The organism is Pseudomonas sp. NPDC047961, from assembly GCF_050272435.1.
GTDB lineage: Bacteria > Pseudomonadota > Gammaproteobacteria > Pseudomonadales > Pseudomonadaceae > Stutzerimonas.
In genome coordinates, this window is record NZ_JBNNMD010000005.1 from 284,087 (window position 1) to 398,163 (window position 114,077).

Consider the following 114,077-nt stretch of genomic DNA (forward strand, 5'->3'; position numbering starts at 1 on the left):
CATCCGCTCGGCCAGGCTGTTAACCGAAAACGGTTTGCTGAGCACCGACATTCCGGGCTCCAGCAGGCCGTTGTGGAACAATGCGTTCTCGGCATAACCGGTGATGAACAGCACGCGCAGATCGGGACGAGCGAGCCGACCGGCATTGGCGAGCTGCAGACCGTTCATGCCCCCGGGCAGGCCGACATCGGTCAGCAGCAGATCGAGGTGCTCGCCGGACTGCAGCACTTCGAGTGCCGCAACCCCGTCGGCGACGACGATGGCGCGATAGCCGAGATCCGCCAGTAGATCGGTGATCAGCAGCCGCACCGTCGGTTCGTCATCGACGACCAGCACCGTTTCGCCTCGTTGGGCGGGCAGCACGGGAGCCGGACCGAGCGGGCCGTTATCGCGTTCCGCCGTGCCGGTGTACCGCGGCAAGTAGAGGCTGACGGTGGTGCCGATACCAAGCTGGGAATGGATACGCACCTGACCACCGGACTGCTGCGTAAATCCATGGATCATCGACAGGCCGAGGCCTGTTCCTTCCCCCATCGGCTTGGTGGTGAAGAAGGGGTCGAAGGCTTTGGTCAGCACCTCGGGCGACATGCCGGTGCCGCTGTCGGTGACGCGGATGGCCAGGTATTCGCCCTCGGGAATGTCCTGCTGCCGGGCACTCTCGGCATCGAACACGCGGTTGCCGGTTTCGACCGTGATGCGACCGCCCTCAGGCATTGCGTCGCGGGCATTGAGGCACAGGTTGAGTAGGGCATTTTCCAGCTGTGACGGGTCGACCCGAGCCGTCCACAAATCAGCGGTGCAGTAACTCTCCACGACGATGTTCGGCCCCACGGTGCGCTGGACCATGTCGAGCATGCCGCTGACCAGCCGACCGGCATTGATGGCTTTGGGGGCCAGCGTCTGACGGCGGGAAAAGGCCAGCAGGCGATGGGTCAGCGCCGCGGCCCGCTTGGTCGCACCCTGCGCTACCAGCAGATATTTCGAGACCTCGCCGGTGCGGTCCTGCCGAATGCGGGCCTCGATCATTTCCAGGCTGACGGAGATGCCGGCGAGCAGGTTGTTGAAGTCGTGCGCCAGGCCGCCGGTGAGCTGGCCGACTGCTTCCATCTTCTGGGCCTGACGCAGCTGCTCGTGGGTCGACTCGAGTTGTGCCTGACGCTCTATTTCTTCGGTGATGTCACGGCCGGTGGCGTACGTTTTGTCACCGGCGGGTGCGGCGACCCACGAAATCCAGTGGTGCGCCCCGTTCTTGTGTCGGTAGCGATTGACGATCCGCACCTGCTTGCCACCGGCTGTAGTCAGGTAGGCGTCAACGGTACGCAGATGGTCTTCTTCGGTAATGAATTCATTGATGTGATGGCCGATCAGTTCTTCGGGCTGGTAGCCGAGCAGGGTCGTCCATGCTGGGTTCACACGCTGGAATATCCCTTCGAAGTTGATCACCACCATCAAGTCGGGCGAGGTGTCCCACATCAGGTTGCGTTCTTCCGTGCGGATGGCAACCTCTTGAGCCAACTGCTCGTTCATGTCACGCAACTGCTGCTTGGCGACCAGGCGCTGCTGTTCGGCAACCACCTGACCGGTGATCTCGATGCCCTGGTTCAGCAGGCCGACGACTCTGCCGTCTTCACCGAAAATCGGTGTCGCGCTGATGTTCCAATAGGTGATTTCTGGTTGGCCGTTGCGCACCATTGGCAACTCGACCCGGTCCTGCGCGAAGCCTTCCCCCGTGCGCATCGCATGTTCAAACGGGGGCGCCACCAGGTCCCAGACGTCACCCCATACCTCGGCTACCGGCCGCCCTATCGCGGCAGGATGACGATCGGCCATTGAGGCGACGTAAGCATCGTTATAGAGCATTCGCAGCTCTGGCCCCCAGAGCACCGTTCCCAACAGCGGGGAATTCAGACAGGCGCCGACCATGGAGCGCAAGGATTGCGGCCAACACTCGACAGGGCCGAACGGCGTGGCCGCCCAATCATGGTTTCGCATCAATGCGCCCATTTCCCCTCCACCGACGAGAAAATCAGGCACCTCATTCATCGCATCGGGCATGTCCGGGCATCGTCCTGTGGTGCCGCCGCCAGGCGGCGGCTTTGTACTGCTGGCTTTTCGGCGGTTATGAACCACGGAGGCGAATTCACCTCTGGGGGTGAAGGTTGGAAAGCGATGCGTCGAAGGCGTTCCGGAGCGACAGATAAGCGAGAAGCCTACAAGCATGCTGGCGCGTATTCACTATGAGGATGCTCATGTCGCACCCATCTGCACCTCCCGTCGGCACCTCATCAAGGAACAAACGAGCCGGTCGATATGCGGGCAAGAGGTCCCGTTGTGCCGACCGTTCGGGCATGACGTCCAGATATCCGTTGCAACCCATACCGGACGCCGCGCCGACGGCTCGGACCCATTCGAATTTCCAGGCAGTCGATCATATGGCTGGTGCTCCCACCCCGATAAATGAAGCGCAGCGACAGCTGCAAGTGACGCAGCTGTGCCGGCTGGACACGGCGCCCGACGAGGTGTTCGAGCACATCGTGGCGATGGTGGCGGAGTATTTCCAGGCGCCGATTGCGTTGATCTCGATCGTCGACGAACAGCGCCAGTGGTTCACAGCCCGGATCGGGCTGCTGACGCAGGAGACGCCGCGACACGATTCCTTCTGCGCCTATGCAATCCTCGCCAACGAGCCGCTCCAGGTGCTCGATGCCACCCAGGATGTGCGCTTCCAGAACAACCCGCTTGTCACGGGCGAGCCAGGCATTCGTTTTTATGCGGGCATGCCACTGATTACGCCGGAAGGGCTGGGCCTGGGCAGCCTGTGCATCATCGACACCAAGCCGCGACGGGCTATGACCCCGCAGGAACTGTCGATGCTTGGCCATTTCGCCAAACTGACGATGGCGCGCATCCTGACGCTGCGCAACACCAACTTCATCGATGCATCCACGGGTTTGTACAACCGCTCGCGGCTCGAAGATGACGTGGCGCGGGCAGCTGCCACGTCTGATCAGAGCAATGTATTGGTCGTGGCCGATGTGATCGGGCCGATGCTGTTGAACGACATCATCAAGGTGCTCGGTCACAGCTTTGCCCAAGCGCTGATGCTGCGCATGAAACAGACCCTGCAAGCGCAGCTTCCAGATCGGTGCGGGCTGTATTGCATCAGCCCGACTCGTTTTGCTTTTCTGATCCCCGACGGGCCGCAGGATGAACTGATCCAGCTCTATGACCGGATCATCGCGGCGTTCGACGCCCCGGTGCAGTGCAATTCGATTCCAATCAAGACCCAGGTCGGTCTCGGCGTGCTGCCGCTGCACAGTGGCGTACTGGAGCAGGACTGGCTACGCCTGGCGATCACGTCGGCGGACGACGCGCGTGATCGTGGCATCGGCTGGTCGCCTTACGAATCCCGACTCGATGCGGTGCAGCAGCGTGCCTTCACCTTGCTCAGCGGTCTCGCCGAGGCGTTGCACAGCGACGGACAGCTGCGGCTGGTCTATCAGCCGCGTATCAGCCTGGTGGATGGGCACTGCACTGCGGTCGAGGCGCTGCTGCGCTGGGATCATCCGACGCTCGGCGCCATCGGCCCGGCGGAATTCATTCCGCTGGCCGAGAAGACCGCGCTGATCCGCGAGCTGAGCCTGTGGGTCGCCGAGAAGGCCGTCATGCAGGCGGCGACCTGGCAGCGCCAGGGGGCGAGGTTCAAGGTCGCTATCAACGTGTCGGCGTCGGATCTGGACAGTCCGGCCTTTGTCGACCGCATCATTGAGTTGCTGAACGATCAACGTGTCGACCCGAGAAGTCTGGAGGTGGAATTTACCGAAAGCGCGCTGATGCGTAACCCGGGCGAAGTCAGTCGCCAGCTGCTGCGCCTGCGCTCACTGGGCGTGGAGGTGGCCATCGATGACTTCGGCACCGGCTACAGCAACTGGACCTATCTGCGCGACCTGCCGGCATCGACGGTCAAGCTCGATCAATCCTTCATCCGCAACCTGGGCGACGACGAGAAAGACTGTCGGCTGGTGCGAACCATCATCGATTTGGCCAAGCGCCTCGAACTGCGCGTCGTGGCCGAAGGAATCGAAACCCAGGCGGTCTACGATCTGGTGGCCCAGTGGGGCTGTGAGGAGGGACAGGGGTATTACATTGCCCGCCCCATGGCGCCTGAGCTGCTGCCGGGTTGGGCGGACGAAAACACCCAGGCGACTCAAGGCAGCGCCGGTTGAGTCGCCGCGGCGAGAGGGCATCGGTCAGCCGAAAATAAGCTGTCGGATTGTCAGGCCCTGCGCGGCCGTTCAGCTGGCGCAGCGGTCACCCTTTTGCGGCCTGACGTTCATCGCTGGCCCGCACGGCGCTCTGTGCGGCTTCGACATCGTCCAGCAGGTATTTCACCTTGCCCTCATGGTCGGTGACGCGGAATACCACCTCGACCTCGGGCCCACGCATCTCCTCGGGGATATCGTTGCCCTGGAGCTTGGTCACGGTAACAGGCATGGCAGTCTCCTTATGGCGATAAGGTTGTGACCGGAGCTGCCCTGGACCGATCCCTCGATCTAGGTCATTCGGCTGAATGGCGCGACGCTGTGCTTCCGCCGGCTTCGCGCAAGGCCGCTTCGCGCTCGAGCTGCAGCTCCATGGCATAACCCGGCCGTTCGACGCTGCTGTAATCGCGGGTATAGCGCCGCGCAAATTCGCCTACGCCCCATTCCAGGTATTGCTCGACGTGCTTGACCTCGTGCGCCCAGAGGGCAACGTTGTCCAGGGCATCGGCCTCGTTGCGGAAAACGATGATGTCGATCAGCGTCACCGCGACGATGTCCGGGTTGCGCAGCAGGGTGTTGGCGGCGGTGAGCACGCTGTCATCGCCGACGCGGTAGCGCGCGGTTTCCAACACCACCAGATCGAAATAGGGCTCGAGCTGCGAGCGGATGTGCAGCGGAATAGGCTGGCTCTCCTGCAACGCCAGCCGATCGCGCGACTGGCGAATCCAGGTCTCCAGCCCCGCGGCAGCTAACCACTGCACCTGCTCGTACAGCGTTTCGGAATGCTGCGCAGAGACCGGCATGCATACGCAGGCGCCGAGGCAGAGGGGCTGTTGGCCGGATGGGCAGGCGGTCTGCGCCTGGCTCGAAAAAATCGACGAACCGAGCACGCAGGCGAACACCGTGCGCAGGAAACGGAAGCGGGAGGTGGCGGACACGTATGCACTCTTCGGATGAGCTAGGCGGCCCGCAGGGCCGGCCGGCGCGCACTATAGCTGCGCCGGCGAGCCAAGCGAAGAGGGCGCTGCGCTGATGCTCGGTCAGAGCACCGGTGATGCGGCGCTGACCACGCGCAGGGCAAGGCCTTCGTAAGGGTCGAGGTTGAAGGTCATCTCACCGTTTTCGGTGAGGTCGCCTTCGATGCTTTCATGAATGATGTCCACCACCGGCCCGGGCGCCACGCCGGGAAGGGTGACCGTCTCGCTGATGGTCTCGGCGCTGAAGTTGAGCGCCGTGATCTGCACGCCTTTGCCTGCGGGCAGCTCATGGACCATTACCAGTAACCCTGGCGCCTGCACGTCCGGAATCAGGATCTGCTTGCTGGCGGCGATGTCGTAGGCGCGGCGCACGCTGAGGATGCGCTTGAGCTGGCAGGCGAACGACCCGGTGTTTTTCAGCTGTTCGACCAGGCTGCCATACAGCGAGCGCGCCTTGGGCAGGCCCTCGCTAGAGGTGTCCACCTCGGGTGCGATATCGGCCAGGTCGTAGCCGCCGCGATGCAGCCAGCGGGTGTCGCCTTCGGTCATCAGGTGTTCCACCTGCTCGGCTTCCAGCGGCAACGCGCCGACCAGATCCCAGCCGGAGAGGGCGAACACGCCAGGCTGCATGGCATTGAACATCACCAGCAGGATATGCAGGCGTTGGATCTGTTCGATATCGGCCGCGCTGATGGTGTTGAGGTCACGGATGCCCAGCGCCGCCGTGATGACGCTGACGGTGGTGCACGACACGCCGTTGGTGACGAACTTGAGGTTGTAGGGCGCGTGCTCGCCTGTCAGGCGTTCGTACATCTCCTCGCGGATGTGCTCGCGCAGGACGCCGCCGGGCAGGGTCTGCCCGTGATAGTGGTAATGGTCGTAGGCGTGCAGTGTCCAGAAATGCACCAGTTCCAGGGTAAGCTCGTCGTGGTTCTGCATCGCGTGGATCAGCGAAGCCGGGTCGATGCCGAAGGCGTGGACCTCACGCAGCATCAACCGCAGGAATTCGGTATCCCCGGTCACCAGGGCGTGGTGATAGGCCGGACGGGTGATGAAGTCGTAGGACAGGTCGGCTCCGCCATGGGACATCGAGGCGATGTCGTCGATGGTCAGGTTCAGTTCCTGGAAGCTGAAACCACCGGCTTTGCGGATGGCACCCGCGATGAGCTGGTTGCCGGTCACCGAGAGCGGATGGCCTTCGGACCAGGCGGTGCCTTCAGCGCGACGCTCGACACCCAGGAAGCCGTTGGCGTCCAGGCGCAAGACCCGCGCGCCCGAGACGTCGATGGCATGCAGCGCATCGCCAATGATCAGTTGCTGGGCGGCGAAGGTGGGGTCGAGCCAGTTCAGCGACGGCTGGCCTTCCTTGAAGTAGTGCAGGTACACCCAGCGCCGACGCTTGCCATCAACACCGGTCACGATGCCGGTCACGCTCCAGTCGGTGTCCTTGATGCCCGGCTCGAAGAAGATCACCCGCTGCAGCTGGCCGACGATGTAGTGCTTTTCCTTCAACTGGTCGACCACCGGCGGCGACAGGTTGATCGCATCCCGGCCCTTGGGCACGTCCGGCAGCAGGGGCCAGTCTTCTTCGTTGATCTCGACCATGTGGTAGAGACCGGGGTAATCACCGTAAGCCATTTCGGCAAGACGGAAATCCGCGCCCTTGCCGGTGTGCGCCGGGACGACGTCATCGATGACGATGGCGTTGTGCGCGGCCGCCATACGGCTGAGCTGCTGCATCTCCGCCTCGGTGCCGAGGTTGGGGTCGATATCGAAGCTGATGCGGTCGAAGTTGCCATCAATGGTGGGGGTGTACTCGCGCCCACGCAGGCCGCCGGAGCGCTTCATCGGGCCGTTGTGGATGCCCTGCACGCCAAGCTCGGACAGCGCGCTCCAGAGGCGATCGTCCCCCAGCGCCTGCAACACCGAGCCGCCTTCGGGCGTGATGATCGCCGCTGGGTAGGCGGTGAACCACACCGAGGAAATCGCACTGGCATCACGCGGTCGCGCCTGGGCGTATGGGCGCTGCCAAAGCCGCGCCTGGCCGGCATAGAGTCGGGCCCGATCACGGGCGGCTTTAAGCATGGACTGGCTTTCCAGCCACTCGATGTAGGTATTGTCTGGCGTGCTCATAACGACCTTCGGTTCCCGTTGCGCTGAGGGCGAATGTAGTCGTTTGAGTAGGGCGGGCCAGCATCGTTGCATTGGATTCCATGGATCACCACTTCAGCAAAGCAGCCTTTCTACCCAGCTCAACCTCAAGCCGCGCCACCACGCTTTTTCGTAGGAGCCAGCTTGCTGGCGATCCGGACCTCCGCGGTGCCGAAAACATCGCCAGCAAGCTGGCTCCTACAGACGGCGCTGTGCCGATACCGGCTGATAGATATCGTCGGCCATTCATGACGCGGCGAGTAGACCGAGCAGGGAACCGTGACGACCCAGACGCCTCGAAAAGACCGAGCGGCAGCCGCCGTGGATTCAATCATCGTCGAAGCTGTGGGGTTGGCGGTCGACATGGCAGTCACCAACCCGACACCACCGGGCCATGGGCATTTGTATGCGCCTGCCGATTATGTCGATGCCTGGCGGTTGGTGACTGCGCCCAACGGTTGGAATGACGAGACCTTGTCCCGCCTGAAAGCCCATCTGACCCGCGAACTCGCCAGGGCCGCCGAACAGGACGGCAATGAAGCATCCTACGGCAATCGTGGCGGCTAGATCGGTCGCCCTTCGCCTGGCTCAACCACCACGCGACGAGACGTGGCGGTGGTGGCGAACGGTCAGCGCGTGCCGATCACCGTCGCCGCATCGCCCGGTTGGCCCGCAAGCTGACGTTGGGCGATCTTCTGCTGCTTATAGGCCAGAGCAGCCGGCGCGACCGGCGTCACCTTGCCGGTTTCCATCCACTTCTTCAGGCGGTTGGCATCGGCCATGTGGGTGTACTTGCCAAAGGCATCAAGCACCACGAAGGCTACGGGGCGCTTGTTCATCACGGTGCGCATCACCAGGCAATGGCCGGCCGCATTGGTAAAGCCGGTCTTGGTCAGCTGGATGCTCCAGTCCGGCTTGCGCACCAGGGCATTGGTATTGCGGAAACCCAGGGTGTAGTTGGGCTTGTGGAAGGCCACGGTCTTTTCGCTGGTGGTGCTGAACTGCTCGATCAATGGATAGGCCTGGCTGGCCTTGAGCAGTTTGACCAGGTCATTGGCGCTGGAGACGTTCCGCTCGGACAGGCCGGTGGGCTCGACATAGCGCGTATGGGTCATTCCCAGCGCTTTGGCTTTGGCGTTCATCGCCTGGATGAAGGCGCTGTAACCGCCCGGATAATGGTGCGCCAGGCTCGCCGCGGCGCGGTTCTCGGACGACATCAGTGTCAACAGCAGCATTTCGCGACGGCTGATTTCGCTGCCGATGCGTACACGCGAATACACACCCTGCATTTCGCGCGCGTCACGGATGGTGACGGACAGGCGCTGATCGAGCGGCAGCTTGGCGTCGAGCGCCACCATCGCGGTCATCAGCTTGGTCACCGATGCGATCGGCACCACCACGTCTGGATTGCTGGAATAGAGCACTTCATTGGTTTTCAGATCGATCACCAGCGCGCTCCCGGAGGCCAGCTCCTGTTGCACAGGGGCCTTCGCAGCAGCGGTGGAAACGGGGGTCAACATGGCGCTGCTGCAGGCGAGCAGCAAGCCGAGAATGGAATGACGAAGCTTCAAGATGGACACCGATGAATTGGCAGTGAAAAAAAGGCGCGCCGAAGCAGACGGACGCGGCGCGCATTATACGGAAAAGGCGAGCATAAACATGGCCGCCAGCCCTTATATTTAGGCGCTTGCAGCGTATCGACCGGGCGCAGGGTTCTGGCCGTTTCGCTTGTTTCGCCTCACGGATCGTTCAGCGCAACGACCACAATCCAAAGCGTAGAACAACAAGCGTCGCGCTGCTGGGTTTGCCGGCTCGCGGCTCATAAGGTTGTCGGCAGCGCGACTTTTCGCCACAACCGAGCCGACCGGCGGAACCCAGTTACTATTGATAGGTCCGCTTCTAGCAGTCCGGGTGTTTTGGTTGACCACGACCGAAGGCACCTTCACTGCTTCGCAGAGTCCAAACCCTACATTCAAAGGGGAAAACGCTATGTCCCGCTTCAGCCGCACACCTACCACCCGCGACGAAATCGAGCGCGAAATCCAGAATTTGATGACCGCGCTTGACGATCTCAAGGACGACGCCTCGCGCGAATCGCGTCATCGTTTCAACGCCCTGCGTTCGCGCGCGGAGACGCTGTGGAACGACAACAAGTGGGACGAGCACTGCCACGACCTGTCCCGCCGCGGCCGTGATGCCGGACGCATGGCCAAGGATTGCGCTCGCGAGCATCCGCTGAGCACGGTCGCTCTGGCCGCTGGCGCAGTTGCGCTGATTGGCTATCTGGCCACGCGTCGCTGATACGGCCGAGCCGTCATGCTCAACGCTGAAACGCCGCGGCTCAAGTTCGCTCTGTATGGCGCGCATTCGAGCCTCGGCAACGCGCTGCTCTGCGAGCTGCTGACCCGGCAACACGAAGCCGTGGCCCTGGTCGACGATCTCAATTCGATGACCGTCCGCCCAGGACTGCGCGCCAAGACCGGTGATCTGTTCGATGCCATCAGTGTCTCGCAGAGCGTGGCCGGGATGGATGCGGTGATCTGTCTATACGACAGCCCGTCATTGGCCACAGCCTCCGGCGCAGCAGCCAATCATCAGCCGCATGACCTGTATCAGGCGGTCAATGCCTTGCTGTCCGGGTTGCCAAAGGTTGGTGTCGAACGGCTGGTACTGGTCGCCAATCTGTCCGCGAAGGGCGACGATCCGAACGTCACCGCCGCGCTGCAACGCATTGCTGCTCATCCGTTGAAGTGGACACTGGTGGATGCCAACGCTGATGGCGACGACCTGTCGATCGAGGATTTCAGCGTGATTGACGATCTCGACCCCAGCGATCGACGTGTGCAGCTACGGCGTATCGCTGCGGGAATCGTCGACGAGCTGGAGACACCGCAGCACCTGCACGAGCAGATTCACTTCCGTATTTGAGCGACCCTCAAGCGCCGAGCTGGCTGCGCAGCTGCGTCAGAACCGGGCCCGAATCCGGCCGTACCCCGCGCCACAGCTCGAAGGCCGCCGCCGCCTGTTCGACCAACATGCCGAGCCCATCGCGGGTCGCTGCGCCGCGTCCGGCCGCCCACTGGCAGAAGGGCGTCGGCTTCGCGCCGTACATCATGTCGTAGCAGAGGGTAACGCCAGGTTCGATCAGGTCATCGCCCAACGGTGGCAGCTCGCCGCCGAGGCTCGCCGATGTGCCGTTGACGATCACATCGAACGGGCCTCGCAAGTGCTCGAAGGCGCTTGCACTGACCGGCCCCAGCTCGGCGAACTCGCCGGCCAGCTGTTCGGCCTTGGCCAGGGTGCGGTTGGATATCACCAATGCTACCGGGCGCTGCGCCAGCAGGGGCTCGAGCACCCCACGCACCGCACCACCAGCGCCCAGCAACAGAATCCGCTTGCCTTGCAGCGTGACGCCAGCGTTGTCCAGCAAGTCGCGGACCAGGCCAATGCCGTCGGTGTTATCGCCCAGCAGGCAACCATCTTCCAGCTTCTTCAGGGTGTTCACCGCCCCGGCACGTTGGGCGCGCTCGCTCAGTTGGTCGGCAAGGCGAAACGCCTGTTCCTTGAAGGGCACGGTGACATTGGCGCCCAACCCCTGTTCGAAGAATGCGCCGGCATAGCCGGGGAAGTCGTCGAGCGGCGCCAGCAAGGGTTCGTAGCTGAGCGTCTGCCCGGTCTGGTCGGCAAACAGACGGTGGATCTGAGGCGATTTGCTGTGGCCGATGGGGTTGCCGAAGACGCCGTAACGGTCCATTGATGCTCCTAAAAGCAGTAGCGATTCAGAGGTGGTGGGGGCTATTCAAGGCTGTTCGCCCAGCCAGTCACGATCCTGCAGGAAGTACTCGGTCAGCCGCGCCTCGGGTGTGCCAGGCTCGGGATGCTTGTCGTAACCCCAGCGCACCAGCGGCGGCAGCGACATCAAGATCGACTCGGTGCGTCCACCTGACTGCAGACCGAACAGGGTGCCGCGGTCGTAGACCAGGTTGTATTCCACATAGCGCCCACGGCGCAGCTCCTGGAATTCTCGCTCGCGCTCACCGAAAGGCATCGCTTTGCGCCGCTGGACGATTGGCAGGTAGGCCTCGATGTAGGCATCGCCTACCGCCCGCATGAAGGCGAAGCTGGTGTCGAAATCCCATTCGTTCAGGTCGTCGAAGAACAGCCCACCGACCCCGCGCGGCTCGTTGCGGTGCTTGATGTGAAAATACCGATCACACCATTCCTTGTAGCGCGAATAGACATCGGCACCGAACGGCGCACACGCATCTCGGGCCACCCGGTGCCAGTGCACGCAATCCTCTTCGTTACCGTAGTAGGGCGTCAGGTCGAAGCCGCCACCAAACCACCAGACCGGCTCTTCACCTTCTTTCTCGGCAATGAAGAAGCGCACGTTGGCGTGGGAGGTCGGCACATAGGGGTTTTCCGGGTGGATCACCAGGGACACGCCGAGCGCTTCGAAGCCACGGCCTGCCAGTTCAGGGCGATGGGCGCTGGCCGAGGGGGGCAGGCCGCTGCCATGAACGTGGGAGAAATTGACGCCGCCCTTTTCGATCAGCGCACCGTTTTCGATGACCCGGGTCCGGCCACCACCGCCTGCGGGGCGCGTCCAGGCATCCTCGACGAAGCACGCGCCGCCGTCTTCGGCTTCAAGGGTGGCGCAAATACGGTCCTGCAGATCGAGCAGGTAGGCTTTGACGGCTTCGGTACGCTCGTTCACGAATTCACCTTGGCAAGTGGCTGCGCCGCCGCCTGGCATGGGCCAGAGCGGAAGTGCTGATACAGAAGGCCGGCAAGCATATCACCCAGCCAATTGACGGACGCGCCCCGGAAGCGTTGGATAGGCTTCTTTGCATTTGCCCAGGAGTCGATATGTCGCAGCGCATCCAGTTCAGCCAGCACGGTGGCCCCGAGGTTCTCGAACAGGTCGACGTACCGGTCGCCGCACCGGGCGCCGGTGAGGTCCGCGTGCGCAACCATGCGATCGGCCTGAATTTCATCGACACCTATTTCCGCAGCGGACTCTATGCACCACCAAGCCTGCCATCGGGTCTCGGCACCGAAGGCGCCGGCGTGGTCGAGGCGCTGGGCGAGGGCGTCGATGAGTTCGAGGTAGGTGACCGCGTGGCTTATGCGACCGGGCCGCTGGGTTCCTACGGCGAGCACCACACCCTGCCGGCACGACATCTGGTCAAGCTGCCCGAAAGCGTGAGCTTCGAACAAGCCGCCTCGGTGATGCTCAAGGGCCTGACGACTCAATATCTGCTGCGCCAGACCTATGAGCTGAAAGCGGGAGAGACCATCCTTTTCCACGCGGCGGCCGGTGGCGTCGGCTCGATCGCCTGTCAGTGGGCCAAGGCCATCGGTGCCCGGCTGATCGGCGTGGTTGGCTCGGCAGAAAAGGCCGTGCGCGCCAAATCACTGGGCGCCTGGGAGACTATCGATCGCACTCAGGAAGACATCGTCCAGCGCGTGTTGGAGCTGACTGACGGTCAGAAATGTCCGGTCGTCTACGACTCGGTGGGCAAGAGCAGCTGGGAGGTCTCGCTCGATTGTGTCGCCCCGCGCGGCCTGCTGGTCAGCTTCGGCAATGCATCCGGCGCGGTTACCGGGGTCAATCTTGGCGTACTGGCTCAAAAGGGCTCGCTGTATGTCACCCGGCCAACCCTGGCCGGTTACGCCACCTCAGCCGAACGCCTGCGAGGCATGGCGGCCGAGCTGTTCGAGATGATCGCCAGCGGAAAGATAGAGGTGGAGATCGGCCAGCGTTACCCGCTCGCCGACGCTGCCGAGGCGCAGCGCCAGCTCGCCGCAGGCAAGACGACCGGCTCGACCATCCTCTTGCCCTGAGCTGACATTCGACTAGCGGCTACCTGACGCGCCTGTGCGTCAGGATGCGCGGATGACCTCGCCGTTGCGTATATCGCGAATGGTGGAGGGGTTTTTACGTCCGCCCAGGCTGCCGCCAAGCACGCCGTCCAGATCCCCGGGGAAGTACTGCTCGACGCGCAGACGCGAGCGCGCCGAAGGTCGGCCGGCCGGGTTGGCCGAGGTGGACACCAATGGGCCGGTCAAGGCGCAAAGCCTCGCCACCAGGGGGTGATCGGTTACACGAAGGGCCACGCTGTCGTGTTGGCCGGTGATCCAGTCTGGCAAGCGATCACGGTGCGGCACCAGCCAGGTATTCGGCCCCGGCCAGCTGCCAACCAAGCGGTCCAGCCAACGCTCAGGAAGGTCTTCCAGCAGAAAATCGAACTGCTCGACGCAGTCGGCGACCAGAATCAGTCCTTTCTCCACCGGCCGCTCCTTCAGAGCCAGCAACCGATGTACCGCGTCGCTATCCCAAGGATCGCAGCCCAAGCCCCAGACCGCCTCGGTCGGATAGGCGATCACACCGCCACGCCTAACGACCCGCGCCGCCTGCTGCACACGCCAATTGCCGACCATTGCCACCTCCCCTGAGACTGATCGGCGAAGTGTACCCAAGCGCTGTCGGCAGTACAGCAGGCCTCAACCCGCGCAAGCGACCCAGCAACCGTTCTCGCAAGCGACGAGCCCCTCGATTTCCAGCTCGGTGAGCGCTGCGAGGATTTCTGACAAGGGTTGGTTCACGGCATCTGCCAGCACCTCGCTGCTCATGGGAGCGGCATGCAGCTGGGCGAGCAACGGGTGCATCGGCTCGGATCGTTGCGCTTCGGGCGTGGCCGGGGCTTGCTGCCAGCCGCGCAAGGCCTGCAGTACGTCGTCGACACTTTCCACCAGTGCAGCGCCCTGGCGAATCAGCTGGTGACAGCCTCGGGCGCCGGGATGGTGGATCGAGCCAGGAATAGCATAGACCTCACGGCCCTGTTCGGCAGCCAGGCGGGCGGTGATCAGCGAGCCGCTCGAAGGACTTGCCTCGACCACCAGCACACCCAATGACAAGCCGCTGATGATTCGATTACGACGAGGAAAGTTGGCGGCCTGCGGCGGACAGTCGAGCGGCAGTTCTGAGACCACCGCACCACCACCCTCAACAATGCGCGCAGCCAGCCCCAAATGGCGACGCGGATAGAGGCACTGCAGCCCTGTACCCAGCACGGCGATCGTCTTGCCACCCACATCCAGCGCACCCTGGTGTGCTGCGCCGTCGATACCCAGGGCCAGCCCGCTGGTAATCACAAAACCACCGCGAGCCAGGCTGCGCGCAAATGCGGTGGCGTTATCCAGCCCCGGCCGAGAGGCGCGCCGACTGCCGACCATGGCCAGCTGCGGTCGCTCCAGCAGGCCTGGATCACCCTCGATGAACAACAGGGGTGGGGCGTCCGGCAGCTCCTCTAGCAGACCGGGATACGCCGGGTCATCCCACATCAGCAGATGGTGCCCCGGTGCCTCCAACCAGACCAGGCTGGCCGCGGCTCGCTCACGGATCGCCGGACTGCGCCTGGCGTCGGCACAATTGGCCGGCAAGCCCAACGAACGCCACGCGGAGGCTGGCGCGCTAAGCGCTGAGGACGCATCGGGAAAGGCGCTAAGCAGTTTATGCAGGCGACGCGGGCCCAGCTCCGGCAACAAATGCAGGCGCAGGCGTGCTTCCAGTTCGGCAGGGGAAATCGAAGGCATGAGAACAATCCTTGTCTCTTGGCACCGCATCCATGCAGTGCTGTTCAGCAGAAATGACAAGCCCCGCGATGCGGGGCTTTGGGGTATCAGGGGTTGCGGACCTTATCCATCACCGACAGTGAGCGAGTCGCCTGCAGGACCAAGCCATAGCTAAGCTTGTCGTAGGTACGGAACACCATCAGCAGGCCCGAACGCTCGTCCGGAATCTTCACGTTTTCACCGGTGACCCGGTCGCGGACGGTTTCGCCGGTCTTGTACACGGCCAGCACGTTGCCAACACTCAGCCCGTCACGCGCACCCCGGTTCAGGGTAACCACATCGAACTGACCGATCTGGGTCACGCCGCGCGGCACATCCAGAATCACACCGTTGATCTCTTCTTTCGGCTCGCTCGGCATGAAGGTCGAATTCACTGCGCGCTCTTCACTGGGGAACAGGCGGTCGCCGATGCGCGCTTCCTGAGTGACCCGCGTGAGCATCATGGTGGCGATGTCACCTTCCATGTCGAGAAGCTCGGCGGTGCCTACATCATCGGCGTTAATACCTAGGAATTCCCCGGTCTCCGGGTCCACGTAAGTCTTGCCCTGACGGAAGATGCCGTAGATACCGATGTCATCCTGGAACTCGCCGCGGCCGTAGACGCGATCGCCAGAGCCACTGATCACGCGCTCGGCGTTGCCTGCCACGATGTAAGGAGCGGCCTCGAACTCTGCTGCGCTGTCGACAATGCGGTTACTCAGCAGAAAGCTGTTGATGGCTTCCAGCGGAATGGTGCTGATGGCCTCGGCCATGGGTGTCGTGCGAACGGTTGGCGAGAGTTTGATGGTCCCGCGCGACGCGCCACGGTTGAGCATGATGCGCGGTTGGCCGTCGACGTAGACCAGGCTGAGGCTGTCGCCCGGATAGATCAGATGCGGGTTTTCCACCTGCGGGTTCGCATGCCAGAGTTCCGGCCATTTCCAGGGCTCGCTGAGAAAGCGGCCGGAAATGTCCCAGAGTGTGTCGCCTTTCACTACGGTGTATTGCTCAGGATGGCCATCCTTCAGCTCCACAGCGGCCTGCGCCATGCCGCCAACCGCCACCAACAGCAGGGCGAGTAGTGATTTCCTCATGTGGTGAATCCCTTTATGATGTGCCTTCACGTAAAGCGCCCTAGCGCCGCAGAAACCCTTGTGGAAAGCGGCGTTAAGCCGTTTACAAGCTGCTCGGCATCTTAGCAGCGGCTTTTGACTTTATTCCATAAGTGCATCACAAACGCATATGGCAATCCTGAACATCCTAGAATTTCCCGATCCACGCCTGCGCACCATCGCCAAACCGGTGGACGTGGTCGACGACGGCATTCGTCAGCTCATCGACGACATGTTCGAGACCATGTACGACGCACCGGGCATCGGCCTAGCCGCCACGCAGGTCAACGTGCACAAGCGGATCGTGGTGATGGACCTGTCCGAAGACAAGACCGAGCCACGGGTCTTCATCAATCCCGAGTTTGAGTTCCTCACCGACGAGATGGAGCAGTACCAGGAAGGATGCTTGTCGGTCCCCGGCTTCTACGAAAACGTAGATCGGCCACAAAAGGTGAAGATCAAGGCGCTGGACCGCGACGGTCAGCCCTATGAGCTGATTGCCGAAGGTCTGCTCGCGGTCTGCATCCAGCACGAATGCGATCACCTCAACGGCAAGCTGTTCGTCGATTATCTTTCCAACCTCAAGCGCGACCGGATCAAGAAGAAGCTGGAAAAGCTTCACCGTCAGCAGGCTTGATCTCCCATTCCAAAGGCTTGCAGCAGCAAGCCTTTTTTATTGATGAGTCTTCTATGCGCATCGTTTTCGCCGGCACGCCGGAGTTCGCCGCTCAGCATCTACAAGCCCTGCTCGACGCCAAGCGTCAGGTCGTGGCGGTGTATACGCAGCCGGATCGCCCGGCAGGTCGTGGCCAGAAACTGATGCCCAGCCCGGTCAAGCAGTTGGCGCTGCAGCATGAAATTCCGGTGTATCAGCCCCAGACCCTGCGCGACCCGGCTGCCCAGGCAGAGCTGGATGGTTTGCAGGCGGACCTGATGGTCGTGGTCGCCTATGGCTTGATCCTGCCGCAGGCCGTGCTGGACATGCCGCGCCTGGGCTGTATCAACAGCCATGCCTCGTTGTTGCCACGTTGGCGTGGCGCAGCGCCGATTCAGCGTGCCATTGAAGCAGGCGATACCGAATCAGGTGTCACCGTCATGCAAATGGAAGCAGGGCTGGATACCGGGCCGATGCTGCTCAAGGTCAGCACGCCGATTACCTGTGAGGATACGGGCGGCACCCTGCATGATCGCCTGGCCGAACTCGGCTCGCGCGCCGTGATCGAGGCGGCAGCGGCGCTGGAAGCCGGCACACTGAAAGGCGAAGTCCAGGACGACAGCCTGGCTACCTATGCGCACAAGCTGAACAAGGACGAAGCTCGCCTCGACTGGCAGCGTCCCGCAGTTGAGCTTGAACGCCTGGTGCGGGCGTTCAATCCCTGGCCGATTTGCCACAGCAGCCTCGACGGCGCGCCGGTGAAAATTCACGCCGCGCAACTAACCACAGGTCAGGGCGCGGCGGGCCAGATCATCGAAGCAAGCAAGGACGGCCTGGAGGTTGCCTGTGGCGAGGGTTCGCTGACGCTCACCCGTCTGCAACTCCCTGGCGGCAAGGCACTGGCCGTCAGCGACCTGTTCAATAGCCGCCGCGAACAGTTTGCCGTCGGCAAGGCGTTCGAATAATGTCGATGAATCCGCGTCTCGCCGCAGCACGCGCGCTAGCGGTCGTGCTGTCCGGCAAGGCCTCGCTGAACAGCAGCCTTCCGGATGTATTGGGTAAGGTCGACGCGCGTGACCGCGGCCTGACCCAGGAACTGGCATTTGGCACCGCCCGCTGGCAGCCGCGCCTGTCAGGGCTCGCTGAACGCTTGTTGCAGAAACCGTTCAAGGCAGCGGACCGCGATGTCGAAGCCTTGCTGCTGGTCGGCCTGTACCAGCTGTTCTACACCCGCATTCCGCCACATGCCGCCATTGGCGAAACCGTTGGTTGCGCAGAGAAGCTGAAGAAGCCCTGGGCGAAAGGCTTGCTCAACGCGGTGCTGCGCAATGCCCAGCGTGACGGCGAAGCGCTGTTCGCCGAGCTCGAACGCGATCCGGTGATTCGTTTTGCCCACCCGCGCTGGCTGCAGAAATCGCTCAAGGCGCATTGGCCGGAGCACTGGGAAGCAATCTGCACGGCGAACAACCTGCATCCCCCGATGATGCTGCGGGTCAACCACCGCCAGGTCGAGCGCGACACCTACCTCGCGGAACTGCAGGAAGCCGGCATCGAGGCCTTCCCCTGCAGCCACAGCAAAGACGGCATCCGACTCGCCGCGGCCTGCGACGTCACTCAACTGCCTGGCTTTGCCGAGGGCCGCATCAGTGTGCAGGACGAAGCGGCGCAACTCGCCGCCGGTCTGCTCGATCTGGCCCCCGGTCAACGCGTGTTGGACGCCTGCTGCGCCCCGGGCGGCAAGACCTGCCACATCCTCGAACGCGAGCCTGCCTTGGCTGAAGTCATCGCGCTAGACCTTGAGCCGAAACGATTGCAGCGTGTGCAGGAAAACCTCAACCGCTTGCAGCTCGACGCCAAACTGGTGGCTGCCGATGCTCGTGCCACCGAGGTCTGGTGGGACGGCCAACTGTTCCAGCGGATCCTGCTCGACGCGCCGTGTTCGGCCACCGGTGTGATCCGTCGCCATCCGGACATCAAGCTGGCGCGCAAGGCCGATGACATCGCGCCGCTGGCCACGCTGCAGGGCGAGATGCTCGATGCGCTGTGGCCAACCCTGGATGTCGGCGGGGTGCTGCTGTACGCCACCTGTTCGGTGCTGCCAACCGAAAACCGCGAGGTGATCGAAGCCTTCCTGGCGCGCACGACCGGCGCCCGGGAATTGGACCTGCCCAAGAGTTTCGGCGTCGAACAGACGCATGGACGTCAGCTGTTGCCTCAGGACAATGGCCACGACGGCTTCTACTACGCCAAATTGATAAAAGTCGCGGCCCAACCCAATGGCCGACAATCCTAAGGTGGACCAGACGCCAATGTCTCGGCCACCCCATGCTGTGGCGGTTACAAGCCGCCTTTCAGGAGCGATCGCGTGAAGATCATTATTCTCGGCGCAGGGCAGGTGGGCGGTACGCTTGCCGAAAATCTCGCCAGCGAAGCCAACGACATCACCGTGGTCGACACCGACGCTGATCGCCTGCGTGATCTCGGCGATCGGCTGGACATCCGCACCGTGGTAGGCCGCGGTTCATTCCCGACGGTATTGCGCCAGGCGGGTGCGGATGACGCCGACATGCTGGTCGCCGTAACCAACAGCGACGAAACCAACATGGTTGCCTGCCAGGTTGCCTACACGCTGTTCCACACACCGACCAAGATTGCCCGAGTTCGTGAGTCGGTGTATCTCACCCGCTCCGGCCTGTTCAGTAACGAGGCAATTCCGGTCGACGTGCTGATCAGCCCCGAACAGGTGGTGACCAACTACATCAAGCGTCTGATCGAGCACCCTGGCTCGCTGCAGGTGATCGACTTCGCGGGTGGCAAGGCACAGCTGGTCGCCGTGCGGGCCTACTACGGTGGGCCGCTGGTGGGGCAGGAGCTGCGCCAGATCCGCAAACACATGCCCAACGTCGACACGCGTGTGGCCGCGATCTTCCGACGCAACCAGGCGATCCTGCCGCAAGGCGATACGGTCATCGAAGCTGATGACGAGGTGTTCTTCATCGCGGCGCGCGGCCACATCCGCGCGGTGATGAGTGAGATGCGTCGCCTGGACGACAACTACAAACGCATCGTCATCGCTGGCGGCGGCCACATTGGGGAGCGCCTCGCCGAAGCCATCGAAAGCCGCTATCAAGTCAAGATCATCGAAATGAACCCAGCGCGCTGCCGCTACCTCTCCGACACGCTGGACAGCACCATCATCCTGCAAGGCAGCGCTTCCGATCGCGACCTGCTGGTGGAGGAGAACATCAACGACGCGGATGTGTTCCTGGCCCTGACCAACGACGATGAAGCGAACATCATGTCGTCGCTGCTGGCCAAGCGTCTCGGCGCGCGTAAGGTGATGTGCATCATCAACAACCCGGCCTACGTCGATCTGGTCCAGGGCGGCGAGATCGATATCGCCATCAGCCCGCAGCTGGCCACCATCGGCACCTTGCTGACCCACGTGCGCCGCGGCGATATCGTCAGCGCACACTCTTTGCGCCGCGGTGCTGCCGAGGCGATCGAGGTGATCGCCCACGGTGACTCTCGTTCCAGCAAGGTGGTTGGCCGGGCTATCGGCAAGATCGCATTGCCGCCCGGCACCACCATCGGCGCCGTGATCCGTGACGAAGAGGTGCTGATCGCCCATGACAATACGGTCATCGAATCAGGCGATCACGTGATCCTGTTTCTTGTCGACAAGAAGCATATCCGCGACGTGGAGCGGCTGTTCCAGGCGGGGCTTACTTTCTTCTGATGACCCGTTTCTGATGAGCGGCTCGCTCGGCCTGTGCTCACAGGCCGAGCGGTGGCAGGTCACCGTTATGCCGTCACAGTCCGCTGACCGGGCAGCAGACGCACGATCGCATTCAGCAGCATGCCGTAGAGCGGAACGAACAACGCCAGGCTGATGATCAGCTTGATGACGTAATCGACGCTGGCAATCTCTACCCAATTCGCCGCCATGAACGGGTCGTCGCTGTGCCAGAAGGCAATGGAGAAGAACAGAAAGGTGTCCAGCAGGTTGCCGAAGATGGTCGAAGCGCTCGGCGCGATCCACCACTGGCGCAAGCGGCGCAGCCGGTCGAATACCTGGATGTCGAGGATCTGGCCGAACGCATAGGCGAGGAAGCTGGCCACCGCAATGCGGAACACGAACAGATTGAACTCGCCCAGGGCCGAGAACCCAGCGAACGCACCCTGGTGAAACAGCACCGAGACCACGTAGGAAGCGACCAGCGCCGGAACCATCACCTGCGCGATGACCCGGCGCGCCGGGCCTTTGCCGAGTAGACGCACGGTCAGGTCAGTGGCGAGAAAGATGAACGGAAAACTGAACGCGCCCCAGGTGGTGTGCCAGCCGAACAAAGTGATCGGCAACTGCACCAGATAGTTGCTGGCGATGATGATGAGGATGTGAAACGCGATCAGACCGGCCAAAGTGGCTCGGCGGACCGATGAAGGGAGCTGCAACATGGCATTTCCTTTTTGAAGTGATGGGGTTAGGGAACCCATTGCCGTGCCGACATGGCCCGAGCGGCGCGCATTCTAGTGTCATTTCAGGCTGGAGGGTAGCGCGCCGGTCGGAACGCCGGACGCGTTGCATCACATGGGAACCGGGTAGCCGAAGAATCCGATGCTTTTCAATTCGCTGCGATCTAACCCGACGGGCTAGCGAGCACCGCGAAACTCGTGGATCTCCGGGTACTGCTCGAACACGTCTCGTATGCTTGCCAGCCCCGTGCGCAAGCGCTGTTCGCTGCATTCAGCGCCGATACACAAGCGCATTGCCCTGGGCCTCGGGCTGCCAGGGGGAAGAAAGGGATCAGGCAGCGTCAGCGCGATCCCACGCGCTCGCAACTCATGCTGCAGGGCGTCGAGATCCCAGTGTTCGGGCACATCTAGCCAGGCACTGAGCGAGGCAGGATGGCTGCCGCGCAGATAATCGCCCAGCTCGGCGGTCACCGCAGCCTGTCGGGCAGCGACCAGCTCGCGCTGCAGGCTCACCAGCTCCCTGGCACGACCGCGCTCGATCCAGCGCGTCGCGATCTCACCCAGCAACGGGGCTGCCATCCAGCTGTTGACCCTGAAGATGCTCTCGGTACGCAACGCCAACCGCCGAGGCATCGCTAGGTAGCCGAGGCGCAAGCCGGTCAGCACCGACTTGGTCAGGCTGGTGCAATAAAACGACAACTCCGGCAGGTAGTGACTGAGCGGTGGGGCCGCTCGGTCATCGCCGAGCAAAGGGCCGTATACGTCGTCCTCAATCACGTAAACACCATAACGGCGCGCGATGTCGGCAATCTCGCGACGACGTGAGTCGGGCATCAAACTGCTGGTGGGGTTATTCAGGTTCGGCGTGCAGACCAGCGCGGTGACCCGCTCGTTGGCGCAGATATCCTCGAAATGCTCCGGATCGAGACCGTCGCAATCCGCCTCGACACCCTGGAGTTTGAAGCCGAGCACCTGAGCGGTACCAATCACACCGTGATCCGTACAGCTTTCACAGAGCACCAGATCGTCAGGTCCCGCCAGCGAGGCAAGGGCGAGGAAAATCGCCTGAGAAGCGCCATTGGTCAGGAGCAAGTCCTGCGGCTCAACGCCCAACCCCAACCCGGCAAGCCACTGCACGCCGGCCTCGCGGTGATGTTCGAATCCGGCGATTGGTCGGCAGGCGTGGATCCACGGCTGCTCGTGCTCGGCAGCCAGTTCTGCGCAGATCTGCCGCCAGTAGCGGTCATGGCGTTCGCTGCGAACGATGCGGGCCGTGGAAAAGTCGAGCAGTGATTGTTCGCCGCGGTCGAGCATGGAGGTGGCGACCCGCTCGCTGATGCGCCGGCTAACGAAGCTGCCGCGTCCGACCTCGCAGCGCACCCAGCCCTGGCGCTCCAGTTCCTTGTAGGCGTTAGTCACCGTTTGCACGCTGATGTCCAGCTGCTCGGCCAGCAAGCGTTGGGTTGGCAGCCGCTGACCGTCGATGAGATCGCCCTGTTCAATGTCGGTTGCGATGGCCGTGACCAGCAGCTTGTATTTCGATCCGCCGCCATGGGCAGCCAGCAAAGCCTGTTTCCAGTTGTGCATGACATTCCACCTCTGTCGAGCCGACAGGATCAGCTGAAGCGCAATGTCATGCAATTGTCCTAGTGCAATCCTTTGGGGAAAACCGCTTTTGCTATGCTCGGACAGCGAAACGCGGCGCACCTCATATAGAAAAAGAAGTCCAACGTCGCGTCGAGGCAGGGAATGCCCTGTCCTGATGCTCTTGAAGCTGCCCTCCAAACTGCTGGTTCTGTTGCCGGCGAACGATAAAAAGCACAGGAGAATTCACGATGAATCGCGCACGTCCTTTCCATTTCGGCAAGCTTTTGCTGGCCTCAGCCGTACTGACCGGCTTTTCCCTCGGCGGCCTGGCCCAGGCCGATACCCTCGACGACATCAAGGCAAAGAGCAGCGTCCGGATCGGCTATGCCAACGAAACCCCGTTCGCCTACACCGCCACTGATGGCAGCGTGACTGGCGAATCCCCGGAAATCGTCGAGAAGATTTTTCAGAAGATGGGTATCGAAACCATCAAACCAGTGCTGACCGAATGGGGCTCGCTGATCCCGGGTCTTCGTGCCAGTCGGTTCGACCTGATCGCCGCTGGCATGTACATCACCCCAGAGCGCTGCAAGCAGGTGCTGTTTACCGATCCGCACTATCAGCTGCAGGACACCCTGCTGGTCAAGGCCGGCAACCCCAAGCAACTGCAGAGCTACGAAGATATTGCCAAGGATGAGTCGATCAAGCTGGCCATCATGTCCGGCACGGTCAACCTCAACTACGCGCGCAAGGCCGGTATCAAGGATTCGCAGATCGTTCAGGTCCCAGACACCACCTCGCAACTGCAGGCTGTGCGCACCGGTCGCGCCGACGCGGCAGTGGGCACGCAGCTGACCATGAGAGGCCTGGCCGAGAAAGCCGGGGATCAGGTCGAGGCCACGGATGACTTCAAGGACGATCCGGCCAACACCGGTTACGGCGCGCTGGCGTTCCGCCCAGAAGACAAGGCGCTGCGTGACGCCGTCAACGCGGAGCTGAAGAAATGGCTTGGCAGCGATGATCATCTGAAAACCGTCGAACCCTTTGGCTTTGACCGCTCGAACATCACCGACAAGACCGCTGAGGAACTCTGCAGCGCCTGATCCACTGGCGCATGAACAAGGAACCGGCGCGGGCTTTTTGAGCCCTGCCGGGCTCCCACGTGAATAGCCTTCAGATAGCTCTACCCCTTCTCTCGGGCTCCGTCGCAACACTGCGATGCGACCGCTTTCGACTGGCCTGTTGCCCGTCGCGTAACGCTACCCGGCGCCACGATCGGTCCTCCCACGCAGCCAAGCCTGACGGGCGATCTGCTCCTATCGCCGCGCCGCTAACCGGAAATTCACGATGAACGAACTACTCCCCCTCATGCTGCAAGGGGCCTGGGTGACCGTGCAAATCACCTTTTTTGGTTCCCTGCTGGCCATAGTCGCCGCGCTGATCGGCGCGCTGGGCCGACTGTCGCCGATCAAGCCGTTGCGCTGGCTGGCCATCGTCTACATCGAAGTGTTCCGCGGCAGTTCGCTGCTCGTGCAGCTGTTCTGGCTCTACTTCGTCCTGCCGATGCCACCTTTTAACGTTTCCATGAGCGCTTTCAATGTTGCGGTCATCGGCCTGGGCCTGAACATCGGCTCCTACGGGGCAGAAGTGCTGCGCGGTGCCATACGGTCGGTGCACGAAGGGCAGTACGAGGCCTGCCAGGCACTGAACATGACCGCTGGGCAGCGTCTGCGCCGGGTCATCCTGCCGCAAGCGCTGTTGGCGGCGATCCCGCCAGGCACCAACCTGCTGATCGAGTTGCTGAAAAACACCTCGCTGGTGTCGCTGATCACGCTGTCCGATCTGGCGTTCCGTGCGCGCCAGCTGGACCAGGCAACCTTGATGACTCTTGAAATTTTCGGCCTGGCGCTGGTGATGTACTTCGTTCTCGCTCAGATCATCAATTTCTCCATGCGCACCCTTGAGCGGCGCCTGGCGCGCGGCCGTATGCGGGGAGGCATGTCATGAATTTCTTCGATTGGGAGTTCGCCTGGGAAATCCTGCCCAGATTGCTCGATGCCTCACTGAAAACCATCGGCATTACCATCGCCGGGTTTTCCATCGCCATCGTGCTGGGCCTGTTCCTCGCCGTGGGACGCCGCAGCCGGCATCGCTGGCTGTCCTGGCCGATGACTGGCTTGATCGAGTTCATCCGCAGCACACCGCTGTTGATTCAGGTGTACTTCCTGTTTTTCGTCCTGCCGAATTACGGTTTCAATCTGACCGCTTTGCAGGCGGGCATCATCGGCATCGCGCTGCATTACGCCTGTTACACAGCGGAGGTCTATCGCGCCGGGCTCGATGCAGTACCCCGCGCGCAATGGGAGGCGGTGACGGCGCTGAACGTGAAACCGCTCAACGCCTACCGCAAGGTGATCCTGCCACAGGCGCTGCGACCGATCCTGCCAGCACTGGGCAATTACATGATCTCGATGCTCAAGGACACGCCCGTGCTCTCGGCCATCACCGTGGTGGAAATCATGCAGCGGGCCAAGAACATCGGCTCGGAGCACTTTCGTTATCTGGAACCGATCACCATGGTCGGCCTGTTCTTTCTTATTCTCAGCCTCGGCCTCGCCTGGTTCGTACGCCGACTGGAAAACCGTATGGAGCTAGCCCGATGAACGCATCGACGCCTGCCGGCGAAACCCAGAACTCAACCAGCCCTGCCAACGAGCCGGAACTGATGGTGCAGTTTCGCGATGTGAGCAAACACTTCGGAGACCTGACCGTGCTCAACCATCTCGACCTGGATGTCCGAACGGGTGAGAAGGTTGCCATCATCGGCCCCAGCGGCTCCGGAAAATCCACGCTGCTGCGTGCTTTGATGACCCTGGAGGACATCGACGAAGGCGTAATCATGGTCGATGACGAACCGTTGACTCACATGCCGAATGCCAGTGGCAATCTGGTCCGCGCCAACGCGCGGCATCTGCGTCGGGTCCGCGGCAAGGTGGGCATGGTATTCCAGAGCTTCAACCTGTTTCCGCACATGAGTACCCGGCAGAACGTGATGGAAGCACCGGTCCAGGTGCTCGGTCTGTCGAAGAAAGAAGCTCGCGAGCGTGCCGAGGAATTGCTGGCGATGGTGGGGCTGGAAGACAAACTTGAGCACTATCCCTCGCAACTGTCAGGTGGTCAGCAACAGCGGGTAGCCATTGCCCGAGCGTTAGCGATGCGACCCAAGGTAATGCTGTTCGACGAGGTGACCTCTGCGCTGGATCCGGAGCTCTGCGGCGAAGTGCTCAATGTCATCCGCAGACTGGGCGATGCGCACAGTCTGACCATGCTGATGGTGACCCACCAGATGGGCTTCGCTCGGGAATTTGCTGACCGGGTATGCTTTTTCAATGAAGGCAGGATCCACGAACAGGGCACGCCGGACGAGCTGTTCGGCAACCCTCAGGAGACCCGCACACAAGAGTTTCTCAGTGCGGTAACCCAGGCGAGCTAGGCTAGTGGTCAGAGTACGTCACTGCTTCATCGGCTGCTTCAGGAAGAATTTCCCAGGGGAACGCAATGATCGAATCGCTGCAAAAGATGCTTGCCAAGGGCATGGACAATCCGATGCTGCGCTTCGGGCTTGGCAAGGGCTACCTGGATCTTGGGGACGCAGCTGAAGCGGCGGTTCATTTGCAACGCTGCGTCGAACAGGATCCGAAATACTCTGCCGCTTGGAAGCTGCTCGGCAAGGCATTAAAGGCTTGTGGGGATCTCGACGGCGCGAGGCGCGCCTGGGAACAAGGCCTGCTCGCGGCGCAAGCACACGGTGACAAGCAGGCCGAGAAGGAAATGGATGTGTTTCTACGCAAGCTGAACAAACAGGCCGGCAGCTAGTACCAGCCGGTCGCACACCCTGCCGGGCCTCTATTAATCTGGCTGGACGAAGCGCAAGCCAACACCCTCAGCATCGACACGCATCACTTCCATCTGCAGCACAGGGGCGGGGATGGGGAGATCCTGCACCTGCCCACTGACCGTCATGCCCGGCTGCAACTCGATCAGCCGCGGATGTTTGACGTAGACGCCGCCATCCGAGAGATCGCGGGTGTGCGCGAACACCTCGCCAAATGACTCGTGGGTAATGCGGATACGGCACTTCATGGGTGCGCGTGGATGCTGCCGCTGATTCGGGTTTCCCATGGAAGTCCCTTTACTGGGTGAGCTGTCGTTAGTACCAGCGTGTTTCGCCGGCTGGCCGCTTTTTGAAGCGTTTCATCGTCCACATGTACTGGCTCGGCCAAGTCCGCACGTATCGCTCGATGACGCCGCTCATGGCTGCCACCGCGACCTCGACGTCCTCGTCGTACATGGCTGGAGGTGCTGCCTCGAGAATGACCTTGTAGCCCGAACCATCATCCAAGCGCAACGCGTGAAGGAACACGCCTACGGCTTTGCCGCCCGTCAGCATGCCAGGCACGAACTTGCTCGTCAGTGCTTGTGTGCCAAGGAACGGCACGAAAACGCCGGCGCCCTCGCTGGGTTCCGGATCCGCGGGTATGCCCACGGCGCCGCCCTTTCGGACTTCCTTGATGACGCTGATGATGCCCTCTCGGGTCGAGGGCGCGACCTTGTTGCCCAGTTGGACACGCTGGCGTTGCAGGAGATCATCGACCGCCTTGAGCTTCGGCGGGCGATAGAAAATGATCGGTTTGCATTGCGCGCAATAGAAGTGATTGAGGACTTCCCAGTTGCCCAGGTGGCTGGTGATGCCTACGACCCCTTTGCCGGAAGCCAACGCTTGCTCCAGCACTTCCAGCCCCTCAACTTCCTTGACCAGCCGCAGCGTCTTGTCTGCTGGCCAGATCCAGGCGCAGGCACTCTCTGTAAACGCCATGCCGATCTGCTGCAGGCTCTGTCCGAGCAAGCGCTCGCGTTCGGCAGCATCGAGTTCAGGAAAACACTTGGAAAGATTGATCCGGGCGACTTCGCGAGAACGGTTCGGCAGCTTCCACATCAGCCAGCCAATGAAGCGACCCGACCCCTGAACTGCGCGCCAGGGGAGTAGGGCGAACAGGCGCAGAAAGCCAACCACCAGCGCACCTTTGAGCTTGTCCAAGGATCTCTCCCGAAAAATCAAAGACGCTAGTGTAACTGCTTAGCGCGATTGGCTACCCCTAAGGCGTCACAGCCGTTCAGGCGCTGGCCGGTACACGCGCCAGAGCGGGGTAACGATCGCAGTCAGTGGTGTGGTCCATGACCATGCCGCACGCCTGCATATAGGCGTAACAGATGGTCGGGCCGACAAAGCCGAACCCGGCCTTCTTCAACGCACGGCTCATGGCCTCGGCTTCGGCGGTCACCGCAGGCACCTGGTTGATCGACTCGAAATGGTTGATCTTCGGCTCGCCCCCAACGAAAGACCATAACCAACCCGCCGGGTCGTCCAACTCGAGCCAGAGCCGGGCATTGCGCCGTGCGGCTTCGAGTTTTCGACGGTTGCGGATGATGCCGGCGTCGAGCATGCGTTCGTCGATCTCCGCATCGGTCATCTGTGCCAGACGCTTCGGGTCGAAGCCGAACAACACCTGGCGATAACGCTCTCGCTTGCGCAACACCGTGATCCAAGACAGTCCCGCCTGTGCGCCTTCAAGAACGAGAAATTCAAAGAGGACCTGAGGATCACGGGTGGGAACACCCCACTCGCTGTCGTGGTAGTCGATGTATAACGGGTCGTCACTGCACCAGGCGCAACGCGGCATGTTTTCAGATCCTTGAACGCGGCGAAAAGCAGATCGGAAGTGCGACCGGCGCTACGCCGTAGAGCACGTGTCTCCACGGGTTCGAGCCGTTATCGGGTATACTCCGAGGCTTTCTGTCGAAGCCAGCACAGGTGAAATTTTGACCCAGCCTACGCCTGCCGTGCGCACCTTCCAAGACCTGATCCTCGCCCTGCAAAGCTATTGGGCAGAGCAGGGTTGCGTTGTTCTGCAACCCTACGATATGGAAATGGGCGCCGGCACCTTCCACACCGCCACATTCTTGCGCGCTGTCGGTCCTGAAACCTGGAACGCAGCCTATGTCCAGCCTTCGCGTCGCCCTGCCGATGGTCGTTATGGCGAGAACCCCAACCGTCTGCAGCACTACTACCAGTTTCAGGTCGTGCTCAAGCCCAACCCGGACAACATCCAGGACCTGTATCTGGAGTCGCTGCGTCGCATTGGCGTCGACACCTCAGTACACGATGTGCGCTTCGTCGAAGACAACTGGGAATCGCCGACGTTGGGCGCCTGGGGGCTCGGCTGGGAGGTCTGGCTGAACGGTATGGAAGTCACCCAGTTCACCTACTTCCAGCAGGTCGGCGGCATCGAGTGCTATCCCGTTACCGGCGAAATCACCTACGGTCTCGAGCGACTCGCGATGTATCTGCAGGGCGTCGACTCGGTCTACGACCTGATCTGGACGGACGGCCCGTTCGGCACCGTCACCTATGGCGATGTGTTCCATCAGAACGAGGTGGAACAGTCCACCTATAACTTCGAACACGCCAACGTCGACAAGCTGTTCGAACTGTTCGACTTCTACGAATCGGAAGCCAACCGGTTGATCGAACTGAAGCTGCCATTGCCCACCTATGAAATGGTGCTGAAGGCCTCGCATACCTTCAACCTGCTGGATGCTCGCCGGGCCATCTCGGTGACTGCGCGGCAGCAGTACATCCTACGCGTGCGGGCACTGGCTCGCTCGGTGGCGCAGAGCTATTTGCAGGCACGCGCCAAACTCGGCTTCCCCATGGCCACCCCGGACCTGCGTGACGAAGTACTGGCCAAGCTGGAGGCTGCAGAATGAGTGCACTGGATTTCCTGGTCGAGCTCGGCACAGAAGAGCTGCCGCCCAAGGCCTTGGGCAAGTTGTCCGACGCGTTTCGCACGGGCATCGAGAAAGGCTTGAAGGACGCTGGTCTCAAGCATGGCCGGGTACAGGCGTTTGCCGCACCCCGACGTCTCGCAGTGCTGATCGAGCAGCTTGACACCGAGCAGCCTGATCGCAGCATCAACCTCGACGGGCCGCCTCTGCAGGCGGCGTTCGACGCCCAAGGCGAACCGACCCAGGCCGCCCTGGGCTTTGCGCGCAAGTGCGGCGTGGACCTTGCCGAAGTCGACCGCAGCGGCCCCAAACTCCGATACAGCCGCTCGATACCTGGCCAGGCGACTACTGAGCTGCTGCCCGCTATCGTCGAGACATCGCTTAACGAGCTGCCAATTCCGAAGCGCATGCGCTGGGCCGCTCGCAAGGAAGAGTTCGTCCGGCCAACCCAGTGGCTGGTCATGCTATTCGGCGATCAGGTCGTTGACTGCACTATCCTGACCCAACGCGCCGGTCGCGAATCGCGTGGCCACCGTTTCCATAGCCCGAGCCCAGTTCGCATTTCCAAGCCGACAAGCTATCTGGAAGACCTGCGCGGCGCTCATGTCATTGCCGATTTTGCCGAACGCCGCGAGTTGATCGCCAAGCGTGTCGAGCAGCTGGCCAGCGAGCAGAACGGCAGTGCGATCGTGCCGCCAGCGCTGTTGGACGAAGTGACCGCGCTGGTCGAATGGCCTGTACCGCTGGTGTGTTCGTTCGAAGAACGCTTCCTGGAAGTACCACAGGAAGCGTTGATCACGACCATGCAGGACAACCAGAAGTACTTCTGCCTGCTGGACGCCAACGGCAAGCTGCTTCCGCGCTTCATCACAGTTGCCAACATTGAATCCAAAGATCCGGCTCAGATCGTTGCGGGTAACGAGAAAGTCGTGCGTCCGCGCCTCACCGACGCCGAGTTCTTCTTCAAGCAAGACAAGAAACAGAAGCTCGACAGCTTCAATGAGCGCTTGAAAAACGTGGTCTTCCAGGCTCAGCTTGGGACTGTGTACGACAAGGCGGTGCGAGTCTCCAGGCTGGCCGCATTCATCGCCGAACGCACCGAAGGCAATGCCCAGTGGGCGGCGCGCGCGGGCCTGCTGAGCAAATGCGACCTGGCCACCGAGATGGTCAGCGAATTTCCGGAGATGCAGGGAATTGCGGGTTATTACTACGCCGTCAACGATGGTGAACCCACTGACGTTGCCCTGGCATTGAATGAGCAGTACATGCCCCGCGGTGCGGGTGCAGAGCTGCCGGTGACCCACACAGGTGCCATCCTCGCCGTGGCGGACAAGCTGGATACTCTGGTGGGCATCTTTGGCATTGGCATGCTTCCCACCGGCAGCAAGGATCCTTACGCGCTTCGCCGCGCTGCCCTGGGCATCCTGCGCATCCTGATCGAAAAGCGTCTGGATCTGGATCTGGTTTCTGCCGTGCGCTTCTCGATTAGCCAGTTCGGAGGTCAGGTCAAGACTGAAGGCTTGGCCGATCAGGTCCTCGATTTCATTTTTGATCGCTTGCGTGCGCGGTACGAAGACGAGGGTGTCGAGGTGGCATCCTATCTATCGGTTCGTGCCGTACAGCCGGGCTCGGCGTTGGACTTCGATCAGCGCGTGCAAGCCGTACAGGCGTTCCGCAATCTGCCGGAAGCCGAAGCCTTGGCGGCTGCGAACAAGCGCGTCTCGAATCTGCTGAGCAAGTTCGAAGCAAAGCTACCGGAAACCGTCGAGCCCCGTTACTTCGACAATGCCACCGAGTTCTCTTTGTATTCTGCGCTGCAGCAGGCCGAACAAGCCGTGCAGCCCCTGGCTGCGGATCGTCAGTATCGCGAGGCGCTCGAGCGCCTGGCGCACCTGCGCGGTCCGGTGGATGCCTTTTTCGAGGCGGTACTGGTCAACGCCGAAGACGCTTCGGTTCGCGCCAACCGCTATGCCTTGCTTGCCCGGTTGAGAGGATTGTTCCTTGGCGTTGCCGATATTTCCGCACTTGGCTAAGCCGGTGAAGCTGATCGTGCTGGATCGCGACGGCGTGATCAACGAGGACTCCGACGCCTATGTGAAGAGCCTGGAAGAATGGATTCCGATCCCCGGCTCGATCAAGGCGATCGCACGGCTATGCAAGGCTGGCTGGACGGTGGCAGTTGCCACCAACCAGTCCGGCCTTGCCCGCGGCCTGTTCGACGCCACCACACTCGGCGACATGCATTTCAAAATGCAGCAACTGGTGATGGAAGAGGGCGGTCGCGTCGATCTTATCGTGCATTGCCCGCATGGCCCCGACGATGGCTGTGATTGCCGCAAGCCGCTGCCCGGTTTGTTCGAGCAGATCGCCGAGCACTTTCATCTTGAAAGCCTCACAGGTGTCCCTGTGGTGGGCGACAGCCAGCGCGATCTGCATGCAGGGATGCGCCTCGGCGGCATTCCTTACCTAGTTCGCACCGGAAAGGGCTCGAAGACTGCAAAAGGTCCGCTACCAACCGGCACTCAGGTGTTCGATGATTTGGCAGCTGTGGTCGATCATCTGTTGGGAGCCAAACGATGAACGTTTTGCTGCCGATACGCATCCTGTTGTTCTACTTGCTGCTGTCGTTCACGGCCTTCGCCTGGTGTTTGGTCAGTCTGGTTTTCGCACCCTTCATGTCGTTCCGCACGCGCTACCGGTTCGTGGTCCAGACTTGGTGTCGCAGCGCCGTATGGTTAGCCCAGACCATCATCGGGTTGCGCTATGAGGTGAGGGGTGCGGAGAACATTCCGGAAAAGCCCTGCGTGATTCTTTCCAAACACCAGAGCACCTGGGAAACGTTTTTTCTTTCGGCCTACTTCGAGCCGTTGAGCCAGGTGCTCAAACGTGAATTGCTCAACGTCCCGTTTTTTGGATGGGCGATTCGGCTGCTCAAGCCGATAGCGATTGACCGTGAAAACCCCAAAGAGGCATTACGCCAAGTTGCTAAACAGGGACTGGAGCGGCTAGAGCAAGGCGCCTGGGTGCTAATTTTTCCAGAGGGGACGCGCGTTCCTGTCGGGCAGGTTGGCAAGTTCTCGCGCAGCGGTGCTGCCTTGGCAGTCAACGCCAAACTCCCAATCTTGCCGGTAGCGCACAATGCCGGTACGTTCTGGCCGAAGTCGGGGTGGGGTAAACGGCCAGGGACCATCCAGGTTGTCATCGGCCCAGCGATGCACGCTGAGAGCGAAGGTCCTCGTGCAGCAGCTGAGCTCAATCAGCGCGCCGAAGACTGGATCAATGCGACCGTGGCAGAGCTCGAGCGCAACGTCTGATTCACACACGTGCAAATAAAAAGGGGAGCAGACCTTGGCCTGCTCCCCTTTCTTTTTACCTCGACGCTCAGTCTTCGACAGAGCTGCGGATCAGGTGGTCGAACGCGCTCAGCGACGCCTTGGCGCCCTCGCCAACAGCGATGACGATCTGCTTGTACGGCACGGTTGTAACGTCACCAGCTGCGAAGATACCCGCCAGCGATGTCTCGCCACGGGCATCGACGATGATCTCGCCGCGCGACGTCAGCTCCACCGTCCCCTTCAACCAATCTGAGTTTGGCAGCAGGCCGATCTGCACGAAGATGCCTTCAAGCTCCAGCTCATGGAATTCGCTGGAGTTGCGGTCCTTGTAGGTAAGCCCGGTGACCTTCTTGCCATCGCCGGTGACTTCGCTGGTCAGTGCACTGGTGATCACGGTGACGTTGGGCAGGCTGTGCAGCTTCTTCTGCAACACGGCATCGGCACGCAGCTGGCTGTCGAACTCGAGCAGCGTGACCTGGGCGACGATACCGGCCAGGTCGATGGCCGCTTCCACGCCCGAGTTGCCCCCACCGATGACCGCCACGCGTTTGCCCTTGAACAGCGGGCCATCGCAGTGCGGGCAATAGGCGACGCCACGGCCGCGGTATTCCTGCTCACCGGGCACGTTCATTTCGCGCCAGCGCGCACCGGTCGCCAGGATCAAGGTCTTGGCCTTCAGCGAGCCGCCGTTCTCCAGTTTGATCTCGTGCAGGCCGCCATCGGAGCCAGGGATCAGCTGGGCGGCGCGCTGCAGGTTCATAATGTCGACGTCGTATTCGCGCACGTGGTTTTCCAGTGCTCGCGCCAGCTTCGGGCCTTCGGTCTCGGTGACCGAAATGAAGTTCTCGATGGCCATGGTGTCGAGCACCTGACCACCGAAACGCTCGGCTGCGACACCGGTACGGATGCCCTTGCGCGCCGCATAGATGGCCGCTGCAGCGCCGGCTGGACCACCACCGACAACGAGCACGTCGTAAGCATCCCTGGCGCTGAGCTTCTCGGCATCGCGCGCTGACGCGCCGGTGTCGAGCTTGGCCAGAATTTCCTCTTCACCCATGCGGCCCTGACCGAACAGTTCGCCGTTGAGGTAGATGCTTGGCACGGACATGACCTGGCGAATGGTGACTTCTTCCTGAAACAGCGCACCGTCGATAGCGACGTGGCGGATGTTCGGGTTGAGCACGGCCATCAGGTTCAGCGCCTGGACCACGTCCGGGCAGTTCTGGCAGGACAGCGAGAAATAGGTTTCGAAGTTGTATTCGCCGTCGAGGTTCTTGATCTGCTCGATGACTTCAGGTGCGGTCTTGGACGGATGACCACCGACCTGCAGCAGGGCCAGCACCAGCGAGGTGAACTCGTGGCCCATCGGGATGCCGGCGAAACGCAGGCTGATGTTGCCACCGATACGGTTGAGCGCAAACGACGGTTTGCGGACGTCATTGCCGTCAGTGCGCAGGGTGATCTTGTCGCTCAGGCTGGTAATGTCTTCCAGCATGGCGAGCATTTCCTGAGATTTGGCGCCGTCATCGAGGGATGCAACGATCTCGAACGGCTGGGTGACCTTTTCCAGATAGGTTTTCAGTTGCGCTTTCAAATTGCTGTCGAGCATGAGAGGACCCCGTAATAATCTGGTCCCTGCATAGGGACGGGAAGCTGAACTCTTGATGGTGTTGAGCTTACGGGGAGGAGGGGGATTGTGAAAATTGAATAAACATTGCACTGCCATGTACCCAAGCTATCAAGGAGCAATGTTTCACGTGGAACAAAAAACCCGGCTTGCGCCGGGTTTGATAACCACGAATCGGATTTTAGAAATCCAAATTGGAAACAGCCAACGCGTTGGATTCGATGAAGTCGCGGCGAGGCTCGACCGCATCCCCCATCAACGTGTTGAATATCTGATCGGCTCCAATCGCATCCTCAATCGTTACCTTAAGCATGCGTCGAACAGCCGGGTCCATTGTGGTCTCCCAGAGCTGGTCAGGGTTCATCTCACCGAGACCTTTATATCGCTGAACGCTATGACGACGGGTTCCCTCAGTCATCAGCCAGTCCAACGCCTGCTTGAAGGTCGTCACCGGTTTCTTGCGCTCGCCGCGCTGAACGTAAGCTCCTTCCTCGAGCAGGCTGTTCAACTTGTCTCCGAGCACCGTTACGGTCTTGTAGTCATTACTACCGAAGAAATCGCGGTTGAATGTGATGTAACTGGCCAGGCCGTGTGAAACGATCTCCACTTCAGGGAGCCACACGTTGCGTTCCTTGTCCTCGCGCAAGCTTACCTGGTACGCAAGCCCAGAGCGTTCGACGCCTTTGAGCAACGCCGCATAGGGCTCCAACCACGCCTGCATAGCCGCATGATCACCTAGCTGTTCAACCGACACGCGTGGCAGGTAGATGAAGTGCTCGGTCAGCTCCTGTGGATAGAGTCGCGACAGGCGCTGCAGCGTCTTCATCACAGTGCGGTAATCGTTAACCAGGCGTTCCAACGCTTCACCTGACAGACCAGGCGCATGCTCATTGACGTGCAGGCTGGCGTCTTCGAGAGCTGACTGAGTCAAATACTCGTCCATCGCCTCGTCGTCTTTGATGTATTGCTCCTGCTTGCCACGCTTAACCTTGTACAAAGGCGGCTGAGCGATGTAGATATAGCCGCGCTCGATCAGCTCCGGCAGCTGGCGGAAGAAGAATGTCAGCAACAGCGTCCGGATATGAGAGCCGTCGACGTCCGCATCCGTCATGATGATGATGTTGTGATAGCGCAACTTATCGATGTTGTACTCGTCACGACCGATGCCACAACCAAGCGCAGTGATCAGCGTGCCAACCTCCTGCGAGGAGATCATCTTGTCGAAACGAGCCTTCTCGACGTTGAGGATCTTGCCCTTGAGCGGAAGGATAGCCTGGGTCCTGCGGTTGCGGCCCTGCTTGGCAGAACCGCCCGCGGAATCACCCTCCACTATGTAGAGTTCGGAGAGGGCGGGGTCCTTCTCCTGGCAGTCGGCCAGCTTGCCGGGAAGGCCGGCAATATCCAGAGCACCCTTGCGTCGGGTCATCTCGCGCGCCTTGCGTGCGGCTTCACGAGCTCGCGCGGCATCGATCATCTTGCCGACCACCGCTTTCGCCTCGTTGGGGTGCTCGAGCAGGAAATCCGCGAAATGCTTGCCCATCTCCTGCTCGACGGCGGTCTTCACTTCGGACGATACGAGCTTGTCCTTAGTCTGCGAACTGAACTTCGGGTCTGGCACCTTGACCGAGATAATCGCCGTGAGACCTTCACGCGCGTCATCGCCAGTCGTAGCGACCTTATGCTTCTTGGCCAGCCCTTCCTGCTCAATGTAGTTGTTCAGGTTCCGGGTTAGCGCCGAACGAAAGCCCGCCAAATGGGTTCCGCCGTCGCGCTGAGGGATGTTATTGGTGAAGCAGAGCAGATTTTCGTTGAAACTGTCGTTCCACTGAAGCGCCACTTCGACACCAACGCCATCATCACGCTGGATATTGAAGTGGAACACCTCATTGACTGGCGTCTTGTTGGTGTTGAGATAAGCCACGAAGGCGCTGAGTCCGCCTTCGTATTTGAACAGTTCTTCCTTGGCGTTGCGCTCATCGCGCAGCACAATGCCGACACCCGAGTTCAGAAATGACAGCTCACGCAGCCGCTTAGCCAGAATATCCCAGCTGAAGTGGATATTCGCAAAGGTCTCGGCTGATGGTTTGAAATGGATTTCGGTGCCCGAATCCTCGGTTTCACCGACTGCAGCGAGCGGCGCTTGCGGTACACCGTGACGATAGATCTGCTCCCATACCTTTCCTTCGCGGCGAATGGTCAGGATCAATTCCTCAGACAAGGCGTTCACCACCGAAACACCCACGCCATGCAGACCGCCGGAAACCTTATAAGAATTGTCGTCGAACTTACCGCCAGCGTGCAGGACGGTCATGATGACCTCTGCTGCAGATACGCCCTCTTCGTGGATATCTACCGGAATGCCACGGCCGTTGTCGCGAACGCTGATGGACTCATCAACATGTATGGTGATTAATATATCGTTGCAATGACCTGCCAGCGCTTCGTCGATCGAGTTATCCACGACTTCGAAGACCATATGGTGCAGACCAGTGCCGTCGTCCGTATCGCCGATATACATGCCGGGGCGCTTACGTACTGCATCAAGGCCCTTGAGGACCTTGATACTGGACGAATCGTACGTGTGGTTTTCGCTCATGCCTTCACTCCCGAGGGGCCGTGGTCCTGGGCTATCGCACCATGTTCCACGTGAAACATTGAGACTGGCGTGTCTTGGCGCCAACCTTCTCGCAATACGTTCGAATCAACGCAGGTGATAAAAACCTGGCAATTCAGTTGTTCTAGCAACCGGCACAATGCCAGCCGGTGCTGATCGTCCAACTCGGACGGTAGGTCATCAACCAGATAAATACACTGGCCTCGTTTGGCTTCACTGACCAGATGGCCCTGCGCGATACGTAACGCGCACACAACCAGTTTCTGCTGGCCACGAGATAAGGTTTCCGCAGCGTTATGGTTGGCTACCCGCAATCGGAGGTCAGCCCGCTGAGGACCCGCCTGGGTATGGCCCATGAGCCTGTCGCGTTCGACGGACACAGACAACACCTCAGCCAGGGAACGCCCTTTGTCCCAGCCACGGTAATAACTCAACTGTAAACCGTGAAGATCCAAAAGCGCGGCCAAGGTGACCTCGAATATCGGTTTCAGCGCTTGAATGTAAGCCCGCCTGTACCCGTCTATTTCCTCACTCGCAGCGCTAAGCTCGCGGCTCCAAGCCGCCTGAGAAGCGGAGTCAAGTGTACCATGACGCAGCCACGAGTTTCGTTGCCTCAAGGCCTGCTGCAGGCGCTGCCAAGCGTTGAGGAATCGAGGTTCCACGTGGAACACCCCCCAATCCAGAAACTGCCGGCGAAGCTTGGGTGCACCTTCGAGCAAGCGAAAACTGTCCGGATTGATCAGCTGCAACGGTAACGTCTCAGCGAGTTCCGCTGCGCTTCGAACGCTTTGTGCATTGATTCTGATGCGCACGTCGCCGCTGCGATCTCGAGAGATGCCGAGGGCGGTTGACTGCTCATCAGCCAATTCGACCTGACCAAAGACTGTGCAACTGGAATGCTCGTGGCTTATGACCGGCGTCAGACGCGTGCTGCGGAACGAGCGCGCCATTCCGAGGAGATGAATCGCCTCGAGAAAACTGGTTTTTCCGCTACCGTTATCACCGTAGAGGATGTTGATCCGGGGGGAGGGGTTTAACGTCACCGGCTGGAGGTTACGGATGCCGGTGACGGAGATGCGGCTAAGGGACATTCAATGTAGATTACAGGCGCATCGGCATAACGACGTAAGCCGAGTCGTCGTTATCGTATTCCTGAACCAAAGCACTGCTATTCGCATCGGACAGAATTAGCCGGACCTGATCGGTGGTCATGACGCTCAGCACATCAAGCAAATAGCTGACGTTGAAACCGATCTCCAAAGGCCCGCCGGTGTAGTCCACCGCGACTTCTTCTTCCGCTTCTTCCTGCTCAGGGTTATTCGCCTGGATTTTCAACAGGCCAGTTTCCAGTTGCAGCCGAATGCCGCGATATTTTTCATTGGAAAGAATGGCCGTACGGCTGAACGCCTCGCGCAGTGTCTGACGTTCGCCAACCACCAGCTTGTCGCCGCCACGGGGCAGAACGCGCTCGTAATCAGGAAATTTTCCGTCAACGAGTTTAGAGGTAAAGGTGAATTCCCCTGTAGTGGCTCGAATGTGGTGTTGGCCAAGGACGATGCTGACTTCGCCATCCTGATCCGTCAGTAGCCTTGCCAACTCAAGGATGCCCTTGCGGGGGACGATAACCTGATGTCGGTCGGGCTGTTCGATACCGGCCTGCATGGAACACATCGCCAAACGATGCCCGTCCGTTGCGACTGCACGCAGCATCCCGCTAGAAACCTCAATCAGCATACCGTTCAGATAGTAACGCACATCCTGCTGGGCCATGGCGAAGCTGCTGCGCTCAATGAGACGACGCATCTTGCCCTGGTTAACGCTGAAGTTCAGCGAGCCAGGACCTTCCTCAACGGTGGGAAAGTCATTGGCTGGCAAAGTCGAAAGAGAAAAGCGGCTGCGCCCGGACTTGATTACGATCTTCTGATCATCCAGCCGGATATCGATGAGCGCGTCAGGCTGAAGGCTTTTGCAGATATCCATCAATTTGCGCGCCGGCACCGTGATTTCGCCGGGTTCGGATGCATCCTCCAAGGCGACACGGCCAACCAACTCTACCTCTAGATCAGTGCCTGTCAGCGACAGCTGATGGTCTTGCACCACCAGCAATACGTTCGACAATACCGGTAAGGTCTGGCGACGCTCGACGACGCCGGCCACCAGCTGCAGAGGTTTCAACAAGGCTTCGCGCTGAATAGTGAAATGCATGGTCTGGTCCCTTGCCTATTAAATGGCCGCAGTCTGTTCAGGTTGTCAAAGTACGCAGCAAATTTTTGTAATCCTCGCGAATATCAGCATCCAATTCGCGAAGTTCGGCAATCTTACGACAGGCGTGCAGCACGGTCGTGTGATCGCGCCCACCAAAGGCGTCGCCAATTTCCGGCAAGCTATGATTGGTAAGTTCTTTGGACAAAGCCATCGCGACCTGACGGGGTCTTGCGACTGAACGCGAGCGTCGTTTTGACAGAAGGTCGGATATTTTGATTTTGTAGTATTCCGCGACGGTGCGTTGAATGTTATCGACACTCACCAACTTGTCTTGCAGTGCGAGCAGGTCCTTCAGCGACTCACGAATCAGCTCGATAGTAATGTCCCGCCCCATGAAATGGGCGTGGGCGATTACGCGTTTCAGCGCACCTTCCAACTCGCGAACATTCGATCGGATGCGCTGCGCAATGAAGAACGCAGCATCATGGGGAAGCTCGACGTTGGCCTGGTCAGCCTTTTTCATCAAGATCGCCACACGGGTCTCGAGTTCTGGCGGTTCGACCGCAACTGTCAGCCCCCAGCCAAAGCGAGACTTCAACCGCTCTTCAAGCCCGTCAATTTCCTTGGGGTAGCGGTCACTGGTGAGAATCACCTGCTGCCCACCTTCTAGCAGCGCGTTGAACGTGTGAAAGAACTCTTCCTGCGACCGTTCCTTTTTTGCGAAAAACTGAATGTCGTCGATCAGCAAAGCATCCACCGATCGATAGAAGCGCTTGAACTCGTTGATCGCGTTGAGCTGCAACGCCTTAACCATGTCCGCGACGAACCGCTCAGAATGAAGATAGACCACCTTGGCGTTAGGGTTCTTCTTCAGCAAATGATTGCCGACCGCATGCATCAGGTGAGTCTTGCCAAGCCCTACACCTCCGTAGAGGAACAACGGGTTGTAGCCATGCTTGGGATTGTCTGCAACTTGCCAGGCAGCAGCTCGCGCCAGTTGGTTGGATTTGCCTTCGACAAAATTCTCGAAGGTAAAGGTCCGATTGAGATAGCTGGTGTGCTTGAGCCCACCCTCAACCTGTACGTTACGTTCGGCTGGACGCGAAGGCGAGCTAGGCGCTGCGACAGGCGCAGCGGAAGCCGCGGTTGCTGGTTCGGTGAACGAAGCGGGAGGCGGTGCAGCGGCCGCAGGAGCGCCAACTTGCGACTGAGAACGAGGTGCGGAACCGGCAGCCGGCCGCGTAGAAGCGACTCGCCTGCTGCCTATCAGCAACGACAAAGAGGGTGCCGGCCCTGATGCGCGTTCTGACAATAGCTCCAGCAGGCGCGAAAGATACTTCTCGTTAACCCAGTCGAGAACGAAGCGATTCGGTGCATAGATCCGCAATTCATCTCCATCTGATTCGACCTGAAGGGGACGAATCCAGGTGTTGAATTGCTGGGCCGGCAGCTCATCTCTCAAGAGGTCAACGCACTGCTGCCAAAGTTCCACCGACACAAGGTCTCCTAGAAGCTGTCGAGCTTAAAACGGAGCTCATTGTAGCCCTGAGACGCGTCAGTTATCCACAGTAAGAAGGCTGTTTCTATAAGCAAAGCGACGGGCGATCCAAGCCGGAGCAACGTAAAACGTTCGATCCTAAGCTCTGTTGATAACCTCGCCAGAGCCCATAGGAAAAGCCTGTGCACAGGATAAGGCCAACCACGCCTGTGGATAACAAAGCATTTAGTCCACAGGAAACACAACGTAAATCCACCGTCAACGCACCGTTTGCGCAGAAGGTTTTGGAAAGCTGTAAGCCTTATCGGCAAGACCGTGCAGCCGTTTATCCACAGAAAAGCACATCACCATCTATAAGCACTGCATTAAGAGGAGCTTTATATTCTTTCTTTATCTATTACTTTCTGCCAGTACGGTGCTGGTTGGAAATTGACCTCGCCGCGCGGCTTCTCTACAATCGCCGGTCTCTTAAAAGGGGGCCATTCCGGCCCGCAATGGATCACCAGGTAACGCATCATGAAACGCACTTTCCAACCCAGCACCCTCAAGCGCGCTCGTACCCACGGTTTCCGTGCTCGTATGGCTACCAAAAATGGTCGTGCCGTCCTGTCGCGTCGTCGCGCCAAAGGTCGTAAGCGTCTGGCAGTCTGAAGACGCCGGAACAGGTAGTGAGTCGAGACTTCGGTCGGGAAAAGCGTCTGCTGACCCCGAGCCAGTTCAAGGCTGTCTTCGACTCCCCTTCCGGCAAGTTACCGGGCAGGAACGTCCTGCTACTGGTGCGCGAAAATCAATTGCCACACCCGAGAATCGGGTTGGTCATTGGCAAGAAGAGCGTCAAGCTCTCGGTAGAGCGCAACCGCATCAAGCGGCAACTGCGTGAAACCTTTCGTCTCCACCAGATGGAACTGACGGGGTGGGACATCGTGGTCATCTCGCGTAAAGGTCTAGCTGAACTGGACAACGCAGAACTCGCAAAGCAATTTGCCAAGCTATGGAGACGTCTGTCTCGTACGCCTGCACCGGTCCAACCACAACAGGCCCAGAGCAGCGCCGCTGATGCGTAAGCTAGCGCTGGTCCCAATTCGACTCTACCGGTACGCCATCAGTCCAATGATGGCCAGTCACTGCCGTTTCTACCCAAGTTGCTCCTGCTACGCACAAGAGGCCATCGAAACTCATGGCCTGCTGCGCGGTGGCTGGCTGAGCCTGTGCAGGCTCGGCCGTTGCCATCCATGGAATCCGGGCGGCTATGATCCCGTGCCTTCCAACACCCCCTCCAATTCATCTTCGATGACCGAGTAACCATGGATATCAAACGCTCGATCCTGCTTGTCGCCCTGGCAGTCGTTGCTTACCTGATGGTTTTGCAGTGGAACCAGGACTACGGCCAGACCGCCATCCCTGACGAGACGCGCCAGTCACAAACGTCCGTCGCGCAGATTCCAAATACTCCGCTGACCAGCACCGCTGAGAATGCGCAGGGCGATATTCCCGCTGTAAGCAGCGAGCCGTCGGCCAATTCAGTTACCGACACTCAGGCCAGCTCTCAGCTGATCCACGTACGCACCGATGTTCTGGATGTTGCAATCGATCCGCGCGGCGGCGATATCGTGGACCTTCGGTTGCCAGAGTTCCCACGTCGTCAGGATCGCCCAGACGTTCCGTTCCAGTTGTTCGAGCGTAGCGGCGAACGAACATATGAAGCCCAGAGCGGTTTGATCGGTGATGGCCCGGACAAGGCCAGTGGCCGGCCGCTGTACTCCAGCGAGCAACAGCAGTATCAGCTGGGCGAAAATCAGGACCAGCTGGTCGTTGATCTGAACTACAGCGAAGACGGGGTCAACTACACCAAACGCTTTACCTTCGAGCGTGGTGATTACGATCTCGGCGTGCGCTATCTGATCGACAACCAAAGTGATCAAACCTGGACCGGCCACATGTTCGGCCAGCTGAAGCGCGACGACAGCAGCGATCCGTCCTCCAGCACCGCAACCGGCACTGCGACCTATTTGGGCGCAGCGCTCTGGACCAAGGACGAGCCTTACACCAAAGTTTCCATGGGTGACATGGACGACAAGAGTCTGAAAAAGACGGTTGAAGGGGGTTGGATCGCATGGTTGCAGCATTACTTTGTAACTGCCTGGATTCCTGCGCCCGATCAGACCAACCTGGTGCAGACTCGCAAGGACAGCCAGGGCAATTACATCATCGGCTTTACCGGACCTGCTGTTTCGGTTGCACCCGGTAGTCAAGGTGAAACACACGCCACCTTGTATGCCGGTCCGAAGAGCCAGGATCAACTGGAAGAGCTGTCGCCTGGTCTACGTCTGACCGTCGATTACGGCATTCTCTGGTTCATCGCTCAGCCGATCTTCTGGCTGCTACAAAATATCCACGCACTGCTGGGTAACTGGGGCTGGTCGATCATCGTACTGACCATCGTTATCAAGCTGGCTTTCTTCCCGCTGTCGGCTGCCAGTTATCGATCCATGGCGCGCATGCGCGCGGTGTCGCCGAAGATGCAAGCCCTGAAAGAACAGTTTGGCGATGATCGCCAGAAGATGTCCCAGGCGATGATGGAGCTGTACAAAAAAGAGAAGATCAACCCGCTGGGTGGGTGCTTGCCTATCCTGGTGCAGATGCCGGTGTTTCTCGCCCTGTACTGGGTGCTGCTGGAAAGCGTCGAAATGCGCCAGGCACCCTGGATGTTCTGGATCACAGACCTGTCGATCAAGGATCCTTTCTTCATCCTGCCGATCATCATGGGTGTCACCATGTTCATTCAGCAGCAGTTGAACCCAACACCACCGGATCCGATGCAAGCCAAGGTGATGAAGTTGCTGCCAATCATCTTCACCTTTTTCTTCCTCTGGTTCCCGGCAGGTCTGGTGCTGTACTGGGTGGTCAACAACTGCTTGTCGATCGCACAGCAGTGGTACATTACCCGCAAGATAACCGGACAGACCGCTAGCGCAGCCTGATCGTTCGAAGTGAACAGAACGCCCCTTTATTGGGGCGTTTTGCATTATCGCCACCTGGAGGGTTTGATGAGCCAAGATCGCGAAACCATCGCCGCTGTTGCCACAGCACCAGGTCGTGGTGGGATTGGCGTAGTGCGCGTTTCGGGCCCCCGAGCCAAAGGCGTCGCGATCACGCTCAGCGGCCGAGAACCGGTACCCCGGCATGCCCACTACGGTCCGTTCCATGCCGATGACGGTGAAGTCATTGATGAAGGGCTGATGCTGTTCTTCCCCGGACCCCATTCGTTTACCGGCGAGGATGTACTGGAACTCCAGGGCCACGGCGGTCCGGTGGTCATGGACATGTTGTTGCGCCGTTGCGTCGAGCTTGGAATCAGGCCTGCTAGGCCCGGAGAGTTCAGTGAGCGCGCGTTCCTCAACGACAAGCTGGACCTGGCTCAGGCTGAGGCAATCGCAGACCTTATCGAGGCGAGTTCGGCGCAAGCCGCTCGAAATGCAGTTCGCTCGCTGCAGGGCGATTTCTCTCGTCGCGTGCATCACCTCACCGAAAGCCTGGTGAACCTGCGCATTTACGTCGAAGCGGCGATCGATTTTCCAGAAGAAGAAATTGATTTCCTCGCCGACGGCCGTGTGCTCGCGCTGCTCGAGCAGGTCCGTGGCGAGTTATCCACAGTCATGCGAGAGGCAGGACAGGGCGCGCTACTGCGCGAAGGAATGAACGTGGTCATTGCCGGTCGCCCCAACGCCGGAAAATCTAGCCTGCTAAACGCATTGGCGGGGCGTGAGGCGGCGATCGTGACCGACATAGCCGGCACCACGCGCGATCTGCTGAAGGAACATATCCAGATTGATGGTATGCCGTTGCACATCGTCGATACTGCCGGGTTGCGTAATACCCTGGACGAGGTGGAACGGATCGGGGTGGAACGGGCGATCAAAGCGATCGAGGATGCCGACCGGGTATTGCTGGTAGTGGACGGCAGTGCGGCTTCTGCTTCAGACGATGAATCCAGTTGGCCAGACTTGCTTATTACCAGACCAGACCCGGCTAAGACCACGATCATTCGAAACAAGGCCGATCTCACCGGCGACTCCGTCGCTCTATCCGTCGATCCAGACGGGGTCACCACGCTTAGCCTCTCGGCGCGCTCGGGCGATGGGCTAGAGATGCTTCGTGAGCATCTCAAGCGCTGCATGGGCTATGACCAGACTGCGGAAAGCGCCTTCAGTGCCAGGCGCAGGCATCTAGACGCACTCCGCAAGGCAGCCGAGTACCTCGACCATGGCCATGCTCAGTTGACGCTGGCAGGCGCAGGCGAACTGCTGGCTGAAGATCTGCGCCAAGCGCAGCAGGCACTCGGTGAGATCACCGGCACGTTCAGCTCCGACGATCTGCTGGGCCGCATTTTCTCGAGCTTTTGCATCGGCAAATAGCCGGTCGATATAAGCGTCTTAGCTCGTGCCTCAGCGCTGGGTCCAGCGCTGAGCGGATCCGCTCGCTCTCTTCTTTTCCCGCCGTATGCCAGAAGAATATCGACTTCGACCTCTGCAAACCTAGCGGACGGCTGATTTTGCGACGTGCAAAATCGGCTATACAACAATCATTCAGTTGCTTCGTTCCAGCCTAACCGCTGTCATTTTTGTCTAGCGAGCGGGAATTAAACACTGTGGAAAACCTTGCTTAAGCCCGGTCAATAAACGGTGTGCAACCATGTCTCCGTAGCAGGCTGTGGATAACCATACGTTTCATGCACAGGCTGTCAACCGTGCTTCCACCGTCTGTACCACAGCTAGACACACCCTTTCTTTCGCTTACAGGACGCTCCATATCTGGGCTACACAGATCTATCCACAGATATCGGCTGCCTATTTATAAACATAAAAATAAGCTTTAAATCATTCTCTTCTTTTATTTCTAACTACCTGTCTCGGACCTTAAAGACTGCTACTGGTCATTTTTTGTTCAGAGGCCTTCTTTCGCGGTCACCTAGTGCCTATACTGGCGAGCTTCCTGAGACTCAACCAAACAGGCACGAGGTGCGTGGTGGATTTCCCTTCCCGTTTTGACGTCATCGTTATCGGTGGCGGCCATGCCGGTACCGAAGCCGCTCTGGCGGCTGCTCGAATAGGCGTGAAAACACTGCTGCTCTCTCATAACGTCGAAACGTTGGGACAGATGAGCTGCAACCCGGCCATCGGCGGCATCGGCAAAAGCCACTTGGTCAAGGAAATCGATGCACTTGGCGGCGTTATGGCGACTGCCACGGACAAGAGTGGCATTCAGTTCCGCGTGCTCAACAGCCGCAAAGGCCCAGCCGTACGCGCAACCCGGGCACAGGCTGACCGGGTTTTGTATAAGGCCGCTGTGCGCGAAGTGTTGGAAAACCAGCCCAATCTGTGGATATTTCAGCAAGCCGCTGACGACTTGATCGTTGAATCGGATCAGGTCAAGGGTGTAGTGACCCAAATGGGGCTGCGTTTCCTTGCCGAATCGGTTGTCCTGACAACCGGCACCTTTCTTGGCGGACTTATCCACATTGGTCTGCAGAACTATTCAGGTGGTCGGGCTGGCGATCCCCCATCGATTGCGTTGGCTAAACGCTTACGCGAACTCCCATTGCGAGTTGGTCGGCTGAAGACCGGAACGCCTCCGCGAATCGACGGACGCAGCGTCGACTTTTCGGTGATGACCGAGCAGCCGGGTGATACGCCGATACCGCCCATGTCGTTTCTCGGCCACGCGGCGCAGCATCCACGGCAAGTGAGCTGCTGGATCACCCATACCAACGCGCGCACTCACGAGATCATCGCCGCTAACCTCGATCGGTCACCGATGTATTCAGGTGTCATCGAGGGTGTCGGGCCGCGTTACTGCCCGTCGATTGAGGACAAAATTCATCGTTTTGCCGACAAGGACAGCCATCAGGTCTTCATCGAACCTGAGGGCCTGACCACTCACGAGCTCTATCCGAACGGTATTTCCACCTCATTGCCGTTCGACGTGCAGCTTCAGATCGTGCAAAGCATCCGCGGAATGGAGCAGGCGCATATCGTGCGGCCCGGGTACGCCATCGAGTACGACTATTTCGACCCGCGTGATTTGAAATACAGCCTGGAAACCAAGGTGATTGGAGGCCTGTTCTTCGCAGGACAGATCAACGGCACCACCGGTTACGAAGAGGCTGGCGCCCAAGGGTTGCTGGCCGGCACCAATGCCGCGCTACGCGCCAAAGGGCTCGAAAGTTGGTGCCCACGTCGGGACGAGGCGTATCTCGGCGTGCTGGTCGACGACCTGATCACCCTCGGCACTCAGGAGCCGTATCGCATGTTTACCTCGCGCGCCGAGTACCGGCTGATTCTGCGTGAGGACAACGCCGATCTTCGGTTGACTGAAAAAGGCCGCGAGCTGGGGTTGGTCGATGATGTTCGCTGGGCCGCCTTCGAGCGCAAGCGCGAAAGCATCGTCCAGGAAGAGCAGCGCTTGAAAAGCACCTGGGTTCGTCCAGGTACCGAGCAGGGCGATGCCATCGCTGAACGTTTCGGCACGCCGCTGACCCATGAATACAATTTGCTGAACCTGTTGGCGCGGCCGGAGATCGATTATCTCGGTCTCGTGCAGCTCACTGGTGGCGGAACTACAGATCAGCAGGTTGCCGAGCAGGTCGAAATCAAGACCAAGTACGCTGGCTATATCGATCGCCAACAGGAGGAAATCCTCCGCTTGCGCGCCAGCGAATCCATCGGGTTGCCGGCTGAGCTGGATTATTCGAGCATTTCCGGTCTGTCGAAGGAAATTCAGCACAAGCTTTCCCTGGCGCGGCCAGAAACGCTTGGCCAGGCGTCACGGATTCCGGGGGTGACGCCTGCCGCGGTGTCGCTGTTGATGATTCATCTGAAAAAACGCAGCGCCGGGCGGAAGCTGGAGCAGAGCGCGTGATGGCCATGGAATTGGTCAGTCATGCCGATGAACTCAAGCAGGGCGCTTCCCTGCTTGGGATCGACCTCAGTAGCATTCAGCAACAGCAGCTGCTGGCCTATCTGACGTTGCTGAACAAGTGGAACAAGGCCTACAACTTAACCGCAGTGCGCGATCCGGCGGAAATGGTGTCTCGGCATTTGCTCGACAGCCTTAGTGTTATGTCACAAGCAGAGCTAGGTGGCGCACGCTGGCTCGACGTTGGCAGTGGCGGCGGCATGCCAGGTATCCCGCTGGCGATCATGTTTCCCGAGCGCAACTTCACCTTGCTCGATTCCAATGGCAAGAAAACCCGCTTTCTTACCCAGGTAAAGCTGGAGCTGAAACTTGCCAATGTGGAAGTTGTCCACAGCCGCGTCGAGCAATTCACCCCCGCGCAGCCATTCACTGATATCACCTCGCGTGCGTTCAGTTCGCTTAAAGATTTTGCCAATTGGACGCGCCATCTCAGCGACTCAGCCACTCGCTGGCTCGCAATGAAAGGGATGCAGCCGGACGATGAGCTGCAAGCGCTTCCGGCGGACTTCCAGCTGGAACGCTGCTTGGTTCTCAAGGTTCCAGGTTGCCAAGGGCAACGCCACCTGTTGATACTGCGGCGCACTTCATGACCCGGACAGACACTGACCATGGCTAAAGTATTTGCCATCGCCAACCAGAAAGGCGGTGTCGCCAAGACGACCACCTGCATCAACCTAGCGGCCTCGCTCGTGGCGACGCGTCGCCGTGTGTTGCTGATCGATCTTGATCCACAGGGCAACGCCACCACTGGCAGCGGTGTGGATAAGTTGGCGTTGGAGTATTCGATATACGACGTATTGATTGGGGAATGCAGCCTGGTCGATGCCATGCAGTTCTCCGAGCACGGCGGTTATCAACTGCTGCCAGCTAACCGTGACCTGACCGCAGCCGAAGTCGCCTTGCTCAATCTACCGGCTAAAGAGAACCGCTTGCGCGAAGCGCTGGCACCAGTTCGGGAAAATTACGATTACATCCTCATCGATTGCCCGCCCTCGCTGTCGATGCTGACGATCAATGCCCTGACCGCCGCCGATGGCGTGATCATTCCGATGCAATGCGAGTATTACGCTCTCGAAGGGCTGACCGATCTGGTCAATTCGATCCAGCGTATCGGTCAGGCATTGAACCCTTCGCTGAAAATTGAGGGTTTGCTCCGTACCATGTATGACCCTCGCAGCAGCCTGACCAACGATGTTACCGAGCAGTTGAAAGCGCACTTCGGTGAGAAGCTCTACGACACTGTGATTCCACGCAATGTGCGCCTGGCCGAAGCCCCCAGCCATGGCATGCCGGCGTTGGTATATGACAAGCAATCCAAGGGCGCCTTGGCCTATCTGGCACTGGCAGGCGAATTGTCGCGCCGCCAGCGCCGGGCCGCCCGCAGCGTAACCGCATAAGGAAACTTGATGGCGACCAAAAAACGAGGCCTAGGACGAGGTCTGGATGCCCTCCTCGGCGGTGTCAACGTGGCGGCGATACAAGAGGAAGCCGCCCAGGCCGATGTGCGTGAGCTGCAACAGCTGCCGCTCGACGTGATTCAGCGCGGCAAGTACCAGCCGCGCCGCGACATCGATCCGGTGACCCTCGAAGAACTGGCCAATTCGATCCGTACTCAGGGTGTGATGCAGCCGATCGTGGTTCGGTCGATCGGCTCTGGCCGCTATGAAATCATTGCCGGTGAGCGCCGCTGGCGTGCCAGTCAGCAGGCAGGTCTGGACCGGATCCCGGCCATGGTCCGGGATGTTTCCGACGAGGCAGCCATCGCCATGGCGTTGATCGAAAACATCCAGCGCGAAGATCTAAGCCCTATCGAGGAAGCCGTTGCGCTTCAACGGTTGCAGCAGGAGTTTCAGTTGACTCAGCAACAGGTCGCGGACGCCGTGGGCAAATCCAGGGTGACCATCAGCAATCTGTTGCGTCTGATCGCCTTGCCGGAAGAGATCAAGACGCTCCTCTCGCATGGAGATCTGGAAATGGGTCACGCCCGGGCTTTGCTTGGACTTCCTGCTGATCAACAGGTAGAAGGCGCGCGGCATGTTGTCGCACGAGGACTGACCGTACGGCAGACCGAAGCACTGGTAAGGCAATGGTTGAACAAACCAGAAAGCGTTAAAGCTGAGCCGAAAAGCGACCCTGATATTGTCCGTCTGGAACAGCGTCTCGCTGAGCGGCTGGGCTCGCCGGTGCAAATCAAGCATGGCGAGAAGGGCAAAGGGCAGCTGGTAATCCGTTACAGTTCGCTGGATGAGCTGCAAGGCGTCCTTGCGCACATCCGCTGATACAAAGTTTATGTAGTGGCGGTCAGAAAGTGCTACCTGAAGGTTGAACGCAGAATGGGCTGCTCCTATACTCGCGGCGCTTTTTTGACTGCGGTCAATCTGGACGGCGCACGTATTTTGGCGATGGACGCACGGTGAATATACGCAACAAGACACCTCTCCATCGGTTACCTGTAGTACGTGTTTTAGTCGTACAGGCGATCGTTGCGTTTGGCACAGGCGTAGTATGCGCTGTGATTTTTGGTATGGTTGCCGGCTATTCGGGATTGCTTGGTGGCCTGATTGCGTTACTGGCTAACCTGTACTTCGCGTTCAAGGCATTTCGCTATTTTGGCGCGCGATCGGCCAAAGCCATCGTTCAGTCTCTTTGGGCTGGCGAAATGGGCAAGCAGATTCTGGCAGCAGCGCTATTTGCGCTGGTGTTTGTAGGAGTGAAACCGCTGCAACCGGCAGCTTTATTCGTCGGTTACCTGTTGGTTTTGGGCGCCGGAGCGAGCGCCCTCCTGCTGATGAAAAATAATCCGAAGCATTGAGCACTGAGGCGTTTATGGCGAGTACCCCGGCGGAATACATCCAGCACCACTTGCAGAATCTGACCTACGGAAAACTGCCGGAAGGTTACGTGCGCGCAGACGGCTCAGTCGTTGACCAAGCGACTTGGACCATTGCCCATTCGGGCGTGGAAGCGCGTGACATGGGTTTCATGGCCGTTCATCTCGACACGCTCGGATGGTCGCTCTTCATGGGCCTGATCTTCATCCTGGTGTTTCGCATGGCAGCCAAGGGCGCTACTGCGGGCACTCCGGGCCGCCTGCAAAACTTCGTCGAGATGTGTGTGGAGTTTGTCGAAGGGGTAGTGAAGGATACCTTCCATGGTCGCAACGCCCTCATCGCTCCATTGGCCCTGACCATTTTCGTCTGGGTGTTCCTGATGAACAGCCTGAAGTGGATTCCGGTCGACTACATTCCGGGCCTGGCGAGCATGATTGGCCTGCCGTACTTCAAGATCGTTCCGACTGCTGATCCGAACGGCACCTTCGGTCTATCGCTGGGTGTGTTCATCCTGATTCTGTTCTACAGCTTCAAGGTCAAGGGCTTCGGCGGTTTTACCAAGGAACTGGCGTTCACGCCGTTCAATCATTGGTCGCTGGTCCCGTTCAACCTGTTCCTTGAGATCCTCGGTCTGCTGACCAAGCCGTTGAGCCTGGCTCTGCGTCTGTTCGGCAACATGTATGCCGGTGAGGTGGTGTTTATCCTTATCGCGCTGCTGCCGTTCTACGTGCAGTGGACCCTGAATGTACCCTGGGCGATTTTCCACATTCTGGTGATCCCGCTGCAGGCGTTCATCTTCATGGTTCTGACCGTGGTGTACCTGAGCTCTGCGCATGAAGACCACAGTCATGCCGAACTCACGCCGTAACAGTTGAACCGGTTCAATAAGTTTCGTTTTACCCAAGAAAACCTTAACCCTTAGCTTCAGGAGCTTTACATGGAACTCGTCTACATCGCCGCCTCTATCATGATCGGTCTGGGTGCCCTGGGCACTGGCATCGGCTTCGCCCTGCTGGGCGGCAAGCTGCTGGAATCCACTGCTCGTCAACCCGAGCTGGCTCCGCAGCTGCAAACCAAGACCTTCCTGATGGCTGGTCTGCTCGACGCCGTACCGATGATCGGTGTTGGTATCGCGATGTACCTCATCTTCGTTGTCGCTGCCTAAGACTTTTCCGGTTCCTGATGGGGTTCGCCTGGCGAGCCCCGTTGCCGTGGAATTGACAACCGCGTCGAACGAGATAGCACGAGGTATATCGCTGTGAACATTAACTTGACGCTGTTCGGTCAAACGTTCGCTTTCGCTATTTTCGTCTGGTTTTGCATGAAGTACGTATGGCCGCCAATCACCAAGGCCATGCAAGAACGCCAGAAGAAAATCGCTGAAGGACTGGACGCCGCAGGCCGTGCGCAGCAAGACCTAAAATTGGCTCAGGAAAAGGTTTCCAATACCCTCCGTGAGACCAAGGGGCAAGCTGCCCAGATTCTTGAGCAAGCCAACAAGCAGGCCAACGCCATCGTTGAGGATGCCAAGCAACAGGCGCGCGTCGAAGGCGAGCGACTGGTGGCCGGCGCCCGCGCCGAGATCGAGCAGGAAGTGAATCGTGCCAAGGAGCAACTGCGCAATCAGGTAGCCGTGTTGGCTGTCATGGGTGCGGAGAAGATTCTGGAGTCCCAGGTGGACGCCCAGGCACACAACGATCTGGTCGAAAAACTGGCCTCCCAACTCTAAGCGAGGCAAGCGATGATCAATACCCAGACGCTTGCTCGGCCATACGCAAAGGCCGCTTTCGAGTTCGCCAGCGCGGCTGGCCGGATTGATGCCTGGTCGGGCATGTTGAGCCTGGCTGCGGTCGCTGTTGACGTTCCCCAAGTTGCCGAACTGCTGAAAAATCCGCGTCTGACCAGTGAAAACAAGGTCCAGACGCTGGTTCAGCTGTTCGGTAGCGACATCGATGAAGCGTTCCGAAACTTCGTCTCCACCCTGGGCGATAACGATCGTCTGGATGTGTTGCCGACCATTCGGGAGCTGTTCGAGGAACTCAAGGCTGAAGCCGAAAAGACACTCGACGTTGAAGTGCAGACAGCCTTCGAGCTGACCCCTGCACAACTCCAAACTTTGGCTGCCGCCTTGTCGAAGCGGCTAGATCGTACCGTCAACCCCCAGCAGGTCGTGAACCCTGCGCTGATCGGCGGCGTTGTTATCCGCGCCGGCGATGTGGTTGTCGATGGTTCGGTCCGCGGCAAACTGAGCCAGTTGGCCGAATCGTTGAAATCCTGATTTGAGGGTCGTGGCATGCAGCAACTGAATCCTTCCGAGATTAGTGAAATCATAAAGCAGCGTATCGGTAGTTCCGATGTGTCTGCTCAAGCGCGTAACGAAGGCACCGTCGTCAGTGTTTCCGACGGTATCGTGCGCATTTACGGCCTGGCCGACGTCATGTACGGGGAGATGATCGAATTCCCTGGTGGCGTTTTTGGCATGGCCCTGAACCTGGAGCAGGACTCTGTAGGTGCCGTGGTACTGGGCGCTTACCAGAGCCTGACCGAAGGCATGAGCGCCAAGTGCACCGGTCGCGTACTGGAAGTTCCGGTAGGTCCGGAGCTGCTGGGTCGCGTCGTTGACGCGCTGGGTAACCCGGTTGACGGTAAGGGCCCGGTTAATGCGCAGGCAACTGACGCAGTCGAAAAAGTCGCACCGGGCGTGATCTGGCGTAAGTCGGTCGACCAGCCAGTCCAGACTGGCTACAAGTCGGTCGACGCGATGATCCCGGTCGGCCGCGGTCAGCGCGAGCTGATCATCGGTGACCGTCAGATCGGTAAGACCGCTCTGGCCATCGACGCGATCATCAACCAGCGCAACAGCGGCATCAAGTGCGTCTACGTCGCGATCGGTCAGAAGCAGTCGACCATCGCCAACGTAGTGCGCAAGCTGGAACAGCACGGTGCTCTGGCCAACACTATCATCGTTGCCGCTTCGGCTTCCGAGTCGGCTGCGCTGCAGTTCCTGGCACCGTACGCCGGCTGCACCATGGGCGAATACTTCCGTGATCGCGGCGAAGACGCGCTGATCGTGTATGACGATCTATCCAAGCAGGCCGTAGCCTATCGCCAGATTTCCCTGCTGCTGCGTCGTCCGCCGGGACGCGAAGCCTACCCAGGCGACGTCTTCTATCTCCACAGCCGCCTGCTGGAGCGTGCTTCGCGCGTTTCCGAAGAGTATGTTGAGAAGTTCACCAATGGCGCCGTGACCGGCAAGACCGGTTCCCTGACCGCTTTGCCTATCATTGAAACCCAGGCCGGTGACGTATCCGCGTTCGTTCCGACCAACGTGATTTCGATCACCGACGGTCAGATCTTCCTCGAGTCGTCCATGTTCAACGCTGGTATCCGTCCGGCCGTTAACGCCGGTATCTCGGTATCCCGCGTCGGTGGCGCCGCGCAGACCAAGATCATCAAGAAGCTCTCCGGTGGAATTCGTACCGCACTGGCTCAGTACCGTGAACTGGCGGCGTTTGCCCAGTTCGCCTCTGACCTGGACGAAGCGACCCGCAAGCAGCTCGAGCATGGTCAGCGTGTCACCGAGCTGATGAAGCAGAAGCAGTACGCGCCGATGTCCATTGCCGACATGGCGGTGTCCCTGTACGCAGCCGAGCGTGGCTTCCTGCAGGACATCGAAGTAGCCAAGGTTGGTGCCTTCGAGCAGGCGTTGATTGCCTATTTCCATCATGAGCATGCTGCTCTGCTGGACAAGATCAACGTGAAGGGCGACTTCAACGACGAAATCGACGCAGGCATCAAAGCCGGCATCGAGTCGTTCAAGGCCACCCAATCCTGGTAAGCCGCAGCGGGAGCCGCGAGGCTCCCGCTTGCTAACCCGATAGGTGTCAAATGGCAGGCGCAAAAGAGATTCGCAGCAAGATTGCGAGCATCAAAAGCACGCAGAAGATCACCAGCGCCATGGAAAAGGTGGCCGTCAGCAAGATGCGCAAGGCACAGATGCGCATGGCTGCCAGCCGTCCCTATGCGGAGCGGATCCAGCAGGTTATTGGCCATCTGGCCAATACCAACCCTGAATACCGTCATCCGTTCATGGTTGAGCGCCCGGTCAAGCGTGTCGGCTACATCGTCGTGTCGTCTGATCGTGGGCTTTGCGGCGGCTTGAACACAAACCTGTTCAAGGCGCTGATCAAGAACATGAAGGAATGGCACGACAGTAAAGTCGAAGCCGACCTGTGCGTGATCGGTAACAAAGGTGCGAGCTTCTTCCGCAGCTTTGGCGGCAACGTGGTCGCAGCAGTCAACGGTCTTGGTGAAGAGCCGTCGATCAATGATCTGATCGGCAGCGTCAAGGTCATGTTGGATGCTTTCGATCAAGGCCGTCTGGACCGTCTCTACCTGGTGTCGAACAAGTTCATCAACACCATGACGCAGAAACCGACCGTAGCCCAGCTGCTGCCGTTGGCCGCGAGCGACGATCAGACCGCGCCGAAAGGTAAATGGGACTACCTGTACGAACCCGACGCTCGCTTGTTGCTGGATGCGCTGCTGGTTCGTTACGTCGAATCCCAGGTCTACCAGGCCGTGGTTGAAAACGGTGCCGCTGAACAAGCTGCCCGGATGATCGCCATGAAGAACGCAACCGACAACGCCGGTGAGCTGATCGGCGACCTGCAACTGGTCTATAACAAGGCCCGTCAGGCTGCGATCACCCAGGAAATTTCGGAAATCGTCGGCGGCGCTGCCGCGGTTTAAGAACGGTTCAAATATTCAGAGGAACCAAACATGAGTAGCGGACGTATCGTTCAAATCATCGGCGCCGTTATCGACGTGGAATTTCCGCGCGATGTGGTACCGAGCATATATGACGCGCTGAAAGTCACTGGCGCCAACACCACCCTGGAAGTTCAGCAGCAGCTGGGCGACGGCATTGTCCGTACCATCGCCATGGGTTCGACCGAAGGCCTCAAGCGCGGTCTGGACGTCACCAACACTGGCGCTGCTATCTCTGTACCAGTGGGTACTGCCACGCTGGGCCGGATCATGGACGTGCTCGGCAACCCGATCGACGAAGCCGGTCCCATCGGCGAAGATGAGCGCTGGGGCATCCATCGCGCGGCGCCGAGCTATGCCGAACAGGCTGGCGGCAATGAGCTGCTGGAAACCGGCATCAAGGTTATCGACCTGGTTTGCCCGTTCGCTAAAGGCGGTAAGGTCGGTCTGTTCGGTGGTGCCGGTGTCGGCAAGACCGTAAACATGATGGAGCTGATCCGTAACATCGCCATGGAGCACAGTGGCTACTCCGTGTTTGCCGGTGTGGGTGAGCGGACTCGTGAAGGTAACGACTTCTATCACGAGATGAAGGACTCCAACGTTCTGGACAAGGTTGCGCTGGTTTATGGCCAGATGAACGAGCCTCCAGGAAACCGCCTGCGTGTGGCACTGACCGGCCTGACCATGGCCGAGAAGTTCCGCGACGAAGGCAAGGACGTTCTGCTGTTCGTCGACAACATCTACCGTTACACCCTGGCCGGCACCGAAGTGTCCGCGCTGCTGGGTCGTATGCCGTCTGCGGTGGGTTATCAGCCGACGCTGGCCGAGGAAATGGGCGTTCTGCAGGAGCGCATCACCTCCACAAAGAGCGGGTCGATCACCTCCGTTCAGGCCGTCTATGTACCTGCGGACGACCTGACTGACCCGTCCCCGGCGACCACCTTCGCCCACTTGGACGCCACCGTGGTTCTGTCGCGTGACATCGCTTCCCTGGGTATCTACCCGGCGGTCGATCCTCTCGACTCCACCTCGCGCCAGCTGGACGCCAACGTGATTGGCCAGGAGCACTACGACACCGCTCGCGGCGTCCAGTATGTGCTGCAGCGCTACAAAGAGCTGAAGGACATCATCGCGATTCTGGGTATGGACGAACTGTCCGAGGCCGACAAGCAGCTGGTATCCCGTGCTCGTAAGATCCAGCGCTTCCTGTCCCAGCCGTTCTTCGTTGCTGAAGTCTTCACCGGTTCGCCAGGCAAGTACGTTTCGCTGAAAGAAACCATCCGTGGCTTCGCCGGCATCCTCAACGGTGACTACGATCACCTGCCGGAGCAGGCGTTCTACATGGTTGGCGGTATCGACGAAGCCATCGAGAAAGCCAAGAAACTGTAACTGGCGCGCCCGCTTGCGGGCGCCAATAAGCTCTGCTGGCGGCGAAGGTTTCCAGCAGAGCTCATTACCGAGGCATAAGTATGGCTATGACAGTCCACTGTGACATCGTCAGTGCGGAAGAAGAGCTGTTCTCGGGGCTGGTAGAGATGGTCATCGCCCATGGTCACCTGGGTGACCTGGGCATTCTGCCGGGCCACGCTCCTTTGCTGACTGATCTCAAGCCCGGTCCGGTGCGTGTGATCAAGCAGGGCGGCGAAGAAGATATCTTCTACATTTCTGGCGGCTTCATTGAAGTCCAGCCAAATATGGTGAAGGTGCTTGCCGATACTGCGACTCGCGCCAAGGATCTGGACGAGGCGGCGGCGAAAGCTGCTGTTACAGCCGCTGAAAAAGCGTTGCACGAGAAGGGTGCCGAGTTTGACTACGGCTCCGCTGCTGCGCGTCTCGCCGAGGCTGCAGCTCAGCTGCGGACGATCGAGGCGATGCGCAAGAAGTACGGTCGCGGTTGATTCGGTAACGGCTTCATCGCGAACGAGTAAAAGGGTAGCCTTGGCTACCCTTTTTTTTTTTTTTCTGCCACTTGGAAATAACCCCCGCGTCGGCCTGCGGCTACGTTTGTTCAGGATCTGCCATGTCTCTCGATATCGTCATTCTCGCTGCTGGTCAGGGCACGCGCATGCGCTCTGCCCTGCCGAAAGTTTTGCACCCTGTTGCCGGTCAATCCATGCTCGGGCATGTCATTGACACCGCTCGCGCACTCAAGCCGAAGGCCATCCATGTTGTGATCGGCCACGGTGCCGAGCGGGTTCGTGAACAGCTGGCAGCAGATGATCTGAATTTCGTCGTGCAGGCCGAGCAGTTGGGTACAGGCCACGCCGTGGCCCAGGCACTTCCGGCATTGTCGGCCGAGCGTGTGCTGATTCTTTATGGTGATGTACCGCTGATCGAAGCGGCGACGCTCGAACGACTCCTGCAGCAAGTGAATCCGCAGCAGCTCGCTTTGCTCACGGTGGATCTAGCCGACCCGAGTGGCTACGGACGGATCGTGCGTGACGCACAAGGTGTGGTTCAGGCAATCGTCGAGCACAAGGATGCCTCGGCCGAGCAGAAACTCATCTCGGAAGGCAATACCGGCATTCTCGCGGTCCCGGGTGAGCGGCTCGATGATTGGCTGGGTAGACTTTCAAACAGCAACGCCCAGGGTGAGTACTACCTGACTGATGTGATCGCCATGGCCGTGGCCGATGGCCTGGTGGTAGCTACCGAACAGCCGTTGCATGCGATGGAAGTCCAGGGCGCTAACGATCGCATTCAGCTGGCTGAGCTTGAGCGGCACTATCAGCAGCGCGCCGCGCGCCGTTTGATGGCGCAGGGTGTCACCCTGCGAGATCCGGCGCGCTTCGACTTGCGGGGTGAGGTCACCGTTGGACGTGACGTGCTGATTGATGTGAACGTGATTCTCGAAGGCAAGGTGTTGATCGAGGACGGCGTAGAGATCGGCCCTAATTGCGTGATCCGCAACAGCACCCTGCGCCGCGGTTCGGTGGTCAAGGCCAACAGTCATCTGGAAGGCGCCGAGCTTGGCGAAGCCGCCGATTGCGGACCGTTTGCCCGTTTGCGTCCCGGCGCGGTATTGGGCGCCAAAGCGCACGTCGGCAACTTCGTTGAGGTGAAGAACTCAAGCCTGGGTGATGGCGCCAAGGCCGGTCACCTGGCTTATCTAGGTGATGCGGAAATTGGCGCACGGACCAACATCGGCGCCGGCACCATTACCTGCAATTACGACGGTGCAAACAAGTTTCGCACGGTGATGGGTGAGGATGTTTTCATTGGCTCCAACAGCTCGTTGGTTGCCCCGGTCACCCTAGGCGATGGCGCAACCACCGGCGCAGGCTCGGTGATTACAGCCGACGTCCCGGCCGGAACTCTGGCCCTCGGGCGAGCGCGGCAAGCATTGATCACGGGCTGGCGGCGGCCCCAGAAAAAGCAGAAATAGTGCTCGATGCCCGTCGCTGGAGCATGCGCTGGCGGGAGCGTGCCGAGCGTGTTCACGTGTTCATTCCCCGGGCTGGCCATTGCTGTTGCGATCATCGGGGTGCTGATCAGTGCTTCCCTCTACCAATCGCATCAGGCCAGTCGTACAGGTGAGCGCCTCGAGCAGCGCAATCCTTGAGCAATCTTGCGTAATAAGCTGCTGAACTGCCGCCTGGCTTAGGCCCTGCCTACGGAGCGTCGGTCAACGAGGCCTATCGGTACGTCCAGGGCTTCGTCCGACACCTGCTGCCGTAGCATGAGCAAGCCATCGAGTGCATGCCTAATGCGTTCGAACTGCGCGAAGCCCGCTTTCAGGCCAACCCGAAGCTAATCGGGATCTGTACGGCGCTGGTTGGCTTGCCCTTAATGTGGACTCCTGCCCGCAGCGTGACCCCGCCGGTCGAAGCTGTTGCGGCGACGCTCAACGATATCGCTAGCGGCGAGGAATTCGACCACGTTATAGGCCCTCATCGGTGTCAGGAGTTGACTGAGTCGCTGGATTAGGTTTTGATTCGTCAAATTTTCTTTCGAACCGAAACTTAACCATGTCGAAACGCAACACTCCGCAACGACGTCACGCCATACTCGCCTTGCTCAACGAGCAGGGCGAGGTCAGCGTCGATGAGTTGTCCAGGCGTTTCGAAACCTCCGAAGTGACCATTCGCAAAGACCTCGCCGCGCTGGAGAAGAACGGCTTGCTGTTGCGCCGCTACGGCGGTGCGGTGCCCTTGCCGCAGGAGCTGATCGGCGACAGTGCGCAGCCAGTCTCGCTCTGGAAGCAAGCCATCGCCCGAGCGGCTGTCGGGTGCATTCGCGAACATGCGCGAATCATCATCGACAGTGGCACCACCACTGCGGCGATGATCCCGCAGCTGGGCCACAAGCACGGGCTGTTGGTCATGACCAATTCCCTGAGTGTCGCCAACGCGTTGCGTGAGCTGGAGCATGAGCCGACACTGCTGATGACTGGCGGTACCTGGGATCCGCATTCCGAGTCGTTCCAGGGCCAGGTGGCAGAACAGGTGCTGCGCTCTTACGACTTTGACCAGTTGTTCATCGGGGCAGATGGTATCGATCTGCAGCGTGGCACCACCACCTTCAATGAGCTACTCGGCCTGTCACGGGTCATGGCCGAAGTCGCGCGCGAAGTCATCGTGCTCGCCGAGTCCGACAAGATCGGCCGACGTATACCCAATCTTGAGTTGCCCTGGGGCGACATTCATACCCTCATCACGGACAAACGCCTCACCACCGAGGCGCGTTCAAGCATTCAGGCCCGCGGCGTCAAACTGATCTGCGCGGCCGTCGAAACCCATCAGGAGACCTGACCATGTGTGGCATCGTTGGCGCCGTCGCTGAACGCAATATCACCCCGATCCTGCTAGAAGGCCTCAAGCGCCTGGAATACCGTGGCTATGACAGCGCTGGCGTCGCCGTGCTGGACGACGGTTGCCACCTGCACCGTCTGCGACGTTCCGGCAAGGTCGCCGAGCTGGAACAGGCTCAACAGGAAGAGCAGCTCACAGGTCGCCTGGGTATCGCGCATACCCGTTGGGCGACCCATGGAGCACCTTGCGAGCGCAACGCCCATCCACACTTTTCCGGCGACGACCTCGCCGTAGTGCACAACGGCATCATCGAAAACCACGAGGCGCTGCGTCAGCAATTGAAGGGGTTGGGTTATACCTTCCTCTCAGATACCGATACCGAAGTCATCGTTCACCTGCTGCACCACAAGCTCGGCGAGTTGGGCGATCTGACCGTCGCCCTGAAGTCAGCGGTCAAGGAGCTGCAAGGCGCCTATGGCCTGGCTGTAGTCAGCGCTAAGCAGCCCGATCGTTTGCTTGCCGCCCGCAGCGGCAGCCCGCTGGTGATCGGCCTGGGGCTGGGCGAGAATTTCCTCGCCTCCGATCAGTTGGCTCTGCGTCAGGTGACTGACCGTTTCATGTACCTGGAAGAAGGTGACATTGCCGAGATCCGCCGCGACAGCGTGAAGATCTGGGACGTCGACGGCCAGGCCGTTGAGCGTGAAAGCGTGCAATACCACGAGGGCGCCGAGGCTGCGGACAAGGGCGAGTATCGGCATTTCATGCTCAAGGAAATTCATGAGCAGCCCAAGGTGGTGCAGCGTACCCTCGAAGGCCGCCTTGGTGATCACCAGGTACTGGTTCAGGCGTTCGGCCCGCAGGCGGCGGAGTTGTTCGCCAAGGTGCGTAACGTGCAGATCGTCGCCTGTGGCACTAGTTATCACGCCGGAATGGTTGCTCGCTACTGGCTGGAAGAGCTGGCTGGTATTCCGTGTCAGGTAGAGGTCGCCAGCGAATTTCGCTACCGCAAGGTTGTGGTGCAGCCCGACACCCTGTTCGTCACCATTTCCCAGTCTGGCGAAACCGCTGATTCGCTCGCCGCGCTGCGCAACGCCAAGTCTCGTACCGAAGAGGAAGGGCGTTACCTTGCCAGCCTAGCCATCTGCAACGTTGGTATCAGCTCGCTGGTCCGCGAGTCCGACCTGACCCTGTTGACCCAGGCCGGTCCGGAGATCGGCGTGGCCTCGACCAAGGCGTTCACTACTCAGCTGGTTGGCCTGTTGCTGCTGACCCTGTCGCTGGGTCAGGTGCGCGGCACCTTGGCGCCTGCTCTGGAAGCGGAGTTGATCGACGAATTGCGCCGCCTGCCGACGCGTCTCGGTGAGGCGCTGGCCATGGATACCACGGTGGAAAAGATCTCCGAGCACTTCGCCGAGAAGCACCACACCTTGTTTCTCGGCCGCGGTGCGCAGTATCCGGTGGCCATGGAAGGCGCGCTGAAGCTCAAGGAGATTTCCTACATTCACGCCGAGGCCTATCCGGCCGGTGAGCTCAAGCATGGCCCCTTGGCTCTGGTCGACGCAGACATGCCAGTGGTTACCGTGGCACCGAACAATGAGTTGCTGGAAAAGCTTAAGTCCAACCTCCAGGAAGTGCGCGCGCGCGGCGGAGAGCTGATTGTTTTCGCGGACCGCGAAGCGGGCATCGAAAACGGCGAGGGCACCTTTATCGTCAGCATGCCGCATATCCACGACGTGCTGGCGCCGATCCTCTACACCATCCCCTTGCAGCTGCTTTCCTACTACGTCGCTGTCCTGCGGGGCACTGACGTCGATCAGCCGCGCAACCTGGCTAAATCAGTAACCGTGGAATAGCGGTTGAGATCCTCAACGTCTGTTGTTGTAAGCAGAAAAGCCCGAAAGGGCTTTTCTGCTTTACGGCCTGTTCGAACGGGCTGCGCTCAGGAAGCGTTCGAAGGATGCATGCGCACCGGCCAGCACCTCGGACCAATCGCAGGCCGCTGACTGCTGTTCCAGCTCCTGAAGAAAGCTCGGCCAAAACGGCGTTGCGTTGCCGTGACTTAGATAGCGTAGCGGGGCGGAGGGGTTGGCTTCTGCCACGCGTCGCGCCAGTACGCGTCCACCCAGGCGAGACCCTTCAATGACGTAAGCTGCGCCCCAGCACCAACCGGATGAGGGTGCTGTGTCAGCCTGCGCTGACGTGGGTTCCGTACAACCCAACGTCTGCAGATCTGCAAGCAATGCCTGACGCCTGCTGCGCTGGGACCAGTCATTGAGCATCCTTTTGATGCCCGCCTGCTCCAGCGTGTGTTCTAACGGGATGAGCGCTTGCGCATGGGCCTGTAGAAAAGCTCGGTAGCCATCGGTTTGATCCAGCTGATAGGCCGAAAAGGCAGCGTCGACGCGTTCATGCTGAAGCGCGGTGGCTGCGCGCAGGCGATTTCGCACACTGTCCATCAGGCCGAGCTGCTTTCTTTCAGAACCATGCTCAGCTTTCGCACCAATTGTTCTTCACGAAAGGGCTTCTGGATGATGGTCGAGCTACCCATACCCAGTTCGCCGAGCTCGGCGTACCCGGTGATGAACACCACGGGAAGCTTGGGATAGCGAGACGAGACTGCACGGGCGAGTTCACCCCCGTTCATGCCTGGCATGGCGAAATCTGCGAGCAGCAGATCCACCGCCGCGCCCTGTTCGAGCATCTCCAAGGCCATACGACCACCGTCGGCCTGAACCACTGCGTAGCCCAGATTGCTCAGCATCTGTGCGGTTACTTCCCGCACGGCGTGGTCGTCGTCGACCAGCAGCACTTTATGCGAGGCGTCGTCGACGGGCGTGCCCAGCTCATGGTCCGGGACGCCGAGGCTGCGTTCCGGTGCGGTCACCCGAGGCAGATAGACCATCACTGTGGTACCGACGCCCAGCTCAGTCTCGATGCGCGCTCCGCCACCGGATTGCTTGGCGAAACCGAACACTTGCGCCAAACCGAGCCCTGAGCCTTTACCCACTTCCTTGGTCGTGAAGAAGGGCTCGAAAGCTTTTTGCAGCACCTCGTCGCTCATGCCTGAACCGGTGTCCTTCACCGAGAGGACGACGTACTCGCCTGGCCCAGGTTCTTCCGCCCGCTCCGCTGGTGCGGTAATCACAGCGTTGTCGGTACGCAGCGTGAGACAGCCGCCGGAGCCCATGGAGTCGCGTGCGTTGATGGCGAGATTGAGGATGATCATCTCGATCTGTGTAGGGTCGACCAGCGCGTGCCAGAGCCCTGCGCGGGTGTCGGTTTCGATGGTCACGGAACCGCCCAGGGTGCTGTGCAACAGGCTCAAGAGACCGACCAGAGTGTCGTTCAGGTCCACAGCTTTGGGGGCGAGTTGCTGTCTGCGAGCGAACGCAAGTAGCTGACTGGTCAGGGTTGCGCCGCGTTCGCCGGATTCCTGAATGTACTGCAGGCGGCTGAGCGATTTGGCCAGTGGCGCGCCTCGCTCAAGATCATTCTTGAGGAAGCTGGCGCTGGTCAGGATCACCGTCAGCAGATTGTTGAAGTCGTGTGCGACGCCCGCCGTGAGCTGGCCAACCGCCTCGAGCCTTTGCATCTGCTGTAGGGTGGCTTCGATGCGCTCGCGCTCTTTGATCTGTTCGGTCAATTCCCGGTTGGCCGCCGCGAGCTTGTCCACCGCTGCGATTTCGCTGGTGATGTCGCGCGCGGCGGCGTACATCATTCCCGCCTCCGGTACCGCAGTCCAGGACAGCCAGCGGTAGCTGCCATCGCAATGTTGCATCCGGTTGACGAAGCGGTCGGTGACGTTGCCGCTGCGAATCCGTTCGGTTTCTGCGTGAGTCGCTGTGAGGTCATCGGTATGAACCAGCGACCACAACGGCGTATTGAGCAGCTGTTCGCGCGGCCAGCCAAGCGCTTCTTCCCAGGCGGGGTTGAGCGCAACTACTGTGGTGTCGAATCGCATGACGGCAAGCAGGTCTCTGGACAGCTCCCAGGTGCGGTCACGTTCCCGGGTGCGCTCTTCTACACGCTCACCCAAGGTTTCGTTCATGCGCTTGAGCGCTTCGGTCGCCAGCCGCTGCTCGGTCACGTCCATCACTACACCGATGAAGCGTTTACACAGTCCGTCTTCAAAAAACGCCTGACCGCGTGTTTCGAACCAGCGGACCTGGCCGCACTCAAGCATGATCCGATAGTCGGTGGTGTATTCCTTGTCGCCATCGTCGGTGCTGATGGCGTCCCAGATATGCTCGCGCATACGCTGCAAGTCGTCGGGGTGGCACAGCGACTCAAATACCTGGATGTTCACCGGCGCCTCGCCCGGCAAGCCGAACATGCTCCGACAGCGCCGGTCCAGGATCATCGTGCCGTTTTGTGGTTCGTAATCCCACATGCCGAGCCCGGCAGCGTCGATCGCCAATCGGGCCCTTACCTCGACCTCACGCAACGCTTCTTCTGCGCGCAGACGCCCGCGCCGTTCCTGCACCTCACTGAGAGCCCGCTCGACCGCCTTCGGCAGAAATCCAAGGTTCTGCTTGAGCACATAGTCGACGGCGCCCGATCGCATCATGTTGACCGCATGTTCTTCGCCGAACACACCGGACAGAAAGATGAACGGCGTTTCGGGCGCCAGTTGCCTAGCTTCCTGCAGTACCAGGCTGCCGGAATAACCGGGGAGGATGAAGTCGGAAAGAATCAGATCGAAGGAGCGACGTTGCAAGGCTTCGACAACGCCCGCGTGGTCGAAAACCACTTCGCTATCGACGGTGTAGCCGCTCCTTTCGAGCGTGACGAGCGCCAGTTCAGCGTCGTGCGGGCTGTCTTCAACAAACAGGACGCAGATAGGTGTTGTCGCCGGCATAACCATCCTGTCGCGGATACCGCACTACTTGAAAGGAGTTCTGCTTAGGAGCCTTAAGCATGAGCGTTCTAGCTCGGCTCCTCGCTGCTCTTGCGATCCCGAAGTTGGCGCTGCAACCGCAGCGATCCGGGTGGCGGCTCGTTTAGCACGGCCCAGAAAATCCCCAGATCGGAGATGGCGGCGACGAAATCTCGGAATTCGACCGGCTTGACCACGTAAGCGTTCACTCCGAGTTCATAAGCCCTGACCAGATCGGGCTCTTCACGAGAGGAGGTGAGCATCACCACTGGGATACTGCGTAGATCAGGCGTGTCGCGTACGGTCTTCAGCACCTCCAGCCCGTCGACCTTTGGCAGCTTCAGGTCCAGCAGGAGCACCGCTGGGTTGCCATCGGCGCGTTCGGCATGATCGCCGCGGCGGAGCAGGTAATCCAGCGCCTCGGCACCATCACGCATGACAATCACGTCATTGGCCAACTGGCTGCGCTCGAGCGCAACCAAGGTCAGCTCGAGGTCGTGTGGATTGTCCTCTACCAGCAGAATCGGTTTGAGCATTTAGAGTCCCGTACTAAAGGGGTGACGCGTAGGTAAGTCTGGGGAGCGAAAAGAAGAAGGTTGCGCCCTGGTTGACCTCGCCATTGGCCCAGACCTGACCATCATGGCGTTCGATGATTCGGCGCACGCTGGCCAGACCAATCCCGGTGCCTTCGAATTCTTCCATGCGATGCAGGCGCTGAAAGACGCCAAACAGTTTGTTGGCGTATTGCATGTTGAAGCCCACGCCGTTGTCGCGAACGTAGACGATGATCTCTTCAGCGCGCTCTTCGGCGCCGATTTCGATGACCGCGCGCTCGCGTTTGCGGCTGTACTTGATCGCGTTCGAGATCAGGTTGCGCAACGCCATGTGGATGAAAGCAGCGTCTGCAACCACGATAGGCAGGGGATGAACCTGCCATTCTATTTCGCGGCCGTCGCAGTCCGGTGCCATTTCCTGACGAATGGATTCAACCAGCGCGGAAAGATTCACATCGGACAAGCGCAGCGCGGCGCGGCCCATCTGGGAAAAGCTCAGCAAGTTGTCGACGAGGGTTCCTGCAAATCGGGCCGCATCGCCGATATTGTCCAGAAAGCGCAGGCCACGTTCGCTGAGCTTGCTGCCTTCAAGCTCACCGAGCAGCTCGGCGTACCCGGCAATATGCCGCAACGGCGCCCGCAGGTCGTGCGAAACGCTGTATGAGAACGACTCTAGTTCCTTGTTACTTTCGCGCAGCTCGCCCGCCAGCTGGGCCATCTCTTCTGCCTTGCGCAGGACGATACCGAGCACCGCGGTGCGCAGCTCCAGCGCGCCCTCCAACTCTACTTGCTGCCAAGGTGACGCATAGCCGCGTACCGTCTCCTGCCAGCTTGCAAAGCTGTGGCGTGGAGACAGGCTGCCCTTGCTGTCGATGCGTTTCTCTGGCTGGCCGGCCCAATTGACCGTCTTGATCTGTTCGCGTCGGAACCAGATCAGGTAATGGGGGTGCAGGCGGGAGATAGAGATGGCCAGCAAACCGGCGCAATGCTCGGCCAGTTCAGGAATAGCCGGCACGTCTCGGCTGACGCAGTCGGTGCTGAACACCAGCTGGTCGCGCTGCTGGGACAGCCAATGAGTGAGTCGCACCAGTAAGGCTGCCGGCGGCGTTTCGCCCACCGGTTCGGAGTGTTCGCCGGAGACGATGGCGCTACCGACCGCCCCGGCGAAATCCAGTACGACCTTCGGCAGGCACTTGAAGCCTTCAATAACGCTGTCGCGGTCGGCCATTGACGAGAGCATTTCGACGATCTGCCGTCGCAGTTCGAGCTTGCGCTGCGCCAGGGTTGCTGCTTCCTTGGCTTCGATTTGCAGCGACATAATGCGCCCAAGGAGTTCGCAGGCTGTTCGGGTCTGGTAGTTAACCTGGCGAGGCCTGGCATCGTGGCAGGAGATCAGACCCCACAGTCGCCCTTGAATGACGATGGAGATCGACATCGAAGCCTGCGTGCCCATGTTGCGCATGTATTGCAGGTGAACCGGCGACACGCTGCGCAACGAGGCGAAACTCAGGTCCAGCGGCTCTCCGTCGGGGGTGAGCGTGGGTACGACCGGAGAGGGTTTGTAATTGGCGTCCTGGATCACGCGGATCAGGTTGTTGCAGTAGAGTTGGCGTGCCTGCGGAGGGATATCCGAGGCGGGAAAGCACAGGCCCAGATAATGCGGATAACCTTCGTCAGCCTGTTCTGCCAACACATGGCCGTTGCCCTGGGCGTCGAACCGATAGGCTTTGACCCGACCGAACCCGGTGATGCGCTTGACCTCATCAACGGCCAGTTGGCAGATGTATTGAAGGTCTTGCGCCTCCTGGAGCTGCACGACGAAAGTGCGCATCAAGGGGTATAGCTTGTCGTATGCCGCGCCTGGGCTGCCGGCTGATTCGAATTCGACGATCAGCTTGCCGTGGTAACGGTGCGCCATCAGCGCCAGCGGCGGATGGTTGCTTCGGCCAGTCAGGTTGAAATTGATGTCTCGCAGATGAAAGGGATTGTGGTCATCGTCAGTCAGACTGGCGAGCCCTTCGGCAAAGCCACAGTCACCGATGAGTTCCGTCAGAGGCTGACCCAGCAGCATGTGCGCATCGACGCCAAGCCATTCACGTACGTTTTCGCTGGCCTGGGTAATCGTCAGTCTTGGCTCGCTGAGCACCAGCAGAAAGCCGTGGGGCTGAATGCTGCCGGGGATATGGATGGGCTCATCGCCGCATTGGGCAATGGCCTTGGCGAGCATGTCTTGGTCTTCGATGGATGCCACAGTTTCTCCTGTCCGCCCCGGTACGGGCTAATGGCGACGAGCAGGCACCAATTGCGGTTGCTACCTTATGGTCTGAGACTGCAAGACGGATTAATGATTAGCTGCGAAACCTGCCGGTGCGCCATTTTTTCAAAACGGCAAATACTTTAGCGCGACTGGTACTGGCTAGCCAATGCGAGGGCTTGTATAAACGGCGCATTCTTAAGACCGTCAAAGGGGGACCGTCATGGAGGAAGTGATCGAGCAGCTGCGTGAGCTAAGCGAGCCGGTACCGGTACCGCTCGAGTTGCCGGACGATGACCGGTTGGTCGAGGTCGAGGAGGAGTTGCTAATCAACTTACCCTTTGGTCTGCGCGAGTATCTGCTCACCGTCAGCGATGTGATCTATGGGCGTCTGGAACCAGTAACTGCCGTCGATCCGCAATCGCACACCTATCTGCCCGAAGTGGCCGCGAGCGCTTGGGACGCAGGCGTGGAGCGAGACCTGCTACCTCTCTGCCAGGACGGGCCGGACTTTTATGTGGTCGATCTTGAAGGTGAGGTCATGCTGTTCAATGGCAGCGAGCATGAGATGACGGACGAAAGCTGGGAGTCGGTCTGGCACTGGGCGCGCGACGTTTGGCTGGAGAGTTGATGGACGTCTCGGCCACCACGCCCCGGCCGTGCGCCGGCAGTTGGCTGCCGCACGCATGATGACGCTAGGCAACCTGTTCGTTTTTCTCCTGTTGCTTTCCGCTGGCGCCTGGCTGTGGCACTCCCATGGCATTCGCGAAAGGGCGCTCATCGCGGTGCGGCAGCATTGTAAAAAGATGGATGTAGAACTGCTCGATGGGAACGTAGCCTTTCGCCGTCTCGGGCTGATTCGTGATGCGCGCGGTCATCGCCGCTTCGCGCGGGTCTACGGTTTCGAGTTCACGGTGACTGGCGAGCAGCGCCATCAGGGCAGCATCGTGATGTTTGGTGGACGCCCGGGTCCCATCGAAATGGAGGCGCATCCGTTTCCCGCGCGTCAGGATTCAGGGCAGATCATCCAGATGGACGAATGGCGCCGTCGAGGCGAGTAGGCGTACAGCTCATAGACGACAGGCGATCATCGCGTCGTTCAGACGTTTTTCTTTCTGAGGCTCTGCGAAGATCAGTTCGAGGCGAGAATCCTTGCGCCATTCGCTGGGCCTGAAGACCAGGCTTTGGCCACCCAGTGCGTTAAGTGATTGCCAGCCCTGTGCACCCTGTATAACCAGCTTGGCACGGCGCCAGTCCAGCGATTCCAGCCATGCTGTTACCCGCTCCAAATCAAAGCGCTGGCTGGGGTGCCAACGCCAGCCAATGCTCCAGCCTTCGGCATTTCCCTGGCTCTGGCAGAGCGGTTGCTGCGGGTCGAGCCAGACACTGCCAATGGTGGCTATAGAGGAGGGCAACGCAGGCATGGTCACTGCGTGCCCAGCGCGCTGACCGATGCCCGGCAACTCCGTGATCGGCAGCTGTCCCTGTTGCGTCCAGCAGATCGGTATCGCTGGCAGCAGCGCTTGCACTGCCCGTCGTTCGGCTTGCCCTAAATCTTCGCTCTTGTTTATCACCAGCAAGCCACAACGCTGCAGCGATTGCGTCTGGCTCACCGTGAGCTTTTCGCCACGCAGCAGCGCCGGCCCATCAATGACCGCCACGCTGGGCTGCAGCGCTAACACGTCTCGCCACGGTGGGCCTGCCAGTTGATCGAGCAGCTCGGCAGGATGGCCAAGGCCAGAGGGTTCGATGAACAAGCGGTCCGGCTTTGCTTTGCGCAGGAGTCGACCCAGACCCACCTGGAAGGGCACGCCGTTCACGCAGCACAGGCATCCACCGGCGACTTCCGCCAGGCTCACGCCTGCGTCGGCGGTGCTCAGCAGCGCTGCATCGAGCCCGATCTGCCCGAACTCGTTGATCAGCACCGCCCAGCGCTCGTTGGAAGGCCGCTGCTCCAGCAGGGCGCGTATTAGGCTGGTCTTGCCAGCACCAAGTGAGCCGCTGATGAGATGTGTCGGGATATGGGAGAGCATCGCGCTATGGTGCGCATTCTGCTGAACAGAGGAAAGCGGTTTTCAGACCTGCATGCTAGAGTCGCGGCGTCCGATCGGGAGGAACCGGTGATGCGTTCGCTGTACGTGCTGCTAATGATGGTGGGGCTTTGCGCTGAGGCGTTTGCAGAAGGCTGCATTGTTCGCAGCCAGGATGATCGGGTTGAAGTGAAGGTCTGCCAGCAGAATCAAAGCATTCCTGAAACGCTGTTCCGCACCGGTTTTTGCCAGCCTGCTCTTAAAGACAAGAAGGTTGAAGTGACCTTCGTCGAGCAATGCCCAGCTGGGTCCTTCGGTATCTGCCGCAACGCTCAGGTATCCAACATGCCGTATCGCCAGGACATTCATTATTACGGCGTGGCCAGCGATGCACGTTTTCTGAAGCCCGCCTGCGAGCAGAACAGCGCCGGCGAATGGGTGACTGAATAACCACCTAGCTCTGGGCGTTGCGTTCCACGTGAAACGTCGGCGTTGCTTAGCGTTGAGGCTTCAGCGTACCGCAGTCCTCGCCGAGCCACTGGCCGCGCGACTGCATCCGGCTGGTGCCCTGCTGTTCGCCCACGGCGTACGTCGTCTCGATCATGTTGGCCACTTCCCGATTGCTGATGATCTTCGTCTCGCCCTGGCCCTTCGCATCCGGGCACTCGAAACGGAATCGCCACAGGCTGTCGGTCTGCTCGAGCACTTCCTGCGTGCAGCCGGGCTCGTCCTGGAAGGGCAGCTTGCGTGATTCGACCTGAGCTTCGCTCAGACAGAGCCGAATGCCACCGGAACCCAGCTCAACGCCTTGTTCGGCGAGCATGCTCTCCATCATCTTGCGCTGTTCGGGCGGCAGCTCTTTCATCTGCGCCAGCATTTCGGCCATGCCCGGCATTTCCATGCCGTCCACGACCAGCTTTTCACTGGTGAACTCCCATAGACCAGGCAGCAACTGCTCAGCCTGAGCGGGCAGGGAGGCGGCGGATAGTGCAACTAGGGTGAGCCAGGCGAAGCGGATCATGGGGGATCTCCTGCAATTAGATGTCCGATAGCCTAGTCCAGCCATCCAAAAAGCCCCAACCCGCGATTGAAACACCAAAGAAGAAAACCTCGTGGTCTTTTGTTGATGAGAAGCGTTAGCATTAGCGTCCTTCGAGTGAAAGGCGGCGACACATGGCAGCTGACGGGTTGGTCCGGCAACAACTGGTGCATCGGCTCTATGTCGACCATCAGGGCTGGCTGAACGGTTGGTTGCGGCGCCAGCTCGGCTGCAGCCAGCGGGCCGCCGACCTGGCTCAGGACACCTTCGTACGGGTGCTGAGCAAGGATCAGGGGCTGGATGCGATCCGCGAACCGCGCGCCTACCTGCACATAATCGCCCGTGGCCTGTTGATCAACCATTGGCGTCGGCGGCAGATCGAGCAGGCGTACCTGGATGCCGTCGCGCTGCAGCCGGAAGCGGTCGCGCCGTCACCGGAATCCCAGGCGCTAGTGGTCGAAACGCTGTTGCAGGTCGATGCCATGCTGTCGCGACTTCCGGAAAAGGTGCGCCGAGCGTTTCTTCTGTCGCAGCTGCATGGCCTGACTTACGCAGCCATCGCGCTGGAGGTGGGCGTGTCCGAGCGGATGGTCAAAAAGTACATGGCGCAGGCCATGCTGCACTGCCTGAACCTGATCGAGGACGACGCGTGAATCTCGATTACCAGGTACTGCAGGCAGCTGCCCAGTGGTTTGCTGTACTGCAGTCGGACACCGTTAGCGATGACGACCGCCAAGCCTGGCGGCGCTGGCTCAGTGATCCGGAGCACGCTCGGGCGTGGCGGCGCGTCGAGCAGATCAGTGGGCGTTTCGAACCGCTCTCCCGCGATCCGTTTGGCGCCAAGGCGAGCAGCTTGATGCAGCGTCGGCAGCCGACGCGACGGCAGGCGCTGAAAACCCTGTCCGTCGTTTTCGGTGGTGGTGTTCTGGCCCTGGTGGGTGGCGGCATGCCCTGGCGCAGCTGGACGGCCGATCAACGCACGGCGGTGGGCGAGGTGCGCGATTGGCAATTGCCCGAGGGTTCGCACCTGTGGCTGAACACCGACAGCGCCGTGGACGTCGCGCTCGATGATCAAGTTCGCCAACTGTCGCTTTACCGGGGCGAGCTGTTGGTGCAGGTGAGCCACGAACGGCGTCCCTTGTTGCTGCGCACCGCCGAGGGCAGCGTGAAAGCAGATGCTGCTGCGCGGTTTTCGGTGTTACAGCGCGAAGGGCATACCCGGCTCAGCGTTTTCGATGGCGCTGTCGAGGCCCGGCCCACCAGCGGCCGATCGCGCATGGCGCACCAAGGACAGCAGCTGGACTTCAACGACCTTCGCATCGAGCCTGAACGTCCGGTTCAATCGGGTCGGCAGGCCTGGGCGAGCGGGGTACTGCTTGCCGATAACCTTCGGCTGGACGCGTTCATCAATGAATTGGGGCGCTATCGGCAGGGCTACTTGGGTTGCGATCCTCGGATTGCCGGCTTGCGTGTCGTCGGTGCCTACCCTCTGGCCGATACCGACCGAGTGCTGGATGTCGTTGCCAGCACGCTGTCCCTGCGCGTGAATCGCCGGCTGCCCTGGTGGGTAAGCCTGGAGCTGGCATAGCCACGCTAGTGGAGCCAGAGCAAAAATATTTCGTTGGGTGGTTCCCTTTTCTTTTCGCTCGCTGGGCATAACCGCATCGATCCCGAATTTGCCTTCGCAGAAAGGAAGAATCATGCGCTCCAATGCCTTGCCTCCCCGCCGCTCCAACCCACTGTCTCGGGCCGTCCGCGCCGCGCTGTTCTGTTTGCCGCTGACGGCGATTGCCGCCGCTCCTGTGGCTCTGGCGCAATCGGCGGCTGAGCAAACTGCACGGCGCTATGACATCCCAGCCGGTTCCCTGTCCAGCGCACTGAGCCGTTTCGCGGGCGAGGCGGGGGTGATGCTGTCCGTCGATGGCAGCCTCGTGGACGGCCGCGACTCCAGCGGTTTGCAGGGCCAGTACGGCGTGGATGAGGGCTTTCAAACCTTGCTGCGCGGCAGCGGTTTGCAGGCGGTCCGTGACGAGCGCGGGACCTATTCCCTGGTGCCGGCTCGCGAGCAAGCCGGAGCCGTGGAGCTCAAGCCCATGGTGGTCGAGGGCTTCGCGCTGGGAAACGCACTGGGTGAGATGGACGGCTACAAGGCGACGCACAGCAGCGTGGCGACCAAGACGAGCATGCCGCTGGCTGAAACGTCCCAGACCGTGTCCGTGGTCACGCGCCAGCAGATGGAGGACCAAGGCTCGCGCTCCATCGCGCAGGCGGTTCGATACACGCCAGGCCTGATGAGCACGCCCTATGGCGCGACGACCCGATACGACTACGTTGCCATGCGTGGTATCACCGACGGCTCGGTGGATAACCTCTACCTCGACGGCCAGAAGCTGCTGGGTGATAGCGGCACCTATAGCAGCCTGCAGGTCGACCCGTATTTCATCGAGCGTATCGACATTCTCAAGGGACCGTCCTCGGTGCTCTACGGACGCAGCCTACCGGGCGGGCTGGTGGCGATGACCAGCAAGAAGCCGCAATACCAGACGAGCCGGCAGATACGCCTGTCCTACGGCAGCGAGGACAACAAGCAAGCGGCTTTCGACTTCACCGGGCCGCTGGAAGACGAGCGCATTGCCTACCGCCTGGTCGGTGTCGCGAAGGATGCCGACAACCAGGTCGACGGCATCGAGGAACAGCGTTACGCCGTGATGCCCTCGCTGAGCATCGACTTCACCGAAGACACCCGGCTCACGCTGCAGGCAATGCTCCAGCGCGATCCTGAAAGCGGATATCACGGGGGCCTCCCAGCCGACGGCACCGTCACCTCCCACAACCGCCAGCGCATCTCGCGCAGCTTCTTCGAGGGCGATGAGGACTACGAGCAGTTCGAGCGCGACCAGCAGATGGTCGGCTATCAGCTGGAACACCGCTTCAACGATACGGTGTCGGCGCGACAGAACTTCCAGTACCTCGATTCCACCGTCGAGTCAGGGCAGGTCTACCAATACGGCTACGCCACCACTGACGAGTTGGTGCGCTACTACACGGGTGCCGATGAGGTATTGCACGCCTGGACGCTGGATAACCAGCTGCAGTTCCTGTTCGATACCGGTGCGCTCAGCCATACCCTGGTCACTGGGCTGGATTACCAACGGCGCAAGGCCAAGGTCAGTTACGACGCGGCAACCGGAGTGGGCACCGTCAACCCCTACACCGGCGTGGCCAACCCAGGCAGTCTTGCGTTTTATCACCAGTACGACGAGGCACGGGAGCTGCAACAAACCGGCCTTTATGTGCAGGATCTGATCAGCCTGAACAACTGGCGTTTCTCCCTGGGCATGCGTCAGGACTGGGTGAACGTTTCCTTCGATCAGACCGAATCCCAGTACGGCGACCAGTCCGATCAATCCAAACTCGAGCAATTCACCGGGCGAGTCGGTGTGCTCTATGCGTTCGACAACGGTCTGTCGCCGTACGTCAGCTATTCGGAGTCGTTCAACCCCAACGCGACGGGTGCTTATAACTACAGCAACGGTGCCTACGACATCACCCTGCTTGACCCGACCGAAGGCGAGCAGGTCGAAGTCGGCCTGAAGTATCAGCCGCTGGGCACCGACGATCTCTACACGATTTCGCTGTTCGATTTGAAACAGTCCAATCTGTCCAGCAAGGACTCCAACGAGAACTTCTTCCGCTCTGTGGGTGAGATCACCTCCCGTGGCGTGGAACTCGAAGCGCGGGTGAACCCGCTGGACAACCTCAACGTTATCGCCAGCTACACCTACATGGACGTCGAGTACAGCAAGGATTACGTCGGCACCGCCGGGGTCAACAACCGCGGCAATACGCCCAACGCGGTGGCGCGCAACATGGCATCGCTATGGACTGACTACACCTTCGAGCAGGGCGCAATCGCGGGCCTGCAGATCGGTGGCGGCGTTCGCTACTTCGGCAAGAGCTGGGCGGACGCGGAGAACACGCTGCGCATACCGTCCTACACGCTCTATGACGCCATGCTGGGCTATGACCTGTCGCGCGTTGGGCTCGACGGGCTTGGCGCGCAGCTGAACCTGAACAACCTGACCGACGAGAAATACGTCGCCGCCTGCAACAGCCTCAACCAGTGCTACTACGGCGAATCCCGCAACGTAATGGCGACCCTGACCTACGACTTCTAAGCCCTGTCGCTAGCCGCTGGCCTTCATCGGCCGGCGGCTTTGTGCTTTCTGCGAGATGGACACTTTGATGCGTTCGATCCTGGTACTGCTGCACCGCTATATCGGCCTGGCCACGGCGCTGTTCCTGTTTCTGGCGGGCATCACCGGCAGTGTGCTGGCCTTCCACCACGAGCTGGACGAGTGGCTCAACCCCGAGTTCTACCACACCGCCAGCGAAGGCCCGGTGCTGGCACCTGGGGCGCTGGTCGAGCAGGTCGAGCAGGCCAACCCGCGCATGCAGGTCTGGTACATGGAGTTCCCCGATGAGCCGGGACATGCCGCGCTAATGGCCCTGGTGCCGCGCAACGATCCGCAAACCGGCAAGCCCTATGACGTAGAGCCCGTGGTGCAATACCTCGATGCGGTGACCGGCGAGCTTGTCGGCACGCGCCACTGGGGCGAGTGCTGTTTTTCACGCAAGAATTTCGTGCCCTTCATGCTGGAGTTTCACTACAACCTGACCTTGCCCGGCAATTGGGGCATCTGGCTGATGGGTGTCGTCGCGATCTTCTGGACCCTCGACTGTTTCGTCTCCCTGCTGCTGACCTTTCCACGCGGTAGGCCGTTTTTCGGCAAGTGGTGGACGGCCTGGAAGATCAAGCGACAGCGGCTCAACCACGACGTGCATCGTGCGGGCGGGCTGTGGCTGTGGTTGCTGCTCACGCCGGTCGCCATCAGCAGCATTGCCATGAACCTGCCCGAACAGGTGTTCAAACCGGTGGTGTCGTTGTTGTCGCCAGTTGAGCCGAGCGTCTACGAGGCACGCGGCAGGTTGCCAGAGGCGGAGCTGGGCACCACCCAGTACGACTTCCACCGTGCTTATGACTATGCCATGCAGCACGCTGCCGACCTTGGCCTGAGCGAGCCGATTGGTGAGCTTTACTACAGCTTCGAATACAACTTCTATGGCGCTGGCTTCGGTGACCACGACAGCAACCAGGGCAACGCCTGGCTGTTCTTTCATGGCAGCGATGGCTCGCAATTGCTGGGGCAGGAGATACCGGGGCAGGGCACCTTGGGTGAGCAGTTCCACATGCTGCAGCCTGCGATACACGGCGGCCGGATCCTGGGTACGCCAGGGCGCATTCTGATCGCGGTATTGGGGTTGGCTATTGCCGTGCTGTCGGTGACCGGCGTGGTGATCTGGTGGCGCAAGTTGCGCGCCAGACAGGTGGCGGCGAGCAAGCGCAGAGCGACGTTGCAGGCCATCTGATAACTGCCGTAGGCGCTGAGCCAACGTAGGGTGGATCACGCTTCACCGATCCACCAGGCGGTGTGTGCAACCTACATGACCGCGAGGCCATGCAGGCCGTACGTTAGGAGCCCACCACCTGCGCGGCGCAGCTCCAGAGTTCCAGCGCGGGCTGGTCCGCTTTTGGCGGGCCAAGCCATTCGCTCAAGGCGTGACAACGCTGGTTGAAACACAGTTGATAATCCCCTGCTTCGGGGGTTCGCCCCACTCGCAAGGGTTGCAACGGCGGCATCTGGCGCTGGTAGTGCCAGGCCCCGTCACGCAGTTCGGCGTCATCCGGGATTTCCATCCCGGCACCTGAACCCTTGACCCGCGCTTCGCCGAGCAGCAGCCCGTCCGGCGTCACGCGGTAATCCTCTTCCCAACGGATCTTCTCGATCGTATGGGTCCAGGCCAGGGTGAAGTTGGCAGTGGGCACCTGCGCCCACACCACCCCGGCCAAGCCCAGACAGAGTCCGATCACGCCAGTACCGGCCCGGCCCGGCGGGCACGCACGATGTGCTGAGCCATTAGCAGGATGCCGATACCAAAGCCGATTTCATCGGTGATCGGCATGGCCATGATCAGCGTCGCACCGGCGGCGAAGCCCAGCACCCGCTCCCACCAGGCCAGCGGCCGCTGCAGGTAGCCGATCGTGGCGATGCCCCAGAGACCAATGGCAAAGCTTGCCTTCAGCACCATGTACGCAGTCATCCACAGGCTGTCGCCCTGCATCATCAGCGACGGGTTGTAGACCGCCATGAACGGCACCACGAAGCCGGCAATGGCGATGCGCACCGCCCACATGCTGATCTTCAGCCCGGTTTCCTTGGCGATCGGCGCTGCTGCAAAGCAGGCCAGCGCGACAGGCGGTGTCAGGTCAGCCAGGATGCCGAAATAGAACACGAACATGTGCGAGACCAGCAGCGGCACGCCAAGGTCCAGCAGGGCCGGTGCGGCGATGGAACTGGTGATGATGTAGTTGGGGATGGTCGGAATGCCCATGCCCAGCACCAGGCAGGTGGCCATGGTCAGCAGCAGCGACAGGAATAGATTGTCCTCACCAACCGCGAGGATGTAGCCCGCAAAGGTCGAGGCCACTCCAGTCAGCGACACCACACCGATGATCACGCCGACCAGCGCACAGGCGATACCCACCGGAACCGCATGGCGCGCGCCTTCCACCAGTGCATGCAGGCACACCACCAGGGTGTCGCGCCCGCCCTTGATGAACCAGCAGATCGCTACCAGTACCGCGATGACCCCGAAGATCACCCCGATGCCGAGCTGGAAGAACCCGGCACAGAGCACGCCCAGCGCGATCCAGAAGGCGACGCGGATGCCGAACGACGAGACCTTGAGGATGATCGCCGAGCCGAGGATCACAATGGCCGTCAGTGCGAGGCCGACCATGCCGGAGAACAGCGGCGTCCGCCCGGAAAACAGCAGATAAACCAGCACACCCAGTGGAATCAGCAGGTACCAGCGCTGCTTGACCGCGGCCATGGCGCTGGGGCATTCATCTTTCGGCAAGCCTTTGAGGTTGGCGCGCTTGGCTTCCAGATGCACCATCCAGAACACCGAGCCGAAGTAGAGCAGGGCTGGGATCAGCGCGGCCTTGGCGACTTCAATGAAGGGCACGTTAATGGTTTCCGCCATGATGAAGGCCACGGCGCCCATCACCGGCGGCATCATCTGGCTACCCATGGAAGACGTTGCTTCCACACCGCCGGCAAACGCGGCCTTGTAGCCGAAGCGCTTCATCAGCGGAATGGTGAACTGGCCGGTGGTCACCACGTTGGCCACGCCGGAACCGGTGATGGTGCCCATCAGCGCCGAGGACACCACCGACACCTTGGCCGGCCCACCCAGCTTGTGGCCGAAGAGGCCCATGGCGAAGTCGGTGAACAGCTTGATCATCCCGGCCTGTTCGAGAAAAGCGCCGAACAGGATGAACAGGAAGATGTAGGTCGCCGAGACGTAGGTTGGCGTGCCGTAGAGGCCTTCGGTGCCAAAGGCGAGCTGGTTGACCATCTGATCGATGCCGTAGCCACGGTGCGCGAGATCGCCGGGCAGGTACTGGCCGAGCAGCCCGTAGGCAAGGAATGTCGCGCAGATGATCGGCAAGGCGATGCCCATGACCCGGCGAGCGGCTTCGAATACCAGGGCGATCAGCAGGACGCCGACGGCGAAGTCGAGGGTCGTCAGGTCGCCGGAGCGCTGGATCAGGTCAGCTTCGAAATACCACTGGTAGAACGCCGTGCCCATGCCCGCCAGGCCCAATACCCAGGCCAGCGGCTGCCAGGGGCGACCATTGCCCGCGGCTGGAAAGTACAGATAAACGACCATCAGCAGAAAGCCGACATGCCCGGCTCGCAGTACTTGGCTCGATACCGGGTGAAACGCCGCCATGACGATCTGGTAGATCGAGAACAGCAGGGCCACATAAAACAATGCTTTTGGCCAATCGGCTGCGCTACCTGCCAGGCCTTCCTCTTGTTGTAGTTCGCTCATGAATTGCCTCGAGCTGATAAAGCGTGGTCGCGTAGAGCCGCTAACAAAACCTGCCGTGATTTCACGCTGGTTTTACTAGCGCCTCTTCAGATTCGGATTGGACGAGCCGCAGACGTCAGGACTGACGCCCACGGTTCAGACTGGGCAGCACCGGGCTGCCCAGGGGCGTAATCAGAGTACGCCGGCTTCCTTGTAGTAACGCTCGGCACCCGGATGCAGCGGGATCGGCAGCGCCTTGGTGGCGTTTTCCAGCTTGATGTCCTTGGCGGCGGAATGCGCGTTGCCTAGCTGGTCGAGGTTTTCGAACAACAGCTTGGTCATCTGGTAGGCAATGTCATCCGGCACGTCCGAATGGGTCACGAGGATGTTGGTGATGGCCACGGTCGGCACGTCGGCTTCCTGGCCGTCATAGGTACCCGCCGGGATCTTGGCCGCCTGGTAGGCGTCGTTGCCGATCTTGTCGACCACGTCTTGCGGGATTTCCACGTAGTTCAGCGGCATGGTCGAAGCCAGGTCGCGAATGGCGGCCATACCCAGGCCGGCCGATTGCAGGGTGGCATCCAGCTGGCGGTTCTTGATCAGCTCGACGGATTCGGCAAACGGAAGGTATTCCACCTTGCCCATGTCTTCGTAGCTCAGGCCGGCCGCCTTGAGGATGGCGCGGGCGTTGAGCTCGGTGCCGGATTTCGGCGCGCCGACGGAGATCGACTTGCCCTTGAGGTCGGCCAACGTCTTGATGCCGGACTCTTTGCTGGCGACGATCTGGATGTAGTTCGGGTAGCTGCCGCCGATGGCGCGCAGTTTCTTCAGGGGTGCCTTGAAGCCGGCTTCCTCGACACCATTCCAGCCGTCAGCGACAGAGTCACCGAGGGCAAAGCCCAGCTCGCCACGACCGGATTGCAGCAGATTGAGGTTTTCGACCGAAGCCTTGGTTGCCTGCACGGAGGTTTTCGCGCCGTCGATGCCTTTGCTGTACAGCTGGGAGATGCCCACCCCGATTGGGTAGTACACGCCGCTGGTGCCGCCCGTGAGGATATTGATGAAGGTCGGGGCAGCCACTGCGGCGGTGCTGGCGGTGAAGGCCGCTGCGGCAGCGAGCAGGCTGAAGCGTTTGGTCAATCTCATGGTGTATCTCCGTTTCGTTGTTATTGGTTTTGCAGAACTGACGATAGACGATCAGCTACAGCGCCAGGGCTGCATGCAACGACAAGAAAAGGAGAGACGGCGTCGGACGTGCTTTCACAGAGTGAAGCAGGAGCGCTGTGCGGCTTTTCTTGTCGTTGGTCGTCGCATCGGGCAGTTAAGACTTAGCACGAGCTGTGCCATAACGCCGAAGGCTCTGTTTCAGCGGGTCAGGGCCGCCTCATAGCCCCTGTTGGCAAGATTTCGCTCATAGGTGAAGCGGCGATAGGCGGAATTTTGCCTATCGCGCGCAAAAAGCCGATGTGAACCCTGATCTGCCGTTGGCGTCGCAACAGAGGAATCCACCGCGAGCGAGACACAGCAATGGCCAGTGAAATCAGCGCGAAAGAACTCGGGATCGATATCAGTCAGGGAGAAGGCGAGCTGTTCAAATGGTTCATCGCCAGCTTCCTGTTCGGCAAGCGCATCCAGCAGGACATCGCCGCCGACGCCTATCGTGTCATCTTCGAAAAGCACAAGCGCGACACGCCGAGAAAGCTAGGCAACTGCAGCTGGCAAGAGCTGGTGGACATGCTGGGGGAGGGTCACTACGTGCGCTATGACGAATCGACCGCCGAACGCCTGCTCAAGCTCAGCGACAAACTCAATAACGAATACGGCGGCAAGCTCGGCAACATTCGTGAACAAAGCAAGGACCGCAAGGAGCTGGAAAAAAGGCTGGGCGAGTTCGAAGGGATCGGGCCGAAAACGGTGGAGATTTTCATGCGCGAGGCGCAAAAGGTCTGGTCCTAGCCGCCGCTGCGACCAGCTGTGCTTGCGCTATGGATCGATCCGGCTAAAGTGGCGCCAGCCCTCCATCGAAGTCCGACCCATGCGCGCCGTTCTCATTGCGTTCAGCCTGTTCTTGCCGCTGTTGGCGTACGCCGCCCCGGCGCCGTATTACCAGTGGCAAAGCAAGGCCGACGGCACCGTGATCTGTCGACAGACCTCGCCGGGGCATGGCTGGGAGCTGCTCAATGGCCAACCTTTTCGCGACCTCAAGTGCACCATGCCGGCCGGCCGCATCGACCGGCCCAGCGCGGTGCCGGGCTTCCACCCACAGCCAGGGCGCTGATGCGTTAACGATCGATGAGTCGCAGCAGCTTGCTCACTGACTCGTGAAGATCGCCTGAGTTGTCCAGTAGAAAGAGTTCGTCCAGCGAGTCCTCGAAACGCGCATTGCGGGCCAGGCGGGCTTCGATCTGCTCCGGCGTTTCGCGGTTGCGCTTGAGCAGCCGTTGGCGCAGCACCTCGGGGCGTACGCTGAGCAACACCGCCAGCAGGTCGGGATAGCGCTGGCGCGCCTGCTCAAGATAGCCACGCGAACCGTTGACCAGCACATCCTCACCGGCGGCCAGCCACTGGTCGATCTGGATGGGTATCCCGTATGCGAGTTCGTTGGCGCGCCAGCTCATGGCAAAGGCACCGTCGCGCTCCAAACGATCGAACTCGTCATGACTGACCGCTTCGGCAGATTCGCCCACGGCTTCGGCCGAGCGCGTGATGACTCGCCGTGCGATACGTACGCCGCGCTCGGCCAGGGCTTCGCGTGCCGCATCGAGCACGCTGTCCTTGCCGGAACCGGAAGGGCCGATGAGGTAGATCAACCTGCCTTTCATCAAAATCCTCTGTTACCTTGCCATGCGTGACGCCAAGGCTGCAGCCTGCCAGATTTTCATCATGCCTTCTCGTTATGTCGCATCGGCGATGCCTGAGCCCACCATTCCATAATGTTCGACCTGACTGCCTACCTCGGCCTGTTCGGCGCGGCCTTCGCCGCCGCTACGCTGGTACCCGCTCAATCCGAGGCCGTGCTGGTCGGGCTGTTGCTGCATGGCGGCTATTCGCTGACAGGTCTGCTGGCGGTCGCCACGCTGGGCAATGTGCTGGGCTCATTGGTCAACTGGCTGTTGGGCCGATCGATCGAACGCCTGCGCAACAAACGCTGGTTCCCCGTCAGCGCGCAGCAGCTGGAACGGGCCCAGCGCCGTTATCACCGCTTCGGCCGCTGGTCGCTGCTGCTGAGCTGGGTACCCATCATCGGCGACCCGCTGACAGTAGTGGCTGGCACGCTGCGTGAACCGCTGTGGAGCTTCCTCTTGTTGGTAACCCTGGCCAAGGGCGGCCGCTATTTGCTGCTCGCCAGCGTGACCCTCGGTTGGCTGTAAGCCCATCCAGAGCCATCGTTAACCTCAGCGTAACGAAACGCCTCTGCGCTTGATTGATGACCCTTCGGTCATCTCCCTACTGTGCGCTCCACAAGCGGAAATACTGTGGAGTCGCCATGACAACAACAATCTCCCCACCGCCGCAGTGGTCGCGTCGTCGCGCTGAAAAAGCCCGGCGTCTCGATCAGGTGCAGAGCCTCGCCGATGGCGTGGTGCTGCCCAGTGAGCGGATCGTCGAGGCCCTGGAACTGCTGATCGCCCCCGGCGACCGGGTGGTGCTCGAGGGCAATAACCAGAAGCAGGCGGACTTCCTCTCCCGCTCCCTGGCCCAGGCCAACCCCGGCAAGCTGCATGACCTGCACATGATCATGCCGAGCGTCAGCCGCGCCGAGCACCTGGACCTGTTCGAACGCCAGATCGCCCGCAAGCTCGACTTCTCCTTTGCCGGGCCGCAGAGCCTGCGCATCAGCCAGCTGCTCGAAGACGGCCTGCTGGAAGTCGGCGCCATCCACACCTACATCGAACTCTACTCGCGCCTGTTGGTGGACCTGATCCCCAATGTCGCGCTGGTGGCTGGCTTCCAGGCCGACCGTCACGGCAACATCTACACCGGACCCAGCACCGAGGACACCCCGGCGCTGGTCGAGCCGACCGCCTTCAGCGACGGCATCGTCATCTTCCAGGTCAACGAGATCGTCGACGAGCTGCCACGCGTGGATATCCCGGCCAGCTGGGTCGATTTCGTCGTGGTGGCCGACAAGCCGTTCTACATCGAGCCGCTGTTTACCCGCGACCCGCGCCACATCAAGCCGGTGCACGTGTTGATGGCGATGATGGCGATCCGCGGCATCTACGAAAAACACAACGTTCAGTCGCTCAACCACGGCATCGGCTTCAACACCGCCGCCATCGAGCTGATCCTGCCGACCTACGGCGAATCCCTCGGCCTGAAAGGCAAGATCTGCCGCAACTGGACGCTCAACCCGCACCCGACCCTGATCCCGGCGATCGAGACCGGCTGGGTCGAGAGCGTGCACTGCTTCGGCACCGAGCTGGGCATGGAAAACTACATCGCCCAGCGCCCGGACGTGTTCTTCACCGGTCGCGACGGCTCGATGCGCTCCAACCGCATGATGTGCCAGCTGGCCGGGCAGTACGCGGTGGACCTGTTTATTGGCGCCACGCTGCAAGTCGATGGCGACGGGCATTCTTCTACTGTTACCCGCGGTCGCCTGGCCGGTTTCGGTGGTGCGCCGAACATGGGCCACGACCCGCGCGGTCGCCGCCACCCGACTCCGGCCTGGCTGGACATGGCCATGCCCGGTGGCGAAGCCCCGGTGACCATGCTCGAGCGCGGCAAGAAGCTCGTGGTGCAGATGGTCGAGACCTTCCAGGAAGGCGGCAAACCCACCTTCGTCGAGCAGCTCGACGCGGTCGAGGTGGCGAAAAAAAGCGGCATGCCGCTGGCGCCGATCATGATCTACGGCGATGACGTCACCCACCTGCTCACCGAAGAAGGTATCGCCTACCTGTACAAGGCGCGTTCGCTGGAAGAGCGTCAGGCGATGATCGCCGCGGTGGCGGGCGTCACCAGCATCGGCCTGCGGCATAACCCGAAAGACACCGCGCGCATGCGCCGCGAAGGGCTGATCGCGCTGCCGGAAGATCTGGGCATCCGCCGCAACGATGCGACCCGCGAGCTGCTGGCGGCGAAGAGCATCGCCGAGCTGGTCGATTGGTCCGGCGGCCTCTACAACCCGCCTGCCAAGTTCAGGAGCTGGTGATGAGCGCACTCATTGCAAGACAGGCGCAGCCATCGCTGGCTGAGCGCCTGGCAGACCTGGCGGTGCAGGCGCTGATCGACGAGGCCGACCTCTCGCCCAAGCCGGGGCTGGTCGATCGACGCGGCAACGGCGCGCATGACGACCTGCACCTGGGCTTGATGCACGCCTCGGCTCATGCGCTATGGCCTACGTTCAAGGCGATGGCCGAAGTGGCGCAGCAGCTTGGCGAAGTCGGCCAGCCCTTGCGCGAAACCCTCGGCCAGCTGGGGCGGGACGGTGAAGCCGACATGCTCCGCGTCACTGGCGGCGTTAACACCCATCGCGGGGCGATCTGGGCGCTGGGGCTGCTCAGCGCGGCGGCGGCGCTGCAAATCGACGCGCCCGACGCCCGAGGCGTTGCGGCAACCGCCGCGGCACTGGCCCGCTTGAGCGACCCGGCTGCGCCGCGTAACCCACACAGCCATGGCGCGCGGGTCTGCCGGACCTATGGCGTGCTCGGTGCACGGGAACAGGCCCAGCACGGTTTTCCTGCCGTCATCGAACAGGGCCTGCCACAACTGCTGGTGAGCCGCCGCGGCGGGGCAGGTGAGCAGAACGCCCGGCTCGATGCGCTGCTGGCGATCATGACCGAGCTGAGCGACACCTGCGTGCTGCACCGCGCGGGCCTCGATGGCCTGACCCGCATGCAGCAGGGCGCTCGCGCCGTGCTGGCTGCCGGCGGTTGCGCCAGCCTCGCCGGGCGCCGCCAGCTGCGCGCACTGGAAGGCCAGATGTTGTCACTGCGTGCCTCGCCAGGCGGCGCCGCCGACCTGCTCGCCGCCACCTTATTCCTCGACCGCCTGGCGCCATTTGCGCCGGCGCCGACTGGGAGCAACTGAACATGGAAACCCTGTCTTTCGAATTCCCCGCCGGGCAGCCCGCCCGCGGCAAGGCCCTGGTCGGCGTGGTCGGATCGGGCGATCTGGAAGTGCTGCTCGAACCCGGCCAGGCCGGCAAGCTGGCGATCCAGGTGGTCACCTCGGTCAATGGCGCCGAGCAACGCTGGCAGCAGCTATTCGAGCGGATGTTCCGCGAACAGATGCCCCCGGCGTTGAACATCGATATTCACGATTTTGGAGCCACCCCCGGCGTAGTGCGTCTGCGCCTGGAGCAGGGACTGGAGGAAGTCGGCCATGACTGATTCGTCTGCTGACAATGTGGCTCGTTTACTCAAGTCGCGCAGCTTCGTTGAGCTCGGCGCCCGCCAGCGCGCCCGCGCACTGCTTGATGAAGGCAGCTTTCGCGAACTGCTCGACCCGTTCGACCGCGTCACCTCGCCGTGGCTGCCGAAGCAAGGCATCGTCACCCAGGCCGATGACGGCGTGGTGGTCGCCAAGGGCACCATCGACGGCCAGTCGGCGGTGATCGCCGCCATCGAAGGTGCCTTCCAGGGCGGCAGCATGGGCGAGGTTGGCGGGGCGAAGATTGCCGGCGCGCTGGAACTGGCCGTCGAAGACAACCTGAAAGGCATCCCGACCCGCGCCGTGCTCCTGCTGGAAACCGGCGGCGTGCGCCTGCAGGAAGCCAACCTGGGCCTAGCGGCCATCGCCGAGATCCAGGCGGCCGTTGTGGAGCTGCGCGACTACCAGCCGGTGATCGGTGTGGTGGCTGGCTCGGTCGGCTGCTTCGGCGGCATGGGCATCGCCTCGGGCCTGTGCAGCTATCTGATCGCCACCCGAGAAGCTCGCATCGGTCTCAACGGTCCGCAGGTAATCGAACAGGAAGCCGGTCTCGACGAGTACGACTCCCGTGACCGCCCCTTCATCTGGAGCCTGACCGGCGGCGAGCAGCGCTATGCCAGCGGCTTGGTGGATGCCTACGTCGCTGACGACACCGACGCCATCCGCGAGCAGCTGCACGAGCTGTTTGCCCTGGGCATACCCGTTCAACCACGTAGCCGTCGCCATGCCTGGTTTCTGCAGCGCCTGGCCGACGTTGATACCCGCACGCAGCTCGATGCTGCCGCCGTGCGTGCCCTCTACGAAGGAGATGCCCAATGAGCCGTGGACTGAACTGGTTGCAAGCCCTGGCCGGCGGTCAGGCAATGGCGGGCTATCCGGCCTCGGTGAAGGTGGTCGATGGCACCCTCGGTGACCGTCCCGCCCGCTATATCGCCGTGGTGCCGGATGCCGAGAATCCCTTCCCGCGCGCGCGCAACGGCGAGGTTGGCCTGTTGGAAGGCTGGGCGCTGGGTCAGGCGCTGGATGAGGTGATCGAGGCGGACCGCGACAAGGCGGACAAGCGCGTGGTGGTCGCGATCGTCGACGTGCCGAGCCAGGCCTATGGCCGTCGCGAGGAGGCGCTGGGCATCCATCAGGCGCTGGCCGGTGCGGTGGACGGTTATGCCCGTGCGCGCCTGGCTGGGCATCCGGTGGTCTCGCTGCTGGTGGGCAAGGCGATGTCCGGTGCCTTTCTGGCCCACGGTTACCAGGCCCAGCGGATCATCGCCCTGCGCGATCCGGGCGTGATGGTGCATGCCATGGGCAAGGCCGCCGCGGCGCGTATCACCCTGCGCAGCGTCGAGGAGCTGGAAGCCCTGGCCGAATCGGTGCCGCCGATGGCCTATGACATCGACAACTACGCGACCCTCGGTTTGCTCTGGGAAACCCTCTCGGTGGACAACATCGAGCAGCCGTCAGCCGGTGATCTGCAGCAGGTGCGTGACCGCCTACAGCAGGCCGTCGCAGACATCGGCAACAGCACTGACCTGCGCGGTCGTCTCGGCGCGCCGAACCGTGAGGCCTCGTCGCGTGTGCGCGACCTGCTGCGTGAGCAGTGGTAGGCAAAACGTAGCGGGTGCCACCCGCCGAACGAACTCAGCACTCGACAACAACAATCACGAGGAGGCTGTAGATGCATGACATGACACGCCCCCATGACCTGCTCTGGGGCATGACCCCAGCGCAGTTGCCCGCAGATGCGCCCGATTGGGCGCGTCAGGTGGTCGATGCCGGCCAGCCGGTCGTGGTCCGCCGGGCCGTGGTGGCAAGCGGTCAGATCGCGGTGGGCCTGCGCGGCAGCCGCCGTGAAGAGCGCTACGCCTCGGTGATGGTGGCGAGCGCGGTGCTAAGGCGCGTGCGTCCGGAGCAGCTTGTCGAGCGGCTGCCCATTACCGAACTACCGGCGCTGTGTGCGCTGGCGGAGCTGAAGCCAGCGCTCGAATTGCTCGGTCTGTGCTGGGGGGTCACGGGTTCAGTCGGCTACCAACTGGCGACCGGGCTGCCGACGGCCCATGCCGACAGCGATCTCGATCTCTTGCTGCGCACGCCCCTGGAACTCTCACGCCCCAGGGCGCGGGAACTCCAGCGCTTGTTAGACGAGGCGCCTTGCCGCGTCGATATGCAGCTGGAAACCCCCGCCGGTGCGATTGCCTTGCGCGAATGGGCCGGCCACTCGCCCCGAGTGTTGGTCAAGTGCCCTACCGGCGCGCGGCTTGTCAGCAATCCGTGGGCCCCTGAGGAGCTGGCCGCATGAGCAGCCTGTTCGCCTTTCCCGGCCAGGGTGCGCAGAAGCCTGGCATGTTGCATCGCCTACCGCAGGAGCCGGAGGTACTGGACTGTCTGCAGCAGGCCAGCGATGTGCTTGGCGAAGATGCGCTGACGCTGGACAGCGAAACGGCTCTGGCTTCGACCCGTTCCGTGCAGCTGTGCCTGCTGATTGCCGGTGTTGCCGGTGCTCGATTATTGATGCGGGGCGGCCAGGCGCCCGACTACGTCGCAGGCCTGTCGATCGGCGCCTACGCCGCAGCCGTGGTGGCCGGCTCGCTGGACTATCGGGACGCCGTGAGACTGGTCGCCCTGCGCGGTGAGCTGATGCAGCAGGCCTACCCGCAAGGCTACGGCATGACGGCCATCCTCGGCCTGTCACTGACTGCAGTTGAAGGCCTGCTGGCCGAGGCCGAGGAACCTGTGTACCTAGCCAATATCAATGCCGACAACCAGCTCGTGATTGCCGGCAGCGATGCGGCCATGGCCGGGTTGGCCGTGCGCGCAAAGGCTCTCGGTGCTTCCTGCGCGCGGCGCCTGGCGATGAGCGTGCCCTCGCATTGCGCGCTCCTGGCAGAGCCGGCGCGGCAGCTTGCCGAAGCCTTTGCTGCCGTCGAGCTGCGTGCCCCGCAGATTCGCTATCTGAGCGGCTCGTCAGCACGCCCGGTGTTCGATGCTGAGCGTCTGCGCGACGACCTGGCCTTCAACATGTGCCGCGTCGTCGACTGGCACGGCACCCTGCGCACCGCCTACGAACGCGGCGTGCGCTTGCATATCGAACTGCCCCCCGGCTCGGTACTGACCGGCCTGGCGCGGCGGGTTTTTGAGCAAGGTACGCTGATCGCCTTTGACGGCGCCCGGTTGGACACACTGGACGCCTTGCTGCGTCAGGAGGGCAGCCAGAGCCGATAGATCGCGTGCATTCAGAGCGAGCGAGCCGTACTCGCCACTGTTCGATGGATAAAAACAACGACCTCGACAACACACGCGCATCGGAGCCGGTAGCACCGGTCCTGAGCGCAACCCAAAAGGACAATAACAATGATTATCTTCGGTGTGGCCTTCCTGGCCTTGTGCACCCTGACAGGCATCTTCGTCGGTGAACTGTTGGGCAAACTGATTGGCGTCCCTGCCAACGTCGGCGGCGTCGGTATCGCCATGGTGCTACTGATTCTGCTTGGCAGCTATCTCAAGTCGCGTGGCCTGTTCACGATGGATTCGGAGCAAGGCGTCAAGTTCTGGAGCGCCGTCTACATCCCGATCGTGGTCGCCATGGCGGCGCAGCAGAACGTGTATGGCGCCCTCAGCGGTGGCCCGATGGCCATCCTCGCCGGCGTCGCCGCGGTGGCCATCGCCTTTGCCCTGGTACCGGTGCTCGACCGGATCGGCCGAAAAAAGCTTGAAGCCGATGAAGCCAAACCACTGACCAACGAGGGCTAAGCCATGTACGAATCTCTACTCAAGGTCGTCTCCGGCTACGGTCTGATCAGCGGCTTCGCCATCATCGGCGCCACCATGTGGTTCTCCTACTGGCTGTCGGACAAACTCACCAAGGGTCGTCTGCACGGCTCGGCGGTGGCCATCCTCATCGGTCTGTTGCTGTCCTACATCGGCGGCGTGATGACCGGCGGACAGAAAGGCCTGGTTGATATCGCGCTGTTCTCCGGCATTGGCTTACTGGGCGGCTCGATGCTGCGGGACTTCGCCATTGTCGCCACTGGCTTCGGCGTCAGCGTCGAGGAACTCAAGCGCGCCGGGATGGTGGGCGTGCTGGCATTGTTCGTCGGCGTGTTCTCGTCGTTTATTGCGGGCGTCTCGGTGGCCATGGCGTTCGGTTACACCGATGCGGTCAGTCTGACCACCATCGGCACCGGCGCAGTGACGTACATCGTCGGCCCGGTAACCGGCGCGGCGATTGGCGCCAGCTCGGAGGTGATGGCGCTGTCCATCGCGGCGGGCCTGGTCAAGGCGATTCTGGTGATGATCGCGACGCCGTTCTTCGCACCGATGATCGGTTTGAACAACCCGCGCGCGGCGGTGATCTTCGGCGGCCTGATCGGCACGTCCAGTGGTGTTGCCGGTGGTCTGGCGGCGACCGACGCCAAGCTGGTGCCCTACGGTTGCCTCACCGCGGCGTTCTATACCGCACTCGGCTGCCTGCTTGGCCCGTCGCTGCTGTTCTTCATCATGCGCGGGCTGCTGGGCTGATAGGCATGTAGGTGGAACAGGCGTTGCCGTTTTCCATCCTCCCGCGTTTCAGCTTGGATTCTTGAGGCTGTACATGCGGCATTCGGCTAGGAGCGCGAGCAGGTTGGGATCGCGCTCCTTGGCTTTCAGAAACACCACGCCGATGTGCTGTTGCAGGTGATACCGCGCCTGCAATGGCACCAGCTTGACCCGCGCCTCGTAGACCATCCCCACCCGACCGGGCAGTAAGGCATAGCCCACCCCCGAATTGACCATGCTCATCAAGGTGAAGATGTCATTAACCTGCATCGCCACCTTGGGCTCGAAGCCTGCCTGCTGGAATACCCGATTGCCGTCCTGATGGGTGGCGAAGCCTTGTGAAAGCGTAATGAAGGTGGCGTCGCGCAGATCGCTCAAGTCGACTTCCGCCTGTTGCGCGAACGGCGAATCAGCCGGCGCGGCGAGGAAGATGTCGTCGGCAAACAGGGGCAGCTGTGCACAGTCCGGGTCGTGGCTGACGCTGTCGTTGAGCGACACAAGGATCGCATCCAGCTCCATGTTCTTCAGTTTGTAGAAAAGGTCCACGTTGGAGCCGAGGATCAGGTCGATGTTGAGTTCGCTACGGCGCAGCTTCAGCCCCATGATTAGCTGCGGCACGGTCTTCACCGTCAACGAATACAGCGCGCCGAGCTTGAAGCGCTCGGCCGAGAACCCTGCGGCCTCCCGGGTCTGGCGCACCGTCTCAAGCACGTCCTGAACCAGCTTCTGCGCCCGTTCTTCCAGTACGTAGGCGCTCTCCAATGGAATCAGGTTGCGCCCCTCGTGCTTGAACAGCGGGCAGCGCAGGGCGCTCTCCAATGAGTGAATGGCGCGATGCACGCTGACATTGCTGGTGTTCAGCTCGGCGGCCGCTTTGCTCAGATTGCCGCTGCGCATGAAGGCCAGAAACACCTCAAGCTTTTTCAGCGTGAGTTCTTCATCGATCTGCATGGCACGTGCTCAAGGGCGGGCTAACAATTATGCCGAAAGGCCGGGCCTGTTCGTGTACCGCTGGCGAAGACACGGGCTGTGGACTGGTCATTATCCTGACTCCATTTTTGTGACCTGCAGCACAGACGGGCAGACATGCACATCGCAAGGGTACAGATTGCAAATCGTGCATCTTGCAACAGTTGCTGGAACTCACCCGTTTCGTAAGTAATTGATATGAAAGCGTAAATTAGCTTTCCAATGTTGGCACGCAGGATGCTCCAGTTCCGTGTCGCCAACAGGCGTAGAAAACAATTCGAACGCACGGCTGAGTGGGCGCGCAGCCTAGGATATGGAAAGCATGGATAACAGACTGAACGGCAAAACCGAAATATGGGCCGATGGCTATTCATTCATGGAAATGAGCGAGACATTGCTGGTCGCGTTAGGTATTCGCTCTGAACAAACTAAACCTTCGGAGTTGTCTTCCCGCCCTGTCGAGGCAGTCTCTTCGACGGCTGAAAAAGCCTGCCCTGGTGTGGAGGTTGACCGGTAACGACACCGGTTCATTGCGGCAGCCAAACTTAATTACTCGCTACCTATGCTAGCGAGCCAGGGTGGTGTGGGTCCGTCGTTGCCGGACGACGCGCAACGACTCGAGCCCCTGCAGGTGCGGCGCTGTGCTGTACGCTGCCGCTCAGTTCAGAGTAAATGTTTGGATATGTGCTTCGATATCTCGACGATCGAGGTCTTGCCGGTGAACTCGAACTTCACCTTCCCAAGCGACGAGAAATAGACCTCCAGCTCCGAGTCCAGATCGAAAGTCCCGGACGTCTCCACCGAATAAGCAACGATGTTGTTGTAGGGCAGGGAAGTGAAATCCTTCTTGCTGCCGGTGATGCCCTGCACGTTGACCGCGATGATCCGTTTGTTGGTAAACACCACGCCGTCACGCATGGACTTGTAAGAGTCGATCACCTGCTCGTCATCCAACAGCAGCGACCTGACCCGCTCTGCGTATTCATCGTTCCGCTTCAGCTTGAAAAAACCTTTGTTGTCAAAATCGATCATCGCTGCGTTCCTCGTCATGAGCCGTTGACGCCGCATGCTGCCCTAGCTGTACCCAGCTTTCCAGAAGGGCGTGCGGCCTTGACAGTCAGAGACAGCTTCCGATCAAATGTTACGGTATAACATTTGATCGGAAGCAGGTATGAACAGCAGTTGGGTTGCAGCAAGGGTATGGGGCATTGCCGCCATGGCAGGTTTGGGCAGCCTGTCGGCGTTGGCACAGGAATCGGACAGCGCTGTTCTCGAGGAAGTGGTTGTCACGGCTGATCGTGAGCAGGCCGAGGTCAAGGGCTATCAGGCCCGCCGTTCGGCGAGCGCGACCAAGACCGACACCCCGCTGGAGGAGGTTCCCCAGGCAGTCAGCGTCATTCCGGCCACCGTGCTAGAGGACCTGGACAGCCCGCGTATCGAAAAGGCCCTGGATTATGCCGGAGGCGTGGCCCGACAGAACGACTTCGGCGGCCTGACCATGTACGAATACAGTATCCGTGGCCTAACCACCTCGGAGTTCTACAAGGACGGCTTCAGCGTCAACCGCGGCTACATGAACCCGCAGGACCCTTCCAACGTCGAGCGTATCGACGTGCTCAAAGGGCCGGCCTCCAGCCTGTATGGTCGCGGCGACCCAGGCGGCACCATCAACATCGTCAGCAAGCGTCCGCAGAATGACCAGTTCGCGCGCCTGGACCTGAGCGCCGGCCGCTGGGATCGCTATCGCGGCAGCCTGGACGTCAACACACCGTTGGATGATGCGGGCACGATGCTCTATCGCATGAATCTGGCGGTGGAGGACAACAAGAGCTTCCGTGATTACCGCTCCAGCGAGCGGCAGTTCTTTGCTCCGGCGTTCAGCTGGGAACTGACCCCGCAGACGCGCCTGCTGGTGCAGGCCGAGGTCATCCGCAGCAGCCAGGTATTCGACCGCGGTGTGGTTGCGCCGAACGACCACCTTGGCAGCGTCTCGCGCTCCGACTTTTTCGGAGAACCTCGGGACGGTGAAATCGACAACAACAACGAAAGCCTGCAGGCCGAGATCGAGCATGATCTCAACGCCAGCTGGACCGTCCGCCTGGCCAGCCACTACAAGCAAGGACGCCTGAATGGAGGCGCCACCGAGGCAAGCTTTCTGGCCGATGATGCGCGCACGCTCAACCGGGAATACCGCTACCGCGACTTCGACTGGCAGAACAGCATCACTCAGCTGGAACTACGTGGTGTGGTCTACACCGGCGATATTGAGCACAACCTGCTGCTCGGCACCGAGTACGAGCGGTATGCCAAAGATGAGCGCTTGATGCGCAGTCGACCGGTTTCGCAAATCGATATCTACGGGCCGGTCTATGGGCAACCACGACCGCCATTCAGCGTGGGCGTTGGCGGGCGCAGCACCGATCGCCACGAGTTGGTTCATTCCCGCTCGCTGAACCTGCAGGACCAGATGCGCTTCAGCGAAAAGCTGTTCGGCGTCATCGGTGCGCGCTACGACCATTACGAGCATCGGCTGGACAACGAAGTCGCCGGCACCCGCGCTGAGCAGACCCATGAAAAGGTCACGCCACGCATTGGGGCGCTGTATCAGTTCACGCCCGAAGTCGGCGTATTTGCCAACGCGTCGCAGTCATTCAAGCCCAATGGCGGCGCCGATGCGTCAGGCGCGGCATTCGATCCGGAGGAAGGCGTCGGCTACGAAGCCGGCTTCAAGTTCGATCTGCTCGACAGCCGTCTGGGCATGACCATCGCTGCGTTTCACCTGACCAAGGAAAACGTACTCACCGCCGATCCGGTCGACTCCGCGTACCAGATCGCCGCTGGCGAGGTGCGCAGCCGCGGCATCGACCTGCAGCTGGCCGGACAGTTGACCGACGAAATCCGTGTGATCGGCGCCTACGCCTATGTCGATGCCGAAGTGACCGAGGACAACACTCTCGCGCGCGGCAGCCGCCTGCTCAACGTGCCCGAGCACAGCGGTAGCCTGCTGGGCGTGTATGAGTTTCTCGATGGCGGTCTGCAAGGCCTGGAGCTCGGCGGTGGCGTCAATTATGTCGGCGATCGTTCCGGCAACGTCGCGGACAGCGGTTTCGAACTGCCGGGGTACACGACCGTGGATCTGCTGGCGCGCTACAAGGCGACGCAGGACCTAACCCTCGGTGTGAACCTCAACAACGCCTTCGACCGCACCTACTACGAACGCTCCTACAGCAATGTTTGGGTCATGCCAGGCGAACCGCGCAACCTGAGCGTGAGCCTGTCGCTAGATCTGTAACGCAGCACCGGCTCAACCCGAGCCGGCCCGCCTCGATGTATCCATAAGGAAAGAAGATGAACAAGCACCACGCGAAATACGCCATGGCTTTGATAGCCGCACTAATGGTTGGGCAGGCCTGTGCCCACGGCATGTGGACGGAAGAGCGTCGCGGCAACATCGAGGTGATCTACGGTCATGGCGCCGAGGACAACGCCTATGACCCGAAGAAGATTTCCGGAGCCTGGACAAGCGACCAGCAGGGCGGCCGTATCCCGGTCACCGTCGAACGGCTCGAGGACCATGCACGCCTCAAACCGCTGGAGTCGCCGGCGGTACTCAGCGTCGCGCTGGACAACGGCTACTGGACGCAGGCGCCGGACAAGAAGTGGCTCAACGTCGGTGAATCGAAGGTTCCCGGCGCGCTGGATTCCGGTCGCTACTACAAGTACAGCCTGGCGGTGCTGCATGAGGGTGCGAAGCTGCCGGCGCTGGACAAGCTGAAGCTGGCCATCGTCCCGCAACGTGATCCCTTGTCGGTTGAAGTAGGAGAGGAGCTGGAGGTTCAGGTCCTGGTCGACGGCAAACCGGCTTCCAACGTCGAGCTGATCGCTGATTACGTGAACACCCCGGATGAAGTGGCTGCAACCACCGACAAGCAGGGCAAGGCAAAAATCACCGTGCGCAACCACGGCCTCAACGTCATTGCCGCGGCCACCACCGTCCCGAGCGAAGACCCGGACGCACGCGTGCGCGGCATGTTCTCTTCGCTGAGTTTCGTCAGCGCCAAGCACGAGCACTGATCGATCATCGCAGGTGACGGGCCCAAATCCTCTTCGTTGCATCGCTTCAACGCCTGTGAGACCGGCAAGCGTCGTCTATTTCACAGGCGTTTCCCTATGGCGCGAAGCGCAGGTGCCTTGCCGGTCTAGGTGGGCTCGGCAACGTGCTGACACAGCAACTTCAAGATCTCAGCATGGCGCAGTCTAAAATCTAGATATTGACATATATCGATATGATGACCAGCATAGCCAGTCCAGTGGTCGTCACTGCCCACGTTTGAAGCTCGACGCCTGTGTGGAGACGACGCACTTCTCGGTAAGGCAGCCCATGCCTTTTAATATCTATAAATCACGATATCCAAATCTAACGTTATGAATCACAAATCACTCTTCACCCAGACTTCGCTCGGCCCCTTCGTTCTGCGCAACCGCATTGTCCTGCCTCCTCTCACGCGCTCGCGGAGTTCGCAACCGGGCAATGTCCCCAACTCACTGATGGCGACCTATTACAGGCAACGAGCCGGTGCAGGGTTCATGGTGACCGAAGGCACCCAGATCGAGCCACGAGGCCAGGGCTACGCCTGGACCCCCGGCATCCACAGCCAGGAACAGGTCGAAGGCTGGAAGGCCATCACTCAAGCGGTGCATGCCGAAGGCGGCGTGATTTTCGCGCAGTTGTGGCATGTCGGGCGCGTGTCCCACACATCGCTCCAGCCTGACGGGGCTGATCCGGTGGGGCCCTCTGCAATCCCCGCACGCAACGTCAAAGTCTTCATCGAGACCGGGCCCGGCGAAGGGATGCTGGCTGATCCGTCGACCCCGAGAGCGCTATCAACCGGGGAGGTCAAAGAACTGGTGCAACTCTATGTCCAGGCTGCGCGAAACGCTTTGGAGGCAGGGTTCGACGGCATCGAGGTGCACTGCGCCAATGGTTATCTAGTGAATCAGTTCATCTCGGCTCACACCAACACCCGAACCGACGAATACGGTGGTTCGCTGCAGAACCGCCTGCGCTTTTTGCGCGAGATCGCGCAGGCGATCTCCGATGCAATAGGCGCGGACCGGGTCGGGATACGCTTTGCGCCGCTCTTTGCTAGCACCGATGAGGAGCGCGTTTATCTGGGGCTGGTCGAGGAAGACCCCCACGAGACATACATAGAAGCCGTGAAAATTCTGGAAGAGATCGGCGTGGCGTATGTGTCACTGGCTGAGGCCGATTGGGACAGCGCGCCGGAATTGCCCAACAGCTTCAGGCAGGCTGTACGTAAGGCGTTCAGCGGCAAAATCATCTACGCGGGTAAATACACGCCAGAGCGAGCTGCCGCGGCAATCGAAGCCGGCTGGGCCGACCTTGTCGCATTTGGACGCGCGTTCATTGCCAATCCTGATCTGCCGTCTCGGATTGCCCATGGGTCGCCCATGAACACGCTTGATCCGAGCAGCATGTATGGCGGAACGGAGCAGGGCTATATCGACTATCCGGCCCACTCGGAATAAGCCGCCGCTGCGTGCCCTCCGTCGCAGGGCACGCAGCGATTCGAGGCGAAGTATCGTAAGATCGCGAAAACCCACTACCCGACGCAGATATGAGCATAGACGTCAGTGAAGCGCTGAAGGCGTTGGACAACCCCACCCGCCTGGCCATCCTTACCCTGCTGAAGGACCCGAAGACCAACTTCCCGGAGCAGGAAGCCGATCCCGAGCAGCTGGGTGTGTGCGTCAGCATCATCCAGGAGCGCGTCGGGCTGTCCCAGTCGACCGTCTCGAACTACCTCGCCGCGCTCCAGCGCGCGCAACTGGTGACCTCCCAGCGTATCGGTCCCTGGACTTACTACAAGCGAAACGAGCAGAAGATCAATCTGCTGCTCGAAACACTCGGCAAGACCATCTGAGCGGAATCGAATCGTGAGTTGCCGGTGTCAGCTCATCCGCTTGGCTTGTTCCAACCGCAGTTGAACAGGTGCTGAATTACGAGCCAGAGGCGTCATCGGCGGCCTCGCGCGCTCACCCAGCCGTACTGCCAAACGAAAAAGCCCCGGATTTTCATCCGGGGCTTTTGCTTTGAAGATGGCGCCCAGGCGGGATTCGAACCCACGACCCCTCTTCGGAGGCAATGCGGTACAGAATCCCAGTTGCCATGCAGAGGTCGAAAACGCCGTTAAGCGCCATCCTGCAGGGGCTTCGCGTTGTGTCGCTCACTGCAGACAAAGACCTATGGCGATCTCTAAGGCTGGGTACCCGTGGTACGAAAAACGAAATCGGAGACTGGTCTCGTCGCCGTCTCACTGAGCCTGAGCTTTAACTACAGGTTTGCGGCGCCCAGTGAATGCCCTAGCCCCGTATGCTTACCGGTAGCCGTCAAAATTAACTGATCCGTAAGAGCTAGCATTGCACCGTCGCGGCCCGCAGCCGGAAGACACACAGCGCTCCTTCCCTCCGACTTGTTGGCCCCGTCTACTTGCCGCCGGAATATAGTCAACACACCAGCGGGTGGACGCCCTGGACTTGCGGATGTCGATAAGCTTGCTTTCGCATTGATCAGAATGAGTACCTAAGTAAGCATGCCATGCGACATGGTTACCCGATTTAGCTTCGGAGCGTATCAAGGGCAGCTTGGGTTTATAGAAACCTCCGCACTGGCCTCCTTTAGCATGTTAGTCACCTCGACAGCGTTGCGCGCGGTATACACGCGGCCTCCAGTATTTTCGGCGATGCAGTTGGAGAGTTCGCTGTCGCTGATGTTGACCACATTGACCCGCAGGCGCGGCTGCTGGCGGGCGATGCTGCGTGATACGGCGCAGGCGTTGCGTTCGCAGCCGTCTTCACCGTCAACGAACATCACCACCAGCGCATCATGCAGGCGGCCATCGACCTGGCTGGCGGCGAGCTCCAGGCTGCTGGCCAGTGGCGTGCCGTCGTTGGCGCCGAGCTGTTGTACGCTGCGTTTCAGCTGATCTCTCTGACTCTGCCCGAACAGGCCCCGGTCGATCTGGTTGTAGCAGCCGTCGAAGGTGATCAGGCGGGTGTTGATGTCGGGGTGCAGGGTGTCGAGCATGCCGCCGAACGCCTGCTTGGCCACCGTCAGCCGGGTGGGTTCGCTGAGCATGCGCGCCCGGCGCGGGTTGTTCTCCGGCAGGTGGACACCGGTGCTGTGGAACCACTGGTCGTCTGCGGGCGAGACGTCGATATTGAGGTTCATCGACCCGGAGGTATCCAGCACCACAGCAAAATCCGGAGGCCGCACATTTCCCGGTTGGCAGGCATGGCTGATCATTGGTGTGGGGTTGATCAGGTGCAGCAGGTAGCCCCGCCAGAACCAGAGCAGCCAGAGCAACACAAGCAATAGCAAAGGCAGCAGCAGCCACCACAGCGGAAGGCGCAGCCACCAGCGTTTGCGTGGTACTGGCGTTGGTTGCGGCGGCATTGAGGCCGGCGGTATCGCGGACGCAGGCGGGGGTGGCGGCAAGCCCCAGCGCACCACCAGTGGTTCATCGTTGAGGCTGTAGAGGTTGGCCAGGTCCGGCGCACCGATCAGGCTGCGCAGGCGGGTGGCGGTATCGTCCTGGCCGCGACTTTGCAGCTCGTTGGCCAGGTGGCCGATGGCGTGCTGGCGCTGCTGGTACTTCTCCAGCAGCCGGCGCTGCTGGTCGGCATTCAGTTCGACGTAGGGATGCGGCTGGCCCGCAAGTTCCGACCACCATTGCAAACTTCCGTCGTCGCCGGTTCGCGGCGTGGCGTACAGGCTGGCGACGCTGGGAGGGAAATGCCGGCGTATCAGCTCGACCTTGGCGTCGAGTGCCGACAGCGCCTGCTGGGGATAGGTTGCCGAGTCGCGTGTCACCCGCTGCATGAAGCGAATTCCTGAAAAATGAAGGCCGTCAGCGAGGACGGCCTTTGGAGGCGAGGGCCTGTTACTCGTAGCCCAGGCTCAGTTGCAGCCGGCTGACCTTTTGCTGCAGCGCCTTGAGTTCCTGCTGGCGCGCGGCTATGTCGGCGGCACTGCCACCGCTGGTCGGGCTGCGCTGGAGGTCCTGTTCCAGCGTGGCGATCTGCTGCTGGACCTGGCTTTTGTTGGCATGGCGACCCTTGAGCTGGCTCAACAGGCTGTTCAGCGACTGCTGCAGGCTGGCCTGCCGCTGACGCTGGGCCTCGAGACTCTGGCGAGTGCTCAGCTGCTGCTCGCTGATTTCCTGGTAAACCCTGTGGAACAGCTCATTCTCTGCGCGCGCGTCCAGCAGCTCCTGCTCACGTTGCTGGATTTGTGCGCTATAGCCGCCGGAGTGGTCGCACTGCATCTTGGCAATCAGGCTCGCCTCATTGTTGGCGGAGTTGCAGTTGGCCGGGGAGGTGGCACAACCGACCAGCGTCAGCGCGAGGGCGGGAAACAACAGTCGAAGATTCATCTGTGTCGCCTCAGCCCAGGGTGATCGCGGAGCGTTGGCTGTAGAGGCCATCGACTTCCTGCTGCAGGGCCGCGACCTTGAGGTTCATCTTGCCGATTTCCTCTTCGATCTTGACCACGTCGGTGCCGGCGCCGCCGTCACGTTCGAGTTTGGCGGTCTTTTCGTACTCACTGACCTTGTTGCGCATGTTGGCCAGTTCCTTGCGCATAACCGCCAGGTTCTGGTCGACAGCAGCAAGTTCCTGCTCGGCCTGGGCTTTGTCCAGCTGCTTGTTCTTGATCGATTTCTGGATGGCGGCGATGCTCTGCTCGTCGTCACGGATGACGCGCTGCATGGTTTCGGTACGGGCGACGACATTTTCCGTGTCTTTCTGGATGTCAGCGCTCATCACCCCCAGGCGCTCGGCGGTGTTGGCGTACTGGCTGCGACGCTGGTCGTAGTAGTAGTTGGCCCCCATGGCCACGCCGCAGGCCGCGATGCCGGCAACGACGGCGCAGGCGGCTTTGTTGCTTGAGTTGGAAAGGGCGCACGCCAGGACGCCGGCCCCAGCCGCGCCGGCGCAGGCAGTGAAGCCTGATTTGCTGAAGAACGCGGCGTCATTGCCCTGGGTCAGGCGCGGGTCGGCGGCCGGGACCGAGCTGTCGGTGAGCAGGCTCCCGGTGCTGGCGCAGCCGCTCAGCAGAATGCTGCCTGCCATGACAAAGCCGAGTACGGCCCTGGAAAACATACCTTGGCTCAGTTTCATGTTGTCGCTCCTTGTGTGTTTGGCGTTGTGCTTTTTCTAGTTATCGGGATACGGCCTTGCAGCTGGTGAGCCAGGCACTGGTATCGATCTTCTGGGTCTGCAGGAAGGCCTTCTGGTTGGCCCAGTGGGTGCGTAGATAGGGCTTGAGTTCCTGCAGCTGCTTGTTGCGACCGATGAGCTCTTCCATCACCGGCAGCTGTTTCTGCAGCAGCGGCTGGCCGTAGAGGCTGGCCGACTCGACCAGGCTACTGGCGTAGTAGCGGCTGAGCTTGTGCAGCCGGTCCTGCTGTTCGTCGAGCTTGCCCTTGCGCATGGGGCAACTGGGGTCCTGCTCGCCGGCAGCGCAGTTGAGGTCGTAGTTTTTCTGCAGGAAATCCAGATACTGGCCGTCATCGAGCATCTTGGTACAGAGGAAGGCGCCCAGGTTGAGGCTGGCTCGAATGGCCTGATCGCGAGCCTCTTCCTGCTGCTGGTTGCTGGCGCGTAGCTGGTTCTCCAGGGACTTGAGCTGATCCTTGAGGGCCTGATCTTCGACGCCGGAGGCCAGCGCTTCGAGCGCCTGCACGGTGCCCTTGTCCTTGGTGGCATCTTCCGTTCCGCTGCCAAGTTTCTTCCAGCTGCTTTCGATGCTGGCGACCCGCTCGCGCGAGGTCAGGGTCGGCGACACCAGCGCCAGGCGCAGGCCGGTGGTCTTGTTCTTCACCTGGCCCTGGGCGTTGTAGTAGGGCTCTTCCTTGCGCAGGGCCGTACGCATTTCCCCTTGCGCCGTCAGGTAGTTGCCGCCGCGCACCACGTAGCCGCCGGCCTGGCCGTGCTGGCGGTCGAGCTTGTTCAGGCGGAAGGGCTCGAAGATCATCTCGTCAGCATTGCCGAGTATGTCGTGCAGGCCCAGCGGGTTGGGCTTGAGCAGGCCCGACAACTGCAACTGGCCGTTGGCCGATTGCGAGCCGGCGAACCATTCATGGCCGTTCAGTCCCTCGGCCATCGGATAGCGACCGTCGCGAAACTCGGCGGTGCCGACTTCCAGCCCGCCGCGCGCGGCGAATTCCCATTCGATCTCGGTGGGCAGGCGCACGAAGCCCAGCGCGCCGTCTTCCCTGGGCAGCTTGCCCGCTGCGTGCTGGCGCAGCCACAGGTTGTATTTGTCCGACGCCTGCAGCGCATCCAGCCAGCTGATCGCCACCACCGGCAGGCGCAGCTTGTTGGACGGCGTCGGGCAGTTCTCGTCGGTCAGGGCGCGGTACTGCAGCTGGGTCATTTCATATTTGGCCAGCAGGTAGTAGCGCGATTTCTCGGAACCACTGGAGGTGAAACTGCCGGCGATAAAGGCCGGACGGCTCTGTTCGACGTAGCCCCATTCGGCGCTGTCCTGGCCGATGCTGATGGGATAGTCGTCCAGCGGACCGGCCATGGGGATATGCACCTTGCGGAACACCATGGAGCCGTCGCAGGGCATGGGCAGAACCACATCGCCGGCTTCGGGCATGGGGTTGAAGTGTTTCTCGTCCCAGGTGGCGAAGGCCTGGGTGCAGGCCAGCCCGAGGGGCAACAGCAGGAAACGGCACCAGTTTCTAGAGTTCACGCAGACTCTCCGCAGGTTCAATACTGATGGCGCGCAAGGCGCCGATTAGGGCAACCAGCGCCGCTACTAGCAGCGCCAGCAACAGGGCGATCAGCCCGTGCCAGAAAGTGATGTCACAGACGAAGGCGCCTGTGGCCTGGCTGCTGCCCAGCAGGCGGTTGAACAACTGGCTGCCGACGCCGTAGCACGCCAGACCGCCAAGATAGCCGGCGCCGCTGAGAAACAACGCCTGCAGCACCAGATAGCCAGCCACCGCAGCTCGCTGAAAACCCAGCAGGCGCAACAGCGCCAGGCTGCGCCGCTTGCGGTCGATGTTGGCGAGAAAGGCGCCGATCAGCGAAGCGATACAGCCCACCAGCGAGGCGCCGGCGATGACCCCGAAGATCACGCCCAGCACATGATTAATGGCCTTGACCGCGTCGATCTCGGCCAGGCGGCTGCTGGTTTCGATGTGTTGCGCATTCAGCCAGCGCTCCAGCGGCGCAACGCTGTCGATATCCCGTGCATACAAGCGCGCGCGGGCATAGCCGGGCGTCAGGCCCTCGGCGGAGTTACCGCTGTGTGCGCCCAGCGCGGGCACCTGATAGCCGTCGCGAAAGCGTTCCAGCCCCAGCAGCAGCTCAGGTGCGACAAAGGCGGCGGGGCGACCGAAACGCGCCGGGTCGAGTACCGCCAGCACCTGCAGGGGTTGCTCGCCGCGTTCGTTGACACCGTTCAGCCGGCGCGTCACCCGCAGTTGCAGCGAGTCACCGGCCTGGACGTTCAGGCGCTCGGCGGCGCGTGCACTGAGAATCACCTGGTTACCGCGTAGCGCGCTCAGTGGCGTGTCGAGTAGCGGGTCGCCGGTCTGGGTGGGGATGATCTCGGCGTTTTCGACGAAGCGCCGGTTGGGGCCGAGCAGGTCGGCCTGGGTATTCAGTGAGCGGGTCTGACCGATGGCGAAACCGGTTTCCGGGCGCTGTTGCAGTTGCGTGAGCCAGGCTGTGTCGTAGTTGCCGCTGCTCAGCAGGCGGATTTCCAGGTTGCGCGGATCGCGCAACAGGTCATCCTGCAGCTGGTTGACCACACCGTGCTTGAGGCCGAACAGCAGCAGCAGCGGGGCAATCACTGCCACCAGCGAGGCGGCCACACATAGCGACACCTTGCGGTCGTGCCACAGGTCGTTGAGTGCCAGCTTGCCGAGCAGAGCGAAGCGATCAAACCACCGGGACAAAAGCTGTCTCTCCTTCGCGGCTGACGGCGCCCAGCCGGGCCAGACCAAACTCGTCGATCAGGGCCCAGTCGTGGGACACCACCAGCGCGGTCAGCCCCAGCTCCCGCACCAGGCTCAGCAGCAGCTCGAACAGCCGCCGTGCATTGACCGGGTCGAGCGCTGCGGTGGGCTCGTCGGCCAGCAGCAGTTGCGGCTCATGGGCGATGGCCCGCACGCAAGCCACACGTTGACGCTCACCGATGGACAGGGCCTGGGGATACTTGTCGAGCAAGGATTGCAGGCGCAGCACGTCCAAAGCCTTTTCCACATGGCCGCTGCCCGACGGCAGGCCGAGCAGGCGGCGCGGCAGGCTGATGTTGTCGCGCACCTTGAGAAAGGGCAGCAGACCGCCGCTTTGCAGGACAAATCCCAACTGGCGCGAGCGCACTGCGGCCAGCGCCGACTGGTCGTCGGCCTGCAACAACTGGCAGACATCCACATGCTCGCGACCCAGCCGGTAGTGCGTCAGCGCCTGCGGAGCGAGCAACAGGCCGATGGCTTCGAGCAGGGTGCTCTTGCCACAGCCGCTCTCACCGGTGATGGCGCGAATCTCGCCATGTCCCAACTGCAACGCCGGCAGGCAGACGCGATGCGCCTGCGCACCGGTGCCCCGTGCGACCCGTAGTCCCTTAATGTCGAGCATGGCTCAGGGCATCATTTCCAGCGGCACCGGATACACGTTGTCGCGTGCATCGCTGTCCTTGGCCAGCGCCACCCAGCGGTCCACATCGGCGTTGTAACGCTGGTAGTGGCGCAGCTTGGTGCTCAGGGTGCGGATGAATTTCTCCTGGGCCAGGCCGTCCCAGCTCTTCCAGGTTTCCTCGTCCAGGTTGAGTACTTCGCTCTGGTAGGGCAGGTCTTCCAGGTATTCGCCGAGCATGCCCAGCTCCGCCAGGCGAGTGTTGTCGCCCTGCTTCAACTGGTTGGGATCGGCGCCCATGGTGGCGGCCACCGAACGCAGGCGCTCGAACATTTCGCTGGGCGAGATCAGGCCCTGGTTGGCGGCGTCGAGGATCTGCTTGAGCACGTCACTGAGGTCGCTGAGCTGGGATTTGGTCAGCAGCACGCGCACATCGGTGGTCGGCAGGTTCTGTTTGATCAGGTCGCGGTCGCTGATCCAGGCCTGGAACACGGGTGGCGCCTGGGTGCCGGTCTTCTGTCCGAGGTAGGCCAGCTGCATGGCGTGGCCAATCAGAGCAGCGTCGTCGAGCATTTTCTGCTCTTCGCTGCTAGCAGCTGCCGGTTCCGCCTTGGCATTGAGTGCGCTGCCAATGGCCTCGTCGCCCATATAGGCGGCCTTAACCTGACTGGTGATGGCATTGGCCAGGGCATCGACCTTGCGCCCGTAGGCGTCCAGGTCGCCGGCATTGACCGGGTAGTACAGCGAGGTATTGGTGCCCGGATAGGTCGAGAGCGCCTGATACTGCGCCTCGGCCTTGCCGTGGTTCTTCAGGCCGGCGGCGGTCTTCAGGTGCAGCGTGTAGATCGCCACGCCAGGGTTGCTGGCTTCGATCCGTACCTGCTCGGCGCTAAGGCCGGTCGCGGACAGCTTGTTATCGCCATCGATCGCACCGGCGTCAGTAATGAGGACCACGTAGCGGGCGCCGAACTGGGTCCAGTCGACCTGATCGATGGCGTGCATGACCCCTGAGTAGGCATCTTCATCGAAGCTGCTGCTCGACACCTTGGCCTGCCTAAGATCGGCGACTTTGCTCAGGAAATCGGCGCCGTCCGTGACCTTGTTGGGGTCGGCGTACATTTTGCTGACGTACTCCAGGCCCGGTACGGCCTGGGTGCTTGAGCGGAAGGCGACCAGGCCGAACTTGACTTGCTTGCCGAGCTTTTCCACGGCGATCTGCGCATAGACCTTCTTGATCGCCTCGCGGGTGCGCTCGATATAGGGGTCCATGGATATGGTCGAGTCGATGACGAACACCACTGCCGCGCTGAATTCCTTGAGCTGGCTGGTGATGGCCGGCTGGCTTGCGCTGCCGGCTGCGTTCGCGGCGCCAGTCGCGTTGCCAACGGTGGCTGATAACGTCTCGGCCTTGCTCACCGAGGCGACATTGAGCAGGCGCATGCGGAAACCTTCTTCGCTCATCACCTCCTCACCGCTGAGCACCGGCAGCAGGTAGAACTCCTTCTGCAGGTCGACGAAGAATTCCGGCTCCTGCGCCAGCACGCCGGTCGCCGGCTGGCCCTGTTTGAGTTTGGCCCGCAGTGGCGCGACATGGCTGACCGGGTCCGGCGCATCGAGGATGCCCTCCAGTGTCGGGCGCTCCTTGAAGAACAGCAGGCGGTCACGGTTGGCCGGGTTGGTGAAGGCCAGGGTCAGCTGCATCTTCCAGTCCACGGTACAGGCGGCGGGCAGCCAGCCGATGGTTTTGCCATAGCTGTCCGGGCCGACGCGCAGCCACTCGGCGTTACCGGCCTGGGCGCGCTCGTAGACGTAGAAACGGCTGAATGCCGGCTGTGTCTGTCCGCTGCCACCGGCGCTGGCGCTCAATTGGCAGTTGGGCGTGGTCAGTACGCGTTGGAACAGGGTCTGCTTGCCTTCTTGCAGCAGGGGTTTGTCCGCTGCCTGCAAGGTGGCGCTGGCGCAGAGCGCCAGCAGTGCCGCACAGCTAATACGCAGGCTCACGGTTGCAGCTCCTCGTAGCGTTGGCGGGCCTGGGCGTCATCCGGGGCCGAGGCGAGGATGGTTTCGTACCAGTAGGCTGCGGTGGCGGCATCCGCCTCAGCGAAGCAGGTGCTGGGCTGGTGGAACTCGGGGTCGTACTCACGCGCATAGGCGTGGGCGATCTGCACGTCACCGGCCTGGGCGCGGTTGGCATACAGGCGCTGGGCGATGCCGCAATGCCCGGCCTGCTTGGCGGTGGCGATGATTTCCAGCAGCGCGGCGCTGTCCGGCGCCTCGCGGATGCAGTTCTGCACGAAGCTCAGCTCGCTCTGGTTGGCCATGCTTTCCAGCGTGCAGGGGCCGGCGGCGACCGGCTCGCTGGCTGCTGCGGGTTCGGTTACCGCGGGCGGTGCCTCGGCCGGCTTTTCAACCGCTGGCTTCTTCAACCAGAGCCAGAGTCCCAGCGCGATTGCCAACAGAACCAGCACGCCGAGGATCAGTGGCAGCAGGTTGCTTTTCTTCTGAGCCGCAGGTTTCGTGACTGCCGGTTCTGCAGCCACCGGCTCGGGCTCAGGCGAGGCACTGAGCGGCTCTGCAGCCGGCGGCGGCTCAGGCAGCCCCAGCGACGGCATGTCCGGGATTTCCAGCGGCGCTTCGGGCACGCTCATGTTGCCGCCGTCATAGAGGGCGCGTGTTTCGCCACCGGCAATCGACGACAGCAGGCCTTGGGCCGGGCGCACCACGCCCTGATCCACGAGGCCGCCAGCGAGTTCACGCAATTCGATACGGAAGTTCGAGCTGCCGCTGCCTTCCAGCAGGGGATCGACCACATCGGGGCCGATCAGGGTTTCCAGCACATCCTCGTCGGCGCCCTGGTTGAAGCACGGCACCTGGAACCAGAACGGATTGTTGCTCCAGGTCCGGTCGCCTTGCAGGTAGAACTGGTCCTGATTGCGCTGAATGGAAAACTCCAGCTTCTCGCTGGCGCCGCGCCATTTCTTCACCGCCAGTCGGGCCTGGCCGGGAATGTTCGGCTCAAGGGTCAGCAGGTCAACACGTATGGGCATGTCTTATCTCGCTTGGAACGACTGCAGCACACGGCCCAGCCATTCATTCTGTTCAATCGTGATTTCGCGTCCGGCGCTGTGCCCGGCGTTGTCCTGGGTAATGCAGGCCAGCCCGGACAGCCAGTCGCCAAGGAACAGCCTGGACTGGTCGATCGGCTGCACAGGCAGTTCGGGCAACTGGCCCGGCTGCGGGTGGCGATAGAAGGCGAACAGGTGATCCTTGCTGCCGATCAGGCTCTTGGGTCGGGCGTCCACGGGCTTGTGCAGGTTGCCGAACCAGGACACGTAGTCGCGCAATACCAGCTGCACGGTCAGTACCTGACGCTGCACCAGCTGATCGCGGCGCGTGCCGCTCTGGGTGCGCAGCAGCAGCGCACGGCTGATCTGCTCGGGCACGTCGAGGCGATAGGCCGCAGTGATGAGCTCATCGACCACGGCCTCGACCACCTTGCGATCCAGGCCTAACAGGGTCAGCAGATTCTGGCGGTTGGCAATTTCACGCAGATGGCTGATCCAGGCCTTGAACACGGCCCGGGCGAAGCGATGCTCGCTGCTTTGTTGCTGTGGCGCTGCCACCTTGGCTGCCGGTGTTTCGGCGCTGCCGAACACCTCGCCGAAGTCGAAGCCGCCATCGTTGCCGTACAGGCTCTGTGGTGCGGCCTGGGCAACTTCTTCGGTGCTTTCGGTGGCGTTCTCTTCAACCTCGTAGGCGCCGCTCAGATAGAGGTCGCGCACGCTGTCGCCGGGCAACTGCAGGTGGTCGATCAGCTCGCCCAGCACCGGCAGCCGGCGGCCCAGGTCCTGCAGGATCATCTGTGCCTGGGCACGTTTGAGCGCCAGCGCGCCTTCGCCGTCCTTGTGATACCAGCCGTCGAGACTGTGCAACAGATCGTCCTTGCAGCGCTCCAGCTGTTCCTCGATGCGGTTGAGCTTAAAGTCGAGGTGGGCGACCCGGCCGAGATACTGGCTGATGCGCTGGATGCCGCCGTCGTTCAGCGCCATCATCGCCGCCCAGGCCTCGCCCGGCTGGGCAATGTGCTCGCACACGGCCGGCGCATCGATGAAGGTCCGCCCCAGCAGCTGCAATTGCGTCTGATAGCGCGAAACCATGCCCAGTTCGTCGTAGGTGTGTTCGGCCATCTCGACGAAGGTGGCCATCGGCAGACGCGGCTTGCGCACCAGGTAGGTGTTGCTGAACGGCTGGCCGGCCCAGTTCTGGATCCATTCGTATTGGCCGAAGCGCTCCAGCATGGTCTTCTTCAGCAGGCCTTCCCAGCCTTCGCGGACCATGTTTTCGTCCTGCTCTAGCATGGTGCCGATCTGCATATCGAACATGGTCAGCGCCCAGATCAGGCCGGGTGTGCGCTTGCCGCGCTCCTGGACGGTGGCGCCCTGGGTCTTTTCGATCCAGCGGGTCAGTACCGGGCCGACGTCCTTGACGTCGATCTGCTTGGACGAGCTGGTGCAGACCACCAGGCTGTTCATCTCCTGGCTGTCGGTGTAGCGCTCGAACAGGTAGGCGACCTTGCCGCGCAGCAGCAGCTGGGACACCGGGTTGCCGCCCTGGGCACTGGCCTGGCTGCCGGCTTCGCTGACCGAGCGGATGCCCAGGCGTCCGCGATAACCGGGGAAGTCCAGCAGATCAACCTGTTCCACCTGCGGGTCACACGTGGGATTGACCAGCGGGAAGATCATTTCGGCGGTCAGCGCGGCCAGTTGCACCACCGGAACGCCCACTGCCGGCAGCAGGTTATCGCCTGGCGCCGGGCAGACCTCGACCGGCAGATCGCGACTGCTGCCCAGACGTTCAAGCATGTCCACGTTCATGATGCTGTCGCGCTGGGAGTAACCCTCGCCGTCACGGCTGACCAGTACACTCAGCGGTGCGAACACCCGCGGTGCATGGCCCAGACGCTGCAGCGTGGAGGCCAGCTGGATATAGAGGTTGGTCAGTTCCGGCTGCTCGCCCCAGAGAATCGAGAACAGCTCGGCGCGCTGGGTACAGCTCAGGCGCGGCGCCAGCTCCATCGCCCGTGGCCAATAGAGGTGCTCCAGCTTGCGGATCGATTTCTCGAAGTTGTCGCGCAGGTAATCCCACAGCGACACCACGTCGTCGGCGCTGACGCCGGCCTGCGGGGCATTCGTGGCACCGTTTTCAAACGGCTTGAGGATGCGGGCGATGCGCGGCTCGTCGAGTTCGTAGTCGACCAGCTCCTGATTGAAGTCGTTGAACCAGGCGTTGGCCAGAATCTTGGCCAACTCGATCTCGCTGAACAGCTTGAGCTCCACCGGATGGCTGGCCGGCCCTGACTTTGCGGTACGGCTGAAGCGAGTGACCAGGCCGGTGGCCTCCTTGCCGCCGCCCGGTGGGTTCACGTGCTTGATGAAGTCCAGACGGGTGTCGCCGTAGAGGGTTTCCAGCTTGCCCTGCTGGTTCGCCGCGAGCGCCGAGATCAGGTAGGACTTGCCGGCCTGGGACAGGCCGAAGAAGCCGATGGTCATGGGTGTGCCGGCTACCCGACCAAGGCTGTGCGCCAGGTTGCGTGCACGGTGCAGCTTGAGGTTGAAGCTGTCGGCCTCGCTGTCCAGTCGTGGTGCGTTGCCACGCACTCCGCGAATCCACTCCAGGGCCTGGCCGGCGCCTTCGTGAATGGCCGCCCAGGAGGTGCTCAGTTGGATCTGTTTGGGAGTCAGGTTGCTCATTTGCGCTTCACACTTCCGCTGTCCAGCCAATACTTGGTGTCGCTCAGTCCTGCGTCGAGCATGGTGTTCAGCTCGAGCTCCAGATCACTGCGCACGTTGAAGGCGACCCTGTTGCTGCTGGACTCGACGCTGGCGATGGCCAGCCGGTCGCTGATCAGGCCCTGCTTGCGGGTGCGTTGGTCGCGGGTGTCGATCTTGAAGCGAATCTTCAGCAGCGGCGCCTCACCGTCTTCTCCGGCGCGGGAGAACTTTTCACGTCCGGTCTTGGTGAAGCGCAGGCTGTAAAGCGGCGACGCCGCCCAGCGCTCGGCGGTCAGCTGACGGAAGCCCAGCCGCAGGTCGCCGCGCATGACCAGTTGCGGGGTGTCGGCGTCATCGCCGTCACCCATCAGCGGCAGGTTGATCATGCCGTCCTGCGAGGCAATGTCGCGGTAGAGCACGTCGGCGTCCTTGATGAAGTTGTTCAGGTCGATCACGCCGATGTGCTTGATGGTCGAGTAGGGCTTGAGTGCTGCCGAACGGAAATAGAAGTTCGGCACGCTGTGGTTGGCGCACAGCAGGCAGAGCATGGCGCCGACCGAAGCGGTGCTTTTCGGATCGTCGATCAGGCCGCTCTTGTGGAAGGGATACCAGCCGCCGGTGCGGTAGTTCTGCAACGGCAGGATGCGCCCCGGTGGCAGCGGCAGCATCTTGCGGATGAAGGCCTGCACGCCCGGTAGCCGTGAGGGGCGTCCGGTCAGCAGCAGCATGTCGCAGGGGTAGTGGAAGATCACTTCGCACAGGGCGCTGAGCGTCTTGGTCAGGTTGATCCTGTCGTTGAGGAATGCTGCGTGCAATTGCTGCAGGTCGAAGCTGATCGGTACCTGCAGCAGATCGAACGTAGTCTGGCCACCCACTTCGCGGCGTACCGCACTGCAGACGTATTCCCACACACTGTCATTTACCGATTGCTCGCCGAGCAGTTCGGCGTAGCTCTGGCTGATGACTTCCTGCGGGTGCTCCGGGTCGTACTGTTCGTAGGCCTTGAGCAGCGCGAGTCCCAGCGGGGTGAAGACCTGCAGGTTGAGTTGCTGGCGCAGAATGCCGTCCTGCACGCTGACCGATTCGTCGCCGCACAGGCGCGACATGAGCGCGTTCGGGCTGGACACTCCGGCGACCCGCAAAGCCTTCTCGAAGCTGGGCAGGATAAAGTCCTGGATCACGTCCAGAAGGATGTCATCACCCGCGACCTTGAAGCCGTCACGGAAGCGCTGTTCCGGCACGATATGCACGTTGCTGCCGCTGCCGCCATTACCGGCGCGGTCCAGGCGGTAGTCGGTGATCACCAGATCGGTGGTGCCGCCGCCGATGTCGATGGTGGCCAGGGTGATGCGCTCACGGTCGGCTTTGTCGGGCCGCGCCAGGGTGGCGAAGAACTCTTCCGGGTGACCGGCAAAGTTCTCGTTGACCTCGGTATAGAGATAGACCAGCTGCCCGCAGGAGGCTTCGTCCCATTCCACGCGGATGCTCGGGATCGGCGTGCGCGCGCTGCTGACGTCTTCCTCGTGTGGGTCTTCCTCACCGGCATGCCAGCCGAGGCTTTTCCAGACCAGGCCGATGGCCTGCAGCATGCGTTCGTTGAGGATGCTGCGCTCGGCCTGAGGCATGCCCGGCGGCACGGTGAGGATGATGCTGTTGAGCTGGCGCGGTGTGCGCGTGTGGCCCTGGCGCGAGCGCTGGGCCGGGCTGTTGATCTGCGACAGGGCCTGCGCCAGCACCTCGGCCAGCATGAAGGTCATCAGCGAGCTGCGCGAGTAGCGCGGCATGAACACCGGCAGACGGTCGTCCTCGTCGAGGCTGTACAGTGCCTCCCCGGTTTCGTTGATCAGGTGCGAAAAGGGTGCGGCGGTGGCGTAGGGCTCGCTGTCACCTTTTGTATAGGAGCAGTTGAAGCGCCAGCCGTGGCCGTAGGCGTTCTCGTCCCACAGGTAGCGCTTGGGGCTGGACAGGCCGGTCGAGCCTTCGGTGCCGCGTCGGCGGCTGGCCAGGCGTCCGGCCTCGCTGCCGACGCGGGCGATGGTGGGCCACTGGAAGGCATCGTGGCGACCGCTCTTGACCGAGAACTGATCCTTGCCGAAGTTGGCCTGGGCGAATTCAACGCGGCTCTCGAACGGCTGGTTGTAGGTGTGCTCGGGGGTGATCAGATCGCGCAGCTCCAGGACATAGTTGTGCTTGAGTCCGGAGCCGGCCTGGCCGTGGTTCTCGATCAGGATGCCGCAGGTACGCGAGTTGCCGACGTCCAGCACCAGATCCACGGGGATCGGCTTGACCTGTCCGTTGACCTCATTGGCGACGACCTTGAGTTCGGGAATGTCCACCTTGGCGCGGGCATTGGTCTGCTGCGCGGGCACGGGTTGCGCCATCAGGCTGAGCAGGTTGAGGTAGTGCGCCAGGTGATGGTTTTCGCGCACCTCGATATCGACTTCATCGCGCGGACGATGCGCATTGCCTTCGCGGAACACTTCCAGCAGCCACTCCCTGACCCAGCCCTGGTCGAGGAACCAGCGGGTATCGCGGATATTGCAGGCCAACCGGAAGGCGACGCCGGAGCTGACGTCTTCCTGGTTGGGTGCAAGGTATGTGGTGCCGTCCTGGCGGGGCATGACACGGGTGTCGAAGGTCAGCGTCAGGCGATGGCTGTTGCCGTCGATGTCCGGAGCGGGAAGCTTGACCAGGCGCATGCGCGCCCAGTTGCTCGGGCCTTCGTCGTAGCGATGGGGCGGCATGAAGCGGAAGAAGGGGATCGGCAGCCAGAGGCCATCGAGCAGGTCCAGGCTGCTTTTCATGTCGAGGCTGAACACGGGCTTGGTCTTCTCGATTTTCTCCGGCTCGGGCTCGTAGAAGTAGAAGTCCTTTTCCTCGTTGTATAGCAGGCGCGTCAGCAGGCCGCTGGTCAGCGGAGCGAATTCGCCGGGCGGCTGCTTGCGCAGGTCCAGCGACAAGGCGAAATCCATGAACTGGATGCCGGTGTCGCTGATCAGGGTGACGGTGTCTTCGAATTGGGTGACTTCAGGCAACATTGGGATTCATCCAGTCTTATTCGCCAGCGCGACGCATGGACATCGGGAAGCGTTCGTTTCCGTAGCTGCCGGTGCAGTCCGCGATGCTCTGTGCGCCCTTGGCGCAGGTGACCTGTGGCATGTCGTAGTTACTGCCATCGGCGCAGGCGGCCTGGCCATTGCTGTCGATGGCCAGGCTGCCGTTGTTCATGGCGGCAGTGACCGGGCCGGAACAGTCCACGCCATCCGGGCGGCGCACCGTGACCTCGCCCTTGCCATCATCGAAACGGTATTGCAGGCGCAGCGGCTTGCCCGTGCGGCGATCCTGGATGCCGGCGCCGGCACGCCAGTCGCCATTGAGGAAATCTGCCGGGCCGTTGCCGGCCTGCTCGGGAATGCTCAGCGGCTCCTGCGGGTCCTGAGGCAGTTGGGGTGGTTGTGGCTGCTCCGATGGCTGCGGCGGCTCGGCCTGCGGTTCATCAGCCGGCTGCGCAGGTTCTGCTTCGGGTTCAGCTTCCAGTGCAGGCGGGGTGGGTGGCTCGTCAGCAGGCGCCTTGCTCGACTCCGGCTCGTCACCCGGCCCGGCAGGCTCGCCTTCCGGCGAATCTCCGCTGCCTTCCTGCAACTCGGGCATACCAGGCGCACCGCGGCCCCCGCCAGTGCCGACACCAGAGCCGTTCAGGCCCAGCCCATCAGCGGGTAGCGAGACAGTCGGCAGCTCTGGCGCGGACAGGGTTGGCAGACCTAGCTGCGGCATTCCCGGCAAACCTGCATTCGGCATGCAGCCGCGCAGCAGGCTGAGCAACAGCAGCGCCAGCAATAGAAGGAGTAGCGGCCACAGCCACCACCAGCGCCGCCACCAGGGTCGGGCCACGACAGGTGCCGGTTCGACCACAGCCGCCAGCGGAGCGGCCACGGTCGCAGCAGGCGCCGGTATCAGGGGTGCGGTGGGTTCCTTTTCGCTGCGTGGATACAGGCAATGCAGCGGTTCCAGGCTGCGGTCAGCGCCGGCATGCTGAAAGCCCCAGAAGGTCAGCACCGGCTTGCCATTCACCAGATAGACGAAGTTTTCATCGGGGAAGTAGATGACCCGCTTGAGCAGCTTGCCGAACACCGCCTTGTCGCCCTGCTGGTCAGCCGGATCGCTGCCGAGGAAGCGGACGCTGAGATCATCCAGTGCGGTCCTGAGCCTTTCCAGCTGTTGCCGGGCTGGCGCGCGCTCTTCTTCGGTGGCCGAGGTCCAGGGAATCACATCGCCGGGAATGTCGCTGTACCAGTCGATCTGATTGCCCAGCTCATCGCTCTGCGGTATCGCCAGATGCACGACGAGATTCGCATCCTTGCGTCGAATGGCTTCGCGCAATTGCAAAGCGGCCCGATAAACCGGCTGCCCGGTCTCTCCCAACGCGGTAAAAGTTTCGCTTTTACCACTGCGTAGCAATGCACCGCGCATCCCTGCTCCAGAATCTAGAAAAATCCGGTCTTCAACGAAGCCGTGCGCTCCGTCACAATTTGCAACGGACAGTATGGTAAATGCTTATTGACGTCAATTTGCCATTGCCCCTTTTTCGATGACCGGGATTTGCCGCTATCGTCGGCCCTTGACCTTCACGTTCGTCCTTCTGCTCCGACGACGCGGCTGCTATTAAGAGTCAGATAGTCCCGATGGACGTCATCGCCAGAATCCTCAACTTTCTTTCCGAAGAAGATGGCTGGATGCAGCTTCGTACCCTCGGGCAAACATCAGTAAACTGCGC

108 protein-coding genes (1 of these 108 cut by a window edge) are annotated in these 114,077 nt (G+C 61.1%); 65 read left to right on the top strand and 43 right to left on the bottom strand.

Annotation, left to right across the window (positions count from 1 at the left end; all coding sequences use genetic code 11):
• Positions 1–2,055 carry the 5' portion of a hybrid sensor histidine kinase/response regulator gene (locus tag ACQKIK_RS17825; RefSeq protein WP_499136935.1) on the bottom strand. Its footprint begins 39 nt before the window's first position, so only the first 2,055 of its 2,094 coding nucleotides appear in the window; it begins with the start codon at positions 2,053–2,055; its stop codon lies off the left edge, out of view.
• Positions 2,056–2,432: 377 nt separating this feature from the next.
• Here ACQKIK_RS17825 and ACQKIK_RS17830 point away from each other — a divergent pair, with 377 nt between their 5' ends.
• Complete coding sequence (locus ACQKIK_RS17830) at positions 2,433–4,226, top strand: sensor domain-containing phosphodiesterase (RefSeq protein WP_499136937.1); 1,794 nt, start codon at positions 2,433–2,435, stop codon at positions 4,224–4,226.
• Positions 4,227–4,311: 85 nt separating this feature from the next.
• Here ACQKIK_RS17830 and ACQKIK_RS17835 read toward each other — a convergent pair whose 3' ends face one another.
• The 3 genes from ACQKIK_RS17835 to treS all read right to left on the bottom strand — a co-directional run bounded on the left by ACQKIK_RS17835 (position 4,312) and on the right by treS (position 7,372).
• Positions 4,312–4,494, bottom strand: a complete 183-nt coding sequence (locus ACQKIK_RS17835) for a hypothetical protein (protein ID WP_046163250.1) — start codon at positions 4,492–4,494, stop codon at positions 4,312–4,314.
• 64 nt (positions 4,495–4,558) lie between these two features.
• Entirely contained in the window at positions 4,559–5,200 is a 642-nt protein-coding gene (locus tag ACQKIK_RS17840; protein ID WP_499136938.1) for an eCIS core domain-containing protein, read from the bottom strand.
• Positions 5,201–5,302: 102 nt separating this feature from the next.
• A complete protein-coding gene (treS, locus tag ACQKIK_RS17845) occupies positions 5,303–7,372 on the bottom strand; it encodes a maltose alpha-D-glucosyltransferase (protein ID WP_127838054.1) in 2,070 nt (689 codons plus the stop codon).
• A 339-nt stretch (positions 7,373–7,711) separates the two neighbouring features.
• Between treS and ACQKIK_RS17850 the strand changes: the two genes are divergently transcribed.
• Positions 7,712–7,957 (top strand): alpha/beta-hydrolase family protein, encoded by a 246-nt coding sequence (locus tag ACQKIK_RS17850; protein WP_499136939.1) that lies wholly within the window; start codon positions 7,712–7,714, stop codon positions 7,955–7,957.
• 62 nt (positions 7,958–8,019) lie between these two features.
• Here ACQKIK_RS17850 and pbpG read toward each other — a convergent pair whose 3' ends face one another.
• Positions 8,020–8,961: a D-alanyl-D-alanine endopeptidase gene (pbpG, locus tag ACQKIK_RS17855; RefSeq protein WP_499136941.1), complete on the bottom strand. Its 942-nt coding sequence runs from the start codon at positions 8,959–8,961 to the stop codon at positions 8,020–8,022.
• Positions 8,962–9,379: 418 nt separating this feature from the next.
• Between pbpG and ACQKIK_RS17860 the strand changes: the two genes are divergently transcribed.
• Positions 9,380–9,691 (top strand): glycine zipper domain-containing protein, encoded by a 312-nt coding sequence (locus ACQKIK_RS17860; RefSeq protein WP_045422911.1) that lies wholly within the window; start codon positions 9,380–9,382, stop codon positions 9,689–9,691.
• 15 nt (positions 9,692–9,706) lie between these two features.
• Positions 9,707–10,318: an NAD(P)-dependent oxidoreductase gene (locus ACQKIK_RS17865; RefSeq protein ID WP_499136942.1), complete on the top strand. Its 612-nt coding sequence runs from the start codon at positions 9,707–9,709 to the stop codon at positions 10,316–10,318.
• A 7-nt stretch (positions 10,319–10,325) separates the two neighbouring features.
• Here ACQKIK_RS17865 and aroE read toward each other — a convergent pair whose 3' ends face one another.
• Together aroE and hemF are read right to left on the bottom strand one after the other, a co-directional pair.
• The gene (gene aroE, locus ACQKIK_RS17870) at positions 10,326–11,144 is read right to left on the bottom strand and encodes a shikimate dehydrogenase (protein WP_499136944.1); all 819 of its coding nucleotides are present in this window, start codon (positions 11,142–11,144) and stop codon (positions 10,326–10,328) included.
• A gap of 45 nt (positions 11,145–11,189) precedes the next feature.
• A complete protein-coding gene (gene hemF, locus ACQKIK_RS17875; protein ID WP_499136945.1) occupies positions 11,190–12,146 on the bottom strand; it encodes an oxygen-dependent coproporphyrinogen oxidase in 957 nt (318 codons plus the stop codon).
• 113 nt (positions 12,147–12,259) lie between these two features.
• Between hemF and ACQKIK_RS17880 the strand changes: the two genes are divergently transcribed.
• Entirely contained in the window at positions 12,260–13,237 is a 978-nt protein-coding gene (locus ACQKIK_RS17880; protein WP_499136946.1) for a quinone oxidoreductase family protein, read from the top strand.
• A 39-nt stretch (positions 13,238–13,276) separates the two neighbouring features.
• Here the strand turns inward: ACQKIK_RS17880 and tsaC are convergent, their stop codons facing one another.
• From tsaC to ACQKIK_RS17895, 3 genes are all read right to left on the bottom strand, one after another.
• Complete coding sequence (gene tsaC / locus ACQKIK_RS17885; RefSeq protein WP_045422918.1) at positions 13,277–13,834, bottom strand: L-threonylcarbamoyladenylate synthase type 1 TsaC; 558 nt, start codon at positions 13,832–13,834, stop codon at positions 13,277–13,279.
• A 63-nt stretch (positions 13,835–13,897) separates the two neighbouring features.
• On the bottom strand, positions 13,898–14,989 hold the full coding sequence (gene dprA, locus ACQKIK_RS17890) for a DNA-processing protein DprA (protein ID WP_499136947.1): 1,092 nt from the start codon (positions 14,987–14,989) through the stop codon (positions 13,898–13,900).
• Between the two features lie 86 nt (positions 14,990–15,075).
• Positions 15,076–16,101 carry a LysM peptidoglycan-binding domain-containing protein gene (locus ACQKIK_RS17895; RefSeq protein WP_499136948.1) on the bottom strand — a complete coding sequence of 342 codons (1,026 nt, stop codon included), beginning with the start codon at positions 16,099–16,101 and terminating at the stop codon, positions 15,076–15,078.
• Positions 16,102–16,249: 148 nt separating this feature from the next.
• Between ACQKIK_RS17895 and def the strand changes: the two genes are divergently transcribed.
• From def to trkA, 4 genes are all read left to right on the top strand, one after another.
• On the top strand, positions 16,250–16,756 hold the full coding sequence (def, locus tag ACQKIK_RS17900; RefSeq protein ID WP_045422925.1) for a peptide deformylase: 507 nt from the start codon (positions 16,250–16,252) through the stop codon (positions 16,754–16,756).
• A gap of 53 nt (positions 16,757–16,809) precedes the next feature.
• On the top strand, positions 16,810–17,739 hold the full coding sequence (gene fmt, locus ACQKIK_RS17905; protein WP_499136950.1) for a methionyl-tRNA formyltransferase: 930 nt from the start codon (positions 16,810–16,812) through the stop codon (positions 17,737–17,739).
• Between the two features lie 5 nt (positions 17,740–17,744).
• Positions 17,745–19,067 carry a 16S rRNA (cytosine(967)-C(5))-methyltransferase RsmB gene (rsmB, locus tag ACQKIK_RS17910; protein WP_499137036.1) on the top strand — a complete coding sequence of 441 codons (1,323 nt, stop codon included), beginning with the start codon at positions 17,745–17,747 and terminating at the stop codon, positions 19,065–19,067.
• Between the two features lie 72 nt (positions 19,068–19,139).
• A complete protein-coding gene (gene trkA / locus ACQKIK_RS17915) occupies positions 19,140–20,513 on the top strand; it encodes a Trk system potassium transporter TrkA (RefSeq protein WP_045422929.1) in 1,374 nt (457 codons plus the stop codon).
• Positions 20,514–20,578: 65 nt separating this feature from the next.
• Here the strand turns inward: trkA and ACQKIK_RS17920 are convergent, their stop codons facing one another.
• Positions 20,579–21,232 carry a 7-cyano-7-deazaguanine/7-aminomethyl-7-deazaguanine transporter gene (locus ACQKIK_RS17920; protein ID WP_046163261.1) on the bottom strand — a complete coding sequence of 218 codons (654 nt, stop codon included), beginning with the start codon at positions 21,230–21,232 and terminating at the stop codon, positions 20,579–20,581.
• A gap of 195 nt (positions 21,233–21,427) precedes the next feature.
• Positions 21,428–22,837, bottom strand: coding sequence for a MocR-like ectoine utilization transcription factor EhuR (gene ehuR / locus ACQKIK_RS17925; RefSeq protein ID WP_499136951.1), 1,410 nt, complete (start codon positions 22,835–22,837; stop codon positions 21,428–21,430).
• A gap of 248 nt (positions 22,838–23,085) precedes the next feature.
• Between ehuR and ehuB the strand changes: the two genes are divergently transcribed.
• From ehuB to ACQKIK_RS17950, 5 genes are all read left to right on the top strand, one after another.
• Entirely contained in the window at positions 23,086–23,940 is an 855-nt protein-coding gene (gene ehuB, locus ACQKIK_RS17930; protein ID WP_045422935.1) for an ectoine/hydroxyectoine ABC transporter substrate-binding protein EhuB, read from the top strand.
• 244 nt (positions 23,941–24,184) lie between these two features.
• A complete protein-coding gene (gene ehuC / locus ACQKIK_RS17935; RefSeq protein ID WP_045422937.1) occupies positions 24,185–24,844 on the top strand; it encodes an ectoine/hydroxyectoine ABC transporter permease subunit EhuC in 660 nt (219 codons plus the stop codon).
• Positions 24,841–25,500: an ectoine/hydroxyectoine ABC transporter permease subunit EhuD gene (ehuD, locus tag ACQKIK_RS17940; RefSeq protein WP_499136952.1), complete on the top strand. Its 660-nt coding sequence runs from the start codon at positions 24,841–24,843 to the stop codon at positions 25,498–25,500. The genes ehuC and ehuD overlap by 4 nt, the downstream gene beginning before the upstream one ends.
• Positions 25,497–26,330 (top strand): ectoine/hydroxyectoine ABC transporter ATP-binding protein EhuA, encoded by an 834-nt coding sequence (ehuA, locus tag ACQKIK_RS17945; protein WP_127838040.1) that lies wholly within the window; start codon positions 25,497–25,499, stop codon positions 26,328–26,330. The genes ehuD and ehuA overlap by 4 nt, the downstream gene beginning before the upstream one ends.
• A gap of 65 nt (positions 26,331–26,395) precedes the next feature.
• A complete protein-coding gene (locus tag ACQKIK_RS17950; RefSeq protein ID WP_045422944.1) occupies positions 26,396–26,713 on the top strand; it encodes a tetratricopeptide repeat protein in 318 nt (105 codons plus the stop codon).
• A gap of 33 nt (positions 26,714–26,746) precedes the next feature.
• Here ACQKIK_RS17950 and ACQKIK_RS17955 read toward each other — a convergent pair whose 3' ends face one another.
• From ACQKIK_RS17955 to ACQKIK_RS17965, 3 genes are all read right to left on the bottom strand, one after another.
• On the bottom strand, positions 26,747–27,019 hold the full coding sequence (locus ACQKIK_RS17955; protein ID WP_499136953.1) for a PilZ domain-containing protein: 273 nt from the start codon (positions 27,017–27,019) through the stop codon (positions 26,747–26,749).
• A gap of 28 nt (positions 27,020–27,047) precedes the next feature.
• On the bottom strand, positions 27,048–27,935 hold the full coding sequence (locus ACQKIK_RS17960) for a lysophospholipid acyltransferase (RefSeq protein ID WP_499136954.1): 888 nt from the start codon (positions 27,933–27,935) through the stop codon (positions 27,048–27,050).
• A 76-nt stretch (positions 27,936–28,011) separates the two neighbouring features.
• Positions 28,012–28,578, bottom strand: coding sequence for a DNA-3-methyladenine glycosylase I (locus tag ACQKIK_RS17965; RefSeq protein WP_064481102.1), 567 nt, complete (start codon positions 28,576–28,578; stop codon positions 28,012–28,014).
• Between the two features lie 139 nt (positions 28,579–28,717).
• On the opposite strand from ACQKIK_RS17965, the gene glyQ reads away from it, so the two are divergent.
• The 4 genes from glyQ to ACQKIK_RS17985 are packed head-to-tail and all read left to right on the top strand — an operon-like array spanning position 28,718 to position 32,997.
• Entirely contained in the window at positions 28,718–29,665 is a 948-nt protein-coding gene (gene glyQ, locus ACQKIK_RS17970) for a glycine--tRNA ligase subunit alpha (RefSeq protein ID WP_499136955.1), read from the top strand.
• Entirely contained in the window at positions 29,662–31,716 is a 2,055-nt protein-coding gene (gene glyS / locus ACQKIK_RS17975) for a glycine--tRNA ligase subunit beta (protein WP_499136957.1), read from the top strand. Before glyQ ends, glyS begins: the two co-directional genes overlap by 4 nt.
• 4 nt (positions 31,717–31,720) lie before the next feature.
• Positions 31,721–32,263, top strand: a complete 543-nt coding sequence (gene gmhB / locus ACQKIK_RS17980) for a D-glycero-beta-D-manno-heptose 1,7-bisphosphate 7-phosphatase (protein WP_045431444.1) — start codon at positions 31,721–31,723, stop codon at positions 32,261–32,263.
• Complete coding sequence (locus ACQKIK_RS17985; protein WP_046163269.1) at positions 32,260–32,997, top strand: lysophospholipid acyltransferase family protein; 738 nt, start codon at positions 32,260–32,262, stop codon at positions 32,995–32,997. Before gmhB ends, ACQKIK_RS17985 begins: the two co-directional genes overlap by 4 nt.
• 67 nt (positions 32,998–33,064) lie before the next feature.
• On the opposite strand, the gene ahpF is transcribed toward ACQKIK_RS17985, so the two are convergent.
• From ahpF to dnaA, 5 genes are all read right to left on the bottom strand, one after another.
• Entirely contained in the window at positions 33,065–34,627 is a 1,563-nt protein-coding gene (ahpF, locus tag ACQKIK_RS17990; RefSeq protein ID WP_499136958.1) for an alkyl hydroperoxide reductase subunit F, read from the bottom strand.
• A gap of 199 nt (positions 34,628–34,826) precedes the next feature.
• Complete coding sequence (gene gyrB / locus ACQKIK_RS17995) at positions 34,827–37,241, bottom strand: DNA topoisomerase (ATP-hydrolyzing) subunit B (RefSeq protein ID WP_499136959.1); 2,415 nt, start codon at positions 37,239–37,241, stop codon at positions 34,827–34,829.
• Positions 37,238–38,350, bottom strand: a complete 1,113-nt coding sequence (recF, locus tag ACQKIK_RS18000) for a DNA replication/repair protein RecF (RefSeq protein ID WP_499136960.1) — start codon at positions 38,348–38,350, stop codon at positions 37,238–37,240. Before recF ends, gyrB begins: the two co-directional genes overlap by 4 nt.
• Before the next feature lie 10 nt (positions 38,351–38,360).
• Positions 38,361–39,464 carry a DNA polymerase III subunit beta gene (gene dnaN / locus ACQKIK_RS18005; RefSeq protein WP_045422965.1) on the bottom strand — a complete coding sequence of 368 codons (1,104 nt, stop codon included), beginning with the start codon at positions 39,462–39,464 and terminating at the stop codon, positions 38,361–38,363.
• 37 nt (positions 39,465–39,501) lie between these two features.
• Positions 39,502–40,962, bottom strand: coding sequence for a chromosomal replication initiator protein DnaA (gene dnaA, locus ACQKIK_RS18010; protein ID WP_045422967.1), 1,461 nt, complete (start codon positions 40,960–40,962; stop codon positions 39,502–39,504).
• 516 nt (positions 40,963–41,478) lie between these two features.
• Here dnaA and rpmH point away from each other — a divergent pair.
• From rpmH to glmS, 23 genes are all read left to right on the top strand, one after another.
• Positions 41,479–41,613, top strand: a complete 135-nt coding sequence (gene rpmH / locus ACQKIK_RS18015; protein WP_019340723.1) for a 50S ribosomal protein L34 — start codon at positions 41,479–41,481, stop codon at positions 41,611–41,613.
• A gap of 17 nt (positions 41,614–41,630) precedes the next feature.
• On the top strand, positions 41,631–42,026 hold the full coding sequence (gene rnpA / locus ACQKIK_RS18020) for a ribonuclease P protein component (RefSeq protein WP_101152685.1): 396 nt from the start codon (positions 41,631–41,633) through the stop codon (positions 42,024–42,026).
• Complete coding sequence (yidD, locus tag ACQKIK_RS18025) at positions 42,019–42,264, top strand: membrane protein insertion efficiency factor YidD (protein ID WP_081262855.1); 246 nt, start codon at positions 42,019–42,021, stop codon at positions 42,262–42,264. The genes rnpA and yidD overlap by 8 nt, the downstream gene beginning before the upstream one ends.
• Before the next feature lie 2 nt (positions 42,265–42,266).
• Positions 42,267–43,943, top strand: a complete 1,677-nt coding sequence (yidC, locus tag ACQKIK_RS18030) for a membrane protein insertase YidC (RefSeq protein ID WP_045422971.1) — start codon at positions 42,267–42,269, stop codon at positions 43,941–43,943.
• A 66-nt stretch (positions 43,944–44,009) separates the two neighbouring features.
• Positions 44,010–45,377, top strand: coding sequence for a tRNA uridine-5-carboxymethylaminomethyl(34) synthesis GTPase MnmE (gene mnmE, locus ACQKIK_RS18035; RefSeq protein WP_499136962.1), 1,368 nt, complete (start codon positions 44,010–44,012; stop codon positions 45,375–45,377).
• A gap of 610 nt (positions 45,378–45,987) precedes the next feature.
• Entirely contained in the window at positions 45,988–47,880 is a 1,893-nt protein-coding gene (mnmG, locus tag ACQKIK_RS18040) for a tRNA uridine-5-carboxymethylaminomethyl(34) synthesis enzyme MnmG (RefSeq protein WP_045422975.1), read from the top strand.
• A 5-nt stretch (positions 47,881–47,885) separates the two neighbouring features.
• Positions 47,886–48,527: a 16S rRNA (guanine(527)-N(7))-methyltransferase RsmG gene (gene rsmG / locus ACQKIK_RS18045; RefSeq protein WP_499137037.1), complete on the top strand. Its 642-nt coding sequence runs from the start codon at positions 47,886–47,888 to the stop codon at positions 48,525–48,527.
• Between the two features lie 18 nt (positions 48,528–48,545).
• Positions 48,546–49,334 (top strand): ParA family protein, encoded by a 789-nt coding sequence (locus ACQKIK_RS18050; RefSeq protein ID WP_045422977.1) that lies wholly within the window; start codon positions 48,546–48,548, stop codon positions 49,332–49,334.
• A 9-nt stretch (positions 49,335–49,343) separates the two neighbouring features.
• Positions 49,344–50,216, top strand: a complete 873-nt coding sequence (locus ACQKIK_RS18055) for a ParB/RepB/Spo0J family partition protein (RefSeq protein ID WP_499136964.1) — start codon at positions 49,344–49,346, stop codon at positions 50,214–50,216.
• A gap of 134 nt (positions 50,217–50,350) precedes the next feature.
• Complete coding sequence (locus ACQKIK_RS18060; RefSeq protein ID WP_082082164.1) at positions 50,351–50,749, top strand: F0F1 ATP synthase subunit I; 399 nt, start codon at positions 50,351–50,353, stop codon at positions 50,747–50,749.
• A gap of 14 nt (positions 50,750–50,763) precedes the next feature.
• A complete protein-coding gene (gene atpB, locus ACQKIK_RS18065) occupies positions 50,764–51,636 on the top strand; it encodes a F0F1 ATP synthase subunit A (RefSeq protein ID WP_045422983.1) in 873 nt (290 codons plus the stop codon).
• Between the two features lie 69 nt (positions 51,637–51,705).
• Positions 51,706–51,933: a F0F1 ATP synthase subunit C gene (gene atpE, locus ACQKIK_RS18070; RefSeq protein WP_019340921.1), complete on the top strand. Its 228-nt coding sequence runs from the start codon at positions 51,706–51,708 to the stop codon at positions 51,931–51,933.
• Positions 51,934–52,026: 93 nt separating this feature from the next.
• Positions 52,027–52,497 carry a F0F1 ATP synthase subunit B gene (locus ACQKIK_RS18075; RefSeq protein WP_499136965.1) on the top strand — a complete coding sequence of 157 codons (471 nt, stop codon included), beginning with the start codon at positions 52,027–52,029 and terminating at the stop codon, positions 52,495–52,497.
• 12 nt (positions 52,498–52,509) lie between these two features.
• Entirely contained in the window at positions 52,510–53,046 is a 537-nt protein-coding gene (locus ACQKIK_RS18080; RefSeq protein ID WP_045422986.1) for a F0F1 ATP synthase subunit delta, read from the top strand.
• A gap of 15 nt (positions 53,047–53,061) precedes the next feature.
• Positions 53,062–54,606 (top strand): F0F1 ATP synthase subunit alpha, encoded by a 1,545-nt coding sequence (atpA, locus tag ACQKIK_RS18085; RefSeq protein WP_045422988.1) that lies wholly within the window; start codon positions 53,062–53,064, stop codon positions 54,604–54,606.
• Positions 54,607–54,656: 50 nt separating this feature from the next.
• On the top strand, positions 54,657–55,520 hold the full coding sequence (gene atpG, locus ACQKIK_RS18090) for a F0F1 ATP synthase subunit gamma (protein WP_045422989.1): 864 nt from the start codon (positions 54,657–54,659) through the stop codon (positions 55,518–55,520).
• 30 nt (positions 55,521–55,550) lie between these two features.
• Positions 55,551–56,927, top strand: a complete 1,377-nt coding sequence (gene atpD, locus ACQKIK_RS18095; RefSeq protein ID WP_499136967.1) for a F0F1 ATP synthase subunit beta — start codon at positions 55,551–55,553, stop codon at positions 56,925–56,927.
• A gap of 80 nt (positions 56,928–57,007) precedes the next feature.
• Complete coding sequence (locus ACQKIK_RS18100; protein WP_046163281.1) at positions 57,008–57,436, top strand: F0F1 ATP synthase subunit epsilon; 429 nt, start codon at positions 57,008–57,010, stop codon at positions 57,434–57,436.
• A 122-nt stretch (positions 57,437–57,558) separates the two neighbouring features.
• A complete protein-coding gene (gene glmU / locus ACQKIK_RS18105) occupies positions 57,559–58,923 on the top strand; it encodes a bifunctional UDP-N-acetylglucosamine diphosphorylase/glucosamine-1-phosphate N-acetyltransferase GlmU (protein ID WP_064481064.1) in 1,365 nt (454 codons plus the stop codon).
• Positions 58,924–58,971: 48 nt separating this feature from the next.
• Positions 58,972–59,100 (top strand): hypothetical protein, encoded by a 129-nt coding sequence (locus ACQKIK_RS18110; RefSeq protein WP_499136969.1) that lies wholly within the window; start codon positions 58,972–58,974, stop codon positions 59,098–59,100.
• Between the two features lie 137 nt (positions 59,101–59,237).
• The gene (locus ACQKIK_RS18115) at positions 59,238–59,465 is read left to right on the top strand and encodes a hypothetical protein (protein ID WP_499136971.1); all 228 of its coding nucleotides are present in this window, start codon (positions 59,238–59,240) and stop codon (positions 59,463–59,465) included.
• A gap of 41 nt (positions 59,466–59,506) precedes the next feature.
• Positions 59,507–60,289, top strand: coding sequence for a DeoR/GlpR family DNA-binding transcription regulator (locus tag ACQKIK_RS18120; protein WP_499136973.1), 783 nt, complete (start codon positions 59,507–59,509; stop codon positions 60,287–60,289).
• A 2-nt stretch (positions 60,290–60,291) separates the two neighbouring features.
• Positions 60,292–62,142, top strand: a complete 1,851-nt coding sequence (gene glmS, locus ACQKIK_RS18125) for a glutamine--fructose-6-phosphate transaminase (isomerizing) (RefSeq protein WP_499136975.1) — start codon at positions 60,292–60,294, stop codon at positions 62,140–62,142.
• A 60-nt stretch (positions 62,143–62,202) separates the two neighbouring features.
• Here glmS and ACQKIK_RS18130 read toward each other — a convergent pair whose 3' ends face one another.
• From ACQKIK_RS18130 to ACQKIK_RS18145, 4 genes are all read right to left on the bottom strand, one after another.
• Positions 62,203–62,745, bottom strand: a complete 543-nt coding sequence (locus ACQKIK_RS18130; protein ID WP_499136977.1) for a biliverdin-producing heme oxygenase — start codon at positions 62,743–62,745, stop codon at positions 62,203–62,205.
• Positions 62,745–65,147: a response regulator gene (locus tag ACQKIK_RS18135; RefSeq protein ID WP_499136978.1), complete on the bottom strand. Its 2,403-nt coding sequence runs from the start codon at positions 65,145–65,147 to the stop codon at positions 62,745–62,747. Before ACQKIK_RS18135 ends, ACQKIK_RS18130 begins: the two co-directional genes overlap by 1 nt.
• Positions 65,148–65,215: 68 nt before the next feature.
• Entirely contained in the window at positions 65,216–65,701 is a 486-nt protein-coding gene (locus ACQKIK_RS18140) for a response regulator (RefSeq protein ID WP_064481049.1), read from the bottom strand.
• Between the two features lie 13 nt (positions 65,702–65,714).
• A complete protein-coding gene (locus tag ACQKIK_RS18145; RefSeq protein ID WP_499137038.1) occupies positions 65,715–67,946 on the bottom strand; it encodes an ATP-binding protein in 2,232 nt (743 codons plus the stop codon).
• 250 nt (positions 67,947–68,196) lie between these two features.
• Between ACQKIK_RS18145 and ACQKIK_RS18150 the strand changes: the two genes are divergently transcribed.
• Together ACQKIK_RS18150 and ACQKIK_RS18155 are read left to right on the top strand one after the other, a co-directional pair.
• Positions 68,197–68,604, top strand: coding sequence for an SMI1/KNR4 family protein (locus tag ACQKIK_RS18150; RefSeq protein WP_046163289.1), 408 nt, complete (start codon positions 68,197–68,199; stop codon positions 68,602–68,604).
• 55 nt (positions 68,605–68,659) lie between these two features.
• Positions 68,660–69,034, top strand: coding sequence for a DUF3301 domain-containing protein (locus ACQKIK_RS18155; RefSeq protein ID WP_463309504.1), 375 nt, complete (start codon positions 68,660–68,662; stop codon positions 69,032–69,034).
• Between the two features lie 9 nt (positions 69,035–69,043).
• Here ACQKIK_RS18155 and ACQKIK_RS18160 read toward each other — a convergent pair whose 3' ends face one another.
• Positions 69,044–70,006 carry a CobW family GTP-binding protein gene (locus tag ACQKIK_RS18160; protein WP_499136980.1) on the bottom strand — a complete coding sequence of 321 codons (963 nt, stop codon included), beginning with the start codon at positions 70,004–70,006 and terminating at the stop codon, positions 69,044–69,046.
• 90 nt (positions 70,007–70,096) lie between these two features.
• Here ACQKIK_RS18160 and ACQKIK_RS18165 point away from each other — a divergent pair, with 90 nt between their 5' ends.
• Positions 70,097–70,453, top strand: a complete 357-nt coding sequence (locus ACQKIK_RS18165; protein ID WP_046163291.1) for a hypothetical protein — start codon at positions 70,097–70,099, stop codon at positions 70,451–70,453.
• Between the two features lie 46 nt (positions 70,454–70,499).
• On the opposite strand, the gene ACQKIK_RS18170 is transcribed toward ACQKIK_RS18165, so the two are convergent.
• A complete protein-coding gene (locus ACQKIK_RS18170) occupies positions 70,500–71,024 on the bottom strand; it encodes a DUF3617 domain-containing protein (RefSeq protein WP_499136982.1) in 525 nt (174 codons plus the stop codon).
• 152 nt (positions 71,025–71,176) lie between these two features.
• On the opposite strand from ACQKIK_RS18170, the gene ACQKIK_RS18175 reads away from it, so the two are divergent.
• From ACQKIK_RS18175 to ACQKIK_RS18190, 4 genes are all read left to right on the top strand, one after another.
• Complete coding sequence (locus ACQKIK_RS18175) at positions 71,177–71,695, top strand: sigma-70 family RNA polymerase sigma factor (protein WP_499136983.1); 519 nt, start codon at positions 71,177–71,179, stop codon at positions 71,693–71,695.
• Entirely contained in the window at positions 71,692–72,630 is a 939-nt protein-coding gene (locus tag ACQKIK_RS18180; protein WP_499136984.1) for a FecR domain-containing protein, read from the top strand. The genes ACQKIK_RS18175 and ACQKIK_RS18180 overlap by 4 nt, the downstream gene beginning before the upstream one ends.
• Positions 72,631–72,742: 112 nt before the next feature.
• A complete protein-coding gene (locus ACQKIK_RS18185) occupies positions 72,743–75,220 on the top strand; it encodes a TonB-dependent siderophore receptor (protein ID WP_499136985.1) in 2,478 nt (825 codons plus the stop codon).
• A 67-nt stretch (positions 75,221–75,287) separates the two neighbouring features.
• A complete protein-coding gene (locus tag ACQKIK_RS18190; protein ID WP_499136986.1) occupies positions 75,288–76,472 on the top strand; it encodes a PepSY-associated TM helix domain-containing protein in 1,185 nt (394 codons plus the stop codon).
• A gap of 103 nt (positions 76,473–76,575) precedes the next feature.
• On the opposite strand, the gene ACQKIK_RS18195 is transcribed toward ACQKIK_RS18190, so the two are convergent.
• The 3 genes from ACQKIK_RS18195 to ACQKIK_RS18205 form a co-directional block, all read right to left on the bottom strand.
• Entirely contained in the window at positions 76,576–76,974 is a 399-nt protein-coding gene (locus ACQKIK_RS18195; protein WP_499136987.1) for a DUF1850 domain-containing protein, read from the bottom strand.
• Complete coding sequence (locus ACQKIK_RS18200; RefSeq protein WP_499136988.1) at positions 76,971–79,004, bottom strand: TRAP transporter permease; 2,034 nt, start codon at positions 79,002–79,004, stop codon at positions 76,971–76,973. The genes ACQKIK_RS18195 and ACQKIK_RS18200 overlap by 4 nt, the downstream gene beginning before the upstream one ends.
• A gap of 171 nt (positions 79,005–79,175) precedes the next feature.
• Complete coding sequence (locus ACQKIK_RS18205; protein WP_045423094.1) at positions 79,176–80,129, bottom strand: TAXI family TRAP transporter solute-binding subunit; 954 nt, start codon at positions 80,127–80,129, stop codon at positions 79,176–79,178.
• Between the two features lie 381 nt (positions 80,130–80,510).
• On the opposite strand from ACQKIK_RS18205, the gene ACQKIK_RS18210 reads away from it, so the two are divergent.
• Both ACQKIK_RS18210 and ACQKIK_RS18215 read left to right on the top strand, forming a co-directional pair.
• Positions 80,511–80,939: a DNA methylase gene (locus tag ACQKIK_RS18210; protein ID WP_499136989.1), complete on the top strand. Its 429-nt coding sequence runs from the start codon at positions 80,511–80,513 to the stop codon at positions 80,937–80,939.
• A 79-nt stretch (positions 80,940–81,018) separates the two neighbouring features.
• The gene (locus ACQKIK_RS18215; protein WP_127840533.1) at positions 81,019–81,261 is read left to right on the top strand and encodes a hypothetical protein; all 243 of its coding nucleotides are present in this window, start codon (positions 81,019–81,021) and stop codon (positions 81,259–81,261) included.
• Positions 81,262–81,265: 4 nt separating this feature from the next.
• Here ACQKIK_RS18215 and phnN read toward each other — a convergent pair whose 3' ends face one another.
• Positions 81,266–81,805, bottom strand: a complete 540-nt coding sequence (phnN, locus tag ACQKIK_RS18220) for a phosphonate metabolism protein/1,5-bisphosphokinase (PRPP-forming) PhnN (RefSeq protein WP_045423096.1) — start codon at positions 81,803–81,805, stop codon at positions 81,266–81,268.
• 111 nt (positions 81,806–81,916) lie between these two features.
• Here phnN and ACQKIK_RS18225 point away from each other — a divergent pair, with 111 nt between their 5' ends.
• From ACQKIK_RS18225 to madM, 10 genes are all read left to right on the top strand, one after another.
• Positions 81,917–82,354, top strand: a complete 438-nt coding sequence (locus ACQKIK_RS18225) for a YqaA family protein (protein ID WP_046163299.1) — start codon at positions 81,917–81,919, stop codon at positions 82,352–82,354.
• A gap of 116 nt (positions 82,355–82,470) precedes the next feature.
• Positions 82,471–84,138, top strand: coding sequence for a malonate decarboxylase subunit alpha (gene mdcA / locus ACQKIK_RS18230; RefSeq protein WP_499136990.1), 1,668 nt, complete (start codon positions 82,471–82,473; stop codon positions 84,136–84,138).
• Entirely contained in the window at positions 84,138–85,016 is an 879-nt protein-coding gene (locus ACQKIK_RS18235; RefSeq protein WP_499136991.1) for a triphosphoribosyl-dephospho-CoA synthase, read from the top strand. The genes mdcA and ACQKIK_RS18235 overlap by 1 nt, the downstream gene beginning before the upstream one ends.
• Positions 85,017–85,018: 2 nt before the next feature.
• Positions 85,019–85,318, top strand: coding sequence for a malonate decarboxylase subunit delta (locus tag ACQKIK_RS18240; RefSeq protein ID WP_499136992.1), 300 nt, complete (start codon positions 85,019–85,021; stop codon positions 85,316–85,318).
• Positions 85,311–86,177, top strand: a complete 867-nt coding sequence (locus tag ACQKIK_RS18245; RefSeq protein ID WP_499136993.1) for a biotin-independent malonate decarboxylase subunit beta — start codon at positions 85,311–85,313, stop codon at positions 86,175–86,177. Before ACQKIK_RS18240 ends, ACQKIK_RS18245 begins: the two co-directional genes overlap by 8 nt.
• Positions 86,174–86,959 carry a biotin-independent malonate decarboxylase subunit gamma gene (gene mdcE / locus ACQKIK_RS18250; RefSeq protein ID WP_499136994.1) on the top strand — a complete coding sequence of 262 codons (786 nt, stop codon included), beginning with the start codon at positions 86,174–86,176 and terminating at the stop codon, positions 86,957–86,959. The genes ACQKIK_RS18245 and mdcE overlap by 4 nt, the downstream gene beginning before the upstream one ends.
• Before the next feature lie 71 nt (positions 86,960–87,030).
• Entirely contained in the window at positions 87,031–87,651 is a 621-nt protein-coding gene (locus tag ACQKIK_RS18255; protein ID WP_499136995.1) for a malonate decarboxylase holo-ACP synthase, read from the top strand.
• Entirely contained in the window at positions 87,648–88,574 is a 927-nt protein-coding gene (gene mdcH, locus ACQKIK_RS18260) for a malonate decarboxylase subunit epsilon (protein ID WP_499136996.1), read from the top strand. The genes ACQKIK_RS18255 and mdcH overlap by 4 nt, the downstream gene beginning before the upstream one ends.
• Positions 88,575–88,703: 129 nt before the next feature.
• On the top strand, positions 88,704–89,102 hold the full coding sequence (madL, locus tag ACQKIK_RS18265) for a malonate transporter subunit MadL (RefSeq protein ID WP_045423114.1): 399 nt from the start codon (positions 88,704–88,706) through the stop codon (positions 89,100–89,102).
• A 3-nt stretch (positions 89,103–89,105) separates the two neighbouring features.
• Positions 89,106–89,870 carry a malonate transporter subunit MadM gene (gene madM / locus ACQKIK_RS18270; protein ID WP_045423116.1) on the top strand — a complete coding sequence of 255 codons (765 nt, stop codon included), beginning with the start codon at positions 89,106–89,108 and terminating at the stop codon, positions 89,868–89,870.
• A gap of 48 nt (positions 89,871–89,918) precedes the next feature.
• Here the strand turns inward: madM and ACQKIK_RS18275 are convergent, their stop codons facing one another.
• The gene (locus ACQKIK_RS18275) at positions 89,919–90,839 is read right to left on the bottom strand and encodes a LysR family transcriptional regulator (RefSeq protein WP_045423117.1); all 921 of its coding nucleotides are present in this window, start codon (positions 90,837–90,839) and stop codon (positions 89,919–89,921) included.
• 340 nt (positions 90,840–91,179) lie between these two features.
• On the opposite strand from ACQKIK_RS18275, the gene ACQKIK_RS18280 reads away from it, so the two are divergent.
• A complete protein-coding gene (locus ACQKIK_RS18280; RefSeq protein WP_499136997.1) occupies positions 91,180–91,374 on the top strand; it encodes a hypothetical protein in 195 nt (64 codons plus the stop codon).
• Between the two features lie 146 nt (positions 91,375–91,520).
• Here the strand turns inward: ACQKIK_RS18280 and ACQKIK_RS18285 are convergent, their stop codons facing one another.
• On the bottom strand, positions 91,521–91,889 hold the full coding sequence (locus ACQKIK_RS18285; RefSeq protein WP_499136998.1) for a PH domain-containing protein: 369 nt from the start codon (positions 91,887–91,889) through the stop codon (positions 91,521–91,523).
• Between the two features lie 139 nt (positions 91,890–92,028).
• Here ACQKIK_RS18285 and ACQKIK_RS18290 point away from each other — a divergent pair, with 139 nt between their 5' ends.
• The 4 genes from ACQKIK_RS18290 to ACQKIK_RS18305 all read left to right on the top strand — a co-directional run bounded on the left by ACQKIK_RS18290 (position 92,029) and on the right by ACQKIK_RS18305 (position 96,802).
• On the top strand, positions 92,029–94,149 hold the full coding sequence (locus ACQKIK_RS18290) for a TonB-dependent siderophore receptor (protein WP_499136999.1): 2,121 nt from the start codon (positions 92,029–92,031) through the stop codon (positions 94,147–94,149).
• Between the two features lie 56 nt (positions 94,150–94,205).
• Positions 94,206–94,931: a DUF4198 domain-containing protein gene (locus ACQKIK_RS18295; protein ID WP_499137000.1), complete on the top strand. Its 726-nt coding sequence runs from the start codon at positions 94,206–94,208 to the stop codon at positions 94,929–94,931.
• A 351-nt stretch (positions 94,932–95,282) separates the two neighbouring features.
• On the top strand, positions 95,283–96,407 hold the full coding sequence (locus ACQKIK_RS18300) for an alkene reductase (protein ID WP_499137001.1): 1,125 nt from the start codon (positions 95,283–95,285) through the stop codon (positions 96,405–96,407).
• An 89-nt stretch (positions 96,408–96,496) separates the two neighbouring features.
• A complete protein-coding gene (locus ACQKIK_RS18305) occupies positions 96,497–96,802 on the top strand; it encodes an ArsR/SmtB family transcription factor (protein WP_499137002.1) in 306 nt (101 codons plus the stop codon).
• Between the two features lie 710 nt (positions 96,803–97,512).
• On the opposite strand, the gene ACQKIK_RS18310 is transcribed toward ACQKIK_RS18305, so the two are convergent.
• The 11 genes from ACQKIK_RS18310 to ACQKIK_RS18360 form a co-directional block, all read right to left on the bottom strand.
• A complete protein-coding gene (locus ACQKIK_RS18310; RefSeq protein WP_499137003.1) occupies positions 97,513–98,760 on the bottom strand; it encodes a vWA domain-containing protein in 1,248 nt (415 codons plus the stop codon).
• A gap of 61 nt (positions 98,761–98,821) precedes the next feature.
• Positions 98,822–99,313, bottom strand: a complete 492-nt coding sequence (locus ACQKIK_RS18315) for a hypothetical protein (protein ID WP_499137004.1) — start codon at positions 99,311–99,313, stop codon at positions 98,822–98,824.
• 10 nt (positions 99,314–99,323) lie between these two features.
• The gene (locus ACQKIK_RS18320) at positions 99,324–100,058 is read right to left on the bottom strand and encodes a hypothetical protein (RefSeq protein ID WP_499137005.1); all 735 of its coding nucleotides are present in this window, start codon (positions 100,056–100,058) and stop codon (positions 99,324–99,326) included.
• A gap of 40 nt (positions 100,059–100,098) precedes the next feature.
• Positions 100,099–101,544, bottom strand: coding sequence for a formylglycine-generating enzyme family protein (locus tag ACQKIK_RS18325; protein ID WP_482696466.1), 1,446 nt, complete (start codon positions 101,542–101,544; stop codon positions 100,099–100,101).
• An 85-nt stretch (positions 101,545–101,629) separates the two neighbouring features.
• Positions 101,630–102,853 carry an FtsX-like permease family protein gene (locus ACQKIK_RS18330; protein ID WP_499137006.1) on the bottom strand — a complete coding sequence of 408 codons (1,224 nt, stop codon included), beginning with the start codon at positions 102,851–102,853 and terminating at the stop codon, positions 101,630–101,632.
• Positions 102,837–103,535, bottom strand: a complete 699-nt coding sequence (locus tag ACQKIK_RS18335; protein ID WP_499137007.1) for an ABC transporter ATP-binding protein — start codon at positions 103,533–103,535, stop codon at positions 102,837–102,839. Before ACQKIK_RS18335 ends, ACQKIK_RS18330 begins: the two co-directional genes overlap by 17 nt.
• Before the next feature lie 3 nt (positions 103,536–103,538).
• Positions 103,539–105,533 carry a vWA domain-containing protein gene (locus ACQKIK_RS18340; RefSeq protein WP_499137008.1) on the bottom strand — a complete coding sequence of 665 codons (1,995 nt, stop codon included), beginning with the start codon at positions 105,531–105,533 and terminating at the stop codon, positions 103,539–103,541.
• Entirely contained in the window at positions 105,530–106,579 is a 1,050-nt protein-coding gene (locus ACQKIK_RS18345; RefSeq protein ID WP_499137009.1) for a flagellar basal body-associated FliL family protein, read from the bottom strand. Before ACQKIK_RS18345 ends, ACQKIK_RS18340 begins: the two co-directional genes overlap by 4 nt.
• A gap of 3 nt (positions 106,580–106,582) precedes the next feature.
• Positions 106,583–109,282: a putative virulence factor gene (locus ACQKIK_RS18350; protein WP_499137010.1), complete on the bottom strand. Its 2,700-nt coding sequence runs from the start codon at positions 109,280–109,282 to the stop codon at positions 106,583–106,585.
• Positions 109,279–112,341 (bottom strand): virulence factor SrfB, encoded by a 3,063-nt coding sequence (locus ACQKIK_RS18355; RefSeq protein ID WP_499137011.1) that lies wholly within the window; start codon positions 112,339–112,341, stop codon positions 109,279–109,281. Before ACQKIK_RS18355 ends, ACQKIK_RS18350 begins: the two co-directional genes overlap by 4 nt.
• Before the next feature lie 16 nt (positions 112,342–112,357).
• Entirely contained in the window at positions 112,358–113,773 is a 1,416-nt protein-coding gene (locus tag ACQKIK_RS18360; protein ID WP_499137012.1) for an SrfA family protein, read from the bottom strand.
• Positions 113,774–114,077: the final 304 nt, after the last annotated feature.

Coding starts and splice junctions, on each gene's coding strand:
- ACQKIK_RS17830 (WP_499136937.1), top strand. CDS start 2,433: ATGGCTGGTGCTCCCACCCCGATAAATGAAGCGCAGCGACAGCTGCAA.
- ACQKIK_RS17835 (WP_046163250.1), bottom strand. CDS start 4,494: ATGCCTGTTACCGTGACCAAGCTCCAGGGCAACGATATCCCCGAGGAG.
- treS (WP_127838054.1), bottom strand. CDS start 7,372: ATGAGCACGCCAGACAATACCTACATCGAGTGGCTGGAAAGCCAGTCC.
- ACQKIK_RS17860 (WP_045422911.1), top strand. CDS start 9,380: ATGTCCCGCTTCAGCCGCACACCTACCACCCGCGACGAAATCGAGCGC.
- ACQKIK_RS17865 (WP_499136942.1), top strand. CDS start 9,707: ATGCTCAACGCTGAAACGCCGCGGCTCAAGTTCGCTCTGTATGGCGCG.
- aroE (WP_499136944.1), bottom strand. CDS start 11,144: ATGGACCGTTACGGCGTCTTCGGCAACCCCATCGGCCACAGCAAATCG.
- hemF (WP_499136945.1), bottom strand. CDS start 12,146: ATGCCAGGCGGCGGCGCAGCCACTTGCCAAGGTGAATTCGTGAACGAG.
- ACQKIK_RS17880 (WP_499136946.1), top strand. CDS start 12,260: ATGTCGCAGCGCATCCAGTTCAGCCAGCACGGTGGCCCCGAGGTTCTC.
- tsaC (WP_045422918.1), bottom strand. CDS start 13,834: ATGGTCGGCAATTGGCGTGTGCAGCAGGCGGCGCGGGTCGTTAGGCGT.
- dprA (WP_499136947.1), bottom strand. CDS start 14,989: ATGCCTTCGATTTCCCCTGCCGAACTGGAAGCACGCCTGCGCCTGCAT.
- ACQKIK_RS17895 (WP_499136948.1), bottom strand. CDS start 16,101: ATGAGGAAATCACTACTCGCCCTGCTGTTGGTGGCGGTTGGCGGCATG.
- def (WP_045422925.1), top strand. CDS start 16,250: ATGGCAATCCTGAACATCCTAGAATTTCCCGATCCACGCCTGCGCACC.
- fmt (WP_499136950.1), top strand. CDS start 16,810: ATGCGCATCGTTTTCGCCGGCACGCCGGAGTTCGCCGCTCAGCATCTA.
- rsmB (WP_499137036.1), top strand. CDS start 17,745: ATGAATCCGCGTCTCGCCGCAGCACGCGCGCTAGCGGTCGTGCTGTCC.
- ACQKIK_RS17920 (WP_046163261.1), bottom strand. CDS start 21,232: ATGTTGCAGCTCCCTTCATCGGTCCGCCGAGCCACTTTGGCCGGTCTG.
- ehuR (WP_499136951.1), bottom strand. CDS start 22,837: ATGCACAACTGGAAACAGGCTTTGCTGGCTGCCCATGGCGGCGGATCG.
- ehuB (WP_045422935.1), top strand. CDS start 23,086: ATGAATCGCGCACGTCCTTTCCATTTCGGCAAGCTTTTGCTGGCCTCA.
- ehuC (WP_045422937.1), top strand. CDS start 24,185: ATGAACGAACTACTCCCCCTCATGCTGCAAGGGGCCTGGGTGACCGTG.
- ehuD (WP_499136952.1), top strand. CDS start 24,841: ATGAATTTCTTCGATTGGGAGTTCGCCTGGGAAATCCTGCCCAGATTG.
- ehuA (WP_127838040.1), top strand. CDS start 25,497: ATGAACGCATCGACGCCTGCCGGCGAAACCCAGAACTCAACCAGCCCT.
- ACQKIK_RS17950 (WP_045422944.1), top strand. CDS start 26,396: ATGATCGAATCGCTGCAAAAGATGCTTGCCAAGGGCATGGACAATCCG.
- ACQKIK_RS17955 (WP_499136953.1), bottom strand. CDS start 27,019: ATGGGAAACCCGAATCAGCGGCAGCATCCACGCGCACCCATGAAGTGC.
- ACQKIK_RS17965 (WP_064481102.1), bottom strand. CDS start 28,578: ATGCCGCGTTGCGCCTGGTGCAGTGACGACCCGTTATACATCGACTAC.
- glyS (WP_499136957.1), top strand. CDS start 29,662: ATGAGTGCACTGGATTTCCTGGTCGAGCTCGGCACAGAAGAGCTGCCG.
- ACQKIK_RS17985 (WP_046163269.1), top strand. CDS start 32,260: ATGAACGTTTTGCTGCCGATACGCATCCTGTTGTTCTACTTGCTGCTG.
- ahpF (WP_499136958.1), bottom strand. CDS start 34,627: ATGCTCGACAGCAATTTGAAAGCGCAACTGAAAACCTATCTGGAAAAG.
- gyrB (WP_499136959.1), bottom strand. CDS start 37,241: ATGAGCGAAAACCACACGTACGATTCGTCCAGTATCAAGGTCCTCAAG.
- recF (WP_499136960.1), bottom strand. CDS start 38,350: ATGTCCCTTAGCCGCATCTCCGTCACCGGCATCCGTAACCTCCAGCCG.
- dnaN (WP_045422965.1), bottom strand. CDS start 39,464: ATGCATTTCACTATTCAGCGCGAAGCCTTGTTGAAACCTCTGCAGCTG.
- rpmH (WP_019340723.1), top strand. CDS start 41,479: ATGAAACGCACTTTCCAACCCAGCACCCTCAAGCGCGCTCGTACCCAC.
- yidD (WP_081262855.1), top strand. CDS start 42,019: ATGCGTAAGCTAGCGCTGGTCCCAATTCGACTCTACCGGTACGCCATC.
- yidC (WP_045422971.1), top strand. CDS start 42,267: ATGGATATCAAACGCTCGATCCTGCTTGTCGCCCTGGCAGTCGTTGCT.
- mnmE (WP_499136962.1), top strand. CDS start 44,010: ATGAGCCAAGATCGCGAAACCATCGCCGCTGTTGCCACAGCACCAGGT.
- rsmG (WP_499137037.1), top strand. CDS start 47,886: ATGGAATTGGTCAGTCATGCCGATGAACTCAAGCAGGGCGCTTCCCTG.
- ACQKIK_RS18050 (WP_045422977.1), top strand. CDS start 48,546: ATGGCTAAAGTATTTGCCATCGCCAACCAGAAAGGCGGTGTCGCCAAG.
- ACQKIK_RS18055 (WP_499136964.1), top strand. CDS start 49,344: ATGGCGACCAAAAAACGAGGCCTAGGACGAGGTCTGGATGCCCTCCTC.
- atpB (WP_045422983.1), top strand. CDS start 50,764: ATGGCGAGTACCCCGGCGGAATACATCCAGCACCACTTGCAGAATCTG.
- atpE (WP_019340921.1), top strand. CDS start 51,706: ATGGAACTCGTCTACATCGCCGCCTCTATCATGATCGGTCTGGGTGCC.
- ACQKIK_RS18080 (WP_045422986.1), top strand. CDS start 52,510: ATGATCAATACCCAGACGCTTGCTCGGCCATACGCAAAGGCCGCTTTC.
- atpA (WP_045422988.1), top strand. CDS start 53,062: ATGCAGCAACTGAATCCTTCCGAGATTAGTGAAATCATAAAGCAGCGT.
- atpG (WP_045422989.1), top strand. CDS start 54,657: ATGGCAGGCGCAAAAGAGATTCGCAGCAAGATTGCGAGCATCAAAAGC.
- atpD (WP_499136967.1), top strand. CDS start 55,551: ATGAGTAGCGGACGTATCGTTCAAATCATCGGCGCCGTTATCGACGTG.
- ACQKIK_RS18100 (WP_046163281.1), top strand. CDS start 57,008: ATGGCTATGACAGTCCACTGTGACATCGTCAGTGCGGAAGAAGAGCTG.
- glmU (WP_064481064.1), top strand. CDS start 57,559: ATGTCTCTCGATATCGTCATTCTCGCTGCTGGTCAGGGCACGCGCATG.
- ACQKIK_RS18115 (WP_499136971.1), top strand. CDS start 59,238: ATGCCTAATGCGTTCGAACTGCGCGAAGCCCGCTTTCAGGCCAACCCG.
- ACQKIK_RS18120 (WP_499136973.1), top strand. CDS start 59,507: ATGTCGAAACGCAACACTCCGCAACGACGTCACGCCATACTCGCCTTG.
- glmS (WP_499136975.1), top strand. CDS start 60,292: ATGTGTGGCATCGTTGGCGCCGTCGCTGAACGCAATATCACCCCGATC.
- ACQKIK_RS18130 (WP_499136977.1), bottom strand. CDS start 62,745: ATGGACAGTGTGCGAAATCGCCTGCGCGCAGCCACCGCGCTTCAGCAT.
- ACQKIK_RS18135 (WP_499136978.1), bottom strand. CDS start 65,147: ATGCCGGCGACAACACCTATCTGCGTCCTGTTTGTTGAAGACAGCCCG.
- ACQKIK_RS18140 (WP_064481049.1), bottom strand. CDS start 65,701: ATGCTCAAACCGATTCTGCTGGTAGAGGACAATCCACACGACCTCGAG.
- ACQKIK_RS18145 (WP_499137038.1), bottom strand. CDS start 67,946: ATGCTCGCCAAGGCCATTGCCCAATGCGGCGATGAGCCCATCCATATC.
- ACQKIK_RS18150 (WP_046163289.1), top strand. CDS start 68,197: ATGGAGGAAGTGATCGAGCAGCTGCGTGAGCTAAGCGAGCCGGTACCG.
- ACQKIK_RS18155 (WP_463309504.1), top strand. CDS start 68,660: ATGATGACGCTAGGCAACCTGTTCGTTTTTCTCCTGTTGCTTTCCGCT.
- ACQKIK_RS18160 (WP_499136980.1), bottom strand. CDS start 70,006: ATGCTCTCCCATATCCCGACACATCTCATCAGCGGCTCACTTGGTGCT.
- ACQKIK_RS18165 (WP_046163291.1), top strand. CDS start 70,097: ATGCGTTCGCTGTACGTGCTGCTAATGATGGTGGGGCTTTGCGCTGAG.
- ACQKIK_RS18170 (WP_499136982.1), bottom strand. CDS start 71,024: ATGATCCGCTTCGCCTGGCTCACCCTAGTTGCACTATCCGCCGCCTCC.
- ACQKIK_RS18175 (WP_499136983.1), top strand. CDS start 71,177: ATGGCAGCTGACGGGTTGGTCCGGCAACAACTGGTGCATCGGCTCTAT.
- ACQKIK_RS18185 (WP_499136985.1), top strand. CDS start 72,743: ATGCGCTCCAATGCCTTGCCTCCCCGCCGCTCCAACCCACTGTCTCGG.
- ACQKIK_RS18190 (WP_499136986.1), top strand. CDS start 75,288: ATGCGTTCGATCCTGGTACTGCTGCACCGCTATATCGGCCTGGCCACG.
- ACQKIK_RS18200 (WP_499136988.1), bottom strand. CDS start 79,004: ATGAGCGAACTACAACAAGAGGAAGGCCTGGCAGGTAGCGCAGCCGAT.
- ACQKIK_RS18205 (WP_045423094.1), bottom strand. CDS start 80,129: ATGAGATTGACCAAACGCTTCAGCCTGCTCGCTGCCGCAGCGGCCTTC.
- ACQKIK_RS18210 (WP_499136989.1), top strand. CDS start 80,511: ATGGCCAGTGAAATCAGCGCGAAAGAACTCGGGATCGATATCAGTCAG.
- ACQKIK_RS18215 (WP_127840533.1), top strand. CDS start 81,019: ATGCGCGCCGTTCTCATTGCGTTCAGCCTGTTCTTGCCGCTGTTGGCG.
- phnN (WP_045423096.1), bottom strand. CDS start 81,805: ATGAAAGGCAGGTTGATCTACCTCATCGGCCCTTCCGGTTCCGGCAAG.
- ACQKIK_RS18225 (WP_046163299.1), top strand. CDS start 81,917: ATGTTCGACCTGACTGCCTACCTCGGCCTGTTCGGCGCGGCCTTCGCC.
- mdcA (WP_499136990.1), top strand. CDS start 82,471: ATGACAACAACAATCTCCCCACCGCCGCAGTGGTCGCGTCGTCGCGCT.
- ACQKIK_RS18235 (WP_499136991.1), top strand. CDS start 84,138: ATGAGCGCACTCATTGCAAGACAGGCGCAGCCATCGCTGGCTGAGCGC.
- ACQKIK_RS18240 (WP_499136992.1), top strand. CDS start 85,019: ATGGAAACCCTGTCTTTCGAATTCCCCGCCGGGCAGCCCGCCCGCGGC.
- ACQKIK_RS18245 (WP_499136993.1), top strand. CDS start 85,311: ATGACTGATTCGTCTGCTGACAATGTGGCTCGTTTACTCAAGTCGCGC.
- mdcE (WP_499136994.1), top strand. CDS start 86,174: ATGAGCCGTGGACTGAACTGGTTGCAAGCCCTGGCCGGCGGTCAGGCA.
- ACQKIK_RS18255 (WP_499136995.1), top strand. CDS start 87,031: ATGCATGACATGACACGCCCCCATGACCTGCTCTGGGGCATGACCCCA.
- mdcH (WP_499136996.1), top strand. CDS start 87,648: ATGAGCAGCCTGTTCGCCTTTCCCGGCCAGGGTGCGCAGAAGCCTGGC.
- madL (WP_045423114.1), top strand. CDS start 88,704: ATGATTATCTTCGGTGTGGCCTTCCTGGCCTTGTGCACCCTGACAGGC.
- madM (WP_045423116.1), top strand. CDS start 89,106: ATGTACGAATCTCTACTCAAGGTCGTCTCCGGCTACGGTCTGATCAGC.
- ACQKIK_RS18275 (WP_045423117.1), bottom strand. CDS start 90,839: ATGCAGATCGATGAAGAACTCACGCTGAAAAAGCTTGAGGTGTTTCTG.
- ACQKIK_RS18280 (WP_499136997.1), top strand. CDS start 91,180: ATGGATAACAGACTGAACGGCAAAACCGAAATATGGGCCGATGGCTAT.
- ACQKIK_RS18285 (WP_499136998.1), bottom strand. CDS start 91,889: ATGATCGATTTTGACAACAAAGGTTTTTTCAAGCTGAAGCGGAACGAT.
- ACQKIK_RS18290 (WP_499136999.1), top strand. CDS start 92,029: ATGAACAGCAGTTGGGTTGCAGCAAGGGTATGGGGCATTGCCGCCATG.
- ACQKIK_RS18295 (WP_499137000.1), top strand. CDS start 94,206: ATGAACAAGCACCACGCGAAATACGCCATGGCTTTGATAGCCGCACTA.
- ACQKIK_RS18300 (WP_499137001.1), top strand. CDS start 95,283: ATGAATCACAAATCACTCTTCACCCAGACTTCGCTCGGCCCCTTCGTT.
- ACQKIK_RS18305 (WP_499137002.1), top strand. CDS start 96,497: ATGAGCATAGACGTCAGTGAAGCGCTGAAGGCGTTGGACAACCCCACC.
- ACQKIK_RS18310 (WP_499137003.1), bottom strand. CDS start 98,760: ATGCAGCGGGTGACACGCGACTCGGCAACCTATCCCCAGCAGGCGCTG.
- ACQKIK_RS18315 (WP_499137004.1), bottom strand. CDS start 99,313: ATGAATCTTCGACTGTTGTTTCCCGCCCTCGCGCTGACGCTGGTCGGT.
- ACQKIK_RS18320 (WP_499137005.1), bottom strand. CDS start 100,058: ATGAAACTGAGCCAAGGTATGTTTTCCAGGGCCGTACTCGGCTTTGTC.
- ACQKIK_RS18325 (WP_482696466.1), bottom strand. CDS start 101,544: ATGCCCGAAGCCGGCGATGTGGTTCTGCCCATGCCCTGCGACGGCTCC.
- ACQKIK_RS18335 (WP_499137007.1), bottom strand. CDS start 103,535: ATGCTCGACATTAAGGGACTACGGGTCGCACGGGGCACCGGTGCGCAG.
- ACQKIK_RS18345 (WP_499137009.1), bottom strand. CDS start 106,579: ATGCCCATACGTGTTGACCTGCTGACCCTTGAGCCGAACATTCCCGGC.
- ACQKIK_RS18350 (WP_499137010.1), bottom strand. CDS start 109,282: ATGAGCAACCTGACTCCCAAACAGATCCAACTGAGCACCTCCTGGGCG.
- ACQKIK_RS18355 (WP_499137011.1), bottom strand. CDS start 112,341: ATGTTGCCTGAAGTCACCCAATTCGAAGACACCGTCACCCTGATCAGC.
- ACQKIK_RS18360 (WP_499137012.1), bottom strand. CDS start 113,773: ATGCGCGGTGCATTGCTACGCAGTGGTAAAAGCGAAACTTTTACCGCG.